104 protein-coding genes and 2 tRNA genes are annotated in these 115,343 nt (G+C 34.8%); 38 read left to right on the forward strand and 68 right to left on the reverse strand.

Annotation, left to right across the window (positions count from 1 at the left end; translation table 11 throughout):
* Nucleotides 1-4: 4 nt before the first annotated feature.
* Entirely contained in the window at nucleotides 5-772 is a 768-nt protein-coding gene (locus ACHZAX_RS19390; RefSeq protein ID WP_101311669.1) for an exodeoxyribonuclease III, read from the forward strand.
* Nucleotides 773-891: 119 nt separating this feature from the next.
* On the opposite strand, the gene pepE is transcribed toward ACHZAX_RS19390, so the two are convergent.
* The 5 genes from pepE to ACHZAX_RS19415 all read right to left on the reverse strand — a co-directional run bounded on the left by pepE (nucleotide 892) and on the right by ACHZAX_RS19415 (nucleotide 6,568).
* Nucleotides 892-1,602 carry a dipeptidase PepE gene (pepE, locus tag ACHZAX_RS19395; protein ID WP_101311684.1) on the reverse strand — a complete coding sequence of 237 codons (711 nt, stop codon included), beginning with the start codon at nucleotides 1,600-1,602 and terminating at the stop codon, nucleotides 892-894.
* A gap of 46 nt (nucleotides 1,603-1,648) precedes the next feature.
* Nucleotides 1,649-3,655, reverse strand: a complete 2,007-nt coding sequence (locus ACHZAX_RS19400) for a tetratricopeptide repeat-containing sensor histidine kinase (protein ID WP_320020239.1) — start codon at nucleotides 3,653-3,655, stop codon at nucleotides 1,649-1,651.
* A gap of 122 nt (nucleotides 3,656-3,777) precedes the next feature.
* Nucleotides 3,778-4,857 carry an outer membrane beta-barrel protein gene (locus ACHZAX_RS19405; protein ID WP_320020240.1) on the reverse strand — a complete coding sequence of 360 codons (1,080 nt, stop codon included), beginning with the start codon at nucleotides 4,855-4,857 and terminating at the stop codon, nucleotides 3,778-3,780.
* A gap of 156 nt (nucleotides 4,858-5,013) precedes the next feature.
* Complete coding sequence (locus ACHZAX_RS19410) at nucleotides 5,014-6,072, reverse strand: hypothetical protein (RefSeq protein WP_320020241.1); 1,059 nt, start codon at nucleotides 6,070-6,072, stop codon at nucleotides 5,014-5,016.
* Nucleotides 6,073-6,082: 10 nt separating this feature from the next.
* Nucleotides 6,083-6,568: an RNA polymerase sigma factor gene (locus ACHZAX_RS19415; protein WP_101311665.1), complete on the reverse strand. Its 486-nt coding sequence runs from the start codon at nucleotides 6,566-6,568 to the stop codon at nucleotides 6,083-6,085.
* A 174-nt stretch (nucleotides 6,569-6,742) separates the two neighbouring features.
* Between ACHZAX_RS19415 and ACHZAX_RS19420 the strand changes: the two genes are divergently transcribed.
* Nucleotides 6,743-7,555 (forward strand): 5'-nucleotidase, lipoprotein e(P4) family, encoded by an 813-nt coding sequence (locus tag ACHZAX_RS19420; RefSeq protein ID WP_320020242.1) that lies wholly within the window; start codon nucleotides 6,743-6,745, stop codon nucleotides 7,553-7,555.
* Nucleotides 7,556-7,645: 90 nt separating this feature from the next.
* Here ACHZAX_RS19420 and ACHZAX_RS19425 read toward each other — a convergent pair whose 3' ends face one another.
* Nucleotides 7,646-7,903 carry a hypothetical protein gene (locus ACHZAX_RS19425; RefSeq protein WP_320020243.1) on the reverse strand — a complete coding sequence of 86 codons (258 nt, stop codon included), beginning with the start codon at nucleotides 7,901-7,903 and terminating at the stop codon, nucleotides 7,646-7,648.
* A 55-nt stretch (nucleotides 7,904-7,958) separates the two neighbouring features.
* On the opposite strand from ACHZAX_RS19425, the gene ACHZAX_RS19430 reads away from it, so the two are divergent.
* The 5 genes from ACHZAX_RS19430 (at nucleotide 7,959) to ACHZAX_RS19450 (ending at nucleotide 12,051) form a co-directional block, all read left to right on the forward strand.
* Nucleotides 7,959-8,588, forward strand: a complete 630-nt coding sequence (locus ACHZAX_RS19430) for a DUF4271 domain-containing protein (RefSeq protein ID WP_394698308.1) — start codon at nucleotides 7,959-7,961, stop codon at nucleotides 8,586-8,588.
* Nucleotides 8,589-8,624: 36 nt separating this feature from the next.
* The gene (locus ACHZAX_RS19435) at nucleotides 8,625-9,377 is read left to right on the forward strand and encodes a uroporphyrinogen-III synthase (RefSeq protein WP_101311662.1); all 753 of its coding nucleotides are present in this window, start codon (nucleotides 8,625-8,627) and stop codon (nucleotides 9,375-9,377) included.
* Between the two features lie 83 nt (nucleotides 9,378-9,460).
* Nucleotides 9,461-9,898, forward strand: coding sequence for a ribonuclease P protein component (gene rnpA / locus ACHZAX_RS19440; protein WP_101311683.1), 438 nt, complete (start codon nucleotides 9,461-9,463; stop codon nucleotides 9,896-9,898).
* The gene (gene yidD / locus ACHZAX_RS19445) at nucleotides 9,882-10,079 is read left to right on the forward strand and encodes a membrane protein insertion efficiency factor YidD (protein WP_231610292.1); all 198 of its coding nucleotides are present in this window, start codon (nucleotides 9,882-9,884) and stop codon (nucleotides 10,077-10,079) included. The genes rnpA and yidD overlap by 17 nt, the downstream gene beginning before the upstream one ends.
* A gap of 286 nt (nucleotides 10,080-10,365) precedes the next feature.
* On the forward strand, nucleotides 10,366-12,051 hold the full coding sequence (locus tag ACHZAX_RS19450) for a S41 family peptidase (protein WP_320020244.1): 1,686 nt from the start codon (nucleotides 10,366-10,368) through the stop codon (nucleotides 12,049-12,051).
* A 96-nt stretch (nucleotides 12,052-12,147) separates the two neighbouring features.
* On the opposite strand, the gene ACHZAX_RS19455 is transcribed toward ACHZAX_RS19450, so the two are convergent.
* The 6 genes from ACHZAX_RS19455 to ACHZAX_RS19480 form a co-directional block, all read right to left on the reverse strand.
* Nucleotides 12,148-12,297: a DNA polymerase gene (locus tag ACHZAX_RS19455; protein WP_320020245.1), complete on the reverse strand. Its 150-nt coding sequence runs from the start codon at nucleotides 12,295-12,297 to the stop codon at nucleotides 12,148-12,150.
* Nucleotides 12,298-12,303: 6 nt separating this feature from the next.
* Nucleotides 12,304-12,603: a hypothetical protein gene (locus ACHZAX_RS19460; protein ID WP_320020246.1), complete on the reverse strand. Its 300-nt coding sequence runs from the start codon at nucleotides 12,601-12,603 to the stop codon at nucleotides 12,304-12,306.
* Nucleotides 12,604-12,646: 43 nt separating this feature from the next.
* The gene (locus ACHZAX_RS19465; RefSeq protein ID WP_320020247.1) at nucleotides 12,647-13,141 is read right to left on the reverse strand and encodes a BRO family protein; all 495 of its coding nucleotides are present in this window, start codon (nucleotides 13,139-13,141) and stop codon (nucleotides 12,647-12,649) included.
* Between the two features lie 115 nt (nucleotides 13,142-13,256).
* Complete coding sequence (gene polA, locus ACHZAX_RS19470) at nucleotides 13,257-16,031, reverse strand: DNA polymerase I (RefSeq protein WP_320020248.1); 2,775 nt, start codon at nucleotides 16,029-16,031, stop codon at nucleotides 13,257-13,259.
* Nucleotides 16,032-16,187: 156 nt separating this feature from the next.
* The gene (locus ACHZAX_RS19475) at nucleotides 16,188-16,634 is read right to left on the reverse strand and encodes a 6-pyruvoyl trahydropterin synthase family protein (RefSeq protein ID WP_320020249.1); all 447 of its coding nucleotides are present in this window, start codon (nucleotides 16,632-16,634) and stop codon (nucleotides 16,188-16,190) included.
* Between the two features lie 49 nt (nucleotides 16,635-16,683).
* On the reverse strand, nucleotides 16,684-16,983 hold the full coding sequence (locus ACHZAX_RS19480) for an ArsR/SmtB family transcription factor (protein ID WP_101311803.1): 300 nt from the start codon (nucleotides 16,981-16,983) through the stop codon (nucleotides 16,684-16,686).
* A 203-nt stretch (nucleotides 16,984-17,186) separates the two neighbouring features.
* Here ACHZAX_RS19480 and ACHZAX_RS19485 point away from each other — a divergent pair, with 203 nt between their 5' ends.
* Nucleotides 17,187-18,173, forward strand: a complete 987-nt coding sequence (locus ACHZAX_RS19485) for a polyprenyl synthetase family protein (protein WP_101311802.1) — start codon at nucleotides 17,187-17,189, stop codon at nucleotides 18,171-18,173.
* A gap of 5 nt (nucleotides 18,174-18,178) precedes the next feature.
* Here the strand turns inward: ACHZAX_RS19485 and ACHZAX_RS19490 are convergent, their stop codons facing one another.
* The 9 genes from ACHZAX_RS19490 to dtd all read right to left on the reverse strand — a co-directional run bounded on the left by ACHZAX_RS19490 (nucleotide 18,179) and on the right by dtd (nucleotide 33,884).
* Nucleotides 18,179-20,086, reverse strand: coding sequence for a PAS domain-containing protein (locus ACHZAX_RS19490; protein WP_320020250.1), 1,908 nt, complete (start codon nucleotides 20,084-20,086; stop codon nucleotides 18,179-18,181).
* Between the two features lie 99 nt (nucleotides 20,087-20,185).
* On the reverse strand, nucleotides 20,186-21,085 hold the full coding sequence (deoC, locus tag ACHZAX_RS19495) for a deoxyribose-phosphate aldolase (RefSeq protein WP_101311800.1): 900 nt from the start codon (nucleotides 21,083-21,085) through the stop codon (nucleotides 20,186-20,188).
* Between the two features lie 234 nt (nucleotides 21,086-21,319).
* Nucleotides 21,320-29,515: a cadherin domain-containing protein gene (locus ACHZAX_RS19500; RefSeq protein ID WP_320020251.1), complete on the reverse strand. Its 8,196-nt coding sequence runs from the start codon at nucleotides 29,513-29,515 to the stop codon at nucleotides 21,320-21,322.
* A 122-nt stretch (nucleotides 29,516-29,637) separates the two neighbouring features.
* Nucleotides 29,638-30,189, reverse strand: coding sequence for a phage tail protein (locus tag ACHZAX_RS19505; RefSeq protein WP_218973159.1), 552 nt, complete (start codon nucleotides 30,187-30,189; stop codon nucleotides 29,638-29,640).
* A 12-nt stretch (nucleotides 30,190-30,201) separates the two neighbouring features.
* Entirely contained in the window at nucleotides 30,202-30,750 is a 549-nt protein-coding gene (locus tag ACHZAX_RS19510) for a phage tail protein (protein ID WP_320020252.1), read from the reverse strand.
* Nucleotides 30,751-30,881: 131 nt separating this feature from the next.
* Nucleotides 30,882-31,442 carry a phage tail protein gene (locus tag ACHZAX_RS19515; protein WP_101311236.1) on the reverse strand — a complete coding sequence of 187 codons (561 nt, stop codon included), beginning with the start codon at nucleotides 31,440-31,442 and terminating at the stop codon, nucleotides 30,882-30,884.
* Between the two features lie 30 nt (nucleotides 31,443-31,472).
* Nucleotides 31,473-32,432 (reverse strand): methionyl-tRNA formyltransferase, encoded by a 960-nt coding sequence (locus ACHZAX_RS19520; protein WP_101311237.1) that lies wholly within the window; start codon nucleotides 32,430-32,432, stop codon nucleotides 31,473-31,475.
* 660 nt (nucleotides 32,433-33,092) lie between these two features.
* Nucleotides 33,093-33,431: a nucleotide pyrophosphohydrolase gene (locus tag ACHZAX_RS19525; RefSeq protein ID WP_245870421.1), complete on the reverse strand. Its 339-nt coding sequence runs from the start codon at nucleotides 33,429-33,431 to the stop codon at nucleotides 33,093-33,095.
* A complete protein-coding gene (gene dtd, locus ACHZAX_RS19530) occupies nucleotides 33,432-33,884 on the reverse strand; it encodes a D-aminoacyl-tRNA deacylase (RefSeq protein WP_101311238.1) in 453 nt (150 codons plus the stop codon).
* Nucleotides 33,885-34,067: 183 nt separating this feature from the next.
* Here dtd and ACHZAX_RS19535 point away from each other — a divergent pair, with 183 nt between their 5' ends.
* A complete protein-coding gene (locus tag ACHZAX_RS19535; RefSeq protein ID WP_320020253.1) occupies nucleotides 34,068-35,051 on the forward strand; it encodes a lipoate--protein ligase in 984 nt (327 codons plus the stop codon).
* A 68-nt stretch (nucleotides 35,052-35,119) separates the two neighbouring features.
* On the opposite strand, the gene uvrC is transcribed toward ACHZAX_RS19535, so the two are convergent.
* From uvrC to ACHZAX_RS19650, 23 genes are all read right to left on the reverse strand, one after another.
* Entirely contained in the window at nucleotides 35,120-36,922 is a 1,803-nt protein-coding gene (uvrC, locus tag ACHZAX_RS19540; RefSeq protein WP_320020254.1) for an excinuclease ABC subunit UvrC, read from the reverse strand.
* Nucleotides 36,923-36,948: 26 nt separating this feature from the next.
* Nucleotides 36,949-38,592 carry an adenine deaminase gene (gene ade / locus ACHZAX_RS19545; protein ID WP_101311240.1) on the reverse strand — a complete coding sequence of 548 codons (1,644 nt, stop codon included), beginning with the start codon at nucleotides 38,590-38,592 and terminating at the stop codon, nucleotides 36,949-36,951.
* Between the two features lie 169 nt (nucleotides 38,593-38,761).
* Nucleotides 38,762-40,639 (reverse strand): tRNA uridine-5-carboxymethylaminomethyl(34) synthesis enzyme MnmG, encoded by a 1,878-nt coding sequence (gene mnmG, locus ACHZAX_RS19550; RefSeq protein WP_320020255.1) that lies wholly within the window; start codon nucleotides 40,637-40,639, stop codon nucleotides 38,762-38,764.
* 146 nt (nucleotides 40,640-40,785) lie between these two features.
* Nucleotides 40,786-41,211, reverse strand: coding sequence for an rRNA maturation RNase YbeY (ybeY, locus tag ACHZAX_RS19555; protein ID WP_101311242.1), 426 nt, complete (start codon nucleotides 41,209-41,211; stop codon nucleotides 40,786-40,788).
* Nucleotides 41,212-41,214: 3 nt separating this feature from the next.
* Entirely contained in the window at nucleotides 41,215-41,622 is a 408-nt protein-coding gene (locus tag ACHZAX_RS19560) for an ATP-binding protein (protein WP_101311243.1), read from the reverse strand.
* Nucleotides 41,615-44,908, reverse strand: a complete 3,294-nt coding sequence (locus ACHZAX_RS19565; protein ID WP_320020256.1) for a DUF4175 family protein — start codon at nucleotides 44,906-44,908, stop codon at nucleotides 41,615-41,617. The genes ACHZAX_RS19560 and ACHZAX_RS19565 overlap by 8 nt, the downstream gene beginning before the upstream one ends.
* Before the next feature lie 21 nt (nucleotides 44,909-44,929).
* Complete coding sequence (locus ACHZAX_RS19570) at nucleotides 44,930-46,156, reverse strand: murein hydrolase activator EnvC family protein (RefSeq protein WP_101311245.1); 1,227 nt, start codon at nucleotides 46,154-46,156, stop codon at nucleotides 44,930-44,932.
* 7 nt (nucleotides 46,157-46,163) lie between these two features.
* Nucleotides 46,164-47,027, reverse strand: a complete 864-nt coding sequence (gene lolB1, locus ACHZAX_RS19575; protein ID WP_101311246.1) for a lipoprotein insertase outer membrane protein LolB1 — start codon at nucleotides 47,025-47,027, stop codon at nucleotides 46,164-46,166.
* Complete coding sequence (locus ACHZAX_RS19580) at nucleotides 47,017-48,789, reverse strand: tetratricopeptide repeat protein (protein WP_320020257.1); 1,773 nt, start codon at nucleotides 48,787-48,789, stop codon at nucleotides 47,017-47,019. Before ACHZAX_RS19580 ends, lolB1 begins: the two co-directional genes overlap by 11 nt.
* 6 nt (nucleotides 48,790-48,795) lie before the next feature.
* Entirely contained in the window at nucleotides 48,796-49,800 is a 1,005-nt protein-coding gene (locus tag ACHZAX_RS19585; protein WP_101311248.1) for a sugar phosphate nucleotidyltransferase, read from the reverse strand.
* A gap of 103 nt (nucleotides 49,801-49,903) precedes the next feature.
* Nucleotides 49,904-50,338 carry a dUTP diphosphatase gene (dut, locus tag ACHZAX_RS19590; RefSeq protein WP_101311249.1) on the reverse strand — a complete coding sequence of 145 codons (435 nt, stop codon included), beginning with the start codon at nucleotides 50,336-50,338 and terminating at the stop codon, nucleotides 49,904-49,906.
* 191 nt (nucleotides 50,339-50,529) lie between these two features.
* Nucleotides 50,530-52,023, reverse strand: coding sequence for a lipopolysaccharide biosynthesis protein (locus ACHZAX_RS19595; RefSeq protein WP_320020258.1), 1,494 nt, complete (start codon nucleotides 52,021-52,023; stop codon nucleotides 50,530-50,532).
* 371 nt (nucleotides 52,024-52,394) lie between these two features.
* The gene (locus ACHZAX_RS19600; RefSeq protein WP_101311251.1) at nucleotides 52,395-52,763 is read right to left on the reverse strand and encodes a YccF domain-containing protein; all 369 of its coding nucleotides are present in this window, start codon (nucleotides 52,761-52,763) and stop codon (nucleotides 52,395-52,397) included.
* Between the two features lie 20 nt (nucleotides 52,764-52,783).
* A complete protein-coding gene (locus ACHZAX_RS19605; protein WP_320020259.1) occupies nucleotides 52,784-53,773 on the reverse strand; it encodes a DUF3187 family protein in 990 nt (329 codons plus the stop codon).
* Between the two features lie 48 nt (nucleotides 53,774-53,821).
* Nucleotides 53,822-54,769, reverse strand: a complete 948-nt coding sequence (locus tag ACHZAX_RS19610) for an ROK family protein (RefSeq protein WP_320020260.1) — start codon at nucleotides 54,767-54,769, stop codon at nucleotides 53,822-53,824.
* A gap of 76 nt (nucleotides 54,770-54,845) precedes the next feature.
* On the reverse strand, nucleotides 54,846-56,144 hold the full coding sequence (locus tag ACHZAX_RS19615; protein WP_320020261.1) for an HlyD family secretion protein: 1,299 nt from the start codon (nucleotides 56,142-56,144) through the stop codon (nucleotides 54,846-54,848).
* Between the two features lie 33 nt (nucleotides 56,145-56,177).
* Nucleotides 56,178-56,561, reverse strand: a complete 384-nt coding sequence (locus tag ACHZAX_RS19620) for a GxxExxY protein (RefSeq protein ID WP_101311255.1) — start codon at nucleotides 56,559-56,561, stop codon at nucleotides 56,178-56,180.
* Between the two features lie 54 nt (nucleotides 56,562-56,615).
* The gene (locus ACHZAX_RS19625) at nucleotides 56,616-58,823 is read right to left on the reverse strand and encodes a peptidase domain-containing ABC transporter (RefSeq protein ID WP_320020262.1); all 2,208 of its coding nucleotides are present in this window, start codon (nucleotides 58,821-58,823) and stop codon (nucleotides 56,616-56,618) included.
* A gap of 106 nt (nucleotides 58,824-58,929) precedes the next feature.
* Complete coding sequence (gwsS, locus tag ACHZAX_RS19630; RefSeq protein WP_320020263.1) at nucleotides 58,930-60,036, reverse strand: grasp-with-spasm system SPASM domain peptide maturase; 1,107 nt, start codon at nucleotides 60,034-60,036, stop codon at nucleotides 58,930-58,932.
* Nucleotides 60,037-60,217: 181 nt separating this feature from the next.
* Entirely contained in the window at nucleotides 60,218-61,186 is a 969-nt protein-coding gene (gene gwsG / locus ACHZAX_RS19635; RefSeq protein ID WP_320020264.1) for a grasp-with-spasm system ATP-grasp peptide maturase, read from the reverse strand.
* Nucleotides 61,161-62,318, reverse strand: a complete 1,158-nt coding sequence (locus ACHZAX_RS19640) for a tetratricopeptide repeat protein (protein ID WP_320020265.1) — start codon at nucleotides 62,316-62,318, stop codon at nucleotides 61,161-61,163. Before ACHZAX_RS19640 ends, gwsG begins: the two co-directional genes overlap by 26 nt.
* Nucleotides 62,319-62,372: 54 nt before the next feature.
* Nucleotides 62,373-62,567 (reverse strand): hypothetical protein, encoded by a 195-nt coding sequence (locus ACHZAX_RS19645; protein ID WP_320020266.1) that lies wholly within the window; start codon nucleotides 62,565-62,567, stop codon nucleotides 62,373-62,375.
* A gap of 272 nt (nucleotides 62,568-62,839) precedes the next feature.
* Nucleotides 62,840-63,037 (reverse strand): HTH domain-containing protein, encoded by a 198-nt coding sequence (locus tag ACHZAX_RS19650; protein ID WP_101311259.1) that lies wholly within the window; start codon nucleotides 63,035-63,037, stop codon nucleotides 62,840-62,842.
* A 277-nt stretch (nucleotides 63,038-63,314) separates the two neighbouring features.
* Between ACHZAX_RS19650 and ACHZAX_RS19655 the strand changes: the two genes are divergently transcribed.
* On the forward strand, nucleotides 63,315-63,620 hold the full coding sequence (locus ACHZAX_RS19655; protein WP_320020267.1) for a hypothetical protein: 306 nt from the start codon (nucleotides 63,315-63,317) through the stop codon (nucleotides 63,618-63,620).
* 122 nt (nucleotides 63,621-63,742) lie between these two features.
* On the opposite strand, the gene ACHZAX_RS19660 is transcribed toward ACHZAX_RS19655, so the two are convergent.
* Nucleotides 63,743-64,447: a Crp/Fnr family transcriptional regulator gene (locus tag ACHZAX_RS19660; RefSeq protein WP_101311261.1), complete on the reverse strand. Its 705-nt coding sequence runs from the start codon at nucleotides 64,445-64,447 to the stop codon at nucleotides 63,743-63,745.
* Nucleotides 64,448-64,750: 303 nt separating this feature from the next.
* Between ACHZAX_RS19660 and ACHZAX_RS19665 the strand changes: the two genes are divergently transcribed.
* Complete coding sequence (locus ACHZAX_RS19665) at nucleotides 64,751-65,170, forward strand: OsmC family protein (RefSeq protein ID WP_320020268.1); 420 nt, start codon at nucleotides 64,751-64,753, stop codon at nucleotides 65,168-65,170.
* Between the two features lie 184 nt (nucleotides 65,171-65,354).
* Here the strand turns inward: ACHZAX_RS19665 and pheS are convergent, their stop codons facing one another.
* From pheS to ACHZAX_RS19685, 4 genes are all read right to left on the reverse strand, one after another.
* On the reverse strand, nucleotides 65,355-66,377 hold the full coding sequence (gene pheS / locus ACHZAX_RS19670; RefSeq protein ID WP_101311263.1) for a phenylalanine--tRNA ligase subunit alpha: 1,023 nt from the start codon (nucleotides 66,375-66,377) through the stop codon (nucleotides 65,355-65,357).
* Nucleotides 66,378-66,498: 121 nt separating this feature from the next.
* Nucleotides 66,499-67,323, reverse strand: coding sequence for a peptidylprolyl isomerase (locus ACHZAX_RS19675; RefSeq protein WP_320020269.1), 825 nt, complete (start codon nucleotides 67,321-67,323; stop codon nucleotides 66,499-66,501).
* 109 nt (nucleotides 67,324-67,432) lie between these two features.
* A complete protein-coding gene (locus ACHZAX_RS19680) occupies nucleotides 67,433-68,245 on the reverse strand; it encodes a peptidylprolyl isomerase (protein WP_320020270.1) in 813 nt (270 codons plus the stop codon).
* Between the two features lie 30 nt (nucleotides 68,246-68,275).
* Nucleotides 68,276-68,638 carry a hypothetical protein gene (locus ACHZAX_RS19685; protein WP_101311266.1) on the reverse strand — a complete coding sequence of 121 codons (363 nt, stop codon included), beginning with the start codon at nucleotides 68,636-68,638 and terminating at the stop codon, nucleotides 68,276-68,278.
* Nucleotides 68,639-68,779: 141 nt separating this feature from the next.
* Between ACHZAX_RS19685 and ACHZAX_RS19690 the strand changes: the two genes are divergently transcribed.
* From ACHZAX_RS19690 to ACHZAX_RS19705, 4 genes are all read left to right on the forward strand, one after another.
* Nucleotides 68,780-68,854, forward strand: a tRNA-Val gene (locus ACHZAX_RS19690).
* Nucleotides 68,855-68,883: 29 nt separating this feature from the next.
* A tRNA-Val gene (locus ACHZAX_RS19695) sits at nucleotides 68,884-68,958 on the forward strand.
* 326 nt (nucleotides 68,959-69,284) lie between these two features.
* Complete coding sequence (locus ACHZAX_RS19700; protein WP_156194767.1) at nucleotides 69,285-69,851, forward strand: RNA polymerase sigma factor; 567 nt, start codon at nucleotides 69,285-69,287, stop codon at nucleotides 69,849-69,851.
* Nucleotides 69,823-70,593 (forward strand): tetratricopeptide repeat protein, encoded by a 771-nt coding sequence (locus ACHZAX_RS19705; protein ID WP_101311268.1) that lies wholly within the window; start codon nucleotides 69,823-69,825, stop codon nucleotides 70,591-70,593. Before ACHZAX_RS19700 ends, ACHZAX_RS19705 begins: the two co-directional genes overlap by 29 nt.
* Nucleotides 70,594-71,020: 427 nt before the next feature.
* Here ACHZAX_RS19705 and ACHZAX_RS19710 read toward each other — a convergent pair whose 3' ends face one another.
* Nucleotides 71,021-73,864, reverse strand: a complete 2,844-nt coding sequence (locus tag ACHZAX_RS19710) for a CHAT domain-containing protein (RefSeq protein ID WP_320020271.1) — start codon at nucleotides 73,862-73,864, stop codon at nucleotides 71,021-71,023.
* A gap of 205 nt (nucleotides 73,865-74,069) precedes the next feature.
* Between ACHZAX_RS19710 and ACHZAX_RS19715 the strand changes: the two genes are divergently transcribed.
* The 7 genes from ACHZAX_RS19715 to ACHZAX_RS19745 all read left to right on the forward strand — a co-directional run bounded on the left by ACHZAX_RS19715 (nucleotide 74,070) and on the right by ACHZAX_RS19745 (nucleotide 76,180).
* Nucleotides 74,070-74,171, forward strand: coding sequence for a bacteriocin (locus tag ACHZAX_RS19715; RefSeq protein WP_394698296.1), 102 nt, complete (start codon nucleotides 74,070-74,072; stop codon nucleotides 74,169-74,171).
* A gap of 71 nt (nucleotides 74,172-74,242) precedes the next feature.
* Nucleotides 74,243-74,344 carry a bacteriocin gene (locus ACHZAX_RS19720; protein WP_394698296.1) on the forward strand — a complete coding sequence of 34 codons (102 nt, stop codon included), beginning with the start codon at nucleotides 74,243-74,245 and terminating at the stop codon, nucleotides 74,342-74,344.
* Between the two features lie 71 nt (nucleotides 74,345-74,415).
* A complete protein-coding gene (locus tag ACHZAX_RS19725; protein ID WP_394698296.1) occupies nucleotides 74,416-74,517 on the forward strand; it encodes a bacteriocin in 102 nt (33 codons plus the stop codon).
* Between the two features lie 72 nt (nucleotides 74,518-74,589).
* On the forward strand, nucleotides 74,590-74,691 hold the full coding sequence (locus ACHZAX_RS19730; RefSeq protein WP_394698296.1) for a bacteriocin: 102 nt from the start codon (nucleotides 74,590-74,592) through the stop codon (nucleotides 74,689-74,691).
* A gap of 71 nt (nucleotides 74,692-74,762) precedes the next feature.
* The gene (locus ACHZAX_RS19735) at nucleotides 74,763-74,864 is read left to right on the forward strand and encodes a bacteriocin (RefSeq protein WP_394698296.1); all 102 of its coding nucleotides are present in this window, start codon (nucleotides 74,763-74,765) and stop codon (nucleotides 74,862-74,864) included.
* A 71-nt stretch (nucleotides 74,865-74,935) separates the two neighbouring features.
* The gene (locus ACHZAX_RS19740; protein WP_394698296.1) at nucleotides 74,936-75,037 is read left to right on the forward strand and encodes a bacteriocin; all 102 of its coding nucleotides are present in this window, start codon (nucleotides 74,936-74,938) and stop codon (nucleotides 75,035-75,037) included.
* A 279-nt stretch (nucleotides 75,038-75,316) separates the two neighbouring features.
* Complete coding sequence (locus ACHZAX_RS19745) at nucleotides 75,317-76,180, forward strand: sensor histidine kinase (protein ID WP_320020272.1); 864 nt, start codon at nucleotides 75,317-75,319, stop codon at nucleotides 76,178-76,180.
* A gap of 51 nt (nucleotides 76,181-76,231) precedes the next feature.
* Here the strand turns inward: ACHZAX_RS19745 and ACHZAX_RS19750 are convergent, their stop codons facing one another.
* The 3 genes from ACHZAX_RS19750 to ACHZAX_RS19760 form a co-directional block, all read right to left on the reverse strand.
* A complete protein-coding gene (locus tag ACHZAX_RS19750; RefSeq protein WP_101311146.1) occupies nucleotides 76,232-76,561 on the reverse strand; it encodes a hypothetical protein in 330 nt (109 codons plus the stop codon).
* Nucleotides 76,562-76,573: 12 nt separating this feature from the next.
* Nucleotides 76,574-77,596, reverse strand: coding sequence for a Holliday junction branch migration DNA helicase RuvB (gene ruvB, locus ACHZAX_RS19755; RefSeq protein ID WP_320020273.1), 1,023 nt, complete (start codon nucleotides 77,594-77,596; stop codon nucleotides 76,574-76,576).
* 137 nt (nucleotides 77,597-77,733) lie between these two features.
* Nucleotides 77,734-78,114, reverse strand: coding sequence for a response regulator (locus ACHZAX_RS19760; protein WP_101311148.1), 381 nt, complete (start codon nucleotides 78,112-78,114; stop codon nucleotides 77,734-77,736).
* Between the two features lie 878 nt (nucleotides 78,115-78,992).
* On the opposite strand from ACHZAX_RS19760, the gene rpiB reads away from it, so the two are divergent.
* Entirely contained in the window at nucleotides 78,993-79,433 is a 441-nt protein-coding gene (gene rpiB, locus ACHZAX_RS19765) for a ribose 5-phosphate isomerase B (protein WP_101311149.1), read from the forward strand.
* Nucleotides 79,434-79,563: 130 nt separating this feature from the next.
* Nucleotides 79,564-80,007, forward strand: coding sequence for an RrF2 family transcriptional regulator (locus tag ACHZAX_RS19770; protein WP_101311150.1), 444 nt, complete (start codon nucleotides 79,564-79,566; stop codon nucleotides 80,005-80,007).
* On the opposite strand, the gene ACHZAX_RS19775 is transcribed toward ACHZAX_RS19770, so the two are convergent.
* Both ACHZAX_RS19775 and ACHZAX_RS19780 read right to left on the reverse strand, forming a co-directional pair.
* Entirely contained in the window at nucleotides 80,002-80,430 is a 429-nt protein-coding gene (locus tag ACHZAX_RS19775) for a VanZ family protein (RefSeq protein ID WP_101311151.1), read from the reverse strand. The genes ACHZAX_RS19770 and ACHZAX_RS19775 overlap by 6 nt on opposite strands.
* Nucleotides 80,431-80,685: 255 nt before the next feature.
* Entirely contained in the window at nucleotides 80,686-81,405 is a 720-nt protein-coding gene (locus ACHZAX_RS19780) for a head GIN domain-containing protein (RefSeq protein WP_101311152.1), read from the reverse strand.
* A 189-nt stretch (nucleotides 81,406-81,594) separates the two neighbouring features.
* Between ACHZAX_RS19780 and hemW the strand changes: the two genes are divergently transcribed.
* Complete coding sequence (gene hemW, locus ACHZAX_RS19785) at nucleotides 81,595-82,731, forward strand: radical SAM family heme chaperone HemW (RefSeq protein WP_320020275.1); 1,137 nt, start codon at nucleotides 81,595-81,597, stop codon at nucleotides 82,729-82,731.
* Between the two features lie 55 nt (nucleotides 82,732-82,786).
* Nucleotides 82,787-83,176, forward strand: coding sequence for a rhodanese-like domain-containing protein (locus tag ACHZAX_RS19790; protein WP_320020276.1), 390 nt, complete (start codon nucleotides 82,787-82,789; stop codon nucleotides 83,174-83,176).
* A 557-nt stretch (nucleotides 83,177-83,733) separates the two neighbouring features.
* Here ACHZAX_RS19790 and ACHZAX_RS19795 read toward each other — a convergent pair.
* Both ACHZAX_RS19795 and ACHZAX_RS19800 read right to left on the reverse strand, forming a co-directional pair.
* Nucleotides 83,734-85,893: a hypothetical protein gene (locus tag ACHZAX_RS19795; RefSeq protein ID WP_320020277.1), complete on the reverse strand. Its 2,160-nt coding sequence runs from the start codon at nucleotides 85,891-85,893 to the stop codon at nucleotides 83,734-83,736.
* 37 nt (nucleotides 85,894-85,930) lie between these two features.
* A complete protein-coding gene (locus ACHZAX_RS19800) occupies nucleotides 85,931-88,657 on the reverse strand; it encodes a TonB-dependent receptor (RefSeq protein WP_320020278.1) in 2,727 nt (908 codons plus the stop codon).
* Between the two features lie 710 nt (nucleotides 88,658-89,367).
* Here ACHZAX_RS19800 and ACHZAX_RS19805 point away from each other — a divergent pair.
* Together ACHZAX_RS19805 and ACHZAX_RS19810 are read left to right on the forward strand one after the other, a co-directional pair.
* A complete protein-coding gene (locus ACHZAX_RS19805; protein WP_320020279.1) occupies nucleotides 89,368-90,405 on the forward strand; it encodes a sensor histidine kinase in 1,038 nt (345 codons plus the stop codon).
* A 25-nt stretch (nucleotides 90,406-90,430) separates the two neighbouring features.
* Nucleotides 90,431-91,135, forward strand: a complete 705-nt coding sequence (locus ACHZAX_RS19810) for a response regulator transcription factor (RefSeq protein ID WP_101311158.1) — start codon at nucleotides 90,431-90,433, stop codon at nucleotides 91,133-91,135.
* On the opposite strand, the gene ACHZAX_RS19815 is transcribed toward ACHZAX_RS19810, so the two are convergent.
* Entirely contained in the window at nucleotides 91,132-91,836 is a 705-nt protein-coding gene (locus ACHZAX_RS19815) for a ComF family protein (RefSeq protein WP_320020280.1), read from the reverse strand. The genes ACHZAX_RS19810 and ACHZAX_RS19815 overlap by 4 nt on opposite strands.
* Before the next feature lie 217 nt (nucleotides 91,837-92,053).
* Between ACHZAX_RS19815 and ACHZAX_RS19820 the strand changes: the two genes are divergently transcribed.
* The 4 genes from ACHZAX_RS19820 (at nucleotide 92,054) to ACHZAX_RS19835 (ending at nucleotide 95,404) form a co-directional block, all read left to right on the forward strand.
* Nucleotides 92,054-92,425 carry a carboxypeptidase-like regulatory domain-containing protein gene (locus tag ACHZAX_RS19820; protein WP_180327377.1) on the forward strand — a complete coding sequence of 124 codons (372 nt, stop codon included), beginning with the start codon at nucleotides 92,054-92,056 and terminating at the stop codon, nucleotides 92,423-92,425.
* A 9-nt stretch (nucleotides 92,426-92,434) separates the two neighbouring features.
* The gene (locus ACHZAX_RS19825) at nucleotides 92,435-92,902 is read left to right on the forward strand and encodes a toxin-antitoxin system YwqK family antitoxin (RefSeq protein ID WP_101311161.1); all 468 of its coding nucleotides are present in this window, start codon (nucleotides 92,435-92,437) and stop codon (nucleotides 92,900-92,902) included.
* A 202-nt stretch (nucleotides 92,903-93,104) separates the two neighbouring features.
* A complete protein-coding gene (locus ACHZAX_RS19830) occupies nucleotides 93,105-93,887 on the forward strand; it encodes an energy transducer TonB family protein (RefSeq protein ID WP_320020281.1) in 783 nt (260 codons plus the stop codon).
* 104 nt (nucleotides 93,888-93,991) lie between these two features.
* A complete protein-coding gene (locus ACHZAX_RS19835; protein ID WP_320020282.1) occupies nucleotides 93,992-95,404 on the forward strand; it encodes a glycoside hydrolase family 16 protein in 1,413 nt (470 codons plus the stop codon).
* A 28-nt stretch (nucleotides 95,405-95,432) separates the two neighbouring features.
* On the opposite strand, the gene ACHZAX_RS19840 is transcribed toward ACHZAX_RS19835, so the two are convergent.
* From ACHZAX_RS19840 to ACHZAX_RS19860, 5 genes are all read right to left on the reverse strand, one after another.
* Complete coding sequence (locus ACHZAX_RS19840) at nucleotides 95,433-96,023, reverse strand: hypothetical protein (RefSeq protein WP_320020283.1); 591 nt, start codon at nucleotides 96,021-96,023, stop codon at nucleotides 95,433-95,435.
* 385 nt (nucleotides 96,024-96,408) lie between these two features.
* Complete coding sequence (locus ACHZAX_RS19845; protein ID WP_320020284.1) at nucleotides 96,409-99,846, reverse strand: efflux RND transporter permease subunit; 3,438 nt, start codon at nucleotides 99,844-99,846, stop codon at nucleotides 96,409-96,411.
* Between the two features lie 11 nt (nucleotides 99,847-99,857).
* Nucleotides 99,858-100,979, reverse strand: coding sequence for an efflux RND transporter periplasmic adaptor subunit (locus tag ACHZAX_RS19850; protein WP_320020285.1), 1,122 nt, complete (start codon nucleotides 100,977-100,979; stop codon nucleotides 99,858-99,860).
* A gap of 29 nt (nucleotides 100,980-101,008) precedes the next feature.
* Nucleotides 101,009-102,355, reverse strand: a complete 1,347-nt coding sequence (locus ACHZAX_RS19855) for a TolC family protein (protein ID WP_320020286.1) — start codon at nucleotides 102,353-102,355, stop codon at nucleotides 101,009-101,011.
* A gap of 4 nt (nucleotides 102,356-102,359) precedes the next feature.
* A complete protein-coding gene (locus ACHZAX_RS19860; protein ID WP_101311168.1) occupies nucleotides 102,360-102,968 on the reverse strand; it encodes a TetR/AcrR family transcriptional regulator in 609 nt (202 codons plus the stop codon).
* A 287-nt stretch (nucleotides 102,969-103,255) separates the two neighbouring features.
* Here ACHZAX_RS19860 and ACHZAX_RS19865 point away from each other — a divergent pair, with 287 nt between their 5' ends.
* A complete protein-coding gene (locus tag ACHZAX_RS19865) occupies nucleotides 103,256-104,110 on the forward strand; it encodes a hypothetical protein (protein WP_320020287.1) in 855 nt (284 codons plus the stop codon).
* A 151-nt stretch (nucleotides 104,111-104,261) separates the two neighbouring features.
* Here the strand turns inward: ACHZAX_RS19865 and ACHZAX_RS19870 are convergent, their stop codons facing one another.
* Nucleotides 104,262-105,920 carry an AMP-binding protein gene (locus tag ACHZAX_RS19870; RefSeq protein ID WP_101311170.1) on the reverse strand — a complete coding sequence of 553 codons (1,659 nt, stop codon included), beginning with the start codon at nucleotides 105,918-105,920 and terminating at the stop codon, nucleotides 104,262-104,264.
* A gap of 277 nt (nucleotides 105,921-106,197) precedes the next feature.
* Between ACHZAX_RS19870 and asnS the strand changes: the two genes are divergently transcribed.
* The 3 genes from asnS (at nucleotide 106,198) to ACHZAX_RS19885 (ending at nucleotide 110,147) form a co-directional block, all read left to right on the forward strand.
* On the forward strand, nucleotides 106,198-107,643 hold the full coding sequence (gene asnS, locus ACHZAX_RS19875) for an asparagine--tRNA ligase (RefSeq protein ID WP_101311171.1): 1,446 nt from the start codon (nucleotides 106,198-106,200) through the stop codon (nucleotides 107,641-107,643).
* A 319-nt stretch (nucleotides 107,644-107,962) separates the two neighbouring features.
* Entirely contained in the window at nucleotides 107,963-109,417 is a 1,455-nt protein-coding gene (rpoN, locus tag ACHZAX_RS19880) for an RNA polymerase factor sigma-54 (RefSeq protein ID WP_101311186.1), read from the forward strand.
* Nucleotides 109,418-109,544: 127 nt separating this feature from the next.
* On the forward strand, nucleotides 109,545-110,147 hold the full coding sequence (locus tag ACHZAX_RS19885; RefSeq protein WP_320020288.1) for a phosphatase PAP2 family protein: 603 nt from the start codon (nucleotides 109,545-109,547) through the stop codon (nucleotides 110,145-110,147).
* 11 nt (nucleotides 110,148-110,158) lie between these two features.
* Here the strand turns inward: ACHZAX_RS19885 and ACHZAX_RS19890 are convergent, their stop codons facing one another.
* A complete protein-coding gene (locus tag ACHZAX_RS19890) occupies nucleotides 110,159-110,578 on the reverse strand; it encodes an SPOR domain-containing protein (protein WP_320020289.1) in 420 nt (139 codons plus the stop codon).
* A gap of 19 nt (nucleotides 110,579-110,597) precedes the next feature.
* Nucleotides 110,598-111,029 (reverse strand): SPOR domain-containing protein, encoded by a 432-nt coding sequence (locus ACHZAX_RS19895; protein WP_320020290.1) that lies wholly within the window; start codon nucleotides 111,027-111,029, stop codon nucleotides 110,598-110,600.
* Nucleotides 111,030-111,280: 251 nt separating this feature from the next.
* On the opposite strand from ACHZAX_RS19895, the gene ACHZAX_RS19900 reads away from it, so the two are divergent.
* Together ACHZAX_RS19900 and ACHZAX_RS19905 are read left to right on the forward strand one after the other, a co-directional pair.
* On the forward strand, nucleotides 111,281-111,655 hold the full coding sequence (locus ACHZAX_RS19900) for a methylglyoxal synthase (RefSeq protein WP_101311175.1): 375 nt from the start codon (nucleotides 111,281-111,283) through the stop codon (nucleotides 111,653-111,655).
* A gap of 95 nt (nucleotides 111,656-111,750) precedes the next feature.
* A complete protein-coding gene (locus ACHZAX_RS19905; RefSeq protein ID WP_320020291.1) occupies nucleotides 111,751-114,039 on the forward strand; it encodes an inorganic phosphate transporter in 2,289 nt (762 codons plus the stop codon).
* A gap of 60 nt (nucleotides 114,040-114,099) precedes the next feature.
* Here the strand turns inward: ACHZAX_RS19905 and ACHZAX_RS19910 are convergent, their stop codons facing one another.
* Together ACHZAX_RS19910 and ACHZAX_RS19915 are read right to left on the reverse strand one after the other, a co-directional pair.
* Nucleotides 114,100-114,621 (reverse strand): hypothetical protein, encoded by a 522-nt coding sequence (locus ACHZAX_RS19910; protein WP_101311177.1) that lies wholly within the window; start codon nucleotides 114,619-114,621, stop codon nucleotides 114,100-114,102.
* A 13-nt stretch (nucleotides 114,622-114,634) separates the two neighbouring features.
* A complete protein-coding gene (locus tag ACHZAX_RS19915; protein ID WP_320020292.1) occupies nucleotides 114,635-115,315 on the reverse strand; it encodes an SIR2 family NAD-dependent protein deacylase in 681 nt (226 codons plus the stop codon).
* Nucleotides 115,316-115,343 lie beyond the last annotated feature (28 nt).

Below are 115,343 nucleotides of genomic sequence, written 5' to 3' on the forward strand. Positions count from 1 at the left end.
CGCTATGCGAAAAATAATAAGCTACAATGTAAACGGAATTAGGGCCGCCCTTGGAAAAGACTTTATTGGATGGCTTAAACAGGAAAGTCCGGACATCCTTTTAATTCAAGAAACTAAGGCTCAACCGGAGCAGATAGAAACTCACCTTTTTGAAGAGTTAGGATATCATTGTTACTGGTTTTCTGCTGAAAAAAAAGGATACAGTGGTGTTGGCATCCTGACTAAAGAAAAACCGGATAAAGTGATTATTGGTGTTGACAACCCAAAATATGATATTGAAGGAAGGGCAATTAGAGCTGATTTTGGAGACGTTTCTGTTTTTAGTACATATCATCCATCAGGAACAACCGGCGGGCCACGACAGGATTATAAAATGGAATGGCTGGCCTATTTTCAGGATTATATCAACGAACTTAAAAAAGAAAGACCAAATTTAATTATTGGAGGTGATTATAATATCTGTCACAAAGAAATAGATATTAGTAAACCCGAAAAGAAAAAAGGTGTTTCCGGATTCCTGCCTGAAGAAAGAGAATGGGTAAGCCAATTTATTGATAGTGGTTTTATAGACAGCTTCAGGGTATTTGATCAGTCGCCCGACAAATACAGTTGGTGGAGCTACAGAGCTGGTTCCAGAGGCAAGAATTTGGGTTGGAGAATTGATTACCACATGATAAGCGAAGCTCTTCGCGATCAATTAAAAGGAGCTTCAATTCTGGCTGATGTAATTCACTCAGACCATTGTCCGATAGTTGTTGAAGTGGATTTTTAATCAGATTTTAAAGCCAAACTTATTCAGGGCATAATAGTTTGCTGTTCGGGATTTTTATTTTAAAACTAAAGCAAGCGGTTGATACAGATTCAACCGCTTTAAAATATATCATCTAAAATTTATTTCAACAAAAAATTAAAATCATCCTTTGAACTCAATTCGTACGCTTGGACATCATTTCTAAAAATTCGGCAGTTGAGTTTACCAATCAAATTAATTTTTCCATTTTCGACCAAGAACATACTCCCCTCTCGTAAACCTGCAACATACATATCTGGATTTACAACCATAAATTCATTAATACGATCTTCACGTGTTTCTCCTCCATGACCATCAGGATTTTTATCCAAATAATGCGGGTTAATCTGAAATGGAATTAAATTAAGAGCATCAAATCCCAAAGGATCGATGATTGGCATATCATTCGTGGTTTTAATAGTAGGGCAAGCCAAATTGGAACCTGCACTCCAACCTATATATGGCGCATTTTCAGCAATAACTTTCCTGCGGATTGCCTCGGTCAAGTTGTTTTTATGCACCAAATGAAGCATATTCCAGGTACTTCCGCCACCAACCACAATTGCTTGAGCCTCTTCGACAGCCTTTACCGGATCTTCAAAGTGATGAATAGAAACAATATCATGACCAACTTCATTGAACTTAGCCTTTACTTTTGCTTCATACTCATCGAAAGAAACTGTTACGCCTGCGTAAGGAATAAATAAAGCTTTAACCGGCTTATCTCCTAAAAAGTCTTTGATGTTGTTTTTTGGATAGTCTAAATATTCCTCCCCGGCCATCGTGGAGTTACTTATTAACAATAATTTCATTTGTGTAGAATTTAATTTAAGTAGATGTGAATTATCTGACCTAAATTTAGACATTTACGAATGAAATCAGGGTCTCCTTTTTCACAAATTCGCTAAATTTTTCATCACTCATTGGCCTGCGGGGAATGATGAACGAAAATGTACTCCCCTTGTCTACTTCACTTTCAACCATCATTTCTCCATGATTTTTCACTAAGAAATCTCTGCACAAGGTGATGCCCAGACCAGTCCCTTTCTCATTAGCAGTACCATCAGTCGTTTTGCCTTCGTAAATATTCTCAATCTGATCCGGCATCATTCCAATTCCATTATCAATCACCGAAATTTTAACGAAATACTCTCCAATCTCCGATTTAACTTCAATAATCCCCCCTTTATTGGTGAATTTAATTGCATTCGAGATCAAATTTCGCAGAACTGTATTAATCATATTCCAATCGATATACACTTCTACTGAAGGATTGATACTTGCTATTAAACGAATGGATTTAATTTTTGCCAATTCTGCAGACAAATTTATATTTGAACTAATGATAGAACTAGCATCAACTATTTGTAGGTTAGCAGATATCGTAGATGTTTGATTTTTTGCCCAAAACAGCAGATTTTCAAGCAATTCGAATGAATTATCAGCAGAATGAAACAAAGACTGTAAAAATTCTGTTTTATCTTCTTCGGACAGATCCAATTCCTTATCGGTAAGCATCATTCGTAATCCATTACTAATGTTACCAATTGCTCCACGTAAATCATGGGCAATTAAGGAAAACATTTTATCCTTGGTTTCATTAGCTGTTCGAAGCTTATCTTCACTCTCTTTCAGTCTTTTCATTGCACCTATCAACTCCTCCTGATGCTGACTTACCAAACGGTTACGCAGGTATAAAAGCTCATTGTCCTTCAGATTATTTCGGTATCGGAAAGTGAGAAGAAATATAACAACAAGCAGAAGTAGCAAAATCAATAAACCAATTGTATATTGACGATTAATTTCTAATTGTTGAGTTTGATTTTCGGCTCTAAGAGCTTGATTTTCTTGACTCTTCATTTCTTCAATATGCCTTGAATCCAAATCATCAATTTTATTTGATAAATGTTCCGAAGAAATTGAATCCTGATAAGCTTGAAGATTTTGATAAGCAATTACAGAATTCTTATAATCACCAAGTTTTGTATAGTAAAGCGAAAGGTATTTGTAATAATCCCGAAGTAATCTTTTCGATTTTAATTGTTTGCCAACCAAATAACCTTTGTCAAGATGATGCTTTGCTTTGGTGAGATCATTGTGCTGAAGATATAAATCACACATATTCAACTCAAAAACTCCGGTTTTATTATTGGATCCATTTGACTTATAATAGTCAACCGCCTCGCGATATGTTCGAATAGCCTTAAGAGTATCTCCCATTTCGGTATACAAACTTCCAATGTCATTCAATAGTTCTCCAACTATAGGTCGGTGCGAAATTACTTTCCCAAGATTCAGCCCCTTTTGCAAATAATCAATAGCTTTATCATAATCTTGAATTGACTGATAATAAACACCAAATAAATTTAGACATCTTGCAATACCAATCTTATTTTCTGATTTTTCATAAATATCGTTGGCAATTTCAGTGTAATCAAATGTTTTACTTATTTTCCCTGATTGGAAGTAAACGGTAGCCAATTGCTGACTTATATCAGCAACTTCCTTCTGATAATTATGCCTTTCAGCGCCACGAAATGCCTGCAATAAATAATCCAAAGAGTTATCGTACTGATTATCCTTATAGTAAGCCGTTCCTAAATAAAACATGGCTTTCACTATTTCCTGATCATATCCAAGACTTTGCGCCGTTGCAAGAGCTCTGGTAGCTATTTCAATCCCTTTTCCGGGTTCGGTATCCCAATATGCCCGGCTCATCTCCAATAATGTCTCCAACTTTTCCTGACCAAACACTTTTGTATAGCGATTATTCAAGCTATCCAAATTTGTTTGAAAATCAGCAAATGCAGGCAGAGAAAGGAAGATAGAAAAAAAGCAAATTAAAAGCTGGAATTTTCTTTTCATGTCGCTAATATACTATTTTAAAGCACATAATTCAACACTCGTCAAAGCTCAAAATACAAATCAATAAAAATGCCGGATTCATCAAGGATCCGGCATAATAATATTTATCTATTAGTAGTATTCTAAAAACTCACCAAGGTAATTCCAACTGTAAAAGGCACTAATTCCGGACCTTTATTATATTCGAATAAATCGGTTAAACCATAGGTAGCAAAAAAGTTTAGTGAACGATAGCCAATGCGAGCATGAGCTGAACAACGCAGAGTGTTCAGGTTAAAATCGTCGTGATCTTTATCTTTATGCATATTCCCGTTCGATTTGTATTTCACTTTTGTATGAGAACCAATTCGTAGGCCACCCATTAATCCGGCCGACATATGAACTCTTCGGGATTTGTACTTAACAGGGATTTGAAACTCTAACAATAAAGGTACAGTTAGGTACAAACTGGTTAATTTGCTTTTTTTGATGTTCCAGTCAGGATCAAAAGCAATTGGTTCAATTTTTCCGGAACCATCATTGGCTAATGTTATATTTTGATCGAAACGGTAGTTGTTCCATTCCAATCCCATACCAGTCACCAAACCAATAGTGTTTCTTTCCTTTTGTAAACTAATATCATACTGAAGAAAGTTTAAGTTAACGGCAAGTGATTTGGCCATATCTAAATCCATAAAATCCTTCTGATCATCAAGATAATCACCATAATACTCGTCAGCAAAACCATTTATGCCCACTTCAAAACCTGCCCAATGTCCTCGAAAACCTTTCTCCTCTTCAAGAAAAAACTTATCCTGATTAGCATCCCAAGGATTTACCTTCTGAATTCGGATTCTGGTTCCGTGCCAGCCATCAATAATATTAATCTGCTTTCCGCCAAGTCGGATTTTTGTAGTGTCTCTGTCCTCTTCAAAACCTACTTTGCCAATTTTCCCAATTCTAGCTTTAATCCCTTTGTCATCCTCAACAACTTTTACTAAATCTTTTTCGAGAAATTTAACTTTTGTAGTGTCAGCGGTCGTTTTCCATGATTGAGCTTTAACAGTTTCTTTTTTCTCTGATTTCTTTTTTTGGTTCGACCACGAATCTTCAATTAAAATCTTCTTCTTGATTGTATCTGTTTTTAAGGTATCAGCAACTTCCTGGGCGTTGCTTCCAAATACAAGCACAAAGGCCATACATAGTAAAAATATTTTTTTCATCATTTTATAATTTTCTTGTTACTTTCAGATGGAATTTGCCAATTGTTAATCATCATTCGTATAGAGTTAATGATGATTTACTCTTAGGCGTTTCATAATGGTATATTTATCTTATATCTATTGGTAAGACGAAGTGGTGAATGAATAGTTACAGACTTATTTAATTGTTTTTGAAAAACCGATACCTGCAGTATTAAAATCTAATCGCGTTTTCTCTGTAGTAGAGTCATACTTCTTCTCCAACTGAACATTTTTCCCTGCAATTTCGCCCAATTTATCAACGCCATATTTCGCAATAGCATATAAAACTGAGTTTTGAGCTTTCTTTTTGGGCACACTTGATTTCCATGACATACCCAATTGTGCAAGTCCGTTATTTTGAGTGCTGATTTCAGTATTCTCTTCTTTGGGAATATCCAGTTCTATCGTTGGATCTGCAGAATTGGCTAATGCAATGAGCTCAGCATCAACCGAAAGCACAACAGGTTCAACTCGTTGAACCACCTTTTCTATATTTTCGACTTGTGTTTCGTCTTCCGGATTATCTGCTGTCTGCTCTTGTCTTTTTTCAACAGAATATTTCTTCTCTGGCTGCACAACCTCTTGTTTGGGAATTGCAATAGACTCAACATCAATTGCCTTTCTAATTTTATTTGTCTCCTTACTTTCCGTAATTGCTGTTTCTACCTTAGCCGTAATTTTCTCTTCATTTGATTGATTGCCTTCAAATTGATACAAAATACTCCAAAGTGAAAAAAGCAGAACAATTGAGGCCGCCACTCCAACTCTTGAAGAATACAGCCAGTAAACAACTTTACGGGAACTTCTTTTCAGCTTTTCCTTATCGACAAAAACAAGACTATTATCAGCATGCAAAATCGTTTTTTGATAAATCTGATTCTCTTTTTGAAAGGACTTGTTCTTTTCCAGAAAAGTATCGAATGCAATTTCATTTTCAACCGATAAGTCACCTTCCAACCGGGCAATACAAAACTCATCAAAGCTTTCGCGAAACGGAATTTCTTTTAATGATTTTAAATCAATTTTAACGCTGTCTTTATTAAAAACAGGACACTCCATCTCCTCCAATTCTAATTTTAGATCTGGATTTTTGGTTAAAAAATCTTCCAACGCGACCCTCTGAAGGGAACTTAACGTTCCTTCCAAATAATCAAGGAAGAATTCCTCGTAGTTGTATCGGGTTATTTCCCTCATCTCCTGTTTCTTATACGATTGATTCAATACTTCCAATGTAATTCTTCAAATGCATTCTTGCCCGGTAAATATAAACTTTCACCTGCGACTCAGTTAAATCAGTAATTTGTGCAATTTCGGTGTAAGAATATCCTTCGTAATCGCGCAATAAAATTACCGATCGCTGAACATCAGATAATCTTTTCAAGGCTTCATCAAGAATTTCACTTAAATCTGAATAATGCTCAGAATGCGAATAATCTCTAACATCCACATTTTCAAAATCTTCTTTTCTTTTCTCTCGACGAATCAAATCAATCATGGTATGATAAGCCGTTGTGTACAAATATGATTTAACTTTCAGATAATTCACATTCTCAACATTTCGCCATAATTTCTCGAAACTATCCTGCACAATATCCCTCGCTTTATCCTCATCTCTAATGCTTTTGAGGATAAAACGAAACATTCCATCAGCATGCTGATCTACGCTTATGTTGTATTCGTCCAGGTTCATATTTAGTGGCAATCAAATGTATGACGCATACACCTAAATTAAAGTTACAGCCATTTTTTTATTATCTTCGATTTCCGAAACCATTTTTAGTATCATCTGCAATTTGAAATTCATCTCCGAAGATTTTAAAAATTCAATTCCTAGTGAATTACTAAAATTAAAATATCAATTGATATGAGAAAATTATTTTTTGCTTTAGCTGCATTTTCCATCCTGATTTCGTCTTGTTCCAAACCTCAGGATTCAAAAAAACAGGAAAACAATCCAAATGAACATTTAGTAATGGCTACTCTTTGGTTTCAAAGAGCTTCGGAGTGCCGAGCATTGTATTATCAGGCATTTAACATGGCTAAACTTTCGTTGGATAATCAATTATTAACCAAGAGTGATAATAAGAAACCCAAAGCTGTTGTTGTTGATATTGATGAAACAGTTTTAGACAACAGTCCTTTCGAAACCAATTCGATTCGCAGCGGCAAAACATTTACAAGCGCAGCCTGGAAACAGTGGACGGATATGGCAAAAGCTTCAGCTACACCTGGCTCTTTGGAGTTTTTAAAATATGCAGAATCAAAAGGCGTTGAAACTTTTTATATATCCAATCGTGACACTTCGGCTTTGGCTAAAACCATCGAAAACCTTACTAAGTTAGGATTTCCCTTTGCGGATGAAAAGCATGTGTTACTAAAAACGAAAACAAGTATAAAAACCGAACGCAGAAACAGAGTACTGGAAACTCATGAAATTTTAATTCTTGCCGGTGATAATTTAGGCGATTTTGATGAGTTTTTGGAAGACAGATCGACTGACTTTGGCTTTTCGAAAGTAGATGAAAGGCAAGCTGAATTTGGACAACGATTTATAGTTATTCCCAACCCAATGTATGGCTCATGGGAGAAAGAGGTTCTGAAAAGTGAGAGAAAATTAGATGGATTTGAAAAAGAGAACCTGCGCAAAAAGCAATTAATCGGTTACGAAGAACTGTAAACAAAATTATAAGCCCGATAAAATTTCGGGCTTTCTTTTTGGCTGGAAATATATCTCCACGAAAAATAAAATTATCTTTGTAAAAATCAATCAAATAAGTTCCTGATATAGTATGTCGCAAAATAATTCACACCTTTTACTTGTGAACAAGATTCCTTTAAATGATTCATTGATCCAATCAGGCAATGAATTAAAGGATTCCATTATTTTTCTTCCCGCACAGCAAGTATCAGCAAAACAAACAGGAATAGCAGCAGATTCTGTTCCGTTCATTAATCCGGGAATCGGAATCCCAATTGATTCTTTACTGATTTCAGACAGCATCCCAATAACTGAAAAAGATTCCACGGTACAAGTAGTCCGTGAGAAAGGAGTTCTAATTGCTTCTCATAAAAGCGACTGGATGGTTGGAGTGCTTCTATTTACATTGATTTTAATGGCAATCGTAAGATTTTCATTTAGCAAATTCCTGCTCCGGGTATTCGATTCAACAATCAACTACCAAACTTCGTCCAACCTTTTGTTGGAAAAAAATATGAGAAACTTAAGAGGTTCAATTTTCTTAAACCTCCTTTTTTATGTGAATTTCACTCTGTTTATTGTACAGTATCTTGTTTACATCCTTTCACTTAACCATGAGCACAACAATATTGTTTTTTTCCTCTATTGTTTTGTTGGATTAGTGGGTTTATACAATACCAAATTCATCTTCATTAGATTTATTGGATATATTTTTAACGGGATTAAGGAAAGTAAAGAATATTTACACACAGTATCTATTTACAATAAAAATTTGGGGGTAATCCTCTTGCCCATCACTATTAGTGCGCCATTTATAGCACAACACTCTGTACCAATGCTATTAAATTCGGGTTTAATTTTAACTCTGATTTTTTATGTATTCCGACTATCAAGAGGTTTAAAAATATTATTTCGCCAACATGTGTCAATATTTTATATGATTTTGTACCTTTGTGCACTGGAAATTTTGCCCTTGCTAATGATTTACAAACTGTTGTATCTATTGGTATAGGTCGGTTAATAAATTGTCGAACTAAACTCTACTATTTTGAAAATCAAGACGATACTGGTTTCGCAACCAAAACCACAAACTGAAAAGTCCCCGTATTTTGATTTGGCCGAAAAATATAATTTAAAAATTGATTTTCGACCTTTTATTCAAGTTGAAGGAATTTCAGCCAAGGAGTTTAGACATGAAAGAATCAATGTATTGGATCACACAGCTGTAATATTTACTAGTCGTACAGCAATTGATCACTTCTTTAGAATTTGTCAGGAACTTAGAATTACTGTGCCCGATGAGATGAAATACTTCTGTATCTCAGAATCAACGGCTTTCTATCTTCAGAAATACATTGTTTACCGCAAAAGAAAAATCTTTTTTGGAGAAAAACGATTTGAGGATTTAATGGAAATTATTTTGAAGCACAAAGGAGAAACATTTTTAGTTCCTCTTTCGGACATTCATAAACAATCCATTCCTGAATTGCTTACTAAAAGCAAAATCAAATATTCCAAAGCTGTTCTATACCGAACTGTAAGCAGTGATTTGTCGGATTTGGCAAATGTGAATTATGATGTATTAGCCTTTTTCAGTCCTTCAGGAATTGCATCCTTGCTCCAAAATTTTCCTGATTTTAAACAAAACAATACACTTATAGCTGCATTTGGACCTTCTACATCTGATGCTGTTGCATCAAATAACCTAAGACTTGATATTCAGGCTCCGATGCCGCAGGCACCATCAATGACGATGGCGCTTGATCAGTTCATTAAGAAATTTAATAAGGAGAATAAATAGATATTCTCTCTAAAAATCCAATCAAACAAAAAAAGGGGAAATTATTCCCCTTTTTTTGTCGATTTTTGTAATATATGGTAGATATGAATCGCTTCACATTTAAAAAGGCGGAAAGACTGACTCATAAAATCCTTATTGGAAAGCTTTTTTCAGAGGGAAAAGGATTTATTTGTTACCCTTTTCGTGTTGTATGGAAAGAAGCGAAACTTAATTCGGAATTTCCGGCACAGGTAGCCATAACAGTATCTAAACGAAGTTTTAAAAAGGCAGTTACCCGAAACTTGTTGAAAAGAAGAATTCGTGAAATTTACCGCCTCAATAAGGGAGAACTCTATCGTGAACTCGAGTCGATCAATATAAACATTGCTTTTATGCTCGTTTATCTGCCTAAAACAATTCTTACAACTTCCGAAATGGAAGACAAGTTGATTAAAGCCCTTAAAAGATTACCAAAAGAATATGAAAAGCATTCTCAACTTTCTGAAAAAAGTGATTCTGTTCATCATGATACTTCCGATTAGGTTTTATCAATACGCAATTTCACCCCTTACCCCTTCTGCCTGCAGGTATCATCCTACCTGTTCAACCTATGCCATTCAGGCTCTTAAAAAACACGGCCCCTTTAAAGGTACTTACCTTGCTGTAAAAAGAATATTTTCATGCAATCCCTGGGGCGGACACGGCCACGATCCCGTACCTTAGACATTTTTTTTGCAAAAAATCAAATTCACACTCAATTATTTAGAACTATTCTTAATAAACTGGCGTATACAAATCTTAGTACATTTATTATTTCCCTTTTCTCACTGAATTCAAGTGCCGTAGGGTTAACAAATGTTAAAGTCAATTATTTTAATAAGGGAATAATTATATTTGTTTTAACCTACATATTATTTTATTTCTTCTAATTTGTAAATTCGTGCGTTAGGGATAGCAAAAGCTAGGCTGCGGGGAGAGTTATTTTAAGTATCAATTTAAACAAAAACATATGAAGCTTCGAAAAAAATCGGGAGCCATCTGGTTACTTGCTGTGTTACTATTTTGCAGTGCAGCTTTCTGGGGGTTTAACAGAGACGAGAGAAATTTTGAGATTAGCAAAAATTTAAACATTTACTATACTTTATTTAGAGAATTAAATCTGTTTTATGTAGATGAAATTGATCCGGGTGACTTGGTGAAAAAAAGTATGGACGCCATGTTAAGTACTCTTGATCCTTACACAACTTACATTTCTGAATCAGAAATTGAAGACTTTAAATTGATGACCACAGGCGAATATGCCGGTATTGGTTCATTAATCAGCAAACACAAGGATGAAGTAATTATTGCAGAACCTTACGAGGGATTTCCAGCTTTTAAGGCTGGTTTAAAAGCAGGTGATGTATTGCTTGAAATTAATGGTACACCGGTATCAAAAAAGAGTACTGACGATGTAAGCAGCCTGTTAAAAGGACAACCGAATGTTCCTCTTACCATTAAAATAATGCGGCCTGGTGTTGATAAAACAATGGAGAAGAAATTGGTGCGTGAAAACATTCAATTAAAATCAGTTCCCTACTACGGAATGGTTTCTGATTCAATTGGATACATTCTTTTAAATCAATTTACAGATAAAGCTTCAGGTGAAATTAAAGCTGCTTTAAAAGAGCTTAAAGAACAAAATGCAAAATCTATTGTTCTTGATTTGAGAGGTAACCCGGGAGGTTTATTGGATCAGGCAATTGAAATTGTGAACCTGTTTGCGGACAAAGGTGAAGATATTGTTAGTACCAAAGGAAAAGTGTCGCAATGGGATAAGTCTTACACTGCAACAAAAACACCTTTTGATGCCAAAATTCCAATTGCGGTGTTGGTGAACAGAGGATCGGCGTCGGCATCAGAAATTGTTTCAGGTGCCATTCAGGATCTCGACAGAGGCATTATAATCGGAGAAAGAACATTTGGTAAAGGATTGGTTCAGACGACAAGAAATTTGACCTACAACGCCAAATTAAAGGTGACTACAGCGAAGTATTACATTCCTAGTGGAAGATGCATTCAGGCACTCGATTACAGCCATAGAAACGAAGATGGAAGTGTTGGAAAAATTGCTGATTCTTTAATTACAGAATTTCACACTAAAAATGGGCGGTCTGTTTATGATGGCGGTGGTGTTCTTCCGGATTTGAAGATTGAATCGGAAAGATACAGCAGCTTAAGCATTAACCTGATTCGTCACTTCCTGGTTTTTGATTACGCAACTTTGTACGCAAACAGCCATGATAAAATAGCGGACGCGAAAGAATTTAAAATTTCGGATCAGGAATTTGAAAAATTCTCTCAATACATTAAAGAACAGAAGTTTGTTTACGAATCGGAAAGTACCGAAATTCTGGATGCTCTTAAAAAATCAGCTAAAGAAGAAAAGTACTTTGATATCTCAACCAATGAGTTTGATGCTCTTACGGCAAAGTTAACTCCTAACCTGGATCGCGATTTAACACGATTTAAAGATGAAATCAGCGACTTGCTGGCTCATGAAATTATTAAGAGATTTTACTACCAAAATGGTGGTATCGAATATAGTTTAAAAGAGGATAAAACTCTTTTAAAAGCCATTGAAGTGCTTCAAGATAAAAATGAATATCTGGGTATTTTAGATGGAAGTATCGGTTTGCATGCTTTAAATAAGTAAAAAGAATACATTAAAAATTACTTTTAAATTGATATCAAAAAAGAGGCTGTCCAAAAAGAAAAAAGGACAGCCTTTTTTTAGTTTCTGATATTTTTATTAATGCGCTTCCAACCAGTTCTCTCCTACTCCCATATCCACGGTAAGTGGAACGGAAAGCTGAATAGCATTTTCCATTTCTTCTTTTAAAATTGCCTTCATTTGATCCAATTCAGACAACAAACAATCGAAATTCAATTCATCGTGCAAAGAATACTATTTTAGTTTTTTAGGATTTTTCAAACTTTTTCTTTCATCACTCTTTAGTCTTCTATCAACTTTGTCAATATCCTCCTCAGGATTTAAATTCTCAGGTTGAATTCCACGCGAAATTAAAGTATTCCTAACTGTTTTATTATTGGTTATATGCTCTATAGATATTTGACTTTCATTACTCATTTCATTTTCCTTTGCATTATAAATCGTAATTTCTGTTGCAAAGTCTTTGGCTTTTAGCAAAATAGTTGGCATAAAATCAGCAAGAGGTTTATTTTTGATCTTCCACTTTTCTTTCATCTGTTGAGTGGTTCTACCAAATAATGCAGTATCGCCTTTACTTCTAGATTAATGCAAAATTTTGATTTCCTCCTGTTTGTTCAAATATTACCTGCGATAGTTCTTTTTCCGTTGATTTCAATTTTTCCCTAGCCTGAACTCTTTCATGCTCCAACATTTTCTGCTCTATAAGCTCAGCTTTTCTAGTTTGAACAGCAAAATAACGTTGTGCAAAAGCTATTTTTTCTTTTCTGGGATCACCATTTTGGGCAATTAAATAACAAGCATACCTAGTAAGCATAATATCATATATTTCCCTTTCAGCTCCCTTAGGCATCTGTATCGTTTTCCCGACGTCGGCAAAATGATCATTAATCTCTTGTTCTGATAGCTCACAAGCCGTTTTTGCTTTTGATATAACAGCCTGAAAATTATCCCATTTCGAATATCCTAAAAGATGCTGTAAATCTCTTGCCATCCAAAACTCAACACCTTCATAAGTTTTATCAGCATGCGATTCGAAATTACCTGTCAGCTCATGTATAATTGATGTTTTCATAACATAAATATACCAATTATTATATAATTAACTCGTTAAAAATTGATGAAAAATGCTGGAACAAAAGACTCAAACTTTCGATTCCAGAAATCCAATTATTTCTTAAAATTATTTATTAATGCGCTTCCAACCAGTTCTCTCCTACTCCCATATCCACGGTAAGTGGAACGGAAAGCTGAATGGCATTTTCCATTTCTTCTTTTAAAATTGCCTTCATTTGATCCAATTCAGACAACAAACAATCGAAATTCAATTCATCGTGCACCTGAATAATCATTTTGGATTGCATTCCTTCCCGTTTCATTCTTTTGGTGATGTTGATCATCGCAATTTTGATTACATCTGCCGCAGATCCCTGAATAGGTGCATTAACAGCATTTCGTTCTGCTACACCCCGGACTATTGCGTTGCTGGAATTAATATCTTTTAAATATCTTCGGCGGGACAGTAAGGTAACAACAAACTCATTTTCACGGGCTTTCTCCACACTTTCATCCATAAACAGCTTAACTCCCGGATAAGATTCAAAATAGCCTGTAATCAACTCCTTTCCTTCTGTTCGGCTAATATTCAACCGTTCTGCAAGTCCCCAGGCCGAAATCCCATAAATAATTCCAAAATTGGCAGTTTTTGCTCTGCTTCGCATGTCCTTGCTCACCTCCTCGATTGGAAGCTTGTAAATTTTTGCTGCTGTGGCTGTATGAAAATCTTCCGAATTATTAAAAGCATCAATCATGTTCTGATCCTGACTCATGTGAGCCATTAACCGCAATTCCACCTGCGAATAATCCGCAGAAAGGAAAGTGTGATTTTCGGATGAAGGAACAAATGCTTTTCGGATGTATCTGCCCTGCTCGGTACGAATTGGAATATTCTGCAGGTTAGGGTTGGTTGAACTTAATCTTCCTGTTGCAGCTTCGGCCTGATTAAAAGAGGTATGAATCTTCCCTGATTTTTCGTTAATGTAAGTCGGAAGTGCCTCAACATAAGTGGAAATCAATTTTTTCAGCGATCTAAAATCCAATATTTTTTGAATAATTTCATGCTTATCCTTCAGTTTGGAAAGAACATCTTCGGATGTTGAATATTGACCCGATTTGGTTCTTTTAGCTTTGCTGTCGAGCCCCATTTTATCAAATAAGACATCACCCAACTGCTTTGGTGAAGCTACATTAAAATCGACCTCGGCCATTTCTTTAATGTCTTTTTCAATTCCATCAACCTCTTCATTAAGCACAAGAGCATAGTCTTTTAGAGTCTGAACATCTATACTAACTCCTGTGAACTCCATATCGGCTAAAATACTTACCAAAGGCATTTCAATATTGCAGAACAAATCAAGCAGGTCGTTTTCTTTCATACGACGCTCCAACTCTTCTTTCAATCCAAGATTCAGAACCGTTTCCTCACAATAAGATTCATGTTCAATCACCTCAGGCTCCAACATCAAGCTTAGTTGAGCTTTTTTTCCTTTTGATTTATCCTCTTTGTCAATTACCTGATAATTTAAAATAGAGTGAGCGACAAATCCAAAATCGTGTTTTAATTCGGGTTGAATTAAGTAGTGAGAAATCATGGTGTCGAAAATTGGCCCTTTCACATCAACTCCATGCCAACGCAAAATTAAAATATCACGTTTGATATCGTGACCAATTTTTAAAATGTTTTCATCTTCGAAAATAAATTTAAACTCTTGAGCTACTTTTTTTGCCTCTTCGAAATTTTGAGGAAAAGGAACAAAAAATGCTTTGTCTTTTCGATACGAAAAGGTCAATCCAAGAAGATTTGATGTATTTGGGTCGGAACCGGATAAAATTGTTCTAAAAGAGTACTCTTTCTGAACACACAATTCAGCTTTTAAATCGGCTCTTACAGCCTGATTATCAAGCACAAAAAAACCGCAACCCAATCCACTTATATCTCTTAGAATCACATCCTTAACTTCTACTGTATCCTTGTCCGCAAATTTTTGACTCTCATTGGCAAAAAGATTCCCCTGATTTTTAAAAACCCGTTCTGCCAAGGTGAAAAACTCCAACTCCTTAAAGACGGCTCTCAACGCCTCTTCATTATAATCTATCAATTTGAAATTATCTTCATCAAAATCTATTGGAGCATCGAGTGCAATTTTTGCCAGCACTTTTGAAAACCGAACTTGTTCTTCCGATTCAATAATTCTTTCTTTTTGTTTTCCTTTTAGCTTATCGGTATTCCGATACAAACCATCGATGTCTTTATAAAGCTCAATTAGTTTTTGAGCCGTTTTCGGACCAATTCCCGGACAACCCGGAATATTATCCGCTGCATCTCCCATCAAACCTAAATAATCAACAATTTGATCGGGATGCTCTACGCCAAACTTTTCTTTAATTTCAGGAACACCCCAAACCTCAACCTCTTTCCCATTGCTTTTCGGCTTAAACATGAAAATATTCTCACTCACCAATTGCGCATAATCCTTATCCGGAGTCATCATATAAACCGTATAGCCTTGTTTTTCAGCCTTTTTAGCCAAGGTTCCAATTACATCATCTGCCTCGTATCCTTCTACGTCAAATTCCGGAATATTAAAACCCTGAATAATTGACTTGATATAAGGAATCGATTTTCTTAAGTCTTCGGGCATTGGAGGACGCTGTGCCTTGTACTCCTTAAACATATCATGACGAAAAGTTGGTCCTACCGGATCAAAAACCACTGCAATGTGCGACGGCTTCTCTTTTTCAAGAACCTCCAATAATGTATTGGTAAATCCAAGCATGGCCGAAGAATTAATTCCGGTTGAAGTAAATCTTGGATTTTTAATAAATGCGTAATATGATCGGTATATCAAGGCAAAAGCATCTAATAAAAATAGTTTTTTGCCCAAGTTGGTACTTGCTGAGTTCATAAGATTTTAAATATAATTTGTATTGGAACAAAAGTACAAGATAATCGCTTTGTAACAATTTTCAAGGCTATTATTCTCAGTTCTCTTCTTGTTTTATAAACACAAAAAAAGCCTGGCGTTTGTTCCAGGCTTATCAATTATAATTTTTATTTCAACTTAATTGTCTTCTGCATACCACTCAGCAAACGATGTGGCTGTTTCGTGCAATTTTAGTGAGTGCAGTTTCACATCCCAAGGCAAACGCATTTTTATTTTTTCAGCAAAATCAACAATCATGTTTTCACAAGTTGGCTGATAATCTGTAATAAAAAAACGCTCAAACATTTGTTCAATATCCAATTGCTCCAGATTTGGAGTTGCCTTACTCAAAACAACGGAATGATCCAACTGGTCAACAATTTCTTCATTAACAATCTTTTTTAAATCTCCGAAATCCATTACCATTCCCAATTTCGAACTATTTACATCGGTTATTGGTTCGCCAATTACTGTAACAAATAAAATATAGGAATGACCATGAATATTTTTACAAAGTCCATCGTAGTTCCATAAGGCATGAGCCATTTCGAAATGAAACTCTTTGGTTAATCTTACTTTTGCCATTTACTTACATTGTATAAAAAAACCAGCACTAAACTGGTTATTGAATTTCTTATCCATGAGTACAATTGCTGATACAATCAACAATGTTACTAAGACTGCAGTGTTTTAAATAATAATATGTATTCTTTCCTTCTCTTTTCGAAGAAAGAACGCCTTTATCTTTTAAAATTCCCAAATGATGAGAAGTTGTTGATTGCTCAATTTTTAATAATTCATGAATTTCAGTCACTGTAAGCTTCTTTCCATCCTCCAGATATCCTAAAATTGCAATTCTCATTGGATGAGCAATTGCTTTAAGCATGTTAGCCGCTTGCTCTAGCTTTGCAGGTTCTAATTCTTTAATTTTCATACACAACTATTATTCACGTAAAGTATCAAATGCAAATATATGAATATATTCTTAAATAGGCTATATTATACATATTGAAATAGTTAAATTTCTCGTTTTGTATATAATTTAATTAAAGTCTTAATAAATACTAGAGTTTTAAATCCGATTATTTGAAATAGGAACGGTTTTATGAGAAAGATAAATTATTAACTTTGGTTGCTATGAATTTGAAAAAAACCAGTATCAACGATATAAAAGCTCCGATAAAACAAGAAATGGAGAAATTTGAGTCCTTTTTTAAGGATTCAATGAAGACAAAGATCCGTTTACTGGACATCATTAACCGCTACATTATCAAACGTAAAGGGAAAGAAATAAGACCTATTCTTGTTTTTTTAAGTGCTAAAATTACCGGTAAAATTAGCAATTCTACCTACATTGCTGCTGCACTTACTCAATTACTGCACACTGCCACATTAATACACGATGATGTTGTTGATGAAGCTTACGAAAGAAGAGGCTTTTTCTCAATTAATGCTTTGTGGAAAACCAAAGCTGCTGTATTGGTTGGAGATTTTCTTCTATCGAAAGGCCTTTTGATTGCTCTTGACAACAATGAATTTGAACAGCTAAAGGTTCTTTCGGAAGCCGTGAGAGAAATGAGCGAGGGGGAATTACTTCAATTGGAAAAATCAAGAAAATTAAACATTACAGAAGAGATTTATTTTGATATAATCTATAAAAAAACAGCCAGTTTAATGGCAACCTGTACTCTGCTTGGAGCTATTTCTGCTAAAGCAAATGATGCTGATCAGCAAAAACTTAAAAAATTCGGTGAGTACCTCGGAATTGCTTTTCAGATGAAAGATGATTTGTTTGATTACGAGAAACAAGGAAGTATTGGAAAACCGACTGGCAATGATATCAAAGAAAAAAAGTTAACACTTCCCTTGATTTATGTTTTAAGAGGGGTTTCTGAAAAAGAACGTCGCTGGGCTCTGAAGATAATTCGCAAACACAATAAAAACTCTGAAAAAGTGAACGAACTAATCTCTTTCGTAAAAGAAAAGGGAGGCCTTGATTATACCCGGGATAAAATGATTGAATTCAAACAAAAATCATTGGATATTTTAAATGAATTTCCTTCATCGGAAGCGAGAGAGGCATTACTCAACTTGGTGGATTACACGATTAACAGAAATGTTTAGATCTTTTAGTTTATTGGTAGCTGAACGGTAAAAACACTCCCCTTTTCTGGTACACTTTCAAGCGATATTGAACCATTATTCAGAGCAACAAACTCTTGACAAAGTATTAATCCTAAACCCGTTCCGGATTCTTCACAGGTTCCTACTCTTGTATAATTTGTATCAATCCGAAACAATCTTTTCTGATTCTCTTCACTAATTCCTAATCCATCATCTTCAATAGAAATAATTGATTTAGAATCGCTTTGTGCAATTCGAACTTGAATATTGCCGCCGGGCCTGGTAAATTTTATGGCATTCGAGTATAAATTTCGAATAACTGTATCAAGCATGTATTCATCGGCGAAAGCCATAGTATTTGCTCCTTTAATTACCCTTACAAATATATTTTTCCTATCGGTTTTGGTTTGATGAAGTTGAATATTTGACTCCATCAATTTTGATAAATCAATTTGCTTGGGGTTATGTTTTATTTTTCCCATTTGAGATCTGGCCCACTCCAGGAGGTTATTCAATAAATTATACTCCAAATTAGCTGCTGAATGAATAATTGAAGAAGCTTCAAATATCTGATCCTTTGACATTTTCCTGCAATTTTGATGCAGATTTTTAGCTATTGGCAGTAAGGCATTAAATGGATTTTTTAAATCATGTGCAATAATTGAGAAAAATTTATCTTTTGTTTTAACAGCCTCACTTAAAGCCTCTTCGCTTCGTTTTCTTGCCGTTATATCACGAGCTATGGCAATTAATGTTTCACACTCTCCTGCCCTATTAAATTCAGGAATTAACTGCCATTCAAAATGAAGAACTTTGCCTTCAACAACGATGCTAAAATCAACACAATGCTGCTTCTTTGTTTTAAAAGCGATATCTATTCCCTGTTCCCAAAACTCACATTTATCTTTTGGAAATCCCATTTCCTGATGAGTTTTTCCAATAAATTCCTCTGGTTTAATTTTTAATATTTGTAAAGAAGCCGAATTCACAAATATATGTTTGTGATTTATATCAAACCGCATAATTAAGTCTGTGGCATTCTCCACTAAAGTCCGGAACCGCTCCTCACTCTCCTGCAACTTATTTTCTGCAATTTTTCTTTTTTCAATATTTCTGATGGCTACAAAATAGATCTTTGTATTCGAAAAACGAATGAGATTTGCACTTACTTCAACTGAAATTCTTTTGCCAGATTTACTAATTAAACAAGTCTCAAAAAGTGCAAAACCAGTGAGATCCATCTCTTTTACTCGAAGGTGCAAATCCATAGAGCAACTGGCGTCATCAATATTATTGATATTTAATTGACTCAGTTCCTCATCTGAATACTCTAATAAATCACTTAAACGCGAGCTAAATTCAATTAAATTCCCTTTTTCATCATGAACAAGAAAAGCATCTCCTGCAGATTCAAAGATATTTTTGTAGAATTCTTCTCTTTGCCCAATTCGATCTACCAAATGATAATAACTTGAAATGTCTTTACTTTGAATAATAATTCTTTCAACAAATCCTTTCTTATTTAAAATAGGTGAAAGATATTTTTCTTCGAACCTGATCTTATTATTCTCCAGGTTTGATTTTAGAAAACTATTTGGCTCCCGACTTTCCAGAATCTGCGGAACAACACATTCTTCACAAGGTTTATCTAACCCATAAAAAATATTATAGCATTTCGTACCAATTAATTCAGATCGTTTTAAATCTGCTCCTTTTAAGAGTTTTTCATTCACCTCAATTAAAGTGAAATTTGTATCAATTACCGAAACTGAATCTTTACCATTAATTAAAGATTTAGATTGATTGTGTTCCTCTGTACTGTATTCCTGAGGAATTAGCTCACGCAATCGTTCAATTTCATTTTCCAGCTCTTGAATTCTAATTTTCAAAGGATCATGGGATTCATTGTACATGTACAAATAAACATTTAAATGGTGATGTTAAATAAATTTATTGCAAGTAAATAAAAAAAGTCGGAAATAATCCGACTTATAAGTTAATAAATAAGCATTTTAAAAATACTTTATTTCTTTTGGATCACCGGTTTCCAGTTTATGAATCTCTGTTAATAATGCATTTGCCAAACTGGATGCTCCTATTCTTGACCATTTGTTATTTAACCATTCCTCTCCTAAATTATTTTTTGAAACTGCATAAAATTCAATGGCATCCTTAGCTGTAGATATTCCTCCAGCAGGTTTAAAACCAATCATCTTTCCTGTCCTGTTAAAATACTCTTTAATTGCCTGAGTCATGACATAAGCAGCTTCTAAAGTTGCATTCACAGCCACCTTACCGGTGGAAGTTTTAATGAAATCAGCACCAGCTTCCATTGCAATAATAGATGCAGTACGAATATTTTCTGCCGTTTTAAGTTCTCCTGTTTCCAGTATAACTTTTAAATGTGCCTTACCACAAGCTTCTTTTTGAATTGCAATTTCATCAAACACCGTTTGATAATGCCCTTCTAAAAAGGCTCCTATCGATATCACTATATCAATATCGTCAGCTCCTTTTTCAACAGCCATTTTACATTCCAATGCTTTAACTTCTATAAATGATTGAGAAGATGGGAAAACACCTGCTACAGAAGCAATTCTAACGCCCTCAGCTTTTAAGTTTTCATTCAATGTTGACACCTGATACGGATACACGCAGATAGCTGCCACATTTGGCATGTCAAAATCATTCTGGAAGTTATTTACATTGTCAGCAAAACTTTTAGCCTTTGCGTGCGTGTCTGTAGAGTTCAGTGTCGTTAAATCTATAAAAGAAAAATTCTTCTTCAGATTCTCAATTGTGTACAAAGTTTCATAGTCTCTGTCCAAAATTGATTTGACATTTGCTTTTACTTCTGCATCGCTAATCTTAAGATCGTATGATTTTAAGATTTCTAAAATGTCTTTCTCCATAATGTATGTAAATAATTAGTAACCAGTTGCGAATCTTTATTCGCTGATTTTTCCATCAATAATCTAAACTTCTATTAGTCAGAATATTGTCTTTAAGGTTACGAAATTAAGATATTTTTCCCTCATCCCCTATTTCTACTATGTTAATTTATTAGAACTTAGCCAGCCTAAAATCAGAAAGCCAAAATCATCGCAATGATGACTTTGGCTAACTACTATTAAAATTGTACTTCTTTATTGCTTAACAATCTTGTAGCTTTTTCGGTATCCTTCCGATTCAATAACCAAAAAATAAGCGCCACTTCGTAATTGCTGAACCGATTTAATAATTCTTACTTCTCCACCAATATTTTTATGCTCTTCCTTAAATATCAAGCTTCCTGTCATGCTGAACAATGAAATTGTAGTCTCATCATTTCTAAAATCAGATAGATCGATATGCAATTCATGAATAACAGGATTTGGATAGACACGAACGCTTAGTTTTCCTGAAACATCATCAATTCCTGTAACTGTTTCAACTGTAATTTCAAATTCTTGTTTTACCGAAAATTCATCATCTGAAGCTTCTAGTATTACATTAAAATTACCTATTTCAGTCGGTATTCCGCTTAATGTACAAGATCCATTTCCATGATCCTCCACACTTAACCAATTTGGTTTTTCAATAACTGATATAATACATCCATCCTCATCAACATCCTCATACTTCATATTATAAACATACATATCACCCACAGTTGCTTGAACAACTGGTTCTGATAAAAATTCCGGAGTTTCATTTTGATTCTCAATATGAATCGTAAACCTGTCGTTATAACTTAATCCGCCTTGATCAGTAACTGTTACTTTTAATGAATAGCTAATATAATCTTCATAATTAAATATCTCTTTCGAAACAATCCTGTCTCCATCCAATTCGAAATACCCGTTCTCTGCCAGATTAAATGTGAATGTCTCATTAACATCAGCGTCGCTGGCTGTTAATATTCCCACTTCTGTTCCAATGGCAGAATTCTCGGCAATTGTGGTATTTGACAATTGAATAGCTGTTGGGGCATTTTCGTTACTATCATTGATATTAATTATTACTATTTCGGCAGAACTAGTATTTGTTCCATCGCTTACAGTAACTGCTAACGAGTAACTTGTTGTTGTCTCGTAATCCAAATTTGTATTATCTGTCACCGTGATCTCTCCGGTGGTCGAATTAACAGCAAATATGCCGTCAGTATTGCCTGCTGTAATTGTCCAGCTGCTAAATGTAGTTGCTGTTGCATCTCCATCGGTGACCAAAACGGTTCCTACTGATGTTGTATTTGAAGCATCTTCATCAATAGTAAATGTTTGTGAAGCTGTCACTATCGGGACTACATCATTGACATCTGTGATATTGATTGTTATCGTCTCTGCGGCTGAAGTGTTGGTTCCGTCGGAAACTGTTACGGTGTATGTGTATGAGGTTGTTGTTTCATAATCTATACCTGAGTTATCGGTTACGGTGATTGCTCCGCTGGAGGCATTGATCTCAAAAATGGATGCGCCGGTTCCTCCGGTTTCTGTCCAGGATGAGAAAGATGTTCCTGCATCGCTGTCTGTTGCAAGTACTGTTCCTACGGCTCCTGAGTTTGCAATATTTTCTGCAATGCTAAAACTCTGGGAGGCTGTTACAACTGGAGTGACATCATTTATATCTGTGATATTGATTGTTATCGTCTCTGCTGTTGAAGTGTTGGTTCCGTCGGAAACTGATACGGTGTATGTGTATGAGGTTGTTGTTTCATAATCTATACCTGAGTTATCGGTTACGGTGATTGCGCCGCTTGATGCGTTGATCTCAAAGATGGAGGCGCCGGTTCCTCCTGTTTCTGTCCAGGATGAGAAAGATGTTCCTGCATCGCCGTCTGTTGCAAGTACTGTTCCTACAGCTCCTGAGTTTGCAATATTTTCTGCAATGCTAAAACTCTGTGAGGCTGTTACAACTGGAGTGACATCATTTATATCTGTGATATTGATTGTTATCGTTTCTGCGGCTGAAGTGTTAACTCCATCTGAAACTGTGATGCTCAAGCTGTAACTTGTGATTGATTCGTAATCCAGTTCATTCGCATCATTAACTGTAATTTCACCTGTTGATGAGTTGATGGCAAATACACTGTTTGTATTGCCTGCTGTAATTGTCCAGCTGCTAAAAACCGTGGCTGTTGCATCTCCGTCGGTGGCCAAAACGGTTCCTACTGATGTTGTATTTGAAGCATCTTCATCAATAGTAAATGTTTGTGAAGCTGTCACTATCGGAGCTACATCATTGACATCTGTGATATTGATTGTAATTGTCTCGGATGCTGAAGTGTTTATGCCGTCGGAAACTGTTACGGTGTATGTGTATGAGGTTGTTGCTTCATAATCTATACCTGAGTTATCGGTTACGGTGATTGCGCCGCTGGAGGCATTGATCTCAAAAATGGATGCGCCGGTTCCTCCGGTTTCTGTCCAGGATGAGAAAGATGTTCCTGCATCGCCGTCTGTTGCAAGTACTGTTCCTACGGCTCCTGAGTTTGCAATATTTTCTGCAATATCAAAACTCTGAGAGGCTGTTACAACTGGAGTGACATCATTTATATCTGTGATATTGATTGTTATCGTTTCTGCGGCTGAAGTGTTGGTTCCGTCGGAAACTGTTACGGTGTATGTGTATGAGGTTGTTGTTTCATAATCTATACCTGAGTTATCGGTTACGGTGATTGCGCCGCTGGAGGCATTGATCTCAAAAATGGATGCGCCGGTTCCTCCTGTTTCTGTCCAGGATGAGAAAGATGTTCCTGCATCGCCGTCTGTTGCAAGTACTGTTCCTACGGCTCCTGAGTTTGCGATATTTTCTGCAATACTAAAACTCTGGGAGGCTGTAATAACAGGAGCAATATCATTGACATCGGTAATTGTAACTGTAATTGTTTGATCATCTGTTGCTCCACCATCTCCGGTAGCTCTAGCAATAACTTCATATGAATTGTTGCCACCTGCATCTTGTGCAGATTCGTAATCCGGTGCAGACAATAAAGTTAAAACTCCTGAAGTTGGGTGAATATTAAATTTGGCTTGATCAGCTCCTCCAACTATTGAGTACGAAGGAATTTCAACGCCCTCATTTATTGATGTTACCGTAGCTATTGAAGTGCTGTTTTCTGGAATTGAAATGCCGGCTGTTGCACCTCCACCATTTGAAGTAATAGTTATCCCTGTTACGTTATCAACCGAAACAGTGATCGTCTGAGTACTGGAATTTAATCCATCTGAAACAGATACCTGAACTATATAATCATTATCAGCATTTATATCTAATGGGGTTTCATAATCTGGAGCAGAAGTGAAAGCTACCGCTCCTGTTGATGAATTAATAGTAAATAAAGCCTGATCATCTCCTCCAATTTTATTAAATGTAAAAGTTGTTCCTACATCACCATCTGTTGCAGTTAAAGTAATGACATTTGTAGTATTCTCATCAATATTTATTGCCGATGCAGATGTAAATACTGGAATCTCATCATTAATATCGTTCACATCAACTGTTACAGTTTCTGCTGCTGAAGTGTTAACTCCATCTGAAACTGTGATGCTCAAGCTGTAACTTGTGATTGATTCATAATCCAGTTCATTCGCATCATTAACTGTAATTTCACCTGTTGATGAGTTCATGGCAAATACACTGTTTGTATTGCCTGCTGTAATTGTCCAGCTGCTAAATGTAGTTGCTGTTGCATCTCCGTCGGTGGCCAAAACGGTTCCTACTGATGTTGTATTTGAAGCATCTTCATCAATAGTAAATGTTTGTGAAGCTGTCACTATCGGAGCTACATCATTGACATCTGTGATATTGATTGTAATTGTCTCGGATGCTGAAGTGTTTATGCCGTCGGAAACTGTTACGGTGTATGTGTATGAGGTTGTTGTTTCATAATCTATACCTGAGTTATCGGTTACGGTGATTGCGCCGCTGGAGGCATTGATCTCAAAGATGGATGCGCCGGTTCCTCCGGTTTCTGTCCAGGATGAGAAAGATGTTCCTGCATCGCCGTCTGTTGCAAGTACTGTTCCTACGGCTCCTGAGTTTGCAATATTTTCTGCAATGCTAAAACTCTGTGAGGCTGTTACAACTGGAGTGACATCATTTATATCTGTGATATTGATTGTTATCGTCTCGGATGCTGATGTGTTGGTTCCGTCGGAAACTGTTACGGTGTATGTGTATGAGGTTGTTGTTTCATAATCTATTCCTGAGTTATCGGTTACGGTGATTGCGCCGCTTGATGCGTTGATCTCAAAGATGGAGGCGCCGGTTCCTCCTGTTTCTGTCCAGGATGAGAAAGATGTTCCTGCATCGCCGTCTGTTGCAAGTACTGTTCCTACGGCTCCTGAGTTTGCAATATTTTCTGCAATGCTAAAACTCTGAGAGGCTGTTACAACTGGAGTGTTGTCGTTTATTGCGTTCACATCAACTGTTACTGTTTCTCCTGCTGAAGTGTTAACTCCATCTGAAACTGTGATGCTCAAGCTGTAACTTGTGATTGATTCGTAATCCAGTTCATTCGCATCATTAACTGTAATTTCACCTGTTGATGAGTTGATGGCAAATACACTGTTTGTATTGCCTGCTGTAATTGTCCAGCTGCTAAAAACCGTGGCTGCTGCATCTCCGTCGGTGGCCAAAACGGTTCCTACTGATGTTGTATTTGAAGCATCTTCATCAATAGTAAATGTTTGTGAAGCTGTCACTATCGGAGCTACATCATTGACATCTGTGATATTGATTGTAATTGTCTCGGATGCTGAAGTGTTTATGCCGTCGGAAACTGTTACGGTGTATGTGTATGAGGTTGTTGTTTCATAATCTATACCTGAGTTATCGGTTACGGTGATTGCTCCGCTGGAGGCATTGATCTCAAAGATGGATGCGCCGGTTCCTCCGGTTTCTGTCCAGGATGAGAAAGATGTTCCTGCATCGCCGTCTGTTGCAAGTACTGTTCCTACGGCTCCTGAGTTTGCAATATTTTCTGCAATGCTAAAACTCTGTGAGGCTGTTACAACTGGAGTGACATCATTTATATCTGTGATATTGATTGTTATCGTCTCGGATGCTGATGTGTTGGTTCCGTCGGAAACTGTTACGGTGTATGTGTATGAGGTTGTTGTTTCATAATCTATTCCTGAGTTATCGGTTACGGTGATTGCGCCGCTTGATGCGTTGATCTCAAAGATGGAGGCGCCGGTTCCTCCTGTTTCTGTCCAGGATGAGAAAGATGTTCCTGCATCGCCGTCTGTTGCAAGTACTGTTCCTACGGCTCCTGAGTTTGCAATATTTTCTGCAATGCTAAAACTCTGAGAGGCTGTTACAACTGGAGTGTTGTCGTTTATTGCGTTCACATCAACTGTTACTGTTTCTCCTGCTGAAGTGTTAACTCCATCTGAAACTGTGATGCTCAAGCTGTAACTTGTGATTGATTCGTAATCCAGTTCATTCGCATCATTAACTGTAATTTCACCTGTTGATGAGTTGATGGCAAATACACTGTTTGTATTGCCTGCTGTAATTGTCCAGCTGCTAAAAACCGTGGCTGCTGCATCTCCGTCGGTGGCCAAAACGGTTCCTACTGATGTTGTATTTGAAGCATCTTCATCAATAGTAAATGTTTGTGAAGCTGTCACTATCGGAGCTACATCATTGACATCTGTGATATTGATTGTAATTGTCTCGGATGCTGAAGTGTTTATGCCGTCGGAAACTGTTACGGTGTATGTGTATGAGGTTGTTGCTTCATAATCTATACCTGAGTTATCGGTTACGGTGATTGCGCCGCTGGAGGCATTGATCTCAAAAATGGATGCGCCGGTTCCTCCGGTTTCTGTCCAGGATGAGAAAGATGTTCCTGCATCGCCGTCTGTTGCAAGTACTGTTCCTACGGCTCCTGAGTTTGCAATATTTTCTGCAATATCAAAACTCTGAGAGGCTGTTACAACTGGAGTGACATCATTTATATCTGTGATATTGATTGTTATCGTTTCTGCGGCTGAAGTGTTGGTTCCGTCGGAAACTGTTACGGTGTATGTGTATGAGGTTGTTGTTTCATAATCTATACCTGAGTTATCGGTTACGGTGATTGCGCCGCTTGATGCGTTGATCTCAAAGATGGAGGCACCGGTTCCTCCGGTTTCTGTCCAGGATGAGAAAGATGTTCCTGCATCGCCGTCTGTCGCTAGTACTGTTCCTACGGCTCCTGAGTTTGCAATATTTTCCGCAATGCTAAAACTCTGGGAGGCTGTTACAACTGGAGTGACATCATTTATATCTGTGATATTGATTGTTATCGTTTCTGCGGCTGAAGTGTTGGTTCCGTCGGAAACTGTTACGGTGTATGTGTATGAGGTTGTTGTTTCATAATCTATTCCTGAGTTATCGGTTACGGTGATTGCTCCGCTGGAGGCATTGATCTCAAAAATGGAGGCGCCGGTTCCTCCTGTTTCTGTCCAGGATGAGAACGATGTTCCTGCATCGCCGTCTGTTGCAACTACTGTTCCTACGGCTCCTGAGTTTGCGATATTTTCTGCAATGCTAAAACTCTGAGAGGCTGTTACAACTGGAGTATTATCATCATCTATTAAAGTACAGGTAACCTGTTGTGTACCCGGTTCAGTACCATTTGTCACAGAAGAAATATCGATAATTACAGTTTCATTATTTTCATCCAAATCATCATTCACTCCGGTTATTGTAGCAGTACCTGTAGTATTTCCGGTAGTTATAGATATGGTTGTAGAAGACAAGGAATAATCCGTCCCTGATGTAGTCCCAGATTTTAATAAATTTACACTTACAGTCTTATTAAATGTATTTGAAAGGGTAGCTTTAACAGAAGTACTTCCTCCGTTCTCTGAAATAGAAGAAGAAGGATCCAAACTTAAGATAACTATTGGCTCTGGAGTAACCGTTAATGTTGCTGTATATGTCGAAGCGCTATAGTCTGTTCCATCGTTTACATCAAATGTAAAACTCGATGATGTTCCGTTTGTATTCAAATATTTTAATTTTCCTGAATCTAAATCAGCTTTTGAAACTGTTACGTTGTTGCTTAAAGCCGATTCACCTCCATTCACAGTTCCACTTCCATCACTATCAATCCATAAAGTTCCATTACTTGGAACTGCTGTAATCCTAACATGATCAAGAGGATCACCATCACCATCAGAATAACTAAAATCTGAAGTTGAAAAAGCATAAGCTGTATTTTCATAAATTGGCGAAGCTGTGAAAGAAGAAGCTGTAGGTTTTGTATTTAAGCTGGCTGTATTTGATATATCAGCAAGGGTAATACTTCTAAATTCAAAGTTTGAACTTGAACTATTAAGATCATATGTAATACTTATTTCTGCTACATTAGCATAACCTGCCGCTGGCCAGGCTGATGAAAAACCAAAATCACTTATTTTATAATCGGTTCCTGTACCAATAGACTCACTTCCTGACAAAGAGTGAGTCGCAATCACACTTCCCGAATAGTCTTTAAGAGTTATATCAAATTGTGATACGGTCCATGTAAGCCCTGCTGAGCCAACTGTTAAATCTTTAACTGTCGCGGTCTTCATTGTTGTGCCTCCCTCCGCTTTGATCACAACCGTTGCAGTTTTAGTATCTTCCAAATAGATAACTGTACTCCAAGACTCAAAAGCATTACTAACCTTAAATTTATCTCCCTGTGTTTTAAAACCTGAACCACCCGAGTCAGCAACTCCTAAAGTACCAAAATCATAAGTTCCATCTGCTGTACCAGTTGTAGTTAATACCCAGTTATATGTTTTTTGAACTTCATCTAATAAATATTTATTATTGTTCAATGGTCCTGTTTGTACCTCCAGATCCCAATTTCCTCCCAAATTTACATTCCCTGTTAAATCATTTGAAGCGGCAATATCTGCTTTTGTCAATTCACTTAAATGCTGTATAAATTTATTTCCAAAGCTTCCGCCAGCAACATTACATCCATAAATTAAAATATCACCGGTTTCAGAAAGAGTATTCCCTATAGTTAACAGTTGATCAGAATAATTATCAATATTATTGTTATTTAAGGAAACTGCTCCCAAATTAACTACCCCTTTATTTCCGTGAGAAATAATATGAATTGCATTCACACCACTCTTTCCTTTCAGAAATTCGGCCATTTGATCCAAACCATTCAAATTTGAATCAATTAGCAGTACCTCCGCCTGATTACTTATTCCCTCAACTAAGGTTTGGTAATCAACTACTGAGGTAAAGACAAAGACGACCTCTGATTTGTTTTTTTGCTCAGTAGAAGCATAAATATATTGGCCATACTCCAGAAAAGAAGTCAAAATGGCAAAAAAAACAATAAATCTTTTGTATAAATTTTTCATAACCCCTGGATTTTAATCTTTAATACTCATTTCAACAGAGCAGGTCTTAAAGCTAAACAGCCTTAAGACCTTACTTCATAAGTTCTTTACTATATGTGAATTACATCATAAAATAATAACTATTAATTTCTTGATGGAAATAAACCATTAACACATATAATATAATTACATGCCAAATATGGTTGCATGTTATTATGAGGTATACTTTGACCTGCCTCTCCAATAGCTGCGCCATTCATTTGAGTATTAGGCGTTTGATTTGAATACGCTGCATTTTGATAAGTATAACTATCTCTACCTGCTGTAATCACACCGTTTGAAGCTGCCGGATAAGCCCCTGAAGGAGAATTAAGATCTCCATTTCCCTGAGCTGCTTTCATTGTATGTGAATGTTGAGGCATTTGCTGCTCTGATAGAGTCAACTGAGAAGCACCACCTCTTTGAGACAGTTGATAATAACTTAGTCCAGGCCCTCTTCCTGTACCTATTGCAACTTTTTGCCTAAGATCCGGCAAAGCAAAATTTGTTCTTGCATCTCCTCCATAGTAGGAACTAATGATGGCAAATAAAGGTGTATACTCTTGTATGGTTAACATTTCTCCATCGCAAAACATCCATCCTCTTGGAGCAAAATTGCCTGCAAAAAACCTAATTTCTCCTATATATCCTTCCATAATTTTATTTTTTTAATTTCTTGATGGAAATAAACCTTTAACACATATTATATAGTTCATTCCTATATAAGGCTGCATATTATTATGTGGTTTCCCCCCACCTTCAGAGGAAATAGTTCCTTGGTTCATATCTATAGTAGTTTGCATATTTTCGGAATATGAAACTGAATTAACTGGATAAGTATCTCTTCCTACAGTTACACTTCCAATTGGTTGTGCAATCACCATATCTTGTGGAACAATTTCATTACCTTCCTGATTATAAACATAAAGATCGTGAGTATGCTCCGGAATATTTTCTGTAGCAAGAATTACGGCTTCCTGTCCTCCCATGTCTCCCACATCCAGTCCTACTCTACTGTCAGGACTTATGCCTGTTCTTCCCCTAAAGTCTGGCAATGCAAAATTAGCTCTGCCATCACCTCCATAATAAGTACCTAAAAGAGAATAAAGTGCCTGATTTTGTGCTATAGGCAGTAGCTGTCCCGTGCAATACTCCCAATTACGAGGTGCAAAACTTCCTGCAAAAAATCTGATTTCACCTAAATATCCATCATCCATATTGTTTCTTTTTAATTAATTTCTTGTTGGTATTATTGATCTAAACAAATAATATAATTAATACTGAAATAAGAGTGCATATTGCTATGTCCCAATCATTTCCTGAATCTGCTAAGGACTTAGGATTTATATCAAGTATTTCTTGAGGGGTAAAGTCCCTGTAAACAAATAACATAATTTATCCCCAAAAAAGGCTGTACATTATAATGTTGTGTACTACCACCTGCATTCCCTACAGATTTTGGGTTCATTGGTTCTAAATTAGTTGTGCTTTTTGTGAAATTTGTATTTTGTCCGGTATAAGTACTACCTTCTTGCTGGAACTGTCCATAAGACAATGCAAATACGGCATCTTCAGGTTGTTGTTCATTTCCTTCTGTTCCAACAGCTTTTAATGAATGGGTATGACTGGGCAAGCTATCAACTGTTAAGGTTGATATTTCCATACCTGATATTTGTCCAAGCCAACGTTCTGTAAGGCCTGGCCCAGTTCCTACTCCTACAGGAATACGCCCACGAAAATCAGGCAAACCAAAAGTTGATCTCCCATCTCCTCCGTAAACTGTTCCCAAAAGTGAGAAAAGAGCATCATTGTCAGCTATTGGTAACAAAGAACCATCGCAATAATGCCATCCACGAGGTGCAAAGTTCCCCGCAAATAGTCTGATTTCTCCTAAATATCCGTCATCCATAATTTAAGTTTTAAGATTAATATTCCATTCCTATATTAAATCAATTGTTTCTAAACGATCAACTGGTCTTCCGAAAGCATTTCCCGTTCTTATTCCCATATTGAATAGTTTTACTCCAGACAAAAAGCCCTCTCTTGTATGAGTAACTGTGATCCTAATGCATCTGTCATCAGAACAATAAACAATCAGTCCATAAATTGCATCCGCATGTATAATTTGTCCGGGATTTGCTATAATCTTTTGTTCCATATCAACAGGGGCAACCTCTAAAATGAACAGTTCAAGACCATTAATTGTAGTCTTTGCACCTCCATATTTAGGATTTGAAGCATTTACCAAATACTCGATATCATCTGATGTTTGATTTTCCCAGTCAATTATTAAATCCTTCTCATCTGGTTTTTTTGAGTAAACAATGCCATCAAACTCTAATACTAGTGAAGAAAACTCTTCTGCTACTTGCTTCCTTATTACCTTATTTATTAAAGTTGTATTGTGTAAACCAAGACGCTGACTGTGCAAGCCGTAAGTCTCTCCAGGTATAATTGGAATTTTCTCCTGCAATATCACTGGACCTTCATCTATATCCTCATTTATGTAGTGAATGGTTACCCCCCCATTAACTTCCTTATTTTTAAATTGCCAGAAAATAGGATCATTCCCCTTATATTGAGGTAAAAGCCCAAAATGAAAATTAACAAATCCATAATCTAATAATTCCAATACACTCTTAGGAAAAAACCAAGGAAAAGTTAAAACCCAAACACTATCAACCTGATTGTTCTTAAGAAAATTTTCAATAGTATTTACCCAACTATTTCGTGATAAACAGATTAATTCTACATTTAAATCCATCATCTCTAATGGAGGCAATAAAAAACGCTTGCTCTTTTCAGGAATACAAACGCCAACTAATACTCCCATCTTTTTAAGTTGTAGAATAGTAGGAAAAGCTAATAAATCCGAATTACAACAAACTAATATTTTCATTATCACAAATGAGTTAAAAGAGAAGAATTAAAATAGTTAAAACACCGTTAAATAATATCTATGATAAGTATAATCTTCTTAAAGCTTAATTCGAAAACAATTCCTTATCCAATAATTCCATGCTCTCTCTCCTAAAAAATAAATTTATCCTTTGCGATTGTCCGTGTATCATAACGCAATATTATCATTTGATTGGTCAATTTAATTAATTCCATTAACATTTGCAAAAATATCATAAAACCATCTTTACGTGCCATTAATATAAAAAAAACAAAAAAAACATGAATAAACTTAATAAAAACAAAGACTTCAGAACTATTTATCCTAATAAACTATTTTTATATTCAGAAATACTAAATATAGAATCAAACATCTCTAAATACAGGCGTTTGCAGGAAAATGCATATTCCTATAAAAAAATATGATAGTAACTTGGAAACACAAAATCTTATAGAATCAAGATTTTTGTAAAAAAAGATTTTGAATGGAGGGGGTATAAGAATTAATCAAACCAAAAATGAATTGGCTTTTTAAAATTAGCTGAGCTGTTTAAAACAAAAGATTGTATGGCGTTTTGGGGAGCGATACTGAGACACAACAAATTATCAGAAAAAAGACTGTAAGTCACATGCGAAAATAATCCACTAGCAGGTAATAATCCTATTTTAGCTTATCATTTGCCAGATGCCTGTTCATATCCCTGTGAGTTTTCTTTTCCAGATTCTTCTGAAATGCTTCGTTTAAATCGACTCCTGTCTGATTTGCCAGGCACATTAAAACCCACAGAACATCAGCCATTTCATCAGCCAAATCAACTTTCTTGTCGCTTTCTTTGAAAGATTGTTCACCATATTTTCTGGAGATAATTCGAGCCACCTCTCCTACCTCTTCGGTCAAAATAGCCATGTTGGTCAATTCATTAAAATAACGAACTCCATATTTTTTGATCCATTGATCAACTTTCTCCTGAGCTTCCTTAATTCCTATCTGATTCATCATCTATTCCTTGTTTTTAGTATCCATTACAATGGTAACCGGACCATCGTTAACCAATGAGACCTGCATTTCGGCACCAAATTTTCCCGTTTCCACCTTCTTTCCTGATTCTTTCTGCAAACGAGCAACAAAATCCTCGTACAGAGGAATTGAAATATCAGGTTTTGCGGCTGTAATATAAGATGGTCTGTTCCCTTTTCTGGTTTTAGCATGCAAAGTAAACTGACTGATTACCAAAATATTTCCATCCACTTCAAGTAAAGATTTATTCATTACTCCTTCCTCATCGTCAAAAATTCGAAGATGACAGATTTTTTTACTCAACCATTCTGAATCCTCTTCCGTATCAGCTTTCTCTATTCCCACCAACACCAGCAATCCTTTCGATATCTGACCGATTATTTCAGAATCTACACGCACAGAAGCTTGAGTAACCCGCTGAACCACAACTCGCATATCAATATATTTATTAAATGTTAAAATTAATTGTTCCTCTCAAATATAACACATCATATTCATGTAAAAAAGATATTGCTAAAGCCGTTTTTTCAGACCTCTACACTATTAAAATTGATTCTAAATTAAGATATTTCCCAATTAATAATGATATTTGTAATTCGTTACAAAAAAAAGTAAAGCATGTTGTATTTCATCAGTTCATCTACCAATCCCGTTTTTAACATTGCCTGCGAAGAGTATTTGCTAAAAAACCATGAAGATGATTTTTTCTTCCTGTATACCAATACTCCTGCATTAATTGTAGGAAAACATCAAAATACTCTGGCTGAAATCAATCTCGACAAAGCTGAACAGGAAAATATACCTGTTGTTAGGCGAATGTCAGGTGGAGGAACCGTTTTTCACGATGAAGGAAATCTAAATTACTGCTTTATCAAGAGTGGAGAAAAAAGCAAATTGGTTGATTTTCAAAAATACAGTCAGCCGATTATCGATACTCTTCAAAAGCTGCACGTAAACGCTAAATTTGAAGGAAAAAGCGATTTAACGATCGATGGAAAGAAATTTTCAGGGAATGCTTCACACATTTTTAAGAACAAGCTTATGCAGCATGGCACAATGCTATTCTCAAGCGATTTAAAGCGCCTAAACCAGTTGTTAAAAGTAAACCCTCTCAAGTTTAAAGATCGGGGCATAAGATCCATTAGAAGTAAGGTAACAAACATCTCTGAATATCTTTCCCATTCCTTGAGTATCGACAACTTTGCTCAATTAATTTTAACAGATTTGACAACGAAATTTCCAGATGCCAAGGAATTTGAACTATCGGCAATTGATATTGAAAAGATAGAAGCTTTAATGGCAGAGAAATACAACAACTGGGAATGGAATTATGGCTACTCTCCCAACTACGTCTTTGAAAAACTCAGTAATTTTTCGGGGGGAATTATATTAGAGGTTAGCATGACAGTAGAGAAAGGAATAATTAAAAACCTTAATTTATTAGGTAATTGCCTGGTAGAAAACCACATTTTGGACTTTAAAAGCTTAATGATCGGTCAATATCACGACAAAGACATTGTATATAAACACCTTAACAATCTAAATACAAACCTATACTTTAAACATATCACACAAAAAGAGATATTGTCGGCATTTTTTTAACGGTTTGAATTATTATAGAATTAAAACTACGCTGAATAAATATTCAAGTAACTTCTCAAATAAAATCTCTAATTGAAATATTTCCAGACTATTAAAGCTTTTGAATTTCCTAATTCAGATTCCAAATCAGCAAGTGCGGCATTTTTCACATTCTCTACCGACTTAAATTTTTTAATTAAATTTTCAACTGATTTTTTTCCAATGCCTTCAATTTTATCCAATTCAGAGACAATAAATGCTTTTGATCGCTTCTGCCTATGAAAGGTTATTGCAAAGCGATGCGATTCATTTCGCAAGTGCTGAATAGTTTTAAGCGTTTCTGAATTCTTATCCAAATACAATGGGTAAGGATCACCGGGAAAATAGATTTCTTCCAGTTTTTTGGCGATTCCTATTACAGAAATCTTTCCTCGCAATTCTAATTTATCCAAACTATTTAAAGCTGCACCCAATTGTCCTTTTCCCCCATCAATTAAAATCAATTGTGGTAAACTCTTTCCCTCATCCAGCAATCTTTTATAACGCCGGTAAATTATTTCTTCCATAGAAGCAAAATCATTTGCTCCAACTACTGTCTTTATATTAAAATGCCGATAATCTTTTTTATAAGGTCTTGCATTTCTAAATACAACACAAGAAGCAACAGGATTCGTTCCTTGTATGTTCGAATTGTCAAAACATTCAATATGAACCGGTGCATCTTTTAATCTTAAATCGGTGCGCATAGTTTCTACAATACGTTCGGAATGCGATTGTTTTAGAGACTTATCCCCTTTCTTTAACTTTTCGAGACGGTAATATTTAACGTTGCGTTCAGATAAATCCAGTAATTTCTTTTTGTCGCCACGTTGAGGGACAACAAACCGAACATTTTGAATGGATAATTCAAGCTCAAAAGGAATCAAAATTTCTTTTGCCGTACTAAAAATCTTCTGACGGATCTCTGTAATAGCAAGCAAAAGTAAATCCTCTTTACTTTCGTAAATTTTCTTTTTCATTTCAATGGTGTGTGCCTGAATAATGGCTCCATTTACCACTTTTAGAAAATTCACATAAGCTGAATCTTCATCATCAACAATAGAATAAACATCAATGTTATTGATGGAAGGATTTACGATTGTTGACTTACTTTGATACTTTGCCAGTAAATCTAATTTCTCTTTAATAAGGTGTGCTTCTTCGAATTTAAAATCATTGGCCAGTTCCTGAATTTTTTCTTTCAAATGAGAAGTTACCGAACCAATATTTCCTTTCAATATATTCCGAATATCCTGTATTGTTTGTTCATACTCCTCTTTACTCTCCTTCCCAACACAAGGTGCTTTGCAATTCCCAATATGATACTCCAAACAAACTTTGAATTTCTGATCTCTAATCCCCTCTTTCGATAAACTTAAATTACATGTTCGCAGTTGATACAAAGACCGAATCATATCCATTAAAATCCGAACCATTTTTACACTCGTATAGGGTCCAAAATATTCCGAACCATCTTTAATTAAATGACGGGTGACTTGCACTCTGGAAAAGTTTTCGCTTTTAATGCAAATCCAGGGAAAAGATTTATCGTCTTTCAAAAGAACATTGTACCGAGGCTGATGTTTTTTTATTAAGTTATTTTCCAATAACAGGGCATCCTCTTCCGATTCAACAACAATGTGCCGAATATCCACAATTTTGCGAACCATTATATTGGTTTTTGCAGAATCGTGAACTTTGTTAAAATAGGAAGCAACCCTTCTTTTGAGTCGTTTTGCTTTTCCTACATATATAATTGTATCGTTCTCATCAAAGAACTGATAAACTCCTGGCTCTTCCGGCAAGGCGGAAACCAAAAATTTTAAATGATCTATGTTTTTATTTTTTATCACTTATTATAATTTTCCACTAATATAGCTTACTCTTCTTTAAAAAGGTCTATTACTCTAAATTCTTTAACATCAAAAAGACCTTTATCTGATAATTTTAGTTTTGGAATTACCAGTAAAGACATAAATGCAAGAGTCATAAAAGGAGACTGAAAATTTGACCCCAAATCGGAAGCAAAATCACTCAATTTTGCATATTCCCTTACCAAATCCTCTCCAGTCTTGTTCGACATTAATCCCGCAACTTCCAATTCAACCGACTCACTTTCTCCGTTGTTAACGGCAACAATACCACCTTTCATTTCAATTAGAGTATTAATTGCATGAAGCAAATCTTCATCACTTGTTCCTACTGCAATAATATTGTGGCTATCGTGAGCGATACTTTCGGCAATAGCTCCCTTTTTAAAACCGAATCCTTTGGCAAATCCCATTACAGGTTTTCCATTGTCGTATCGACTCATCACAACCATTTTCAATAAATCATTATCAACGTCAGATACAACATTTGAATCAATTAGCTTTGGTGTACACAAAATCGAATCAGTTATCAGATCACCATCCTTAACAACCATTGCCCGCAATGAACCATTTTGAGGCTTAACAGCCAAATCTGCCAATTGAATTGGTTTTCGACTAAAATTATTCAATATGATTTCATTACTTACATTAAACAAAACCTCCTTATTTTTATAAATACAAATACCTTTTCGAAATGCCTGCTCTACAACAAATGATTCCGGATGATCAATTACAATAAAATCTGCAGAATCGCCAACCTGCAACAATCCCAAGTTTAATCCATAATGATGAATTGGATTGTAACTGGCAGCACGAAGCAATGAAAATAAATTAAGTCCCTTTTTCAATCCACGTTTAATCAGAAAATTTATATGCCCATTTTCAATTAAATCATCGGGATGCAAATCATCTGTACACAACATGATTCTATCCGGGTGTGTTTCCAATAAAGAATACAGCGCCTCAAAATCTTTAGCAGCACTACCCTCCCGTATTTGAATCATCATCCCTAAAGAAATCTTTTCAAGAGCTTCCTCCAAAGTTGAACATTCATGGTCCGCAGAAATTCCAGATGCCACATATTTTTTCAAATCCCTCCCTTTTAAACCTGGAGCATGACCGTCAATTTTTTTTCCAAGATTCTTACACGCTACTATTTTTTTGAGTACCTCAAGATCGTCTTCAATCACACCAACAAAATCCATTACTTCGGCAAGACAAACAACTTCTTCTCTTTTCAGTAAGCTTTCCACAATATTACTATCCAAAACAAAACCTGAAGTTTCGTGTTTGGTTGCCGGCACACATGAAGGAACACCAAAGCGAATTTCCAAAGGAACTTTACCGGCATCATTAATCATGAAATCGACACCAATCTCACCCAACACATTTGCTATTTCGTGCGGGTCTGTAACCAAACCTAATGTACCAAACTGTACAACTAAACTTGCAAATCGACTTGGTATTAATAAGGTACTTTCAATGTGCATGTGTGCATCAACAAGTCCCGGCAAGATATATTGATCAGGAACAGAATCTCTTTTAGTAATGGAAGTGATTCTTCCCTCTTCAACATACACCTCTGCATTGATTATTTCACGTGAAACAACATCCACGACTTTACCTGATATCGAAAATCTATTACTTGTCATATCTAATCTATTATCATTTGATAATGGTAATCTCTAAATTTAATTCCTAAAATAGCTCAATATTGCCTTCAAAAACGCCCGAAATTAACTTTTCGACATGCAAAAAGGCAATTCCGGGCGTTTTAAGGAGTAAACTATTTTAAAATACTCCTTAGTTCCACGTGGAACGTTATCGTCCCATGAGTACCAAAAGAACGTTAATATCGCTAGGAGAAACACCCGATATCCGCGATGCCTGACCAATAGTTTGAGGCTGAATTTTATCCAATTTTTGTCTTGCCTCAGTCGAAATAGATTGCAAACTTGTATACTCAAATCTGCCTTTTATATTAATATTCTCCAGGCGGGTTAATTTTTCTGCGATCAATTTTTCCCTATTTATATAGCCCGAATATTTTATTAAAACCTCAGCTGCTTCAATAATTTCTTCCCTTCTGTTTGGTATTGAATCCACCACTTCTTTTAATGGGATAATATCTTCCAGCAAATCATTAATCTGAACCTGCGGACGAAGAATAATATCATACAATTTAACGCCCTGTTTTAATGGAGCCGTTCCTAATTTTTCCAGAACCGGATTTAAGAATTTTGGTTTGCAGCTAAACTCTTTACAAAAGGTAACCAATTTATCTCTAAACTCAATTTTCTCTTCCAGTAAGTCAATTCGCTTTTGTCCCACTAATCCTAATTTAAAAGCCTTAGGACTTAAGCGTAAATCTGCATCATCCTGTCTTAATAAAATTCGGTATTCGGCTCTTGATGTAAACATTCGGTAAGGTTCATCAACACCTTTTGTTACCAAATCGTCAATTAAAACACCAATATAAGCTTCGTCTCTATTCAGTGTGAAAGCCTCTTTTCCTTGCACCAATAAACTCGCATTTATTCCTGCCATCATTCCCTGAGCTCCAGCTTCTTCATATCCGGTTGTGCCATTAATCTGTCCGGCAAAAAATAAGTTCGAAACCAATTTTGTTTCCAAAGTATGACGAAGTTGAGTAGGATCAAAATAGTCATATTCAATTGCATATCCCGGACGGTACATTTTCACATTTTCCAATCCCGGAACTTTTTGAAGTGCTTTTAACTGAACATCCCAAGGAAGACTCGATGAAAATCCGTTGATATAATATTCGTGAGTGTGCTCTCCTTCAGGTTCTAAAAAAAGCAAATGCTCCTGCTTCTCAGCAAAAGTTGACAGCTTAGATTCTATACTCGGACAATATCTTGGACCTGTACTCTGAATTGTTCCATTATACATTGGAGATTCTTCAAATCCTTCTCTAAGACTATCGTGAACATCCAGATTTGTATACGTTATATAACATGGTCTCTGAGTAAGAATACGATCTACATGATCTGTCAGATAAGAAAATTGATAAAATCCTTCTTCCCCATCCTGTCTTTTCATTACTGAAAAATCAATACTTCTGCCATCTAAACGTGCAGGAGTTCCGGTTTTCATTCTCCCAACTTCAAAGCCAATATTTTTTAATTGTTCACTAATTCCTACAGATGCAGGTTCTGCTGTTCTCCCCCCTTTTTCCTGCTTACGTCCAATGTGCATTAATCCGTTAAGGAAAGTTCCATTGGTTAATATTACCGATTTCGCAGTAATGTTGATTCCCAATTTAGTAGTCACACCAACTGCTTTGCCATCTTCTATAATTACTTGAACAACGGCATCCTGCCACATGTCCAAATTATCTGTATTCTCAACAATTTTTCTCCATTCCGAAGAGAAAATCATTCTATCGCATTGTGATCTTGGACTCCACATTGCAGGTCCTTTAGAGCGATTAAGCATACGGAATTGAATGGATGACCGGTCGGTAACTATTCCTGTAAAACCGCCCAAGGCATCTAATTCACGAACAATTTGCCCTTTTGCAATTCCACCAATAGCTGGATTACATGACATTTGAGCAATTTTATTCATATCCATGGTAACCAAAAGAACCGAAGATCCAAGGTTTGCCGCAGCTGTTGCCGCCTCACATCCGGCATGACCGGCACCTACTACTATAACATCATACTTTGGCAACATATAATAAAAGATATTTATATTCGTTATTCTTATTCTTGCAAAGATAATTATTTTATCTAAAAAACTGAAAACCAATCAACTGCAATGGACACACCCTTGCTAATTATCTAGAATTCAGATCAATAAATTAAAAAAATTTTACAAATTTAATCAATATCGGAAAGTAATGCTAATGATTCGTCCTCCTTTTGGGTCATTATTTCCTGATCTTCATCAGTTTTATCATCAATTCCCATTAAATGAAGGACTCCATGAATCATTACACGATGCAATTCCTGAAGATACTCGCATCCGTATTCTTTTGCATTATCAAGAACAGTATCAACACTTATAAATAAATCTCCTGATACAATATCAGCAACAGTATAATCAAAAGTAATTATATCCGTAAAGTAATCGTGATTTAAGTGTTCACGATTCATTTCAAGCAGGTAATTATCAGAGCAGAAATAGTAATTTATCTCTCCAATTTCGAAACTATTATTAACAACAACGCGATTGATCCATTCGCTTAAGCGCTTCTGATCAATCGCGGGAATACTAGCTTCACACGTATCGTAAGTAATCAACATTTTTTATCCAAAAATAAATTTCATTTCTACTATAGCACCATTCTCTCCAAATTCAATATCATCAGCCAGGTGATTCATTAGAAAAACTCCCCGTCCATGTGTCTTCTCCAAATTTTCAGGAAGCGTTGGGTCAGGAATATTCGAAAAATCGAATCCTTTACCTTCATCCCACACAATGAAACTAATAGATTCGTCATCAATATTGTATTTAACTTTCACCTTTTTAGTTACGTCTAGCTGGTTGCCATGCAAAATCGCATTATTGACAGCTTCAATAAGGGCAACTGAAATTTTTCCGTAAATTTCAGAACTAAGGTTATGAGATGAAGAAATCTCATCTATGAGTCTTTCAACTCTGCTTATATTCTCTAATTCGGATGGAAAGATTAGCAATTTTTCTGATTTAGTCATTATTTATTTTGATCATGTAATCCAAATACAATTTATTATAGTAGTCGATCATTTTTACATAAAAGTCATCGAAAACACCTTCAAAATCTGTTCGTATTCTTTTATACTCAAATATTTCTGTAGGGTTACTCAATTTAATAATATTTCCAGAATTACTTTCTCTTTTTTTATCAAAATCTTTCTCTCTCTGAGCGTTTTCAGCTTCCAACAAACGAGAAATTATTCTATTTTGCCTATTAATTGTATTCGAATTTATGGAAAAATTAGATATGTCTGATTGCGTTTGGTCAATCATTTTCATTATTTCACGTAATATATTCTCTGTCTCACCTCCAACGCCACCCTTCTGAAGAATTTCACTCAAATTTTGTTGAAACATTTCCTGCCTTTGTAAAAACTTTCCCAATTTTTCTTTCGAATTATTTTTACCATTTCCTGATTTCATTTCCTGAATCATCTCCTCCAACATCTTTTTTAAGGATTGCTGCTCCGATTGCATACCTGCAAATGATGGTTTTCCTCCTTTTTGATCACCAATTTGATCGCCAGGCATAGCATTCGCCATTTGTTCCATGAGTTGTTTTAATGCCTCGGAAAGAAATAGTGATAATTCATTAACTTCAGTTAAGACTTTTTGTTGTGTGACATTGGCTTGAATTTTTCTTCTGCTGTTAGCTTCTTCGAGAACCTGATCGAGATAGTTACCTATATCAAAAATTCTATTTCCAATTAAAGCTGCAACCTGAGGTGAGTGAGATGAAAGAGAAAGCAATGAATCCTGAATTAATAAATACTCCTCTTTTAATCCCCCCTGCTCTTCTATCATTTTTACAAATAAAGGATTTCGATAATCCACAGTTTTGTAATCGGTCAATACGGCCTCCTGCTGAAATGAAAATTCCATCAGGTTATTCATCAGGCGAATTAAATTATCAATATCAACGGTAAGCTGAGCACTTACACTTTTTGAAAGATTACTATTCAACTTCTGAGCAAGTGATTTTTGTTTTTTAGAAGTTGCTTTCATATTTTTTGAAGCCTTAGAGTTTTTACCTTCTTCTAAAAAGTTTTTTGATTCTTTCATCATATCAGAAATAGACTCAAGATCTTCGGAAGGATTTTGAAATTGATACGGGTCACTAATGCCGGAATTTTTTTCGAGAAGATTTTGCAGATCTTTTTTCAAATCATCCCATTTTTGACTTTCCTCAACCTGCTGAGAATTCATTTTTTCCTCCTGCTTGTGCCCCAGGTCACTAATTTCCTCCTGACTATCTGCAATTTTATCAATTCTATCGATAATTTGATTCATACGAGCCTCAATATCATATCGTTCCAACAAACTCAGGTTGCGATCCATTTGTTTCTGAAAATCATCAAACGACATGTTTATTTGGTTCCCTAGCTTATTTAAATCTTCCGATTTAAAATCTTCAGCCAATTTGTTAAATTCTTCAAACAATTTTTGCAACTCATCATCCATTACATTTTCAAGAAGCTTTTCAATTTGTTTTTGCTTTTCGATTAGTAAAGAATCTTTTTGTCCCAAAGAATTTGACAACTGATTTTTTTTTGCATTCTCTTGCTTGATATTATTTAGCAACTCATCCAATTGTTTCTTTTTAGAATCGATTTGCTGAAACATTTGCTGTTGCTGCCATTTGTCTCCGGTGCCATCCAACATATTTTTCTGCAGACGCTTTATATCTTCCTGTATGGATTGACTCAGATCTATTCCTTTTTCGATTCGATTCGAAATACTATCCTGAATACTTGTATTTAAATCGTACAACTGTTTCGAATCCGGAACTAATAAAGAAAATTGCCGGGAACGAGACATTTTCGGTTTATTTATTCCATCATTATCGAAAACTTCAAAATAATATTGTACATGACTTCCTTCGCTTACATCAACATTTGCAAAATCGAAGGCATAATAAAACTCCTGAGAACTAAGATTTCGATTCAAGCTTAGAGGAATGTAAACAGGTAACTGATCATTGATAAAATAACAAAACCGTAATTTCGAAAATCCATAATCATCCTTCAATATACCTTTAAAATAGTAGGCCGTAGGCAATAAAGTATCTTGTACAACTGACACTTGAATTTGCGGATAAAGATCAGGTATTATATCAATGGTATAATTGGCAAAAAGCTGTTTTTCAAATTGCTCATTACTAACATAAATTTGGTAGTTATTTTTCTGAAAGATGTTTTTTGAAAATAAGAAGGTATTGTCTTTATCTTGTGAATCGGCTCGGTTTAGAGAATCATTGAAAACAACTTGAACAGAATTGGTGTCTTCCCCCTCAATCGTCCATTCCAATAAAGATCCTTCGGGTACACTAATATCTCCCAAATTTTGCTCTTTTCTTTCTGGTAATTTTGTGTAAGATGGTGACTTTACCGTAAGTTCAAAAGATTTAATTCCCGGTTTTAATAAAATCTCCAGCTGATAGGTTAATGATGTTATTTTACCGGCCTTTAAAAAGAAGTTTACTTCTCTATTTACATTCCTGAAAAGATAACTGAAACGATTACTTCCTTTCTTTTTTAACAGGAACTGATTCCCTTCAGAAACCAGATAGACATCAGCCGGCACATATTTACCTTCTGTTTGCACTTCCAGATAGAAATCCGAGCCTCGAACTGCTTTCATGGCATCTTGATTTACTACAAATTTAAAATCGGCTGGGGCGATGTATTCCTTCCTAAAATGGACTAAACGATTCGCACTACTGGAGTACATATCCGGCAAAGCAATGTAGGTTCCAATAATTGCAATAAATACGATAATAAGGTATTTTAAATAGCTAAGATTCGATTTGAATGATATCGCTTTTCTAAAAGGAATCAATTGAATGGATTCCATTCTTTGATTGATGCTGGCCATTAAAAGAGAGTCGCCGGATGAATTACTTTTAGCTGACAGCTCGGTTAATTCCAATGTATTAATCAACCGGTCCTGCAAATCCGGAAAATATTGTGTAATAATACTAATTGCTTGCCTGTAGCTTATTCTTTTTCCAATCTGCAACAAACCAATTATGGGTAAAATAATTAGTTTCACGATCATTAACGAAAAAAACAGTACAGAAAAAATAGCGAGAAATGTTCGAACCGAAACAGAAAAATACAGCAAGTATTCTGTATACGAGACAATCAAGAAATAAGACAAAATCAGAACAATACTCAAAAGCAAACCTCTTAGAAGCTGATTTTGGTAGTATTTTCGAATAAACCGATCTAATTTTTCGATAAAAATTTCCTGCTTAGAACCCATATCAACTACTACGTAAAAGAGTTAATTCCGATACAACCACAAAGAAGGATCCAATTTCGTACTCCCTTTCCATAATTGGAATTTAAGAACAGTTTGGCTTTGTGCCTGATCGGTATACACCACACCAATTTTCTCTTTTGAAGTAACTGTGTCACCTTTTTTCACTGTAACTGAAGAAAGGTTTGAATAAACTGAGAAAAACTCACCATGACGAATAATGATTACATTATTAAGACCAGGCATTGAAAGAATGTGTGTGACTTCCCCTTTAAAAATTGAGCGACATTCGGCATTGCTGTCAGTCGTTATATTTACACCATCGTTTCGAACATTAACATGCTTAAGTACTGCATGTTTGTGCTCTCCGAATTTTTCAGATATAAAACCAGTTTGTGTTGGCCAGGGAAGCTTTCCCTTATTTTGATCAAATGATTCTGAAAGAACTTTTTCCTCTGGAGTTAAACCATATTTGCCTCCTCCGCTGTTTTTCCTGGCGGCCAGTTTAGCCTGATTTTCGATGATTTTCTGAATTTCTTTTTCCAGCTTTTTAGTATACTGCTGTTGTTTCCTTAAATCATCCCTAAGTTGTTTCTCACGCTTTTTCAATTTTGAAATAATCTCAGATTGTTGAGATTTCTCTTGAGCTAAACTTTGACTTTCCTTTGTTTTATCGGATAGCAAAACAACTTTTTCACTCTTTGCCGTTTTTAAACGAAGCATGTTTGCATTCAGAGAATCTTTCCTGGAGCCAATCTGCTTGCCCTGTTCTTTGCTGTATTCCGAAAATTGCTGAAGATACTTATATCGTTTATAAGCTTGGTTAAAATCTTTCGATGACAATAAAAACATCAGTTTTTCGTGTGAATTTCTTTGCTTGTATGCGTATTGAATCACCTTTGCGTACTGTTGCTTCAGCTTATTCAATTCATCTTCCAAATCCTTAACATCAGCATTAATTTTACTTATCTGAGAATTGATGTAAGAAATTTCATTTTCAATGGACTGAATCAAAGCTTGTCTGGACTTTATTCTTTGGTTTAGAAGGTTTAATTGCCCCAACGTTACATTCTTATTCTTCAAAGTGTTGGAAAGAAGACTATTGGTATACGCTATATCTTTAGAATTCTGCTCTTTTCGTTTTTTAAGAGTAGAAATATCATGCTGAGAAAAAGCATCTACTGATGATAAAAACAGAAGAGCAATTACTAAATAAAATATTTTATTACACGTTAATTTGTTAATTCCCATAGTGGTTTTATGGATAAATTTGATCGTATTTGTCCGGTATTGTAAACGAAAAGCGCAAATCTTCACTAAATGTCACCTTATTAAATTTAATGTTACAAGATAATAAATGTTTTGGATCCTTTACTTCAAAAGCCAATCGTTGAGGAAACTTCCTGTTTTCAAAAACAGTGAAATCCCGATACTTAATCGTAATATCCCTTGCAGCATCAAATTCTTTTACCAATATATCTGTAATTCTCATTAAAGAAGGATCGATATCTACTCTTTGATAATTAAACCTATTTAATTTTTCCAGCTTATCCTTTTTTAATTTTCGATCAATCTTTCTCGCTTTATCAGATATAAAAACATACTTGTTGTCAATTATTTTTCCATCAAAGGATCGAATAAAAGCTTTTTCCTTCTCTTCATTGTCGACTCTAAAAATTGAATTGGTAAGTATACTTTGGAAAGAATAAAAATCCAAATCCATATTTAGTTTGTCCGAAAAGAACCCAAAGTCATCAATGAAATAGGTTTTCTTAAGTCTATCGATCATCTTTACAGAATCAGGTGTAATGAGTAGTCGCGCTACCGGTATCCCAACCGAAGCAGTAATATCGATCCAAATAATACTATCCTTTTCTATTTTAATAGAACCTTTAAAACTTTTGCTTATGCCATCAACTGAAAAGCTTGCCGAAAAACGTTTTACATATATACTTTTATAATTTAAACTACTATCTATTAGTCCATTATACAGCCTATTGTCGGAGATTGGTTTTGCCTTCTCAACACCTAACTCATAAAATGATTTACAGGAAAACTGAAAAAGGGCAATGATAACGATCAGAGCCCTTACAACAGTTTTTGAATATTTTCTATTGCTCATTTTGTTCCTTCTCTTCAGGAATACTACCTGTCTTTATTTTTTCGGCCAGATACACTGAACCTTCACCAATTTCAATTGCTTTTTTCCACTCTTCAAGAGCCTTTTCATTCTCTCCCAGGCGAAAAAGAATATCACCATAATGCTCAACAATTACAGCAGATTCTCCCCCTCCGAATTTCAAAGCTTTTTCCAAAACACTTTTAGCATCCTTAAATTCTCCCATTCGATATAAAACCCATCCATGAGTATCCAGATAAGTAGAGTTTTCTGCCTCAATTTTGATGCAAAGAGAACTCATTTTTTTAGCTTTTTCAAGTTCCTGCCCTTTAACTGATAAATAATAGCTGTAATTATTTAACACGATTACATTTTGCGGCTCAAACAACAATACCTCATCATACGCTTTAAATGCTTTTTGCGCATCGCCCATTTGATAGTATGCATCGCCTAAATAAGTCTTAAACTGAACCCGTAACTTTACATTTTCTCCAATATAAGAAAACCCCTCCTCCAATGTTTCAACAGCTGTTTTGTACTCTTGTTTTTGAGCTGCTGCAACACCTTTAAAGATGTATAAAAGAGGTTGGGTCGGAAAATATTTTAATGCCTCAGAGCTTTCATTAAACATACTTTCAAAATCCAACATTTCATTATCTATTAAAAGCAATTCTTCCCAAACTACATAATTTGTTTTTTCCTCTTCAAGCACTTTCCTTAGGTGATATCGTGCGCCTTCATTATCCTTTCTTTTTCTAAGAAAATCAGCATAAAGTGCATGTACTCTTACTTGTCCCGGATGAACTTCAACCAATATGTCCAATAATTCTTTCAAATACTCATCAGACATGCCTTCTTTATTTCCATTCATCAGAATGGAAATTAAAAATTGAATTTTCTGATCCGCTTCAATTTCTGGATTTCTGAAAGCCTTTGTAAGCGAAGCGTTACTTTTTTCAATTTCGCCTTTTCTTCGATAAAAATCCGCTAAATAAAAATGAACCAAACCATTTTCCGGATCAATTTTCAATATCTTTTCGTACTGTTCAAAAGCTTTATCTTCTTCTTTGTCCTCTGTATACAGATCGGCTAACATTCCATAGAAATCAGCCCGGTAAGGATTCTTTTTTATCAGCTTCTGAATTTCGGAATAGGCCATTTTTCTGTTGCCTGCAGCAAGATACAAGCGCTCTTTTTCCAACGAGATCCCTTCCTGGATTCCCTCCTTTTTCTCTAAACGATTATAGACTTCTATGGCTTCATCAAATTTTTCTACTGAAGCAAATATCGCGGCTTGTAGATAATAAAAGTCGTTTCGTTCCGGATGTAATTTTACCAAGTCATCATACACAGCACAAGCTTGATCCATCATCCCCTTTTTTTGGTAAATATTTGCAAGCTGAATTTGATACCAAATATTTAATGGCTGCAATGAAACAGCTGCTCTGGAAAGCTCTAGTGCACTACCCAAATCTTCCTGACTCATATAAATATTCGCCAATTCGTAACGAACAACAGCACTCGACGGGTCAATTTTAAGGCAAGTTGCATACAAAGAAAGCCCTTTATCCAACTCCTGCAGCAAAACAGCCTTCATTGCCTCCGCAAAAGCAAAATCGAACTCTAATTTTTGCGCCTCTGTTAACTTTACTTCTTTCTGTACTATCTCTTTTTTAGGCATTGGCACAATTTCCCCTGCAAAAGCAGAGCCTGACACCAAACAACCGATAAGAACTGCCATCCAAAATTTACATCCCACCTTCATCTATCTTTATTTTGAGAAGGTCGCAAAATCTCCAACATTCCATTCCGAAACCTCACCCTGAACATCAACATAATTACCTATCATGGAATTTTCAAGGTTTAAGTTTTCAAGATTTGAGTTGCGCTGAATGATTGAGTTGCGAACCAAAGTATTACTTACTGTTGTATTTGCACCCACCGAAACATGAGGTCCAATTACCGAATTCTTAATTTTTACATTTTCTCCAATGTAACATGGAGGAATAATAATGGAATTTTCAGCTGAAGACGAAGGACAAACCAAATCATCATTCTTGTGGTATTCCAGTATTCTTTGATTTGTATGAACGGTTGCATCTTTATTTCCACAATCCATCCATTCTATAACTTGCCCTGGTTTAAAAGAAAGTCCTTTGTTCTTCATGTTTTCCAAGGCATCTGTAAGCTGATATTCCCCATTTACCAGCACCTTATTTTTCAGCAGGTATTCCAATTCATCCCGCAGATTATCACCATCTTTAAAATAGTAAATCCCAATGATTGCTAAATCAGATACGAAATTTTTTGGCTTCTCTATAAAATCCGTAATGTTGTTCTCATCATCAATTTTAACAACCCCAAAAGCAGATGGATCCTCAACTTTTTGTACCCATATCACACTGTCTGCCTCAGCATCCAAAACAAAATCTGCTTTAAACAAAGTATCTGCGAAAGCAACTACAACCTTGTCGGATAAAGAAGGTGCTGCGCAATAAATGGCATGAGCAGTACCCAATGCTTCTTCCTGATAGTAAATGCTGGCTTTAGCACCAATATTTTTAGCAATGCCACATAATCTTTCTTCAACTTCCTTGCCAAAATCGCCAATGATGAATGCTATTTCATCAATTGCTTCGTCAGAAACTTTTGCAATTTCCTCGACAAGACGCTGAACAATAGGCTTGCCTGCAATTGGAATTAAAGGTTTTGGAACCGTTAAAGTATGAGGACGCATGCGTTTCCCCATTCCTGCCATTGGAACAATTATTTTCATCTGTTAAAATATCTAGTAGTAGTGAATTGTAAAATAACTAAAAAACGGATCAAATGTACCCTTTTACAATTTGTTTTGATCCAAATTAATAATTTTTAACGCATTAGGATTTTCCTGTATGTCCGAATCCTCCGGCACCTCTTTCTGATGTTTCTAAATCCTCAACCGGTTCCCACCTTACTGTTTCATGAGCCGCAACAACCATCTGACAAATTCTATCTCCATCTTTAATCTCCACCACACGATTCGAAAGATTTGCAAGAATTACTCCTATTTCACCACGGTAATCAGCATCAATAGTTCCTGGTGTATTTAACACAGTAATCCCTTCTTTTAGAGCCATACCTGAACGAGGCCGAATTTGAGCTTCGTATCCGGCAGGTAATTCAATAAACAATCCTGTTTTTATTAATTTACGTTCCAGTGATTCTAATAATACCGGTTCGTCCAGATTCGCTCTAAGATCCATACCTGCAGATAATTCTGTACTGTATTTAGGTAAGTCGTGCTTCGATTTGTTAACTATTTTTACTTTCATCTGTTTATATTTTTTATTTTATAGTCAGATGGAACTTACCATGCTGGAATAATCATCCTCCTGTGTCTCAAAATTCCTTGTCATGGGCGTTCCATATAAATGACAATTGCTTGAAGAATATTTCATTTTTTTTTCGAGTGGCTAAGATACATTTTTCAAAACTCTTATGAAAGGTTGATAATAGATCTTGATTACTTCCTTTTCCTGTTTATACCAACTATCTTCCCCAAAGAACTCCACAATCGCTCTTTTTGAATAAATACAATCATAAAAAGCAATAACAATGGAGTTTTTTCAGCCATTTTCAGCCATTGGTTTTCTGGGTTAAAATAAGTGCTGATTGCAAAAATAGTTGTTGCAAGCAACAGATAAAAAAGTATTCCCTTTAAATCGTATGGCACAGGATAGTATTTCTGACCTGCGATATAGGATATTACAGTTATTACTAAAAAGCAGGCAAGAACTGAATATGCCGCCCCCATATACCCGAATATTGGAACAAGCAGAATATTCAAAACTATAGTAATTATAACGCCTATAATAGCTATGTAGGCACCAAACCGAGTGTTGTCGGTTAGCTTGTACCACAAAGATAAAGAGAAAAATATTCCAAAAAATAAATTTGCCAGAAGTACGTACGGTACAATTCCCAGTCCTTCATGATAACGGGAATCAATTAAGATCTTAACAATATCAAGATAGAACATCACTCCAAGAAAAATGATAAGACCAAGTATTACGAAGTATTTTAACACATCGGCATACACCTGCTTTGAGTTCTGCTCTTTTGCCTGAGAAAAGAAAAATGGCTCGAAAGAATATCGAAAGGCCTGTATAAATAGAGTCATGATAACTGCCAGCTTGTAATTTGCTCCGTAAATTCCTGTTTGATACAAAGGATTTTGTGATTCCGGAATCAACTCCGGCATTATCATTTTATCTAAATTAATATTGAGTGTTCCACATATGCTTACCACTAAGATAGGTGAAGAATAGATTAGAATTTTAATGAGTAATTTTCGATCTAACTTTAATCGAACCTTTAATATGTCTGGAAGCAGTAACAGCAAATTTATGAAGCTGGAAACAAATATGGCCAGAAAAATATAACCTATTCCAAATTCAGGATTCCATACTATAGTGATTGGAATTTGAGGATAGTTATTATAAATCCATGGACACAAGAGTAAAAAGAAGAGGTTTATTCCCAAATTAACTCCAATATTGATCAGCTTTAGTCCCGCATAACGAACCGCTCGGTTCTCCTTGCGTAATTTTGCAAATGGCAAAGCTGTTGTAGCATCAAACCCCAATGTAAGTGCAAGTAGTATAATAAAGCTCTTGTTTGCAGGAATTTCGAAAAAAACAGCGAGCGGATTTAAAAAACATGCAATAATAATCAAGAACAAAATACTTGTTGCAATTAAAGAAATAAAACCCGTTGAAAAGGTACTATCGCCCTCCTTCTCTTGACTTGCGAACCGAAAGTACCCTGTTTCCATGCCATAGGTTAAAACAACCAGTAATATTGCAACATACGACATAAGATTCGTAACAATCCCATAGTCTTCGGGAATAAATAAACTGGTATACAGCGGCACAAGCAACCAATTAAGCAATCGGCCCAAGATGGAACTTACTCCATAAATGACTGTTTCTCCGGCAAGCTTTTTAAGAGGATTCAAATCAAGTAAATTAGTGTATTAGAATTGGCAAATATATGATAATTTTATTTTTCATTTTCCTAAAGTATCTGAAAATGAATTCATAGATGTTCCACGTGGAGCAATTTGTTTTTTTGGGGAGAAAAAGATCGTTCGGTATTTATATCAAAAATAAATAAGGGGCACACAAACGATTTCGATGGAAATATTTGATAATTTGAGTCTTATAAGCTTACCAAATACTTTTTTATCCCGATTATTTTTTCCACTTTTGTTGACATACGCGTTAAGGAACGTTTATGTTAGTGTTTGTTGTTTAAGTATTTTGTGAAAATCCTGACCTCTCGGTCAGGATTCTTCTTTTTTATAGGCGTTTGTATTTTTAGCAGACACTAACGAATACTTTTCCCAAATGGAGTTAATGCAAAACCTGCTAACTTAACATGCTGAACTGCAAATGGAATCCCAATTATTGTGATGGCAAATAACAGCGCAAATAACAAATGAGTTACAGCAATCCACAATCCCCCAATAAAAATCCATATTACATTTAAAAGAATACTTAAGCATCCCCCGGCATGCTCGTTGTACACCACCTTTTGTCCGAATGGAGCCAATCCCAATACAGATAACTGTATGATTTTCAAGCCAAATGGTATTCCAACAATCGTTAAGCACATTAGTAAACCACTGATAATATATTCCAGGAATATGAAAATTCCTCCGAAAATTATCCAAATAATATTGCCAATTAAACTCATAAATATTTGCTTTATAAATATTAAAACTGATATGATACTCCCACCTGAAGAACAAAATCAGGTGCTGTATTAACAATGATATCCTCAACAAAGCCAAGCGAAACAGCTACATCTTTTGCAACAAAATAATCCAGTCCGAGAACTAATTGTGCAGATGCTTTCCCTAATTGTTTAGTATATGATTTTTCATACAAACTTGTGTGAAAATCGAGTTGAGACTTGAAATACCAATTATCATTCGCATTAAAAGCCAGACCAAAACTTCCAAAACCAACATTGCGGGTTACTTTGTTTTCCAGTAATGCACCTTTGCCAATTCTTAAATAACCTCCTGAATAGTAAAAGGAAAACTCTTTCCTTTTAGGAGTTGAATTAAGCATTCCTGTTATTTGGAATCCAAAATCACTGGTTCCACTACCTACTAAATTTGTTTTATTTCCGGTTGGTAACTTCACGAAAGTGCGAAAAGAGAGATCGTGATTTGGACTTTGTATAATGGGTGTTCCTAAAGAAAAACTAATATCTCCAAAACTAAGTTTACTTTCATTCATTTCGAAAACGATCTCCTCTTCTTCCATGAAAAAGTAATTTAAATTGTATGCTGGCATAACTTCCCTTGATTTCCCTGGTAAGTTAAACGCATCGTGCCAATTACTAATAAAAGAATCCATAACTCCACTCGAATGTTTAACTACTGGAATAACGATACCAACTTCCAGTTTAGAAAGCAGACCGTAACTTAGAAATAGTTCATTTCTATACATCTCTCCATCCAGATAAATGGCTTCTTCATTGATTTTACCACTTGTAGCATTATTAGCAATACTAAAATAGTTACCGAACCAAAAAGAATTTTTCTCTGGAATTGAGCCTCCTGGGTTGGTCGGAATCCCGAAAAAATGAACCAAAGGGCTTTGGTTATGAGTTTGAAAAGGTTTCACCAATTTCTGACCAAGAGCGCAATTAGTAAGTAAAACAATTTCAAAAAAAATTACTGCTAAGCTTCTCATGAATATTCCCGGCCTGATTAATTTGATCAACTGGATCAAATCTACAAATTATTCAACAACTTTCCATACGAGTGCTGCTGAACCCAATACACCTGAATTTCCTTCAACAGAGGACAGCTTTAACTGCGTTTTTTCTTGAAAAACAGATAATAAATTCTGTTCCATATGGTATTGTGTTGGCTTTAAAATTAAATTGCCGGCTTTAGATAATCCTCCAGACAAAAATATGGCTTCCGGATTGTTCAAAGCAATTACATTCGCCAAAGCAATTCCAAGAATTTTACCCGTAAATTCAAAGGCTTCAATTGCAATTTGATCCCCAGAATAAGCTTCCGAAGCTAATCTTCTGGCACTCATTCTATTGAAGGGAATATTTCTCAATTCACTTGAATAAGAAAATTTTGCGAATAATTTACTCACAGTTCTCTTAATTCCTGTTGCAGAAACATAAGTCTCCAGACAACCCAATCTTCCGCAACCGCAATGCCGACCTTCAGGACGTACAATCATATGTCCCATTTCTCCGGCTAAACCAGAATGGCCATGCACCAACTCCCCGTTAACAACGATGCCCGATCCTAATCCTGTTCCTAATGTTAAAACCATAAAGTTTTTCATACCAACAGCACCTCCAAACAACATCTCAGCCATGGCAGATGCATTGGCATCATTTGTAACAAAAACAGGAACTCTAATTTTTTGACTCAAAAGTTTACCGAGTTCAAACTTCCCTTTCCATGGCAGGTTCGATGCATTCTGAATGCACTGATCCAAATAATTCGCATTTGGAGCACCTACTCCTATTCCTACCAACTCACAATTCAATTTCTCAGCAAGAGACTGAATTCTATCACATAATTCATCTATAAATGCTTGAAATATTAAATATTCCTTTGTGAAAATGAAATCTTCAGCAAGAATATTTCCTTTTTTATCGACCAAACCAAAAACCGTATTTGTTCCGCCAATATCTATACCAACAGCCAGCTTTTGCATATCAATTGTTTTTGTATCAAAATGTATTGCATGGGAAAGAAACCAATCCGTACCGGATCAATTTTCTATAATGAAGTTACAAACGGTCTTTAATTAATGATCGAATCGGATTAAAAATACGTTGCAACAGGCGAAGATCTTCTGTAATTATTTCAGCCTGACCTTCAATCTGCTGTGCAAAATCCAACTCAATTCCATAATTGGTAACCAAGCCTTTGGGAAAATCAACATCCAAACTGTATTTCTGATCCTCCGGCACTTTTGATATGGATCGAATGGTACCTTCCAACATCCCGTATTCAAGATAAGGATAATTATCAAGTTTTATATTCACCCGCTGTCCTATTTTAACCTTGCCCGCTCCCTGCACTCCTAATTCAACTCTGGCAATAATTTTAGTGGAATCTGAAGGCAAAACAGTGAAAACCCTTTCTCCAGTCTTAACATTTTGATTGGAGCTGTAAAATCGGTTGAAACTAACCTTTCCATCAATAGGCGTAATTAATACATACTTTTGTTCCCAAATGTTGATTTGAGCCTTTAGGTTATCGAATGATTGAATAAGCAGATTCTGTAAGTCCTTTCGTTCATTCTCCTTTTTTAATTCCAAATCTATAATTTGCTGATTTACTTCTGAGATACTAATTTGTGTAGACGCAAGTGAAGAACGGGTACCATGAAAAGCATAGCTCTGTTCCAGAAATTTTTTACGTGCATTTTGGAAATCGGACTGCGAAATTACACCCCGGATAAATAAAGATGAATCGCGAAGAAATTGCTTTTTTGATATCGCTAATTCACTTTCAGAAATTACTTTTTGCTGGTACTGCCGGTCATAATACAAATTGTATTTACTGATTTTATCCTTGTAAGATTCTATTTTTCGATCGTAATAATCCAAATCGAAAAAACGCTGATAATCAGCATATGATTTTAAAAACCCATTGTAGTACGATTGAATTTCTCCCAAACGAAAATTACCTTCCAACAAATTTGATTTAATGCCATCCACACCTGTAAGATGTTCATGAAACTCGTTCATTTTTGTTTTTAAAACGAACACATCATCATTAACTGCAGGATTTTCGATAATGGCCAAAAGCTCTCCCTTTTTCACTTCCTGATTATCTGAAACATACAGATTTTGAATTTGTCCCGATGATCGAGCAACCAATTCGGCAGGCGGATTTAAGGTAGTAAGAACCAATTTGGAATGAATAATATCCGGATAACGAAAGAACCAACTGCCAATCAGCAGAGCAAAAATAACGACAAAGAAAAGCGTTGTTCCGCTTCGAATGATCCAATTGGGCATTCGCTGCAAAATCTCCTTTACTTCATCTGACCGTAATTCTATGTTTGTATCCTTATCCATAAGACTAGACGCTGATTGCGCTGAAAAATATGATTAAATATGATAATTTTTTGTGAACACTTTTCTTTTATATTGTGGTTTTGCACCAAAATTAAGAAGTAAGCCCACCTCAATATTAGTCGCTTTTAAGTAATTTACTAGCTGAACCTCATGCTCTGGGGCAATTCTCTCCACTGCTTTTAGCTCAATAATTACTTGGTCATTAATAATCAAATCAGCAAAATAATCACCTACCTTTTCATCTTTATAAAAAACTGTAATTCTCTTTTGCTCTTCCACTTCCAAGTCTAGGTGTTCTAGTTCTAGTACCATTGCCCGCTCATAAACTTTTTCTAAAAAACCATAACCCAACTCATTGTAAACATTAAAAAATGCCTTTAAGATAAGTCCCGTTATTTCCGAATGTATATAATTCATTTCTTTTTAATGAAAATCAGTGCAAATCATAAATATCATATTTATCTGCGTCCATTAATTGCCGAGTTCCAGCTGATTTTTCACCAACTGATAATAAGCTCCCTTCAATTTTGTTAAATCAGCATGAGTTCCTTCCTCAACAATCTTTCCTTTATCCAGAACAATAATTTTGTCGGCACTTCGAACTGTACTCAATCGGTGGGCAACAACTACTACAGTTCTTCCCTTATTGAATTCCTCTAAATTGTTCATGATTGCCTTTTCGTTGTTGGCATCCAAGGCATTGGTTGCCTCATCAAAGAACAAAAATTCAGGGTTTTTATAAACTGCCCGTGCAATTAAAACACGTTGCTTTTGTCCTTGACTTAAACCGTGACCATTGGCGCCAATCCGCGTGTTGTAGCGCAATGGCAAACTTTCTATAAACATATCGATGCAGGCAACCTGAACCGCATACAACAATCTCTTTTTATCGATGAACTCATCACCAACGGCAATATTTCTGGCGATGGTATCCGAAAAAATAAACCCATCCTGCATCACCACCCCGCAATTTTGCCGCCACATCGATGAACTGTAATTTTCGAGAGAAACTCCACCCAAGGAAATCCGTCCTTTTGTAGTGGGATAAAATCCCAGCATCAGCTTAATTAAAGTCGTTTTTCCACTACCTGATGCACCTACTATTGCTGTTGTTTTTCCATCCTCTATCTTCAAATTAACATCATCCAAAACCATTTCGGAATGTGGCCCTTCGTACTGAAAGAATACCTTTTCAATATCAATCGCCTTTTCTTCAGGAATTTCTGTTAAACGATCCTCATTTGGCATTTCTTCCTCCTTCATCTCGTGAATTTCACCCAATCGCTCGAGAGAAATTTTAGCATCCTGCCACGAATGAATGAACTGAACCAGATTGTCGAGCGGGGAATTCAATTGACCAATAATGTAAGACACGGCCAACATCATACCCAAGGTCATGCCTCCATCCAATACCGATTTGGCCGCCAAAAAAGTGATGATAATGTTCTTTGTTTCGTTGAAGAAAATGGAACCTGATACCTGATACTGATTCAAAGCCAGACCTTTGGTTCTCACCTTAAACAATTCAGCCTGTATTTGCTCCCACTCCCAACGCTTTTGTTTCTCGCAGTTGTTCAGCTTAATTTCCTGCATTCCGGTAATTAACTGAACCAATGAATTTTGATTGTTCGATAACTGAGCGAATCGTTTTCCATCCAATTCTCTTCGTTTTCTCAGGAAAAGATTCACCCATATTAGATACAAAACCGATCCCACTGCAAAAACAAAAAAGATTTGTATGTCATAAATCGCCAAAATAATTCCAAAAATCACCAGATTGACCATCGAAAACAGGATGCTTAAGGTTGATGATGTCAGGAAACTTTCGATTCGGGTATGATCCTGTATCCGCTGCAATAAATCACCGATCATTTTAATATCGAAAAAGCCAATGGGCAACTTCATTAACTTGATTAAAAAGTCGGATATTAGTGAAATGTTTATTCGTGTTGAGATGTGTAAAAGTATCCAGCTTCGGATGAATTCCACCGACATTCGGGATATGAACAGTACCAATTGGGCAATTAAAACCAAATAGATAAAACTCAGATTTTGCGTATTGATACCTACATCGACAATGGATTGAGTAAGGAATGGAAAAATTAATTGCAGCATACTGCCAAACAACATTCCCAATGCCAACTGCACCAAAAATTTCTTGTAAGGTCTCAAATATTGAAGCAAAAAAGTAAAACTCTTTTTATGGGAAAGATCCTCGTCGCCCTGAGCGTAAAAATCGGGTGTGGTTTCCACCAACAAACACAATCCTTTTAGCTCTCCCTGACTTTGTGTACTTGCCCACGACTTTATAAATTCCTCTTTGGTAAATTTTAGCAAACCGGATGCCGGATCGGCAACATGAACCGTAGTTGTATTCTTTTTCACCTCGATTTTGTGCACTACCACAAAATGATTTTGTCCCCAATGGCAAATAGCCGGAAGCGTAGCATCATCCTGTAACTGCTCGTAGCTAATGCGAACGCCCATGGTTCGCAAACCAATACTTTCCGCCGCATCGGCAATGCCCAGCATCGAAACTCCCTCACGGGTAATGTGCGATTTGTCGCGTAAGGACTGTAGACTAAAGTTTTTACCAAAATGTGAGGCTATCATGCGCAGGCAAGTCGGGCCACAATCCATGGCATCCAATTGGCGGAAATGGGGGAATTTTTTCTTCAAGGCAGAATGGTAGTTAGTCAATTTATAATCGTCAAGCTAAAAATAGGGAAAATTGTTGGAATCATAAGATTTCAGATAATTTGAGTGGGTTTGTTACACTGAGTACTTATTCTCCCCACAATGCCATATTCAATTTATTGACCTTGTTTTTATCCAAAATAAATTTTCCCGCTTCATTATATATACCACATTCTTCCACAGATACATAACCTTCATCTGTCTTCCATTTTGCAATATAAGGATTGTAGTTACATTTTTTAGGCTGCGAATAAATATTATCAGGTTGCTTAAGGTATGCACGGCAATCAGTGCACATATGTCGAAATTCACAATCTTTGCAAACCTCTATTTGATCTTTTGATATACTCCAATATTTCTTAAAATTCGGATGATTTAAAGCTTCTTTTATCGTCGTGGTTCGAATATTACCAAAACTCTCACTCATCGAGGGACAATTCTTAATATTCCCATCAACATCAATAGATACTTTACAATTCAAACATGAATTAAATTGCGAGGATTCACAAAATGTCCTCATTTCACAAACAAATTGCTCTTCCTGTATAATTCCACAATGATCGTGAGAATCTACAATTTGTTGGGTTTGAAAAACAGTTGCCTGCTCCACAACTCTTCTCTCTCTGTTCGTTGAGTATGTTAAAACGAACAAACTAATTTTTGGCATACGCTTTACCAAAGAATCAATATATTCGTAAGAGAATGTATTAGGAAGAATTAAATCAATAAATTTAATCTTAGATTTCGAAAATTGAAGCAATACCTTTTCCAATTCTTCCTCTACGATTTCATTATAAAACCTTAATTGAATATTAGGGATAGCAAATTGATTGATCTGCTCTACAATTCTGCAGAATTCACCCAACAATTCAGATCCAAAATCGACAATACAAGTTTCGAACTCAAAAGGGATGTGCCACTGCTTATTTAAATCTGGAAATAGTTCCAAATCTTCCCGATCACAGGGAAAACAAATTTCATTTTCAAATAAATATTCGAAATATCCTTTCACATCAATATCCTTATACTTTTTTACCAAATTACTAATGCACTCATCTTTTTCTTCCATTAAAATAGTACACAAATCATTTGGGATAAACCAATAATCCTTTCTTTGCAAATCGTAAACAGCCGAACGCACATAACCTCGAACAGGAACACAGCAGACAAAAAGTTTATAATAATCTTGATTCATAAACTTATAATTTTGGAAATTGGCTTTGGATAGGTTCTAAATCGGTGTTTTGAAGTTTGCAGGTGCGGCATATTTATAAAAAACATTTTTCTATACGAATCTATTTTTTTTACTATTGGTGCCTGTTGAATGCATATTGGCATTTCTGGCTGTCTGCAGATCTCCTTTAAGCTCTTTTTCTTCATAATGGTATTCTCTCTAATATTTGTTCTGCAATTCTTTTTTCAAGGTAATAGTTACAAGGTTCACTCACCATTTCAATATTACCGGCAGGATTAATTTCCAAGAAAATATACTCTTTTTCCGGAGTCAGAATAAAATCAATAGAACCAGTATCCAAACCTGAAATATTCATAAATTGCAATACCCTTTCCTCAATATCTTTGGGCAAATGGAACGGAACAAATCTATTCGGATTTTCTCTATCATAATTTCGATAATCAATATCCGTTTTTGAATTCCCTTGTGAAAAAATTGCCATTGCATAAATCTCATCATACGAAACAAATACCCTAAGTTCAATCCATTTGTCTATTCTTTCTTGCAAAAGAGATGGATAAAAAATTTCCATTGTAATCTTATTGACTACAGAGGTGCTTAAATCAATAAAAGAATTACTTTGAGAAATAGACATTGCTTCTCCTATAGCCTTTGTAATTATACTTCTCTTTCGAATAAAACTAGATGAAATTTTAGATGATTCCGAAACAATTGTTTCTGGTATTTTAAAACCACATTCATGAGCATATTCTAAATTTTGTAATTTATTCACAGTAGATTTAAAGTAATTACCTAAAGAACTTTTATTTTTCATAACTGACATAATGTAATTTCTACAAATCACCCATTCCCAGTTTAAAAACTCCCATAATTCCTTTTTTGTTTTTAAATCTTGTATTGGAACATCAATATTTCTATTTAAATTCCCCCTCCTATACCAAAAAAATAAAACTCCCTTCAAATCAATACTGGTTGCCAAAGTATGATGGGAAATTTTAATACTTTTTAACCTTGGTTTAATCTCATCTATAACTATAAGGTCATTTTCATTAATTCGAATGATTTTGTGTTTTTGATCAAATTGCAACCACTCAATTACTTTATCTGTGGTCAAATCAGTTTGTTCACTTACTATTAGAATTGTTTGCATTCCGCATATAAGGTTTAATACCAACTAGGTAAGAATGGTTAACATTACTATAATCAACTAGAATAAATCCAAACTTATCGTATTCTTTATTGTATTGCTCACTAAACTGTGATGCAATCCGAGACTCCAATAGAATATAATCGAGCTTTGACTTGCATGATTCACAATTCATCATAGCGCTTTTAATTTCCCTAAATGGATATTTAGAATACCAAGTATTATTTAATAAATAAGAAGTGCTGTTATCAAAAGGAAATAAACCAACAGATACACGTAATTGATTAATATCATTAAGTCTTTCTTCATTAATCCAAGGCATAAATTCAACTTTTTCCTTATCAAAATCAATTCTAAGAACAAGTTTGCCAAATCTATTCTCAGAATCAAAATATGAAATATTGTCAGCATATGTAGTTGGTAATATTTTGCCTTGTATTAAAGCATCATAAAACAGCTGGTTTAAACAAATAGAAGACAAATTCATATTTTCATATATTCTACCTTCATACTGTCCATGATTGTCATTTAACCTATTAACCAAACCAAAATAATGTCTTAATGGGGCAAGTATATTTAATAGCATAGTATCCTTATATATATTACAGTTCGGGAACCCCTCCGACACATAGATTTTATTTAATAATAATGCATTTCCATAAAATACACTATCCTGAAATTCAATATTGCCTGATGATGCGGCAATTTGATCCTTTTCAAATATATCATGTAATTTTTGGTTCATATTTTGATCAACAGTTGATAGATAATATGAACGCAATTTATCATACCTTTGAACAAATCTATTCCACTTCAGTGTGCTTTTTAATTTGCTAAACCCAGTAGCATTAAAATCAATTAACAAATAACCCTGAATAACAAGTTTTTCGCAATATTTTATTGCAAGATCATAATTACCATCCTTTATTGCACATAAACTCGCATTGTGTAAATCCTTATAAAAAGCTATCTCAAAATCATTAAAAACCGCTTGGTACGAAGCTAAAGCCTCTCGATAATTACCCTTTCTAATCAATAACTCGGCTATCTGTATTTTTTTATGATATATAATATAATTTTTACTACTAGTAAATGCGCTTGAAGTTAGAAATAGAAATATGATATAATATCTCATATTATTATGAATTTTATATAGAGGGAGAAATCTCCCTCTATATTTAGATAAATATTAATCACATGGTACAGATTTAATCTCAAACGAACCGTCATCATAAACAACGCAATATTCTTGACAACAACCGTGAGGACCTTCCCCCGAACCACTGTAGCAACCATCGACTTCCTTTTTACCTCCTAAAGTTGAATTTAGGAACTCTCTTCCGATTTTATTTTTCTCAAACAATTTTGAATTTAAAGTTTTCATTTTAATAAAATTAAAATTGGCATCACTCCATTCCCTACACAATAGCCAATTGCACAGGTCATCTCGTTTAGGTAGTTTTGCTCTTGCAAAATGTAGCCTAGCTACCAGAGTCGTTCCGGGTGAGAACGGATATTTGTTTACTTATTCCGGAGCGACTTAATTAATAATGCGCATTATTAATTTAAACAGCACTAAATTAAATAAGCTCCCTGCCAAAAATGGCAGGGAGTTCTTAATATTTACACTTTTTTGAAAATACTGTTAATTTGGAATCATTCTAAGATATAGCTTTGAAGCGTTCTAGAATACGAAATAGCAATACCCAAGTCCTTTATACTATCTAAAATCCGATACAAATTTCGCTCCGAAACACCCAGTTTATCAGATAGTTCATTTGGAGTACCTGTTGATTTATTCTTTGCGAGCAGCATCACTCTTTCCATTAATTCCTTATTTTGGGTAATATTCATTTCGGCTGTGATTCGGTTAATTACTTCACTACTTAATTCCGCAAAAAAAGAAAAGGTAACCCTTTAAATTGTTAAAATATGTGAAACAGTTCACAACTACTTAAACTACAATGTAAAATGCCTATCTATTATAAATATTTCATCACGTACATACATTGATTCTGCCGGCATTGTGTACTGACGTTGCATGCAACGTCTCTACGGCATTCGATATTTCGATAATGCCGTGCACATGATTGGGCATAACCACAAATGCGTGCCATTTTACAAATGGGAAATGATTGGAAATCCCGAACCAAAATTGATAAGCCAGCTTGCCAATTTCAGACAATTCCATTTTCTGATCAGTAATAGAACCAAAAAACCACTACCTGTTATGGCTGCAAATGGTCACAAAATAGCTGCTTTCGTTGGAATAATTCCACCACAAAGCGCGGGCCGAGGGGATGCAGTATTTGTTTTGGAATTTTTTCATTTTACTAAATTTAATAGTAGAAAGCCCTATGAAAGTAAACATCCTATCGAAATAACCCAAATTAAAAAAAGAAAACTAATGTTAATTGAACAGCCCGTTATAGTTTAACAGTGACAGAAAAATCAGTATTAATCATATTTCCAGATACCAATTACTTCCCTAAAAAAATAATGTTAAAAAACCCCATCCGGACGAACCAGATGGGGTTGAAATATTATTGCAAACAGGGATTACAAAATTCCGCCGACTTTTTTAAGTGCTTTGGTATTTAGTATTTTAATTTTTCGTCCGTTTAATTCTATTAACTGATCGGATTTAAATTCGGACAACAAACGGATCACCGATTCGGTTGCTGTTCCCACCATATTGGCAAGTTCTTCGCGCGTAAGAGCAATTTTAAGCGTACCATCCTCGGTCAATCCAAAAGCTGTTTCCAATTGAATTAAAATCTCTGCTAAGCGTTCACGTACCGTTTTTTGAGCAATATCAGTAATGTAATCATTTGCTTCATCCAATTCTTTGCACGTAAGTTGAATTAATTCCATTGCAAAATTAGAGTTTTCCTGAATTAGTTTGGTTAAAACATTACCTGGGATAAAACATACAATGGCATCTTCGATCACTTTAGCAGAAGTGCATGCCCGCTCCTGACTCAACACAGAACGAAAACCGATTAAGTCACCAGGCTTCGCAAAACGAATGATTTGCTCTTTCCCTTCCATACCTGTTTTAAATACTTTTAAAACACCCGAAAAAAGAAAGTAGCATCCTTTCGCGGAATCGCCCTCAGAATAAATAATACTGCCTCTTTTATAGAAATGAACATCTTCACCCCAAAATAAAAGATTCATATCTTCTACCTTCAAATTTTGAAATTTTTCACCGAATTTCTCGGCTAATTGATTGCAATTTGGAAGAATTGGATTCTGCTTCATTAAAAAATCATATTAAACTGAAATCAATACTACTAATTCAATAATAATTCCTTGTGGCAGGACTTCAACACCTGACAAACTCATTAAAAAAATTATTTGTTTCGAAGGGTTTTTCCTACTTTTATTACAAATCACTTTCAATTTGTAATCAGGTCAAATATACAAATTTAAGTTTTACTTATCCAAAAGGTAAAAAGACTAAATACACAGCAATTATGAAACGTCCATGTACAAAATTTTTCATACACAGGGAGATGATTATATGGTAAGTTACATATGGCAAAAACTTAAAATTATAAACATATGAAACACAAAGTTGAACTATCGTGGCTGGGAAACCTCGCCTACGAAACCAATATGGATGGTCATAAAATGATTACCGACGCCGGTACCGAAGTGGGCGGTGAAGACAAAGGATTCCGTCCAAAGAAGCTAATGCTGACCGCTTTGGCGGGATGTACGGGCATTGATACGGCGTTAATTGTGAAAAAAATGAGGCTTGACATCCGGGATATTAAAGTATCAGTAGAAGGAGAGCTAACCGAAACTCAACCCACCTACTATAAAAACATGCACATTACTTACGAATTCTTTGGTAAGGATCTTCCCCATAAAAAATTGGAGCGGGCGGTTAAAATATCCGAAGAATCGCAATGTGGAGTAAGTGCTTTGTACAAACAGGTGATTCCTGTTACATCAGAGATTATCTATCATGAAGAGTAAAAAGTCTGGAAAGGTCTAGAAAAGTCTGGAATAGTCGAAAAGTCAAACGGTCAAAGAGTCGAAGAGTAAAAAGTCTGGAAAGTCCACAAAATAAAAAAAGTGCCTCCCGCAAGGAAAGGCACTTTTTTGTTTTTATCGTGTTAGACGATCTCAAGTTTCACATCTAAAATCTTATATCTATTTTCTAGAATCCTGCAGCTGAAAACTGCTCAAGGAAGCGAATGTCGTTCTCAAAGAACAAACGAAGGTCTTTAATGCCGTATTTCAGCATGGTGATTCTTTCAATTCCCATTCCCAATGCAAAGCCTGTGTATTTTTTATTGTCGATTCCGTTTAATTCCAAAACATTCGGATCAACCATACCGCAACCCAAAATCTCTAACCAACCAGTTCCTTTGCACACATTACAGCCCTTTCCGCCACAAAGTGAACAAGTAACATCAACCTCAGCCGATGGCTCGGTAAACGGGAAATAGGATGGTCTTAATCTGATTTCAGTTTTCTCTCCAAAAAATTCCTTTGCGAAATAAGTCAGTGTTTGTTTTAAATCGGCAAATGAAACGTTCTCATCGATGTACAAACACTCAATTTGATGGAAAATACAATGAGCACGCGCCGAAATAGCTTCGTTACGGAAAACCCGGCCTGGCGTTAAACAACGAATCGGCAATTCCATTTCAGACATATCGTGCGCCTGAACCGAAGAGGTATGAGTACGCAAAATTACATCCGGGTTTTTCTCGATAAAGAAAGTATCCTGCATATCACGGGCAGGATGTTCTTCCGGGAAATTTAAAGCTGAAAAGTTATGCCAGTCATCTTCAATCTCCGGACCTTCAGAAATAGTAAATCCCAAACGGGAGAAGATCTCTGTGATTTCATTTTTCACCAAAGAAAGCGGATGGCGCGAACCCAACTTAACCGGATCACCTGATAAAGTCAAATCCAAACCTGATTTTCCAAAATCAAGATTGGTGAAACTATCTTTCAAAGAATTTACTTTATCCAAAGCAGTTGTCTTCAGTTCATTAAGAGCTTGTCCTACAGCTTTTTTCTGATCGTTTGGAACATCTTTAAAATCTGCAAACAAAACTGCAATACTCCCTTTTTTACTAAGGTGTTTGATTCTAAATTGTTCAACTTCCTCTATTGTAGTTGCTGAAAATGAATTCAGCTCCTCCAGTAAATTCTTTATTTTGTCTAACATATTTTTAATCTTTTGAAATCCGATAGTCGGCAAAGTTACAAAAAGTTTTTTCTCCTTGTTACTGAGGATTCTATTTTAGCCTTCAAGATTCCTTAATAATTTAAATCGATCCTGAAATTATTTAGTATTCTAAGATTTTCACCTTCATTTCTACATCCTGAAAAGGCCTGTCATTTGCATCTGTTTCCAAATCTACAATCTTATCCAAAACATCGAATCCTTCTATCACTTCCCCAAAAACAGTGTAATTACCATCAAGATGCGGAACTCCACCGACCGTTGTGTAGGCTTTACGACGAGCCTCAGAGAATTCCAGTCGTTCTTTGGAACTATTGTATTCGAATTCTATCGACTCCTTAATTGTTTTCGCAATAGCTCTAAACTCATCTACCTTACCGGCTTTTTTTAAGGAATCCAAAACAGCTCTTTTACTTGAAGTTAAAAACCTTTTTACGATTCGCTTTCGCAAAGGAACATTCACTTCTTTTTCCATCAGAGTCAATTCCACATCCGTAAACACCCTTCCATGAGCAATATAGAACTGAGAAATATCCGATTCCTTAAAAATATTTACCTTATCCGGCTTTCTTGGTGCAGCAATTGCACCCTTTTTATGAAAGTATTTAGGGTTAAATTCAGATTCGATGGTTCTGTTCGAACTGCCGTACCCAATCATTTTTCCTGCCGGTGCATTTCTGGAATCCTGCGATCCGCCCTGAGCCACAAAACCTTTAATCACCCGATAAAACAGCGTGCCATCGAAATGACCGTTTTCTATCAGTTGCAGAAAGTTTTGCCGGTGTTTTGGGGTTTCCTTATACAACATCAATTTAATATTGCCCATATTGGTCTCTATTAAAATAATTGAGTTGGTGGTTTGTCCAAATGACAGGTTCGTAATTAGCAGAATTGTAATTCCAAATAGGACTTTCTTACCAAATTTCATTCAACGATATCTTTTTAAATTTGGACTAAGATAAATAGCCAGAGTTTGAAAGCCAAAAAAAAGCTTCGCAATATATTACGAAGCTTCCATTTACAACATGAAATGTTGTCTATTTTAAGATTTTTATTTTCATTGATATGTCTTTTAGAGGACGATCAAAATTGTCTTTTTCAACACCGGCAATCGAATCGATTAAATTCATTCCCTCGATAACTTCACCAAAAACTGTATAATTTCCATCCAAATGAGGAATTCCACCAACAGTAGTATACGCTTCAATTTGTTCTTTACTTAATACAATCTTCTCACTATTAAATATTGAGTCTACTTCCAATTTAATGTGATCAATTTCCTCCGTCAACTTATCTAATTCACCTTCCATTTGATATTTGGAAAGAAGTTCAGCCTTTTGTTCTTGAATCTTTTTGAAGATAGAACTCTTCAATTTTCCATTCATTTTCATTTGTAAAGTATCCAATTCTCCTGAAGTATATATCTTTCCTTGAGCAATATAAAACTGAGAACCAGCAGATTTCTTCTCAGGATTCACATCATCTCCTTCTCTTGCGGCAGCAATAACTCCACGCTTGTGAAATAATCCTTCTTTAATTTCTGCAGGAATTTCATATCCAGGTCCTCCTTCGCCCAATCGCTGCCCCAACTTTGCACCTTTCGAATCCGGATCACCACCTTGAATCATGAATCCATCTATCACACGATGAAATAAAGTGCCATCAAAATATTTTTCGTGTGCCAATTTCACGAAATTATCCCGGTGAGCCGCTGTTTCATCATACAAACGGATTTTTAATTTTCCATACTCGGTTTCAATCTGAACAATTCTATCTTTTTTTCCCAACTCCAATTTTTGCTGGCAGGATATAAATAGAAAAACGATGGCAATACAAATCAAATTTTTCATAGGTGCATATTGAATTTTAAAATCTCGAATTTAGCTTTTGTTCTCAATTTCTAAATAGTCATTGTCTTTAAAGTATTCCACTATCGAAGATTTAAGCAATAATTCTTCTTTTTCCTTAGAAAAAGGAGGAACCATTTTATTTTTCTTGAAAACCGGCCAATCATTTTCATCATAACCATCAATTTGATAGTAATTCCATTTCATCAACAGCGTACATGTTGCCAAATTGATGTGATCCATTTTTTCATCTTTTTCATACTTCTCCTGAAATCCTTTTCCGCGCTCCTGTATCCCAATTAGCAGTAATGTGCCGTTTAAATCGGCATCCACATTAAAATCTTCAGAAATTTTATATAAAAGTTTGTTCCAGTCTCTTTCCAAATTATTATCCATTGTATCAATTTTTTATGAATGTTAAAAGTAAAGATTTCCACTTACTTTAGAACCTCTTGAAAAATATATTTTCACTTTTTTAATTATTCCTCTTGCAGATACAATATTTCCATCCTATATTTGCATCGCTTTTAAGGGCAAGGGCGATTAGCTCAGTTGGTTCAGAGCACTTGGTTTACACCCAAGGGGTCATAGGTTCGAATCCTATATCGCCCACTATAAAAAGCATATATTCCCAATAATTCGGGCGATTAGCTCAGTTGGTTCAGAGCACTTGGTTTACACCCAAGGGGTCATAGGTTCGAATCCTATATCGCCCACAGAAAGATCAGATTTTCACAAGAAAGTCTGATCTTTTTTTTTGCAATAAATTATGCATTCATAAATCTTTTTATGACATCTACCGTATATTCATTTAATATGGTCAAAAAAAATAACTTTCAGTAACCTCCAAATTTAAGAGAATATTGTATATTGGATCGGTTTATGTTAATAGATCATTTTTTTATTAAAAAAACATCAATTTAATTTAAATTTTATTAGCCACTAAATCAGCTACTTAGATAGTAAAGTGCATTTTTTTTTACTTTTTTTTACTATTTGTGGGTTACCTTTTGGCCATTAGAGGAATAAAGGGATAGGAAATATGGATTACACTACGGAAGCGATACTTGAGGGGATCAGTATGAGCAACAATGATGTATTAAATTACATCTACAAAAAGTTCTTCCCAAGTATTCGGAATTTTATAGAGAACAATAATGGTAACGAAGAAGATGCAAGAGATCTTTTTCAAGAAGCGATTATTGTGATCTACCGTAAAATGAAAAAAGAGCCTCTGGTTCTGAATTGTAATTTTAAAACCTATGTCTATTCAGTTTGTAGGCTTTTATGGTTAAAACAACTTGAGAAAAGAAAAAACAGCAATGAAATTAGTTCAGAAGCTATTTTGGACAATAGATTGGATGAAGCAACACAGACCTATTATCAAACCGAAAGGTACAGGCTGTATCAAAAACACTTCAAACTTCTAGGCTCAGATTGTAAGAAAGTACTTCAGTTAACTCTTGATAAAGTTTCCTTAAAGGAAATATCCGAAATTATGGGATACAAGGGTGAGAAGTATGCAAAAAAGAAAAAGTATCAGTGCAAGCAAGCATTGATGGATAGTATTAAAAATGATAATGAATTTAAAGATGTATATGATGAATGAAATGAATTTTGACCGTATCGAGGATTTTCTTGACGGTGATCTAACAGAAAGCCAATTGAAGCAGTTCGAGAAGGAATTACTCGAAGATTCTGATCTTCAAATGGAACTTGACCTTCATATGGAGGTTAATGAGGCCATAATGGAACAAGACGTTATGGATCTTAGAAACAAATTAGAAGCTATTGAAATACCTTCTAATCCTACTCAGAGGCGAAAGTTGAAATTTTTGACTAAGTGGAATATTGCAGCGGCATCCCTTGCTTTTATAATTGGTTTAGGGAGTTTAATGTACATCGTGAACAATCGGTCTTCTTACTCAAATGATAAAATTTTTAGCAACTACTATAAACCATACAACGTTGTAATCAATACTCGTTCGTCGGATATCATGATTGATAATTTATTGGTAACCGCACTAAAAAGCTATGAAACTAAAGATTATCGAACTGCTTTAACTTTATTCAAAAAAATATTGGATAAAGACAGCACGAACATCACAGGTAATTTTTATTCGGGTATTTCAAATATCGAAATAAATGAGTACGCAAAAGCGAATAAAAACTTTAGCAGAGTACTAAAGCATAAGAATAACCTTTTTATAGAGCAATCTGAATGGTATCTGGGTTTTTGTTACCTCATGACCAACGAGAAAGAAAAAGCTCTTAAGCAATTCCATGTAATTGCCCAGGGAAACAGTTTCTATAAGACAAAAGCTTTAGAAATCATTAACAGGCTGGAATAGATCACTTCATCATTCATCAAAATAAAGTAAGCCATCCAATAAAATTGGGTGGCTTTTCTTATACCAAATTAACATCAAAATTGATCTTATAAAATATTTCTTTTCAGCTACATCTTTGTTAAAAAAAATGCAAGGTAATCAGGCTATCCTTTACTCTTTTGCCTTAGATACAGCAGAAAAATATTCCATTTTATTTAAAGATCCTTTTGAAATTAAATTGGTATTATGCTTTTAACTTTTTAGCAAACACTTAACAAGAACTAATAGAATACCAGTTGGGAACGATGATAGTTCTAATAGAAATAATTGCTGTTTTCTCTGACTTTAAAATTGCACAGAAGAATTAAAATTTATAGAACCAAAATTCATATCTCAACAGAACAAACAGATATCACCATACAATGAAGATAACTAAAACAACTTGCTCCTAGGCTACTGCTTTACCTTTGAATTTTTTACGGAAAAATAAGAATAAGATTATTCCAACAGAACCAAAAGCAAAGTACATCAGCTTATGAATCAGACCATCATCATACAAAGGATCAACGTCTCCTAAAGTAACATATCCAGACCAAAAATAAGGATGAGATTTTAATGCATCAGCTGTTTTTAAATATTCCAATTTAGCCTGACGAAGAGCATCATCCTTTTTCAATCCATGAGATAAAAAGGTATAGAAATTACTCATTAAATTTGATCCGGTTTTGTCTTCGACTGTCCATAAAGTCATAATTACACTAGGACAACCTGCATAGAAGAAACCACGTGCTAAACTCATTACTCCCTCTCCCTTAAATAACTTACCATCACCAGTGTTACAAGCACTTAAAACAACCATTCTTGCATTAAAATTCATGTTGTAAATTTCATGCGTATTTAGAAGGCCATCTTGTAAAGAATCGGAATTTTGCGTAAAAACGAGTTTTGAATACATCGGATTTTCATCATCAATGATAGTGTGCATTGCCAAATGAAGTACATCGTATTCACCCGAATTCGCCTTGAAATTAGCTTCCGTCGCCATATCATCAATAAACAAATCGCCATGAATCACTTTTGATATATTAATAACTTCCTCCTTTACTCCAGGCAAAGGATATAATTTATCCCGGTAAGCTCTTTCAGTATATAATATCGAATCATTAACATCGTTATAGGATGGTGCAAAAGCTAAAATCGATTTGTTTGAAGAAAATCCATAGCTGCTCGAATGATTTTTGAAACCAAGAGTCGCTGAATTGTGGTAAGTAATTGAATTATATTTTATTAAATATTCAAGATTTCTATAATTCATCGTTGTAGTATCCGCTTCCTTTTTCAAAAGCACACCAAATGGAATGTAGGCCATTTTATCATCTGGAACAATGAGAAGACTTTTACCGGTCAACAAGCTGTCTTTACCATTCAACAAATGTTGATACAGTAAGTAAGCTGATTTTGTATATTTTTGATAATAAGCAACACTATTATTCGCAAAATCATTCGTTTTCAAACAATTACGAACCTCCTCCAAATGATAATCAAAACTATCTTTCACAATCTTCTCCCGCTCAACTTCAAAACTTGATTTTGTAATTACAAAAGAAAAAAGTGCTGAATCAGAAATTGAGTATTCAATCAGTAAATCATTATCGCTTAACCTGCTCTGTAATTCTTCAATATCGATGGTTTTGGTATCGTATTTCAGTGCGTAATACTCCGGATAATCCTCCTCAAAACGAAGAACCATTTGATTATATTCCTCATTCAAATTAAAAAGTACATTTTGCCATCCGCTAATTGAATCCCGGTCTGGTGTTTGTTTTTTTCTTTCGTCATGAACCAACTCACGATACTTAGCAATATTCAACTTCAAATTTGTTTCCTTCTCCTGCAATTCTGTTGAAATACCCCCGAAATTTTTTGCATTCACATCGTTTAGTGAAGACTGTAAACTAGCTGATTTTGAACGCTCAGAATATATAAAAGCTTTCTCTTTGTATTTTACATCTTTTGTAAGTTGATACAATTTTACAGCTATCTCAATTGCTTGATTATACGTTTCTTTTTCATTTTTTGAAAGAGCAAATTTACTTTCTTCATCCTGATAGGCAATTCTAATTTTATCAATAATATCCAAACAAAGATCATAGGTTTGTAAACTGAAATCCAAATCTGAAATACTATTCGTCTTACTGTATAATTCATGTAAAGTATTTGCTTTTGGTTTTAGTATTTCCAAAATAGAAAGCTGGGGATCCAACTCATTCATTGTCGGATTGATGTAAACAGTGCTGTTGTTAAAATTATCCACTTCAGCAATTAACGCCTTCTGATAATATTGTAAAGCATTTAAATGATCATTTCTTTTGGAATAATAATCCCCAAAATTCTTTAAGCAATGCGCAGTATCTGGATGTTTGTTTCCAAAATTTTTAAGATATATATCAAAGGCAAGATTTAAATAGGGAAGAACATTATCGTAATTTTTAATTTCGTTCTGAAAAACAGCATAATTTAAATAGTAGTCACCTAATAAATAATAATCAGTACCATTTGTTTTGATTATTTCCTCAATACTCATTTTATAATATAAATCTGCTTCATCATACCTCTTTAACTTTTTATAACAATTAGCAATGTTATTGAAAGTAGATGAAAAGTTTTGTGAGTTACTTTCCTTTTTCAGATTTAACGTTCTTAAATAATATTTTAATGACTCAGAATAATTAGCTTTTTTATACAAAATCACACCTAAATTATTATATGTTTGAGATAACCATTTTGGGTTACCTTCTACTTCCAGTAACGATAGTGCTTTTTCGTAATAATTTTGTGCCTTAACTAAATCTCCATAATTATTAAAAATAGTTCCTTTATTCCCATAAATAGGAATCAATTTATTTGAATCATCCCCAAACTCAGTGATGGTAAAACTCTCGGCAATATCATAAAAATTTAAAGATTTTTTCCAATCTCCCACTCTGTTTAATAAGACACCAAAATTCACATAGGTTCGATAAACAAGGTTTTTATCTACTAATCCTCCTTGATTAATAGTCAAAATTGCATTTTCGAAAGACTGAATTGAATAATCAAATTCACCTTTTCGTAAGAAATCAACTGCCCGATCAAATTGCTTCTGTAGTAAAGAATCGGGGCTGACTATTTCAGAAGTTTCACGCTTTTCTAATTCCAAATTTGACTCAGAAATCATGCTCCCACTAAAAAGAAAGAGAAGAAAAGGAGGGAAAAGAAGAAAAGTAAAAATCTTTTTTAGAAAATTTTTCACGCTCAGGTTTGGTTTTGTAATATTCTCAATAACAATCTGTTAGGTCAATCATAAAGGCTAATAAACACCTAAATATAGGGCATTTTTTTTATTTTTTTAAAAAATAATTGTGTTTCCAGGGTTACCTTTTTCAAAAAAGGGGAATAAAGGGGTGTAATCCATAAAAACTAAAACAATTTGAACTCTAACTAAAAACCAAATAAAAATGAAAAATTTTGAAATAGTATCTCAGGAAGAATTACAAAATATTAAAGGTGGTTATAATGAAATGACCGATAAATCAATATGTGACGATTACATCGTGTAAGTAACCAAATAGACCATATTCCATTTTCCTAATAAAATAAACCTAGTAGTAACCAATAAAACCAAACAGCAATGAAAAATTTTGAAATAGTATCCCAGGAAGAATTACAAAATATTAAAGGTGGTTATAATGAAATGACCGATAAATCAATATGTGACGATTACATCGTGTAAGTAACCAAATAGACCATATTCCATTTTCCTAATAAAATAAACCTAGTAGTAACCAATAAAACCAAACAGCAATGAAAAATTTTGAAATAGTATCCCAGGAAGAATTACAAAATATTAAAGGTGGTTATAATGAAATGACCGATAAATCAATATGTGACGATTACATCGTGTAAGTAACCAAATAGACCATATTCCATTTTCCTAATAAAATAAACCTAGTAGTAACCAATAAAAACCAAACAGCAATGAAAAATTTTGAAATAGTATCTCAGGAAGAATTACAGAACATCAAAGGTGGTTATAATGAAATGACCGATAAATCAATATGTGACGATTACATCGTGTAAGTAACCAAATAGACCATATTCCATTTTCCTAATAAAATAAACCTAGTAATAACCAGTCAAACCAAACAGCAATGAAAAATTTTGAAATAGTATCCCAGGAAGAATTACAAAATATTAAAGGTGGTTATAATGAAATGACCGATAAATCAATATGTGACGATTACATCGTGTAAGTAACCAAATAGACCATATTCCATTTTCCTAATAAAATAAACCTAGTAGTAACCAGTCAAACCAAACAGCAATGAAAAATTTTGAAATAGTATCCCAGGAAGAATTACAAAATATTAAAGGTGGTTATAATGAAATGACCGATAAATCAATATGTGACGATTACATCGTGTAAGTGATATATCTTCAAAAAGATTGACAAAACAATTATAATAATTTATATTTACTGAGCCCATGAAAAATTTTGAAGAAATATCTACACTAGAGTTGCACCTTACCAAAGGCGGTGTCAACGAAATGACAGATAAATCAATATGTGACGATTACATTGTTTAAATAATCCAAATATATATTTCCTATAAAAATTTTATCAATAAAATTAGTGTACTTGTTTTTAAGTAGTGTAAAAAACAAATGACTAATTGACTCTATTATTGAGACCAAATTCATTTGCATGGAGAGACGTCCTACATATAAAGAACTGGAGCAATTGCTAAAAGAAGAAAAAGCTAAAACTGCCAAGGCAGAAGTGCTTAAAAACTCTTTTCTGGCAAATATGTCACATGAAATTAGAACACCAATGAATGCTATTATTGGTGCTTCAGAATTATTACGTGACGATTCTCTTTCAAAAATAGAGCGAAATGAATTTACTAACATTCTTAATACCAGCAGTAAAGAATTGTTGGATTTATTTAATAGAATACTTGAACTTTCCCAATTAGAAAGTGGTTCTATGAATTTCCAGGAATCGGAAATATCTGTTCACGCTTTATTTATCCAATTGTATTCTATATTCGAACAAAATATTACTGATTCTCAGAAAAATTTAATTCTAAATTTTACTGAAGATCTTCAAGAAATTAAAATATTCACGGATCTTGACAAATTAAAGAAGGTTCTATCCTATCTTCTAGAAAACGCAGTTAAATTTACTGAGAAAGGAGATATTGATTTTGGTTGTGCAATTCAGGATAGAAATAATATTCTTTTCTATGTAAAAGATACTGGTCCCGGAATTAACGAAACTGAACAAGAACAAATATTTAAAAAATTCACGCAAGTGGATAATTCGTACACAAGAATTTATTCAGGTGCCGGATTGGGTTTGAGTTTATGCAAAGAGATTGTAAACTTTTTGGGTGGTAAATTATTTATCGATTCACACCTGGGACAAGGTTCCATTTTTTATTTTACAATTCCCCTAAAATATTCAGAATCAAACATCATTTTAAAAGAAAAAATAGAAGCTATTTTAAAGCTTAATATTAACGATATATATTCTTTTTCCACTATTAAAAAGAATATTGCTATTTAGGAAAATTACTAGGTAATAGAAAGGAGCTTGCTGGTCACAAGCTCCTTTTTTTTATTTCGATTTAAAGGATATTTCTTTTAAATTCAGTAGGAGGTCAAATACAATTGTTAGTATCAAAAAGTTGAACTTTTGATCCCAATCGTAGAAAAATCCTGCACAAGCCACAATCATAAATAGAATATTTGCCAAACGCAAAACATCCAAAATTTTAAATGATTTAACGCTTTCATAATTTAGTGTACTAAATCTGTAAAATACATTAAGAACCAGTCCAAGACTTAAAACAGCCAATCCGTATTTCTCAGCCTGTAAAATAAATAAGGCACCAATAATAATTAGTATTGTTGCAATGGTATAAACAATTGGTAATATTTTATTCATCAATTCTTGCTATTAAAAAAGTAATTCAGGATCAGTAAATTTGTTTTTACCCAAATGTGCATACGCCAGAGGAGTTACTTCTCTTCCTCGGGGCGTTCTTTTAATAAATCCTTCTTTGATTAAAAACGGCTCGTAAACTTCCTCGATTGTACCACTATCTTCACCAACAGCAGTTGCAATTGTAGAAATACCAACCGGCCCTCCATTAAATTTATCAATCACAGTATTTAGAATTCTATTGTCCATTTCATCCAAACCGTGTTTATCAATATTTAATGCTTCCAAAGAGAATTTAGTAATACTCAAATCTATATTTCCATTTCCCTTTACCTGAGCAAAATCGCGAACCCTTCTTAAAAGTGCATTTACAATTCGTGGTGTTCCTCTGCTTCGTGAAGCAATTTCACCTGCAGCTTCATGAGAAATCTCTACGTTTAAAATTTTAGCAGATCTTTCCACAATTCTAGTTAAAATAGGAAGGTCGTAATACTCTAAGTGACAATTTATTCCAAAACGTGCACGCAAAGGTGAAGTTAGTAAACCCGAACGAGTTGTTGCACCAATTAATGTAAAAGGATTTAATTCAAGTTGGATGGAACGTGCAGCGGGTCCCTTATCAATCATTATATCGATCTTGAAGTCTTCCATAGCAGAATACAAATACTCCTCTACAATCGGACTTAAACGATGAATTTCGTCAATAAACAACACATCGTTAGGTTCAAGATTAGTTAAAAGTCCGGCAAGGTCTCCTGGTTTATCCATTACCGGCCCCGAAGTAATCTTTAATCCAACACCCAATTCGTTGGCTAAAATATTTGAAAGTGTTGTTTTACCCAATCCAGGAGGTCCGTGAAGCAGCACATGATCCAAAGCCTCTTCCCGCATTTTTGCAGCTTTAACAAATATGCTCAGGTTTTCAACTGTCTTTTTTTGACCTCGAAAATCACTAAATTCAAGGGGTCGTAATTTCTTTTCATACTCTTTTTCGTTGTCCGAAAAATTATTATCTCTGATATCCAGGTGATCCTCCATTAGAAGCAAGATTTGACTACATTCATTTGTAAACAATGAAGTGATTTATACAAAAAAAGGTTACGGAAATTTATTGATAGCTCATCCAGAATAAGATTAAATCCTTTTCATGGATAAAGCTGAAGCTGCAAATTTATTTAAAGATCTAAACTTTTTAGCACTTTAAACAAATTATCAATTTCAAAAGGTTTCGCGATATGACCATTCATACCATTTCTCAGACATTTTTCTTCGTTGGCAATCATGATATCTGCAGTTAAAGCTATAATTGGAATTTTCCGACCATTTTCCAGATTTCGAATTGCTCTCGTTGCATCTAATCCATCCATTTCAGGCATCATGATATCCATTAAAATAAAATCGTAATCGCCTTGTTTAAACATCTCAATTGCCTCTATTCCGTTATTGGCAACATCAATTAAATAACCATATCGTCTTAAAGTAAATTTAACAACGGTTTGATTTAACTTATTATCCTCAACTAATAAAATGGAATAGTTTTTTGTTTCCCAGCTCATATTGTATTTCGTGGATTTTTCAATGCAATGCAAGATAATAAAATCATTACAAAAATTAGATATTTGATCGAACTAATGATTTGAATATATTTCAAGCCTTCAGAACCAAATTAACCCTTATCAACAAGTCTAATATTATTATTTGTTTTTTAAAATTTCTTAAAAGAATATAATGATTAATATATCCTGTTAATACTGTTGGTAAGAGTTTCCGTATTTTGTTGATTTTTGATTAAAATTAAACCTAGTAACAGGAAATGAACAGGTATTGTTAATTTTATTGCATTTGATTTTCAGTGAAATATCAACGTTACTAACAAGCTGTTAATAACATTAAATATTAATAAAATTTTAACTTGTTGATATTAACAGCCTGTTGAAAACCTGTTGAGAGATGTAAATCTTCAAATGAAAAATAAACTTGTAATGGAATAATATTTTTTCTATACAATCAGGAAATTGTATGATCCAAAGAAAAGATTGTAAAATTTAGTAAGGAAAAATCAACAGTATGTTAACTGAATGTGAACAAAAATGTTGATAGCTGTAAAATTCTAATGTAAGTGTCAGATTTACAGTCTTATCATTCATTGTTTTTATTCAGTTGTATGTAGATATTTTAAAATCTCTTTTTTTCAAGCAAATGAGTAATTTTAATTAGTTTTGTAGCCTTAAACAATGAAATATTTTTGTGAATTTTAAAGAATAGATTAAAAATTAAACATTTTTTAATCTGCTTTATTTTGAAAAATTACAAATATGAAACGTTTATGCCAAATCGATTTTGACACACAGGGAGATAATTATTTCAGCATGAAAAGTTCTCCCGAAACAAGTTCGGGACAGGCTATATGGCAAAAGTTTAAAATTATAATCATATGAAAACACTAAAAATAGCTATTGCATCAGATCATGCAGGTTATCAATTCAAGAATAGGCTTGGAGAATTTTTAAAGAAAAACGGTTATTTGGTGACTGATTTTGGTACCGATTCGGAAGCTAGTATGGATTATCCGGATACAGCTCATCCATTAGCAGAAGCTGTCGCGTCAGAGAAATTTGATTTTGGATTTACTCTTTGTGGTAGTGGAAATGGAATTACCATGACTGCAAATAAGCATCAAAAAATTCGTGCGGCATTGTGTTGGAATTCTGAAATTGCTGAATTAGCAAGGTTGCATAATAATGCAAATGTGTGTGGAATTCCCGCTCGATTTATTTCTTACGAAGAAGTAGAAAAAATTGCAAAAATATTTTTATCAACTGATTTTGAGGGTGGTAGACACCAAACTCGAATCGATAAAATTCCTTTAAAATAGTGTGCTATTTTTTTTGATAAACAGAATCTAAATAAGGAATTAAAGAATTAAAGATGCTTTATTAGTAGTAAATATTGTTATATTTGTGCTGATTGTTAGATGAATATGAGAGTAATACTAAATAGAAAGAATGTTATCGAATACCTGTAAATATGCAATTCGTTCAGTAATTTATTTATCGCTGAATGGCACAGAAGGAAAGAAAATTGGAATCAAAAAGATTTCGGAAGATTTAGAAATTCCAACTCCATTTTTGGGCAAAATATTGCAAAGTTTAGCCAGACAAAAATTGCTTACTTCAACAAAAGGTCCTCATGGTGGATTTGGTATGGGCAAAAAGCCATCTGAAATAACTTTAATGAATATTGTTGAAATAGTTGATGGATTGGATATGTTCGAGAATTGTTTGATTGGTATGAGACCCTGTAAAACACACACAAATAAACAATCACCTTGTCCGGTTCATAACCAATTTGGAAGCATCCGACAAACCATTTATGATTTATTTAATGGCAAAACAATTGGTGAATTAATAGATGAAATGGGAACAGCTGAAGAATTTATTAGTTTATAGTATTTTCTTTAAAAAAGATATTTTATTGAAGGGCTTGCAGTTTAACAGCAAGTCCTTTTGTTTTTTTAACCAAGGATACATTATTATAGCAAAAATACCTCCTAAAATATCAGCGAATAAATCCCAATAATCGCCGCTTCTATGTACAAAATAGTTTTGCTGAAGGTACTCTATTAAGCCTCCGTAAAAGGCAATTAATGCTAGTATAATTACGGCACTATAAATACGTTTTAATTTCGTTTGAATACTTAGTTCTGCAAATAAGAAAATTCCCATTATAAAGAACATTCCGAAATGAACAAGTTTGTCGAAGTGTGGTATTGATATTAGTGGAGTGTTGGGAAGGTCATCTCCAGGAATTGAGCATAGAATGAAAATGACAACTGCCCAAAGAATGTTTCTCCAAAATAATTTAGTATTCATAAAGTTTTGCTGAATTTTATTCAAAGGTAATACGCATTTTTAAGATTTTTATTTTTTCAGGAGAATACTTTCTTTTCTATCAGCGTAGAATTTTCACCGGAAGTGATTGTAAAGAGGAAACAATTGATCCGGCACTTGTAAAATATTGTATATATATGATATATGATATTGAGTGTTTATAGTTTTAAACGGTACTTATTGGATACAAAAAAAGGAATCAATTTGATCCCTTTTTAAGTTAGCATGCTGTTTTAATCAGTACTTTTTTAAGCTGCCCAGAAAAGAAATATCACTTGTAATTTTAGGTTCGCCCTTGTATTTAACCGAACCAATTCCTGAGATACTTACCCGAAGATCTTCTTCTACACAAACTTTACCACTTCCAACTCCACTAATATCAATACTTCCTCTTTTTGCAATCAGATCGTAGGCACTTACACTTCCTGCTCCGGAAATATTAATTGATACTTCGTCGCATTTACCAGCTAATTTAATAGTTGAAGCACCACTATTATCAATTGTTAATCGATTGGCTGAAAGTTCTAAATCAGCAGAAGATGCACCGTTTATTTCAATATCCAACTCATCAAAACGAAGCATTTGATCGCTTTTTAAAGAAATTGCACCATTGGCTTTTAATCCGCTAAGATGTTTAAAACCGATGTATAATTTTAATTCTTTTGATTTGTAAATACTCTTTTCGGTTGATATATAAAGTACGTCGCCTTTTACCTGGGTTTTAATAATATCCATAAGATTTTCATCGGCAACTACTTTTAGGCTGTAATCATCATCCTGAGAAAGAATAATAGTAAAGGCTCCGTTAACTTTAATGGTTTCGAAGGTGCTTACTTCTCTTTCCTCTGTTTGTACATTTCCATTGCCTTTTACTCCATCTGCCTGAGCAGGAAATATACATATAAGGCTGATAAGCAGAATCGATACTAAGGAAAATATTTTTCTAATTGGATTCATAACTACTATTTTTAGGTAAAAGTTCACTTTAGCTTTGTTGATATAAAGACGTTTCGGGAATATAAGTGTTGCATTTTTTCGAAACTGATTGTTTTAATAGCTAACAAAAGTTAACAAGATTTTTAATTATTCGCTTGTTGAAGAGGAAAATTTGTCAAATGAATTTACCTTGCAGAAAAATAGATTGATATGTCGGGAGTATATTTTCACATTCCATTTTGCAAACAACTTTGCCACTATTGTGCTTTTCACAAAAGTATTTCATTGCAGGCAAAAGATGATATGTTGGAATGCTTAAAGCTTGAATTAAAACTTAGAAAAGGATATTTAGGTGATACAAGTTTAAATACCATATATTTTGGAGGAGGAACACCATCAGTGTATCAACCAAAAGAAATTGAATCGTTGATTGATGAAGTGGCCAAGTATTTTACCATTGATGTAAATGCGGAAATTACATTGGAAGCCAATCCTGATGATCTTACTGAAAAATACCTGCAGGAGCTAAGTAAAACCAGGGTAAACAGACTCAGTGTGGGAATTCAGTCGTTTCATGATGAAGATTTGATTCTTATGAACAGAAGACATACCGGTAAAGAGGCTTTTTATGCTGTTCGCAGAGCTCAGAGTTTTGGTTTTGACAATATATCGGTAGATCAGATTTATGGCGTTCCAGGTCTGAGTATGGAAAAGTGGAAGGAGAATTTAGATCTGGTTTTTGACTTGAATGTTCAGCACATTTCATCTTACCATTTAATGTTTGATCCGAACACGATTTTTACAAAAAAGCTGGAAAAAGGACAGTTGGTTGAGATGGATGAAGAAGAGAGTTTTGAGCAGTTTAATTATTTGATTAATGAAGCCAGAAAACATGGTTTTATTCATTATGAAATTTCTAATTTTTCGAAAGAGGGATATATTTCAAAACACAATTCAAGTTACTGGAAACAGAAAAAATATCTTGGAATTGGACCATCGGCTCATTCCTACAATTTGGAGCAAAGAGAGTGGAATATTGCCCATAATTACAAATATATAAAAGCAATTAGGGAAGGATTGAGTTTCTCTGAAAAGGAAGAATTGAGTGAATTCGATCGTTTTAATGATTTTGTTTTGACTTCGCTTCGAACTTATTGGGGAATGGATTTGGAAATGGTGCGTAAGGATTTTGGCGAAGATCTTTATCAGCATTGTATCACAAAATCTAAAAAGTATCTTTTATCTGATCATGTAAGACAAGAAAATAATTGCATCATTTTAAATGATAAAGGTGTGTTTGTATCCAATGATATTATGTCCGATTATTTTTGGATTGAGGATGAATAATAGAATGTAAATACAAACGTTGATAAAGAATATATAAATTACAATTCTATTTTGGATGAAAGCAATTACTTCTTTTTTACTTGTGTTTATTGTATTAGGCATTTCAAATGTTTATTCGCAAAACGATTCAATTCAAGTCTTGAGCCCAAACCATTTTAACAGGGTTTTACAGTTAAATCCAGACGTTGTACTAATAGATGTAAGACCAAAGAAGGAATTCAAAAAAGCTCATATTAAAGGTGCTCATTTAGCTCAAAATTCTGAAGAATTATTTCACTTGATTGATTCTTTGGGAACATCGAAAGTATACTTGCTTTATTGCAAGTATGGAGAGCAAAGTGTTGATGCCGGGAAGATGATTTACGAAAAGTATAAAATATCTGTTTGTTCCCTGGAAGGAGGACTGGATGCCTGGCTTCAGGAGGGAAAAGAAATTGAGAATTGATATTATTTCTGCAGCAATTCTTCCAAACAAATTTGGTTTGAATAAACAGGACTGTGTTGGATCTGCCAATTTAAACTGTTTTGGTACCATTTCTCAAACAATTGTTCAATTCGAATTTTAAATTGTAAGAATTTTTGCAGCAATTGATTCAAACAGATTTGGTTTGAGTGTTAGGACAGAGTCAGGTCTGTGATTCTAAAACTGTTTGATACCATTTCTTAAGCAATTATCCAATTCTAAATTTAGCTTGTAAGAATTTCTGCAGCAATTGATTCAAACAGATTTGGTTTGAGTGTTAGGACAGAGTCAGGTCTGTAATTTTGAAATTGTTTGGGTACCATTTCTCAAACAATTGTTCAATTCGAATTTTAAATTGTAAGAATTTTTGCAGCAATTGATTCAAACAGATTTGGTTTGAAGGATTGGACTGAGATAGATCTGGCAATTAGAGATGTTTTTCAAAAAACTGGAACATTATAAACAGAGAAATAGAAACAAAACAAAAGGCAGACCCTTGAAGATCTGCCTTTTCTAATTAAATTCTTAATAATTCGGGATTAGAAAGTGAATCCAGTCCATCCCAGTACTGAAGTATCAGCACCTGTATTTCCTGCTTCGATTACCACATTTGTGTAAGTATCGTTTGCTTTGATATCGTTGCCTGATTTAGTTACATTAGTAACAGTCAGGCTGATAGATGAAGAAGTATTGCCATCACCTTTGCCATCTGTCAGGTCAATGATATCAGCGGTAGTTCCACCAATCATCAATGCATTGGTAATTGTTGCAGTGGCACCACGACGGACTTTAATACCATCTGTCATTTCGAAACCTGAAGCATTTTTAATGGTAATGTTTTTCATGGTAAAGTCAGATTGTCCTGCATCGCCTGGGTAGTTACCATCGAAGTTACCATCGGCTTCAATACCGCGTGGATCGGCTTCAGTACTGGTATAATCACTTTCCCAGATACCATAAGCATTGTCCAAAGTACCGTTCCAGCCTTGAGTTACGTCGAAACAATCATCATCGCAGCTTACAGCCAACAGGTTTTGTACATTTACCGAACCACCAAAGAATTCGATTGCATCGTCAGCACTTTTGTAAACATAAATGTTATTGATAGTTGTTCCGCTGCCTACAGCATCAAGGGTCAAACCATTGTGCTCAACAGTTTCAGAGTTTTGGGCTCCGGTGTATAACAATTCTACAAATTCCAAAACACCAGAGTTGTCATCGCTTACATCGCCTCCGTAAACAACTGAGGCATCCATTTCGCAAGTTGCAGTGCCTCCACCGGAGATAGGTGCCTTACCGTTCAGGATCAAACCACCCCAGTCTCCTGCTTTTGGGCTTGCTTCTTCAGATGTGAAAATGATTGGCTCGGAGGCAGTACCTTTAGCCATGATTTTACCACCTTGCTCAACAATAACATAAGAGGCAAAACCTTTTTTCGCTTTGATAACTGTTCCGGCAGGGATATTTAATACACCACCGTCTTTTACACTTAAAGTTCCGGTCAGGTTGTAAGTAAAAAGTGCATTTAAGGTCATTTCGTTTACTATGCTACCATTTAATTCAACAGTTGATTCTGATGGGAAGTTATAACCTGTCCATGCAAAAGCAGTCGTAGAAGCACCTGTATTTCCGCTTTCAATTGCAACATTTGGATAAGCACCGTTTGTATGAATTTCATGAGAAGCATAAACAGCTTTATCAACAGTTAAACTGATTGAAGATGTAGTTGTTCCATCGCCTTTAGAGTCTGTCATATCGATAAGATCGCTGGCAGTTCCACCAATGAGCAATGCATTACTGATTGTTGCAGTTGCGCCGCGACGGATTTTAATTCCATCTGTCATTACGAAGCTGGAAGCATTTTTAATGGTAATGTTTTTCATGGTAAAGTTCGATTGACCTGCATTGTCAGGGTAGTTACCATCGAAATTACCATCGGCTTCAATACCGCGTGGATCGGCTTCAGTACTGGTATAATCACTTTCCCAGATACCATAAGCATTGTCCAAAGTACCGTTCCAGCCTTGAGTTACGTCGAAACAATCATCATCGCAGCTTACAGCCAACAGGTTTTGTACATTTACCGAACCACCAAAGAATTCGATTGCATCGTCAGCACTTTTTAAAACATAAATGTTGTTGATAGTTGTTCCGCTGCCTACAGCATCAAGGGTCAAACCATTGTGCTCAACAGTTTCGGAGTTTTGAGCTCCGGTGTATAACAATTCTACAAATTCTAAAACACCAGAGTTGTCATCGCTTAAATCACCTCCGTAAACAACTGAGGCATCCATTTCGCAAGTTGCAGTGCCTCCACCGGAGATAGGTGCCTTACCGTTCAGGATCAAACCACCCCAGTCGCCTGCTTTTGGGTTTGATTCAGCAGATGTGAAGATGATTGGCTTGGCAGCAGTACCTTTAGCCATAATTTTACCACCTTGTTCAACAATAACATAAGAGGCAAAACCTTTTTTAGCTTTGATCGTTGTCCCGGCAGGGATTGTCAGGGTTGCGCCATCTTTAACGCTTAATGTTCCAATCAGCGAATAAGTAACAGAAGCATCCAATGTTACATTGCCTGCAACAGGTCCACTTAGCTCTTTGTCTAGAACTGGTACCGGATCATTGTTGTCATCATCGTCACTACATCCTGTAAAAAGGAGCGCAACAATAGAAATTGCGAATAAAATCTTTTTCATTTTTTTCATTTTAAAGTTATTTTAATATTCATTGAGTTTAAAAATGATAGGAAATCCCAAAACTGAAGTCAATGCCTTTTTTATAATTTCTAAGTACGATTTTTTTGGCTCCCTCAACACTTGGATCACGAGATAGCTTGTGTTCGGGATCCAATAGGTTTTTGGCTTTTAGCTTGATTCCCCAATGTTTGTTCATTTTAATTGAAGAAATAAAATCTAAAGTAGTTAGGCTCTCTTCATTGATATCCTTATATCCGTTTACCCCGACGGAATAAATGTGTTCACTAACGTAATTAGCTACAATCGATGCAGTGAACTCAAAATCATCTTTGAGGTAATTATAGGACAAATCTCCGTTTGCAATTTCAGGTGAAGCACCTTCAAGCTCGGTATTTTGTTCTGTAAAATTAAGCGGGATCGCACCCGCAGATTGGCTTTTGGTTTTAACGTCGGTATTCAAATACGAGAAGTTAAGCCCTGCACTTAATTTGTTTGTAATGTTGCCAGACTGGTTAGTTGCTGAAAATAAATTTTTCCTCATTTCTATTTCAATACCTGCAAGCTTTGCGTTGTCTGCAATATTGGCATATGATAAGAATCCGCCGGCGCTGTTAACTTGAACCTTTGAAATAGGATCCTTGATGAATTTTCCGAAAGCAGTCACCGAAATCAGTTCCCCGCTGGAAGGATAGAAATCCCACTTTAAATCTAAGTTGTAATTTACAGACGGATTCAGGTCGGTATTACCCTGAGAACTCCATTGCGGTCCTTCGTATAACATTGGTGATATTTCTTTCGATTGTGGCAAGGTATAAGTCCGGCTGGCTCCCAGGCGTAATGTATTCTGCTCATTTAAATTGTATTTTAAATTCAGGTTTGGTAAAAGATAGAATTCATCCAGTGAATGAGAATCCTTCTTTGAGCCATCATTGACATCATAGTCCACAGTCAGATTAATGATGTCTGTCTTTAGGCCAACATTCAAAATGAAGTCCATTGTCAATTGATAGTTCAATTCAGAAAAGATGGAATGGATTGTTTTGTCGACGCTGTAAGTTGAAATATTATATTCCTCATTTTGGAAATGACCCGCAGCAAACTCTTCATGATTAAAAATTGAGTTCAGTGAAAAATCGTCAAGGTTTAATTTTGGCAATGTTGATTGAGTCCGTGAGTTGTCCCAACTGTTTGCTTTGAAATCATCATTTAAAAAACGTCCCTTGTAACCTATTTCCAGCGATGTAATATCATCAGCATCCTTTGAAAATTTGTATTTTACTTTGGCAATCACATTCAGGTCGTCTTCTTTCAGTTCGTTGAAGTAACGGTGCTGGCGTCCTGAACCACGTAAAGGAGAAATGATATTGTCGCCTTCATAGGACAGATAGTTTACCCTGCGGTCCGGTTCTTTGCCATTCGTGTGATTATATGCCAATCCAATATTTGTTGATAAATGTTTATTAATTTCCTTTTCGAAATCAAGTTGGTTGACTAACAGGAAGTTGATGTTGTTTTGCTGACGTCTGACTAAACCCATGTTTTCCACAGCTTCCTGGAATACTTCAGAATTTTTGCCGTAATCATCTCTTAAGCCTTCCTTGGCAGTATGAATAGCGACTAAATTGTAAGACAGTGAATTTTTGCCGAATTGGTAGTTGACATTGGCCATTCCTAAATGGGACGATTTCCGAACGTATTCTTCTGTTTTCTGATCACGGAAAATGTTTCCGCTAGTTGTTGTTTCACGGGTATTACCATCGTGATAAGTATAGTCGTTTGAATAAGTACCTATTACATAAAAACTCAATGGGTTATTATTGATTTCGTAATGTTTTCCACCTGAAAATCCAAAACTTTTCCCTAATTGAAAATTCTGGGTCGAGGGATCCAATGAATTTTTAAAGGCGTAACTGTCATGATCGGTTGGGCTACTTGTGTTTTCTCCAAAACCCAGTTCACTTACCCCTTCAGAAATAAAAAAATCTTCCGTTAAAGTCCGGCTGTTTGCTTTTGCTGAAACATCAAGGTTGAACTCACTGGCACCAACTAATTCTTTTGATGAAATATCAATGATTGCCCCGGTGGCATCACCTTGACTTTCTGAATTAAAAACCTTTTTTACACCAACCGCTTTAATAATATCAGAAGAAAAGAAATCGAGTGAAATATTTTTATATTCAGGATCTTCTGAGGTAATGGGGAACCCATTTAAAGTCGTAAAGTTGAAACGGTCGCCTAAGCCACGCACGAAAACATTTTTAGCGCCTTCCTGTTTAGCAATTCCCGAAACTTTGGTCACTGCTGCTTCTGCATCGCCGGCACCTTTACGCGAAATTTCCTGCGCACCGATGGCTTGGTTTGCTAAAACTGCGTTTTTTTGTTCCACCAGCAACATAATTTCCGATTCGCGGTTGGCTTTAGCAATCACGACCACATCATTCAGTTCGACTGAAGAAGCACCCATCGCAAAATTAACCACAACCGAATTTCCCACTTTCACAGTGATGTTTTCTTTCGATAAGCTTTCGTAGGATATAAAAGAACACTTAAGGGTTACTACACCTGCAGGAATATTTGGCAGTGTATAATTTCCATCAAAATCGGTTACAGTTCCAATGGTGGTGCCCTCTATATATACGGACGCACCAGTAAGTGCTTCTCCGGTTTTTCCATCCTTCACATTTCCTTTTGCGCTTCCCTTTTGCGCATATACACTAATTGATGAAATGCTTAGTAATAAAACTAAGATTACTTGTTTAATCATTTTTTAAAAAATAAGTCAATACATTTTTACTTTCTAATCACATTGCGATGTTAGGGAAGAACTGTGATTAGAATGATAAGTACGTTTTAAGTAAAAATTATCAAATTAAACTACTGGTGTTAATTTTAAGTTAGGGATTGATTCGTTTGTAAAACAAATGTGAAGTGAATGTAAAGATGATATTTACATTGATAATTGAGCCGGTAGGTAAGTCAGATGTAATTAGTGTGTTATTTATATTTGTTGTGTTATTATTACAATGAAATTGCGAAATTATTACAGTATTTTTTTAAGACAGTTTTTTTGATTTATTTATTTTTTCGTGTAAAAATGATCGAAAATTTATCACGAAATATTTTTCATTTTTTTATGACTAAATTATGGGGCTAATTATTTTTATGTCTTAATTATTAAGATTTTATTAATATTTAAACGATTGAACTACAATAAGATTAATGAAAACTTAACATAGATTTCAACTATTATCTTACTTTTATTTAAATATTTGCTGATCGAAAAAGAAGTGATTCAGTAATCCTTATTTTACGTCGTTAGTGTTGGTTTACTTACTTGAAACAGCGTTTTAAAATATATATGAAACGTCCGTAACAAGGATATTTTAACACTGGTGATAATTATTGGTTCATGGCAAGTTCTCCCGATAAATTCGGGACAGGCTATATTGCAATTAAAAAACATATTATAATCATATGAAATTGATTTCATCAAAAAAGGTTACAGTCTATCTAAGTTTATTTACTGCATTGCTAAGCATATTACTATACGGGCTCACCTATTTTTTACCCTTTAATTTGTTGTATCTGATTATATTTACAATTATAACAGGTTTGCTGGTTTATTTCATGGCAAAGTATCTTGTTGATCGATTTTTATATTCTAAAATCAGAATACTTTATAAAACAATTCATGATACTCAGTTAATTGATAAGGATTTAGCTGAAAAAGTTCAAAATACTGATGCTTTGCATGCCGTGGAAATGGAAGTGATGGAATGGAGCGAAAACAGGGGATCGCTGGTTTCACAATTAAAAAAACAAGAGAAATACCGAAAAGAATTTATTGGTAACGTCTCTCATGAGCTTAAGACACCTATCTTTAATATTCAAGGTTATGTTCTTACCTTGTTGGATGGAGGTCTGGAAGATCAATCCATAAACAGAATGTATTTGGAGCGAACCGAGAAAAGTATCAATCGTATGATTACAATTGTTAAGGATCTGGAAGTTATTTCAAAACTGGAATCAGGAGAATTAAAATTGTGTTTTGAGCGGTTTAATATTATCGATTTAATAAATGAGGTGCTGGAGATGCAGGAAATTAGAGCTAAAAAGAATAATATAAAGCTCGTTTTTGCACAAGAGAATGATAGTTCTAAATTTGTGTATGCAGATAAAAAGGAAATTTTCCAGGTTGTAAATAATCTGCTTGTTAATTCTATTAAATATGGAAAAAACAAAGGAACTACTCATATTGAAGTAATGAGTATGGATAAAACGTTTCTGATTGAAATTCGGGATAATGGTATCGGAATTGAGCCCGATAATCTTCCCCGGATTTTTGAACGTTTTTTTAGAGTAGATAAAAGCCGGTCCCGAAATATGGGTGGTTCTGGATTAGGACTTGCGATTGTCAAACACATTATTGATGCTCATAAGCAAACAATAAATGTTAGCAGCACGTACGGTGAAGGTGCAAGTTTTACGTTTACACTGGATAAAGCAAAATAAATAAAACTAAATAACCAAAAGTATAATGGAAAGCAGTAATTACAAGATTTTATTGGTTGACGATGAATCTGATATTCTTGAGTTTTTGAGTTATAATCTGAAAAAAGAAGGTTTTCAGGTTGCTACAGCTGGAAATGGCGTTGAAGCCATTGACAAAGCTAAAAAATTTCATCCCCATTTAATTATTTTAGATGTGATGATGCCGGAAATGGACGGAATCGAAACATGCGAAAAAATCCGTTCGATACCCGATTTTCAAGATGTGTTGATTTCTTTCTTAACTGCACGTGGAGAAGATTATTCTCAAATTGCAGGTTTTGAAGCAGGAGCTGATGACTATATCAATAAACCAATTAAACCAAAGGTATTTATAAGCCGGGTAAATGCTCTTCTAAAAAGATCAGGACGAATTTCTGATGATACTTCGAATCCATCAACGCGATTAATTACGATTGGGAATTTATCGATTGACAGGGAGCGTTATCTAATTATTCAAAATGGAAATGAGTTCTCATTGCCAAGAAAAGAATTTGAGTTGTTATTATTGTTGGTATCGCGTCCGGAAAAAGTATTTACCCGCGATGATATTTATGCGGCCATTTGGGGCGAAAAAATTATTGTAGGAGATCGTACAATAGATGTACATATTCGAAAACTGCGTGAAAAAATTGGCGATCGTTTTATTCAAACAATTAAAGGAGTAGGATATAAATTTGTTGATGTAGATTAGGCATATGCCAGGGTGGCGATACTAACTTTTGCACCCTCGGCTTTTAATAGGGCATGAGCGCACGCCTCAAGGGTTGATCCTGTGGTTACTACATCATCAACCAATAAAATGTGCTTGTTAATTAGATTCGATGGCTCTATCAACTCAAAGATGTTATCCACATTTTGCCATCGTTCTAATTTGTTCTTTTTAGTTTGTGATTCGGTATGAATCTTTCGGATTAAATTTTTTGAATCAATAGGTTTCAACATAGATTTTCCAAGACCAAGAGCTACCAATTCTGCTTGATTGTATCCTCTTATTTTTTCTTTTTTTGGATGCAGTGGAACAGGAATAATAACATCAATATCTTTAAAAAATTCAGAATTTTTTAGGCTTTCACCAAAGTGTTTTCCCAATGCTATTCCAATTTCTTGTTTATTGTGATATTTCAATTTGTGAATTAACTTCTGAAACTGACTCCCTTTGCTAAATGTATAATACGAAGCGGCATAATTAATATTTACTCTACCCCAAAACAATATCGAGACAGGATTGTTTTTATTCAGATGAAAATCAGTCTTGGGTAAATGAAATAAACACCTGGTACATATTGTTGTTTCATTTTTAAAAAGATAACTACCGCAGGCCTCGCACAGTCTGGGGTAAAACAAATTGAGGAAATCATTAAACCATGTTGATATAGAAAGTTTTAATGTCATGTTGCTTGGGTTGTAATAATTTCTCAATAAAAATTTAACTCTTACTTAATGGTTTGATAAGTTTATTCTAATCTCTTTCAGATTATACTGAGCTATATTTGTTGTGAAAAGAATGGTAAATAAAATAGTTAGTAATTACCTTCTAAAATAAGAAAATTAAGTTAATTAAAAAAATATTTGAGGATTGAATGTTCTTCTTAAACTGAAATCAAAAAAAATGAAAAAATTAGTATTCCTTTTTGTTGCACTACTTGTTTTAGGTCTTGAAAGTCAAGCTGTAAATGTAGTTACGCCTGTGGGCGATAAAGAAATGGAAGTTGCCGAAATGGCAACAATGACAACAACAAGTTTAACTGGTGTTGTTTTGGATAATGAAACTGGTGAAGCATTAACAGGAGTTGCTATCCGTTTCGAAGGATCAAATGAAACAGTTTACACAGATTTTGACGGGAATTTTAAAATTGCCAATATAGTTCCGGGAAATTACAACATTTTATCAAGTTACATTTCGTATAGTGATAATAAATTAAAGGATGTAAATGTGAATGGTGTAAATAATGTTATTCGCCTGGTTCTTAAAAAGGATTAATTTTTATAGATGAGTAGAAAATTACCAATTGTTTTAGGCATTCTATTTTGTCTGATTACAAATCACTCCATTTCCCAGGTGATTAAGGAAGTTGAAGGATTGTATTACAATACCACCGGAGATCTGTATACGGGAACATATACCGAATTTTACGAAAGCGGTAACAAACGAATAGAAATGAATTTAGTGGAGGGAAAGCGAAATGGAAAAATTACGCTTTACTTCGAAAATGAAAAAATTCAGGAGGTTCGTTCTTATTCGGACGGACTAATGGATGGTACCTGGATTACCTGGAACGATAATTCTGTAAAAATTGCGGAAGCAACTTATAAACGGAATAAAAAACACGGGAAATGGTATATCTGGGATGATAATGGTGTTAAAAGATACGAGATGGAATATAGTGAGGGTGAGAAAGTTGGAACCTGGTATATTTGGGATGAAAATGGAAATCTTCTAAAAGAACGCAAGTTTTAGTAAATTCAACAATAATAGTTCTCTGGAGTCGCTTAATGAAAATTAAGCGGCTTTTTTCGTTTATTCTAATTGTTTGTAATGAATACATGAAAATTGTTAATAATTTTGCAATAGAAGCGTTAAACTATAACAATGGTAATCTGAAATAGAATAAAATTTAATGAATTCCTTTTTCCAAATAGTAATAAATGTTAAAAACCAGATGGTTCAATTTTTCAGTTTTCTTTATTCTGAATTTGTTGGTTTTTTGAGAAGGAATAAATATGGTGTAATGGGCACACTCGCTTTTCATATGCTTTTGATTATACTGCTTCTGGCTTTTAAACTGAATACGAAGAGAGAATTTTTAGAATCGGAAATTTTAATTGATATTCCTCCCGAAGTGGCCGAACAGTTCCTTAAAGAAGAGAAGGAAAAAATTGAAGAAGCCCTCGAAGAAAAAAAATCTGAAATCTCTAAAAGCGTAGACGAACTTCTTCGGTCAATCGCCGTAAACCAAAACGTTGCAAAATCGAAAACGGATCCGAAACGAAACGTCGATAAAATGATTGAAGAGATTCGAAAGGACTTGGATGATTATGGTTCTGACGATGCTGCAGGTAGTTCAGGGGACTTAAAAGAGTTTAAAAAGGATAGTTTGACCGATGCCGAGGCAAAAGAAAAACAGAAGCTTTTAGATTCTTTGGAAAGTATTGAGTACAGTGGTCCAAGCAGCGTTTATTACAGTTTGGAGGGCCGACATAAAATCTATTTGCCTATTCCGGTATTTAAATGCGAAGGCGAAGGCTTGGTTGTTGTTCAGATTGCTGTTAATCAGGCAGGAAGAGTGATACAATCCAAAATTTTGGAACAGGAATCAGGAGTGCAGGATGATTGTTTATTTGACGCAGCATTACAAGCTTCCCGAAAAACCAGATTTAACATCAGTACTAGTAGTCCTCAGCAACAAATTGGTACAATTACCTACCAATTTGTAAAGCAATAAAACTGTTGTATTGGTTTGCTGATACAGCATGAAAATATATTCTTGATTATTAAGCAATAATATATAAATTGGAAACTCATTTTATTAAAAAAAATAATTTCGCTATGAGCTTTTTTTTAGCATACAAACTTCGCAAAGCTTCTGATACTCTTGATATTGAAAATAATAGAGATACTCTTAGAAAAGACTTTGAAGACTTTAAATCTTTTTCTGTTTCGGAAGAATTGAAAGATTATTATGATTTGGAAGCCTATATTCAGTCTGAGAAATTCAAATCAAACAGAAAAACAATTGAAAGTAAGTGCTATAAAAAGAGTGATCTTTTTAAGGATGAAAAGGATTTTAAACGTTTTCAGCGATCTAAAAAATTCAAGACTTATTTTCGATTAAAAGGTTCTAATGAATTATCTACTTTTGAACTAACCAAAGTATCAGATGAAATTTCGCGATTCAAGGAATTGGATTCTATTGTTCACTCTGCAAATTTTAATAAGAAAGAACAATTAGAAGAATTGAAGGAGTTTAAGCTGATGAAAAGTTCTCAGCATATTAAAGAGTTTTTTAAGTTTGAAAAATCGAAATCCTATAAAATTTATAAAGAGCTTGAGGATTCGAAAGAACTGGCAGAGTATTTGAAATTAGAGGAAAAGATTAGTTCTGAGGAATTCCGGGAAGAAAAAGCTGATTTGCTGGATAAAAAGAGATTCGAAAAGACCGATGATTATAAGAAGTTTCAGGAATATCTGGCTCTGAAAGAATCCGACAGATATAAAAAGTACTTTGAGCTTAAAAATAAAAATCCTTTTGGAGAATTAAACAAATGGGAACTTAGCTTTTCTGAAGAATTTGATTCCAAACAATTGGATGAAGAGAAATGGATCAATAAATATTTTTGGGGTGAGGAACTGCTGAATAAGGGATATAGTTTAAATTCAGATTTACACACTTTCACCGAAGGTAAAAATATAGATCACTCGGCTTCTTCAATTCTGCTGCAGGCGCGAAAAGAAAAACATGAAGGTTTGTTGTGGAAGCCAACAATGGGTTTTGTGCCTACAGAATTTGATTACACATCTGCAATTATCAATACCGGAAAATCATTTCGCCAAAAATACGGTCGTTTCGAAGCCAAAATAAAGCTTACAAACCCAAATCAGGTTATGCATTCATTCTGGATGGTTGCTGATAAAAATTCTCCCCATATAGATGTTTTAAAGACTTCCGGTGATGGAAAATTGTTGATAGGAAACTATTGGGGGAGTGAAAATCAAATTCATTCAAAACATTTTAAAATAAAGGGAATTGACCTTTCAAAAGGTTATTTTATTTACACCTTGGATTGGAATAAAAATGAATTGGTTTGGAAAATAAACGATGTAGTGGTAAAAACTCAGACCGAAGGTGTTCCGCAAGACCCAATGTATTTAAATTTTAGTATGGGTATTACAAAAGAACAGGCAAACGTAAATGCTTCCCTCGAAATAGATTGGGTACGATGCTACAAAATAAAGGAATAAAAAAAGTGCCCCGGTTGCGGGCACTTTTTTAATTTAATGATGTTCCGACATTAAATACACTAAAGTAGTTATCTATTGAATCGGCAAGTTGAGATTTCAGATCATCCAATTCTTCTTTTTCCATTTCTTCTTCATCCCAATAGGTAAGGACGATATTAAGGTAGTCTTTAATTAGTTCAGGAGATGTTTCAAGACCCAGATCACTTCTTAGCAACAAATTAAACTCGGCAAACCATAATAAGGCTATTTTGTGTTCGTGAACAGTCCCTTCAACAAATGAACTTAAAGATTTAAATTCCAAAAATTTCTTGATGGTTCGTTCTGAAGCTAAATAATACAATTTAGTTCCTAATTCTAAAAATTCTTTCTGTAGTTTTTTAAAATTACTTTTACTTTTCTTTTCGCACAATATCTTCATGAAAAATGCATTAATCCTTAGAAATTCCTCGCGTTTTTCGTTAGAATTATTTGCTGAAGTAAGAGATTCGCTCAATTCATTTTTTATTTCAATCTCACCAGAATCCCTTGTGGTATTTCTCCTTTCCTGGATTAAAAAGGAAATTAAGAAAGCGAGTGCCGCCAAGCTTAAAATCTGTAATATCATTGAAGTGATTTCCATGAGTAGTATTATTATAAAGATGGTTACTATAGTCGAATGTCTGTAACAAGTTTGTAATGAAAAATTTACGAATTATTATGTTCTTACACAAAACAAGAATGTCCGTTTTTATTTATCCATGTTTTTGTTGGACAAACAGACTGTTTTCCGAGACTAAAAAATGATTTTAAGTTTTTATAAATTTCTCAGTAAAATCAATAGAATCAGACCTTTTCAGATTATGTTTACAGGTCGTAATTTGTATCATTTTCTTTTGGTTATTCAATCTTGATTTTGATGCATAAATGAAATATTAGTTATCTTCAATTAAACAGTACGAGCATATGATATTTTATAAAAAAAAAGCTGACCCTTTGGCCAGCTTTAATTGGATGAATAAAATAAACTATTTTTTAGAAAACATATCGTATAAACGATGTTCAATTTGAGTTGAAAGGCGGAACATGACCGGCGCAATAATTAGTGTTAAAAAAGTTGCAAAACTAAGTCCGAAAATAACAGTCCACGACATAGGTCCCCAAAATGCAGTACTATCGCTGCCGAATGATAATTGCGGATCGAATTCACTAAACAAAGTAAAGAAATCGAAATTCATACCTACGGCAAGAGGGAACAGACCAAGAACCGTTGTGATTGCTGTTAGCATGACCGGACGTAATCTGGTTTTACCTGCTTTTGCGATACAATCAACTTCTTCGGCAGAAGTCAAATATTTGCGTTGGCTTTTGTCAATGGTCTCTATTTTGCGTTTTCGCAGCAAGTCAATGTAATCAACAAGCACAATTCCGTTGTTTACAACAATTCCGGCCAATGAAATAATACCGATTCCCGTCATTAAAATAACGAATGGCATGTTAAAAATACCTAAACCAAGAAATACACCGATAGTACTAAATAGTACGGTAATCATTATAATTAACGGTTTTACTGCTGAATTAAATTGCGTAACCAGTATCAGGGTAATTAAAGCAAGGGCAATTAATAAAGCCTGAGTTAAAAATGCTGATGTTTCATCCTGTTCTTCTTGTTCTCCGGTTAACTTGTGAGTGTATCCTTTTGGCATTTCGGAATCGGCTAAAACTTCCCTTATTTTAGCATTTATTTCATTGGCATTAAACCCTTCTTCTACGTTCGAGTAAATTGTAACAACACGTGTGTTATCAATTCGATTAATTCTTTCATAAGTTGAACCATAGTTGTAGCTTGTAACAGCCGATATTGGAATCTGAACCATTTGGTTACTTACCGGACTCATTACATTAATTTTCTGGTTCATAAGAGAGGGAACGTCATATCGGTATTTATCTGCCAGACGGAGCATAATGTCATATTCATCTTCGCCATCTTTAAATTTGGATACTTCCAGACCATATAAGGAATTACGGAGTGCACGTGCTACCTGATTAGTTGATAAACCAAAGCGTCTCACCTTGTCCCGATCGATATTAATCAGCATTTCTGGTTTTCCCTGATCCAGATCGAGTTTCAATTCTTCAATACCGGCAATTCTTTCGTCATCCAGTTTCTGTTTGATACGATTTGCCTGAATTAGTAATTGTTCAAAATCATCACCTGAAACCTCAATATTGATTGGATGTCCAACAGGGGGACCTTCAGAATTTTTTTCTACAAATATTTTAGCACCGACAAAACCTTTAAAATTTGCAGTTAGTTTCTTCATTAATTCGGAAGTACTAACTCCACCTCTTTGTTTGTATTCAACAAACGAAATACTTGTTAATGATTTATTTGCTGAACGGGAACCTTCAAACATGCCGCCTTTACCTGAACCTACATTGGTTGAAATGGAACGAATGATATCTTTATAGGGTTCCATTGTTTTCTTTACAATTTTCTCAACCTCAACTGAAATTTCGTTCGATTTGTGAATATCAGTTCCCAATGGAAGTTCCATGGTAACGTAAACAGACTTGGGATCGTTATCCGGAAAGAAAACGACTAAAGGCTTGGTTCCAAAATAAAACATGATGGATACAATCATTAAAACAAAAGTTCCAAGAAAGAAAAGTAAGGGACGAATACCTTTAAGTGCATACCTCAGGGTTCTTTCATACGAGTTTTCGAGTACAACAAGAAATTTTAACTGAAACCAACGTGCAAAAGGTTTTAGCACCACTAGATTTGTTACGATTAGTAAGCCCATGCATGCCAAAAGATTCGCCATGATATAAGTATCGAGCATTCCAAATGCTTTGGATACGTAGAATGGAAGTGAGGCAATTAGGAAAGATCCTGAAATAATAAGGTACTTTTTTGCGTCAATCTTTTTCGAAATATTATCGATTTTTACAAAACTAGCCGTAAATACAGGATTTAGAATTAATGCTACAAACAGCGATGAAGATAGTACGATGATTAAGGTAATAGGCAGGTATTTCATAAACTCACCCATGATTCCCCCCCAAAGCAATAATGGGAAAAAGGCGGCAAGGGTTGTTGCTGTTGATGAAATAATCGGTCCTGCAATTTCACTCACTCCTTGTTTGGTTGCTTCTAGTTTCGAAAGGCCTTCTTCATGCAGACGATATACGTTTTCGACCACAACAATTGCATTATCAACAAGCATTCCCAATGCCAAAATCAATGAAAACAGAATCATCTGATTTACCGTGTATCCCATTTGATTGAGAATAATAAACGAGATAAACATCGACATAGGAATTGCTAAACCTGAGAAGAGTGCGTTGCGCAATCCCATAAATAAATAAAGAATCAGGATAACCAATAACATTCCCATAATAATGGAATTTTCAAGGTCGCTTACCTGACCACGAACATCTTCAGATGTATCATCGGTAACCGTTACCAGCAATCCTCGTGGCAAATTCCCCAACTCTTTCTCTTTCGAGATAATTTTATAGATTTCATCGGTTGCAGCCAAAAGGTTTTCACCGGATTTTTTAGAAATTGAGAGGGAAACTACGGGATTGTTATTTAATCTTGAAATGGAAGAAAGTTCTTCATATCCATCTTCAATTTCGGCAACATCCTTAAGATAAACCACTTTACCATTGGTAACTTTTACAATGGTATTTTCGATTTGCTGCATGTTGGTGTAATCAGCACTGGTTCGAATGCTTCGCCGGGTATTATCAGTGATTAATGTACCTGCACTCACTGTAACATTTTCATCGCCAATGGCAGTCTCAATATCTTGAAAGGAAACACCGTTTGCTTCCATTTTGTGCAAATCGGCATTGATCTTAATCTCTCTTTCATCAACCCCTTTAATATCAGCCTCAGAGACTTCAGGTAAGGCTTCAAACTTATCTTGAAGATCTTCTGCAAATTGTTTTAATTCGTTCAATCCAAAATCGCCCGAAAGGTTAATGTTTAGGATTGGAAAATCAGCAAAATCTATGTCTTCAACAATTGGATCCGTATCCAAATCATCAGGCAATTCACTTAAAGATTTGTCTACTTTGTCTTTTGTATCCTGAAGAGCTTGTTTTACATCTACATCAGTGTTAAACTCAACAACAATCAAACTCATATCCTGATAGGAGGCTGAAGACATTTTCTTAACTCCTTTTAAGGATTTTAACTCCTTTTCGATGGGTCTGGTTATCAGATTCTCGATATCAACCGGAGAGTTTCCCGGATAAGGAGTTGAAATTAAAATGTTCGGAATCACTACTTCAGGAAAATATTCCCGAGGCATACTTTGGTACGAAAACCAACCAAACATGCAGAGAATTGCAGTTAGAATAAAAATGGAATTCTTATTCTTTAATGCTCCGAATGTTGGTTTAAACTGCCTTTGATTTTCTTCGGCAGAGCTTGTATCTTTGATTTTATCCATTTTATTTGAAATTATTTGGTGCTAATCAGCGATCCGTTCACAACTTGAGAAAACCCATCTGTTATAATTTGGTCACCTAGCGAAAGACCAGAATCAATCATCGAAACATTGTTGTAGGTTTTGGAAACAGTTACATATGTTTTTCTGGCCACAAGGTTTTTCCCCTCTTTTTTAGCTATGTAAAGGTAGTTTCCTTCAAAATCTTTTTTAATAATGATTGAAGGAACAACCATGGCATCCTGAACTTCATAATCTTTGATTTTCATTACCGAAATCAAATTTGGCTTGATCATGTGTTTTGGATTGTTAAGGTTAATTCGAATTTTAAAACTTCTGTTTGCAGGATCAATTACATTTGATGTGCGGTAGATATTTGCATTGGTCTGGTAATTAATAGCCGGAAAATCCAGTTCTACAGCTTCTCCTGCTTTAATAAAATTTAAGAATGATTCAGACACATCACCTTCAACATAGACTTTATCAATATTAACCAATTGAGCAAATGGAATAGAAGGTCCTGCCAATTCGCCTTTTTTCTGATGTATTTCATCAACAATACCACTAAAGGGAGCCATAATAATTGCCATATCTTTTTGAGCTTCCAAACCTTCCAGTTTGCGTTCGAATCCTTCTTTATCCGCTTTGGCCTGCAAGTATTCTATTTCAGAACCAATCTTTTGGTTCCATAAACGCTCCTGTCTTTCAAAGATTGTTGTGTTTAGTGCAAGATTGGTTTTTACTTCGTCAATTTGTTGCTGAATTTGAGATGTATTCAATTTTCCTAAAATATCACCTTTGTTCACATGCTGCCCTTCACTTACATCAACAGAAATAATATTCCCGGCAGTTTCCGGAGTTATCGTTATGTTTTTATCGGCTTCCACATTACCGGTTACTTGTATATAATGTTCAAATTTTGATGTCGCTAATTTTTCAACAATCACATTTATCGTTTCTTCTTCGTTATTTGTACTTCGAATTTCATTTTCTAAATCTGCTATTTTGGTTTTCAAAATAGAAAGTTCTGATTTATACTGTTTTAATTGTTCAGATTTGTTCTCATTTTTTTCCGAGTTCTTTGCAGAACAGGCAAAAAGTAATGGAATAATACAGGCTATAAGTAAGTTCTTCATTTTATAATGTTTTTTGTAGGATGTTAGTATTACAATTTACCCAAGGCTTTTTCAAAGGCAATTTTCGAATTTAAAAGCGAGAGTGTTGAATTAATATATGCGGAATGCGAATCCAGGTACTGTTTTTCATTTTCAGATAATTCTGTACTTGTAGATATTCCTTCCTTAAACTTGATTTGGGTTCTATCGAAAATTCGTTTGGCGATTTTTAAGCCTTCGATATCATTTTCGTATTTTTCCTGAGCATTCAACAAGTTGGTAAAGGATAGATTTACATCCATTTTAAGATTTTGTTGAGTCATTTCCTGTTGATTTTCCAGCTTCATAAAATTGATTTTCTCTTGCTTAATTTTTGAACGCTTTTGGCCTGCCGAAAAAATCGGCATTTTTAATTGAAATCCAAGAACTGATGATTTAAACCAGGGAACATCAGTTCTGAATACATTGGTATAATCTGAACTGGTGTTTTTACCATAGTTGTAAAAGGCCGAAATAGTTGGTAAATAAGCCGCTTTTTCATTTTTTATAATCAATTCCTGCGCTTTTAATTGGGTTTCAATAATTCTGAAATCAATATGATCAGACATATTAAAATTCGAAATTACAGGCGATTCTGTTCTAATAGGATCAACCAGTTCTTCCAGGCTATTGGTCAACTCAATTTTTTCATCAATTTCGATCCCTAAGCCAAATTTTAATATAATTAGGGAGGTTTGAATAGCTCTTTTGGCATCTGCTAATTGATTTTTATTTGTATTGAGCATCAGGCGAATTTGATCTACATCCAATTCTTCTCTAAAACCATTTTGGTGATACGCATCAGTTTCGGTTAGGAGTTTCTGATTAATTTCGAGATTTTCCTGAACGGTTTTGTAATTTTCTTCGGCAACCAAAACGGTAAAGTAGGCTTGAGACACAGTATTTTTAATCTCAATTTCTGATTTCTCTTTTTGATTCTGAGAAAGTTGTACAAAAACTTTGGCAGCCATGGTTCCAACAATGTAAGATCCGTCGAAAATTTTCTGACTAACACTAACTGAAGCAGAGCTGGTATATCGCTGACCAAATTTAATTGGAGTATAAGTTCCTGGTGTGCCTCCAAAAAATTCAGAAGGAAGTAAGGAAACTGATAAATTTAGATTATTGTTGTAATCAAGTGCTGCGTCAATTTGAGGCAAACCATCTGCAATTGTTTCCCAAACCTTTTTTCTGGCCACTTGTAAATCATATTCGGTTGCTTTTACCGAGTACGAATTCTCCAAAGCATACTGTTGTGCTTCGGCTAAGGTAAGTTTTAAGTTGGATTCAGTTTGTGCTTTTGCGGGAGTACCGAGTCCAATAAAAATCACCATTAATGCTGGTAGGATGTTTTTCATTGTATTATTTAAATTTATTTTTAAAATATTCAATTCCTTTATTTGTACAAATACCATAAAGATGATAGAGTGTCAATTCTCGGTGGATATCAATATTAAATACTTCTTCCATTGAAAAAACCTGATATTCGGTTGTACCAAGATTCAAGTAGAACCCAACCAAATTCTTACTAATGAAATCAATATTTAATTCCGGTCGGTATAAGCCTTCGTCAATTCCCTTTTGCAGATTATAAAGTAATTCTCGTTGAAATAGTTTAATCTTTTCATCTTTAAAATTATTCCAAATCTCCGGGTAGTATTTTTTTAGATCATAGTCCAGAGAATCACATTTTTTAAGAATTTTTTCGTTAATAAAACTAAAAAACTCAAAATACTGGTCGAGTGCGTTTAAATTGATTATTTGATCAGATTTAAAGGAAAACTGAGGATTCTTAATATCCCATTCGCAGGCTTCATTTATTAATTCATTTTTGTTGGTGAAATAATTGTACAATGTTTTTTTAGACATGCCCATTTTTGAAGCAATGTCATCCATACTTATGCTTTTTATACCATATTGGAAAAATAATGTCCAGCTGGCAGTAATGATATTTATTTTTTGCTCATTCATGCAGCAAATATAAATCAATAAAGAACTCTGGAAACTATCTTTGTATTAAAAGTTTCCTTTTGATGATTAAATCTTGTTAACACTAAAGTCATTTTAATTCTATAGGTTTAATATTGCAACAATAAAAATATAGATCTTGTTTTATTTCAGATCAACTTATTAGGTAACTCTTCATATTTTATCGGTAAAAGGATTGAGACAAGCTATTTTACAGGAAGGACTCTTTGTATTTGTGAACTAAATACTAAAACGTGAATTTTGTGGTTATTAAAGGAAAGATGGTTTGTATGAAAAATTTAATAGGATTTTTTTTGTTGTTTATTGCCGGTAATAGTATCGCACAAGTTTCCTTGGTTGGAGGAGAACGTATTGATTATTTCAGCAGTTGGACTGAACGGGGAGCTAAAGTGGTTCCCTCGGGGGAAATACATCTAAGTGCATTGGCTGTAAGCAGATATGGGAATTATCCCAAAACGGAAATTAATTCTCAGTTATTACTATTTCCATTTGCTCCTAATATTGGAGTAAAACATGAATGGTTCGGACAAAACACAATTGTTTCGACCCAACACAGCTTGTATTATCCAACGCTTGGTCTTAAATGGGCACGAAGTAGTGGATTTCAAGATCAAATCCCTAAGTCGGCAGTAGTTCCGCATATTTTTACCTTTAGAAATGAATTGATTGTTAGTCATATAATTAATCCCCAGCCTAAAGATTGTTTTATTAAACTTCCCGATTTAGTACTTACAGGAAGGCTTGGTTTTGATTTTTCGTTAACATCAGGAGACTCTGAGTTGCCATTGCTCGATTATCATTTTTTATATCACAGAACAGCATCCTATTACAACAGCCAAAAGCTTTATTTTGCAGGAGTAGAATTGGATGGGAATGTTTACCGGAATTTTAACTTTTCGATCAATGCAGATTATTATTCTATCGATTTTAATGGCGAATGGGCTGCTGAGAGTCAGGGGAAAATTCATTGGCACCGCGATAGTAAATTTTCTGTTTCGGGAGGGTATAAATTATACTACCTGAACACCAATTACGGGTCTCAGTTTTTAGCGATGCCGGTTATCGATTTTGTCTTTAAATTGAATCATACAACCCGTCTTCAGAATGGTTTATTTAAAAAATAGAAGAGGGTGTCCAAAAAGTTCAATCTTATTGTCATTCTGATCCCGATGAATCGGGACGAAGAATCTTTATCTTTGAAAAACAGATGTTTCGACTTCGCTCAACATGACGTTTTCAAGTGAAACTTTACTTTTTGGACACCCTCTTCTATTTTTATTCGTGATACAAACTAGTGTACAAATATCTTTTTATATTTCTTTTGGGAGTTTTTTTAAATTCCTCGGGAAATACAATAACCCGTGATATTTTCATATAGGCAGGAAAGCTTTTGTTTAAAATTTGCTTGTCCTTATTAAGTGCCTCTTCAATTTCGTCTTTGTTTAATCCTTCCGCATCACAAGCTTCGTAATCCGGATAGATCAGTGCAATTAGCTTGTGATCTTTATCATCAGTAACAATTGATTCCTGAATAAACGGCATATTATTTAAGCATGCTTCAATTTCTTCCGGATAGATATTCTGTCCGGATGGACCAAGCAGCATATTCTTACATCTGCCTTTGATGTATATGTTATCGTCTTTATCAATGATTCCAAGATCACCTGTTCCCAACCAACCGTCCTTATCAAGAGCTTCTTTTGTCGCTTCAGAATTTTTGTAGTAGCCTTTCATTACGTTGGAGCCCTTCACCTGAATTTCACCAACAATATTAAACGGATCGTCAGATTTGATTCTAACCTGCATGCGATCAACTACTTTCCCACAGGAATGTGCACGAAATTTACTGTTTGGACTATAACTAATTAATGGACCACACTCTGTCATTCCGTAACCAACAGAAAATGGAAATTCTATTTTTAGAAGAAAATCTTCCACTTCTTTGCTTAAGGCTGCGCCTCCAATAATCACTTCGATAAATTTCCCGCCAAAGGTTTCTGTGAGTGAATTTCGAATCTTTTTGTAAATTTTCTTTTCCAGTAATGGAATCTTAAGCATCAGTTTCACTCTTCTGCTTTCCAATACAGGCAATATTCTTTTTTTATAGATTTTCTCCATTATAAGAGGAACCAAACAGATTAACCGAGGTTGTACTTCCTGAAAGGCTTTGGTTATTATTTGAGGAGTTGGCACTCTTGAGAGAAATATAACATGACAACCACAACAGAATTCGGTGAGGAATTCGAACATACAGCCGAATACATGTGCCAATGGCAAAAATGAAACGATCTTGTCCTGAGGACGGAAATCCATATAATCGAAGCCGATTTGTATATTCGAATACAGAGACTCATAGGCCAGCATTACTCCTTTCGAAAATCCGGATGTTCCTGATGTATACGATAAAACTGCAATATCTTCATCTTTAGGATTGGCGTAATCCAGTTTGTTTTTATCAACCCTATTTTTTAGTGATTCTGCATTGGCTTTTTCAACTGATTTTTTCAATTTGTCGCACGATGAACAAAAAACGTTATAATCCTCCAATGAAATAATACCTTTCAGTTTTTCAATTTTTGAATCATCAATTTTATTGAAAATATTTTCGGTCGTAAAAAGTAATGTAGATTCGGAATGGTTAACAATGTGATGAATATCGCTGGAATTAAAATCGGGGAGAATGGGTACAATTACAGCTCCATAAGTTATGGTTCCCAAATAAGTAACGGCCCAATTGTTTAAATTACGACCAATAACTGCAATTTTGTCTCCTTTTTTTATTCCTAACTCTTTAAAAAGAAGATGCATCCAATGTATTCTTTGAGCAACTTCCTGATAAGTTAAGGTGTCTTTTTGGTAATTGGTAAATGCTGGTTGCTCCCAGTTTTTATGTATGGTTTTTCGAATCTTTTCGATTAACTTATTCTCAATCATATACTTACTGATTATTTGAAGGCCTTAAAGATACTAATCTTGACAAAAAATCATAATCATACTTGTATTAAATTCCTTTGTGATATAAATAAGTGTCATTAAGTCAATCGTTTGCACAACTGCCTTATTGTTGAAAAAAAAAGGTATTTCAGTTTATTAAGAGAATAAATATCCAGTTTGTCTTACGATTTTGACTGATTATTTACTTAATAAGACCATAATTGAATCCAATTTTATATTTTTGTGAACTTATTATCTCATTAACCAGTAATATAAAATGGAACAGAAAAGAATTAAGATCAAAAAGCTGTTGATTTCAAATGAAGTTGGCAGTGAAGTAAATGTGAAAGGTTGGGTTAGAACCAAGCGTGGAAATAAGCAAATTAATTTTATCGCTTTAAATGATGGTTCTACTATTAATAATCTTCAGATCGTTGTTGATGTTCCAAATTTTAATGAGGATTTATTAAAGAAAATTTCTACCGGGGCAGCAATTTCTGTTGTTGGAGAGGTTATCGCATCGCAGGGAAGCGGACAAAGTGTTGAGATTTCTGCTACAAAAATTGAGGTTTTAGGTGTTGCCGATCCCGAAAAATACCCACTTCAACCAAAGAAACATTCTTTGGAGTTTTTGAGAGAAAAAGCGCATTTACGTTTTCGTACCAGTACATTTAGTGCGGTTTTCCGTATTCGCCATGCAATGGCTTTTGCGGTGCACGAATTCTTTAATAAAAAAGGCTTTTTCTATATGCATACGCCGCTTATTACAGGTTCGGATGCTGAAGGTGCCGGTGAAATGTTTAGAGTAAGTACTTTGGATGCTAAAAATCCACCTTTAAACGAGGATGGAAGCATTAATTATAAGGAAGATTTCTTCGGGAAGGAAACGAATCTTACAGTTTCCGGTCAGTTGGAAGGTGAATTGGGAGCAATGGCTTTGGGAGAAATTTATACTTTTGGTCCTACATTCCGGGCTGAAAATTCAAATACAACCCGTCATCTGGCAGAGTTCTGGATGATAGAACCTGAAATGGCTTTCTATGATATCACCGATAACATGGATTTGGCCGAAGAGTTTTTAAAGTATATGATTAAATATGCTTTGGATAACTGTATGGAAGATCTTGAATTTTTGAGTAAGAGATTAAAAGAAGAGGAAAAAGGGAAAAAAGCAGATGAACAATCAATGGAATTGATTGAGAAATTGAAATTTGTTTTGGAGAACGACTTTGTTCGTTTAACTTATACTGAGGCAATTGATATTCTTCGTAACTCTCAGCCCAATAAAAAGAAGAAATTCCAATATTTGATTGATGGTTGGGGAGCTGATCTGCAGTCGGAGCATGAGAGATATCTGGTAGAGAAGAAATTCATGAAACCGGTTATCTTGATTGATTATCCAAAGGAGATTAAATCTTTCTATATGAAACAAAATGAGGATGGAAAAACTGTAGCTGCTATGGATATTCTATTCCCGGGAATTGGTGAGATTATTGGAGGATCGCAGCGTGAGGAAGATTTGGATAAATTGGTGACCCGTATGAAAGAAATGGGTATACCTGCTGAAGATATGGATTGGTATTTAGATACCAGAAGATTCGGAACAGCTACTCATAGTGGTTTTGGATTAGGATTTGAAAGAATGATGTTGTTTGTTACCGGAATGGGTAATATCCGCGACGTAATTCCTTTCCCAAGAACTCCAAAAAATGCTGAGTTTTAAGAGGGTAAAAATCAAATGATATTGAAAACCGTATTGCATATGTAGTACGGTTTTTTTGTACTCTAAATTATGAATGTTGAAATTGAAATTTGGGGTTTTATTGGATGTTTTATCCTGATAAGGCAAAGTCTGACAGAATTATTTATAAAAAAACGATGAACTAAGCTACTTATTTTGAGCTTTTTGAGTACACCTGTTATGCTTAAGATTTTGATACTTACCACTTATGGCTTGAAAATTGTACTTGAGTGATGATCTTCTTGTAAGTTCACAAGAGAATATGTACCTTGCTTCATTCAAAAAAAAGAACGGAATCAGTATGCTAAAGCAAAGTTTACAGCAAAAGTTATTACAGAAATTATCGCCTCAGCAAATTCAGGTGATAAAATTGTTGGAGCTTCCAACTTTGCAGCTTGAAGAGCGAATTAAAAAGGAGTTGGAAGAGAATCCTGTTCTGGAAGAAGGAAATAATGAAGAGGATTATCAGGATGATAATCAATCTGATGAAGCTCCGGAGAAAGACAAGGATCAGGAAGAATTTTCTTTGGAAGATTATATGAATGATGAAGATACTCCATCTTATAAACTTTCTGCACAAAATTATTCGCAGGATGACAAGCACGAAGAAATCCCTTTTTCGGGAGGAACAACTTTTCATGAATTGCTGATATCACAATTGGGATTGCGCATTCTTACTCCAGAAAAATATGCTTTAACGGAATATCTGATTGGAAATATTGATGAAGACGGATACCTGCGAAGAGAGATTGAAAGTATTGTGGATGACTTGGCTTTTTCGATGGGAGTTGAAACTTCTTATGAAGAATTAGTGGAATTGTTACGGGTAATCCAGGATTTTGATCCGGCAGGAGTTGGTGCACGCGACTTGCAGGAGTGCTTGCTTCTTCAGATTGAACGCAAAGGGAAATTTAATCCAGATGTAAAATTAGCTAAGCTGATTCTGAAAAAGAATTTTGAAGAGTTTACCAAAAAGCACTACGATAAAATTCAGAAGAGAGTTGGCGCAAGTGATGAAGATTTTAAATGTGCTGTTGACGAAATTTTAAAGTTAAATCCAAAACCGGGAAGCACATTCAATAACCCATTAGATAAAGCATCGCCTACTATTATTCCCGATTTTATATTGGAAGAAGAAGATGGTGATTTGTTGCTTAGTTTGAATTCACGAAATGTTCCCGAACTGCATATTAGCAGAGCTTATTCCGAGATGCTCGAGGATTATTCCGGCAATAAGAAAAATCAGTCACGAGAGAATAAAGACGCTGTTATGTTTGTGAAGCAAAAGCTTGATTCTGCAAAATGGTTTATTGATGCAATTAAACAAAGACAAAATACATTGTTGATAAGTATGAACGCGATTATTGATTTTCAGCGGGAATATTTTCTGGAAGGTGATGAACGTAAACTCAGACCAATGATTTTGAAAGATATTGCTGAAATAACAGGGCTGGATATTTCAACTATATCACGGGTATCAAATTCGAAATACATACAAACTCATTTTGGTATTTTTTCCTTAAAATATTTCTTCTCAGAAGGTTTGCAAACCGATTCGGGAGAAGAGGTTTCGACTCGTGAAATAAAGAAGATATTACAGGAGTGTATTGATAATGAGGACAAGAAGAAGCCATTAACTGATGATAAGTTAGCCGTTATTTTAAAGGAAAAATCGTATCTGATAGCCAGGCGTACTGTAGCTAAATACAGGGAACAATTAAATATTCCTGTGGCCAGATTAAGAAAAGAATTATAAATTTTGTTAAAGAATAAACGAGTTGGTGCAAAGACAATTATCTTTGCACCTTTGTTTTGTTAAAGGGCTTGGATAAATGGTGTAATCTTTTTCCACATTTTCTATTCTGCATTTTAAATCTACTATTATGAATTTCGCTCGAATAATATCAGGAGTGGCACACCCAATGTTAATGCCATTAATTTCTGTTTTTGTAATATTTCATTCAGGAACCTATCTTGACTTTGCACCCCATCAATTGGTACGTGTAATTTATATGATTGTAGTAATTTCAACAGTATTACTTCCCTTAAGTATTTTGCCTTTACTGAAGAATCAGAATATCATTTCAGATATTGGTTTGGAAAAACGTCAGGAAAGGCTCATTCCATTAGTATTAACACTACTATTTTACTTTTTAGGTTATTACATGTTGCTTAAATTTCCAATCACAAGGATCGTTGCTAATTTACAACTGGCTGCTATTATTTCTATCTTTATAGTTACTCTTATCTCACTAAAGTGGAAAATTAGTTTGCATATGGCAGGTATTGGGGGCTTTTTAGGAATGGTAATTGCGTTTACCATACTTTATTCCAGTTCTCTAAAACTTGTATTTATGGTGGGGATTATTTTTGCCGGATTAATAGCATATTCCCGGTTAAAATTAAACCTGCATACTCCATCTCAGGTTTACGCAGGTTTTATAGTTGGTTTAGTAACAATCTGTTCTTGTATGCTGCTAATATAAAATTCTATTATTTATTGGTGCAACAACCACAAATCCGGTGTTTTATTCAATTTCCGTAAGCGAATCAGTTCTTTTACTGCAGTTTCTTTTTTATTAAATGATTGCATTATAACGCGGAACTTGCCGTTTTGTTCCATTACAATACTTGGATATCCTTTTTGGTACAATTTATCTTTAAAATTTTCAGCCTGACTTAAATTATTGTAGCTGGCGGCTACAATGTGATAATCAAAAGAATTCCTGTTTTCAGCAATTTGCTCACTTGTAAATTTTGGATCTGGTTTGTTTGGTTCAGGTGTTAATTCAGGAATCAATCGTTTTGCTGTCTGTTCTACAACCTTACCTTTTTCAATCGGAGTTATTGTTTTTTTATCTTTACATCCGGAAAAAAGAAGAAATACAAGAATTAAAAAGAAGTTAAATTTTACCATTTCGATTTCAAGTTTCAAATCATCGTTTAATATAAAGCCAGTTTTCTTTATGCTCCTCAGATGCTCTAGCCGATTTTAGTTCCTGAAAAGCAAGAGTTCGATCAGAAAAAGCTTTATAAGAAACCCTGTGAAAACCATTTGCAGCTTCAATAATTTCAGAATTATAACCATCCTTGGTTAATTTTTGCTGCAAACGTTCCGCATTTTTCATATTTTGAAAACTAGCTAAAATTAAAAAATATTTGTTCGGAACCTGTTCAACTACAGGTTTAAGTTTCTTTTTAGCTACTACGGGTTCTGCCTTGGTTTCAGTTTTTGATGATTCTTTTTTTGCCTTCACCTTTTCAGCAACTTCTTTTTTTACGGGAGTCTTTTTTTCATCCTTGCAGGCCGAGACACCAACTGAAAGAATAAGTGAAGCAATAAATACGGTTTTAATATATCTTCTCATAAGGGTAGGATTAATATTATAGTAACAAATTTACAATTTTATTAATGATTTCAATAATACTTCGTTTATTTGTTATTTCATTAGTGTCAGATCAACCTTATTCAAATCGGGCTTTGATTCCTGTCATTTCATGAAAACACGAATATTTTGCCAAAACACTAATATAAGTATGAATTTTTGATTTAAAAAAGGATTCTTAAGTCATGCTTCGTGAAATATATTAAATTACAAAACAATTAAAAAATAAATGTATGAAGACAATCGCGTTGGTTGCTCACAATGAAAAGAAGAGTGTGATGCTTGCCTGGGTAAAAAGGCATAAGGATGAGCTTAAAAAGCATAAATTAATAGGGACTACAAATACATCAGAATTATTGAATTCTGTTTTGGATCTTGAGGTTAAAGGTTTTGGTCATGGTCCTAATGGTGGAGATATTCTTTTAGCTGCTCAGATATTGGAAGGCAAGGTAGATGAAGTAATTTTCTTGATTGATGCTGAAACACCGCACGGACATGAGCATGATATTCAAACTTTAATAAGAACATGCGTAATAAATAATGTGCCAATGGCCTTAAATGTGGCTACTGCAGATTATTTGGTAAAACTTAATCAATCAGAGGCATAAAAGTGTTAACGTTAAATTAACACAAAGATAATGTTTGTGAAATATTAGCGTCTCCATGTGTTTGTATGTTTGCGGGGAATTTACGAACTTATAACATGGAGAACTTTTACTTAATTATTGTAGTAGTGCTTTTTGCACTGGCTATTTCTGACCTTATTGTTGGGGTTAGTAATGATGCCGTTAATTTCTTAAACTCTGCATTTGGCTCCAAGGCAGCCCCGCGTTGGGCGATTTTAGCGATTGCCAGTCTTGGAGTTTTGGTTGGAGCTACTTTTTCCAGTGGAATGATGGAAGTTGCCCGTAAAGGGATATTTCATCCCGACCAATTCTATTTTGCAGAAATCATGATCATTTTTATTGCGGTAATGCTAACGGATATCATTCTGTTGGATTTTTACAATACCGTAGGTTTGCCAACCTCAACAACCGTATCGATTGTATTCGAATTACTGGGTGCTGCCGTGGCTGTGGCCGTTGTAAAGATCATGAACTCTTCTGATCAAACAATGCTTGACTTAGGAAGTTATATTAATTCGGCAAAAGCATTGGCGATTATTACAGGTATCCTGTTGAGTGTGGTAATAGCTTTTTTCTCAGGTGCTCTTGTGCAGTACGTTAGCCGTTTGATTTTTACTTATAAATTTGAAAAAACATTTAAGTATTTCGGAGCACTTTTTGGTGGGTTTGCAATTACTGCAATTACCTATTTCATTTTAATAAAAGGAGCCAAGGGGTCTTCTTTTATCACTAAAGAAACTCTTAGCTGGATAAAAGAAAACACACTAACAATTATTTTGGTTTGTTTTGTAGGTTGGACAGTAGTTCTGCAGGCTTTGGTGTGGTTTGTCCGTTTAAACATCCTAAAAGTAATTGTTTTGGTCGGAACCTTTGCTTTGGCAATGGCTTTTGCGGGTAACGATTTGGTAAACTTTATTGGTGTTCCGTTGGCGGGTTTCAAATCGTTTCAGGCATTTATCGCCAATCCAGGTACAGATGCTTACGGAATGACAATGGAAATTTTAAACGACAAGGTGAAAACAGAGACTTATCTGTTGATTATTGCCGGTTTAATAATGACAATTACTCTTTGGTTTTCTAAAAAAGCCAGAACAGTTACCGAAACTGAAATAGGATTGAGTAATCAGAATGAAGGCGATGAAAAATTTGGATCATCCTTTTTTGCCCGTCTTTTGGTTAGACGTTCTTTGTCTGCAAATAGTAGCTTAAAAAGTATATTACCTGTTAAGTTTCAGGAGGGGATTCAAAAACGATTTGCCAAGCCTTCAGCTCCGGCAGGTATCGATAAAAAGGATGTACCTGCTTTTGATATGATTCGTGCTTCGGTAAACCTTACTGTTGCAAGTATCTTAATTTCTATAGGTACATCTCTAAAATTACCTTTGTCTACAACCTATGTTACATTTATGGTTGCAATGGGTTCTTCACTTTCCGATAGAGCATGGGACAGAGATTCTGCAGTTTACCGAATTACAGGAGTACTTACCGTAATAGGTGGTTGGTTTTTCACAGCATTTTTTGCTTTTACCGCAGCTTTTATTTTCGCAAGTTTAATTAATTGGCTTGGTGGATACGCGATCATTGGTTTATTAGTTGTAGCTGTTGCATTTGTTGTGCGGTCACATGTATTCCATAAACGCAAATCGAAGGGGCAAGACTCAGCCGAAGAAATTGACGAAGAAGATGCTTCTATTATTAGTAAAGGAGAGATTCTTGAACAGCTTACTCATGCAGTGTCGGTTGTAACTACTAAGATTCCTAAGGTTTATGCTAAAATTGTTAACGGTTTGGCTTTTGAAGAACGTGGTACTCTTAAAGAATCTCTAAAAAAAGTAAGGAAGCTCGACAAGGAAGCTAAATCACTGAAAGATCAGGTTCCTTTTGTTGTTCAGAAACTTTCTGAGGACAGTATAACAACAGGACCATTTTACGTTCAATTGCTTGATTACTTAAGAGAAATTGCTCACTCGATTAATTTTATTGCTGAGCCTGCTTTCGATTATGTGGATAACAATCATAAATCATTGGTTCCTGAACAAATCAATGAGCTAAATATAATTCAAACAAAGCTTGAGGATTTCTTCAAAACCATAAACCGTTTGTTAAATGACAATAATTATGATTTAAATCAAATCGAAAAAGCTTTTGGAAAGCAAAAAGATTTACTGTCATCTTTAAGTAAGTTTAGAAAAGAGCAAATTAAAAGAATTAAGGCTGAGAAGGTTGGAACCAGAAATTCGGTTCTTTATTTGGGAATTATTAATGAAACCAAAAACCTTGTGCTTTATTCCGGAAATCTTTTGAAAGCATCCCGCGATTTTACAACGACAAATGGCGTGATCGATCTAACAAATGACGATTTGTAATTAGACTATTATTCAAATTAATATAGAAAGGGTATCCGATTTTTTTGGATACCCTTTTGTTTATTTAATTTTTCGCTCGAGAATGCCTTCCACATCAAAATATTTTTCAAATTCTTTTGTATGTGTTTCAATATACTCTTTAAAGCTTTTCGAGTTGGGAAATACCTTGTTAAACTGATCTTTTGATAAAAAGAAGACTTTGTAGCGATTTCCGGCAATTGGCTTGTAACGATAAATCATAAAACCCTTATCGCTGTCTGCACCAATAAATTGCATATTAAAATAAACATTTTCGTTTACTTCCGACGAAAACATTCTAATGTTGATAATCGATTCAATATTCTTCGTTGAGTCTGCAATTTCTTTTAATTGAACAAGGTACTCTGTATCATTAAAAGGAATCACTTCGATATAACCCGATGCTTCTTCTTTTTTATTCTCGGAACTAAGAATCCATTCTCCCAATAAACTTTTTTCGATTACAGAATTCCCCGAAGGCGATATTGGTACTTTCGATTCATAATGATTACAAGAAGTCAAAACTAAAATTCCCAATAGTAGTAACAGCACTTGTTTTTTCATAACTCAATGGTATTTAATGAAGAAGTTCGAACAGTTTTTCCATTCCAACGCTCGCCTTTTCTCTAATATAAGTAATATTTCTGTTTGATCGCATTAATGGCTGATTTGGATCGATGACATAAACAGCTGTTTTATTTGGAATATAGTCGATTAAACCTGCTGCCGGATACACATTTAATGACGTTCCAACAATCACAAAAACATCCGCTTTACTAACAATAGCCACCGCTTCGCCAATTGCCGGAACACTTTCGCCAAACCATACAACATGAGGCCTCAGTGGCGAGCCTTTTTCACAAGTGTCGTTTAAAGTTAGTTCCCAATGATCCAGATCATAAATTAATTCAGGATCAACTGTACTTCTTGCCTTTTTTAACTCACCGTGAAGATGCAATACATTTGAACTTCCGGCTCGTTCATGCAAATCATCAACATTCTGAGTAACAATTTCAACCTCATAATGTTTTTCAAGTTCCGCAATAAGCAAATGTCCCTTATTGGGAAAACAATTAAATAACTGTTTACGGCGCTCGTTGTAAAATTGATGCACTAAATGCGGATTTTTTTTCCAGGCATGCGGACTGGCAACTTCCATTACATCGTATTGGTCCCAAACACCACTCATGTCTCGAAATGTTCGGATACCACTTTCAGCGCTCATGCCGGCACCACTTAACACAACCAATTTTTTCATACAATAAATAGATCTTTTCGACTCAATT

The organism is Labilibaculum manganireducens (genome assembly GCF_963665805.2).
GTDB lineage: Bacteria > Bacteroidota > Bacteroidia > Bacteroidales > Marinifilaceae > Labilibaculum > Labilibaculum manganireducens.

Bases quoted from the DNA above. Each gene is read 5' to 3' on its own strand.
- ACHZAX_RS19665 (WP_320020268.1), top strand. From the start codon at position 64,751: ATGAAACACAAAGTTGAACTATCGTGGCTGGGAAACCTCGCCTACGAA.
- ACHZAX_RS19905 (WP_320020291.1), top strand. From the start codon at position 111,751: ATGGAGAACTTTTACTTAATTATTGTAGTAGTGCTTTTTGCACTGGCT.
- ACHZAX_RS19605 (WP_320020259.1), bottom strand. From the start codon at position 53,773: ATGAGAAGCTTAGCAGTAATTTTTTTTGAAATTGTTTTACTTACTAAT.
- rpoN (WP_101311186.1), top strand. From the start codon at position 107,963: ATGCTAAAGCAAAGTTTACAGCAAAAGTTATTACAGAAATTATCGCCT.
- ACHZAX_RS19850 (WP_320020285.1), bottom strand. From the start codon at position 100,979: ATGAAGAACTTACTTATAGCCTGTATTATTCCATTACTTTTTGCCTGT.
- dtd (WP_101311238.1), bottom strand. From the start codon at position 33,884: ATGCGAGTTGTGGTTCAGCGGGTTACTCAAGCTTCTGTGCGTGTAGAT.
- ACHZAX_RS19655 (WP_320020267.1), top strand. From the start codon at position 63,315: ATGATTGGAAATCCCGAACCAAAATTGATAAGCCAGCTTGCCAATTTC.
- ACHZAX_RS19835 (WP_320020282.1), top strand. From the start codon at position 93,992: ATGAGCTTTTTTTTAGCATACAAACTTCGCAAAGCTTCTGATACTCTT.
- ACHZAX_RS19720 (WP_394698296.1), top strand. From the start codon at position 74,243: ATGAAAAATTTTGAAATAGTATCCCAGGAAGAATTACAAAATATTAAA.
- ACHZAX_RS19855 (WP_320020286.1), bottom strand. From the start codon at position 102,355: ATGAAAAACATCCTACCAGCATTAATGGTGATTTTTATTGGACTCGGT.
- ACHZAX_RS19645 (WP_320020266.1), bottom strand. From the start codon at position 62,567: ATGAAAACTTTAAATTCAAAATTGTTTGAGAAAAATAAAATCGGAAGA.
- ACHZAX_RS19760 (WP_101311148.1), bottom strand. From the start codon at position 78,114: ATGAGCTGGGAAACAAAAAACTATTCCATTTTATTAGTTGAGGATAAT.
- ACHZAX_RS19895 (WP_320020290.1), bottom strand. From the start codon at position 111,029: ATGAGAAGATATATTAAAACCGTATTTATTGCTTCACTTATTCTTTCA.
- ACHZAX_RS19505 (WP_218973159.1), bottom strand. From the start codon at position 30,189: ATGGAAGGATATATAGGAGAAATTAGGTTTTTTGCAGGCAATTTTGCT.
- ACHZAX_RS19915 (WP_320020292.1), bottom strand. From the start codon at position 115,315: ATGAAAAAATTGGTTGTGTTAAGTGGTGCCGGCATGAGCGCTGAAAGT.
- polA (WP_320020248.1), bottom strand. From the start codon at position 16,031: ATGAACTCAGCAAGTACCAACTTGGGCAAAAAACTATTTTTATTAGAT.
- ACHZAX_RS19415 (WP_101311665.1), bottom strand. From the start codon at position 6,568: ATGAACCTGGACGAATACAACATAAGCGTAGATCAGCATGCTGATGGA.
- ACHZAX_RS19700 (WP_156194767.1), top strand. From the start codon at position 69,285: ATGGATTACACTACGGAAGCGATACTTGAGGGGATCAGTATGAGCAAC.
- ACHZAX_RS19535 (WP_320020253.1), top strand. From the start codon at position 34,068: ATGTTGTATTTCATCAGTTCATCTACCAATCCCGTTTTTAACATTGCC.
- ACHZAX_RS19910 (WP_101311177.1), bottom strand. From the start codon at position 114,621: ATGAAAAAACAAGTGCTGTTACTACTATTGGGAATTTTAGTTTTGACT.
- ACHZAX_RS19585 (WP_101311248.1), bottom strand. From the start codon at position 49,800: ATGAAAATAATTGTTCCAATGGCAGGAATGGGGAAACGCATGCGTCCT.
- ACHZAX_RS19750 (WP_101311146.1), bottom strand. From the start codon at position 76,561: ATGAATAAAATATTACCAATTGTTTATACCATTGCAACAATACTAATT.
- hemW (WP_320020275.1), top strand. From the start codon at position 81,595: ATGTCGGGAGTATATTTTCACATTCCATTTTGCAAACAACTTTGCCAC.
- ACHZAX_RS19600 (WP_101311251.1), bottom strand. From the start codon at position 52,763: ATGAGTTTAATTGGCAATATTATTTGGATAATTTTCGGAGGAATTTTC.
- ACHZAX_RS19475 (WP_320020249.1), bottom strand. From the start codon at position 16,634: ATGGCAAAAGTAAGATTAACCAAAGAGTTTCATTTCGAAATGGCTCAT.
- dut (WP_101311249.1), bottom strand. From the start codon at position 50,338: ATGAAAGTAAAAATAGTTAACAAATCGAAGCACGACTTACCTAAATAC.
- ACHZAX_RS19730 (WP_394698296.1), top strand. From the start codon at position 74,590: ATGAAAAATTTTGAAATAGTATCTCAGGAAGAATTACAGAACATCAAA.
- ACHZAX_RS19740 (WP_394698296.1), top strand. From the start codon at position 74,936: ATGAAAAATTTTGAAATAGTATCCCAGGAAGAATTACAAAATATTAAA.
- ACHZAX_RS19660 (WP_101311261.1), bottom strand. From the start codon at position 64,447: ATGAAGCAGAATCCAATTCTTCCAAATTGCAATCAATTAGCCGAGAAA.
- ACHZAX_RS19860 (WP_101311168.1), bottom strand. From the start codon at position 102,968: ATGAATGAGCAAAAAATAAATATCATTACTGCCAGCTGGACATTATTT.
- ACHZAX_RS19830 (WP_320020281.1), top strand. From the start codon at position 93,105: ATGGTTCAATTTTTCAGTTTTCTTTATTCTGAATTTGTTGGTTTTTTG.
- ACHZAX_RS19465 (WP_320020247.1), bottom strand. From the start codon at position 13,141: ATGAAAACATCAATTATACATGAGCTGACAGGTAATTTCGAATCGCAT.
- ybeY (WP_101311242.1), bottom strand. From the start codon at position 41,211: ATGTTGATTACTTACGATACGTGTGAAGCTAGTATTCCCGCGATTGAT.
- ACHZAX_RS19430 (WP_394698308.1), top strand. From the start codon at position 7,959: ATGGTTGGAGTGCTTCTATTTACATTGATTTTAATGGCAATCGTAAGA.
- rnpA (WP_101311683.1), top strand. From the start codon at position 9,461: ATGAATCGCTTCACATTTAAAAAGGCGGAAAGACTGACTCATAAAATC.
- gwsG (WP_320020264.1), bottom strand. From the start codon at position 61,186: ATGCAAACAATTCTAATAGTAAGTGAACAAACTGATTTGACCACAGAT.
- ACHZAX_RS19810 (WP_101311158.1), top strand. From the start codon at position 90,431: ATGGAAAGCAGTAATTACAAGATTTTATTGGTTGACGATGAATCTGAT.
- ACHZAX_RS19745 (WP_320020272.1), top strand. From the start codon at position 75,317: ATGGAGAGACGTCCTACATATAAAGAACTGGAGCAATTGCTAAAAGAA.
- ACHZAX_RS19870 (WP_101311170.1), bottom strand. From the start codon at position 105,920: ATGATTGAGAATAAGTTAATCGAAAAGATTCGAAAAACCATACATAAA.
- ACHZAX_RS19680 (WP_320020270.1), bottom strand. From the start codon at position 68,245: ATGAAAAATTTGATTTGTATTGCCATCGTTTTTCTATTTATATCCTGC.
- ACHZAX_RS19405 (WP_320020240.1), bottom strand. From the start codon at position 4,857: ATGAAAAAAATATTTTTACTATGTATGGCCTTTGTGCTTGTATTTGGA.
- ACHZAX_RS19825 (WP_101311161.1), top strand. From the start codon at position 92,435: ATGAGTAGAAAATTACCAATTGTTTTAGGCATTCTATTTTGTCTGATT.
- ACHZAX_RS19845 (WP_320020284.1), bottom strand. From the start codon at position 99,846: ATGGATAAAATCAAAGATACAAGCTCTGCCGAAGAAAATCAAAGGCAG.
- ACHZAX_RS19520 (WP_101311237.1), bottom strand. From the start codon at position 32,432: ATGAAAATATTAGTTTGTTGTAATTCGGATTTATTAGCTTTTCCTACT.
- ACHZAX_RS19735 (WP_394698296.1), top strand. From the start codon at position 74,763: ATGAAAAATTTTGAAATAGTATCCCAGGAAGAATTACAAAATATTAAA.
- ACHZAX_RS19650 (WP_101311259.1), bottom strand. From the start codon at position 63,037: ATGAATATTACCCAAAATAAGGAATTAATGGAAAGAGTGATGCTGCTC.
- ACHZAX_RS19510 (WP_320020252.1), bottom strand. From the start codon at position 30,750: ATGGATGATGGATATTTAGGTGAAATCAGATTTTTTGCAGGAAGTTTT.
- ACHZAX_RS19450 (WP_320020244.1), top strand. From the start codon at position 10,366: ATGAAGCTTCGAAAAAAATCGGGAGCCATCTGGTTACTTGCTGTGTTA.
- ACHZAX_RS19805 (WP_320020279.1), top strand. From the start codon at position 89,368: ATGAAATTGATTTCATCAAAAAAGGTTACAGTCTATCTAAGTTTATTT.
- ACHZAX_RS19400 (WP_320020239.1), bottom strand. From the start codon at position 3,655: ATGAAAAGAAAATTCCAGCTTTTAATTTGCTTTTTTTCTATCTTCCTT.
- ACHZAX_RS19640 (WP_320020265.1), bottom strand. From the start codon at position 62,318: ATGAGATATTATATCATATTTCTATTTCTAACTTCAAGCGCATTTACT.
- ACHZAX_RS19565 (WP_320020256.1), bottom strand. From the start codon at position 44,908: ATGGGTTCTAAGCAGGAAATTTTTATCGAAAAATTAGATCGGTTTATT.
- ACHZAX_RS19500 (WP_320020251.1), bottom strand. From the start codon at position 29,515: ATGAAAAATTTATACAAAAGATTTATTGTTTTTTTTGCCATTTTGACT.
- ACHZAX_RS19865 (WP_320020287.1), top strand. From the start codon at position 103,256: ATGAAAAATTTAATAGGATTTTTTTTGTTGTTTATTGCCGGTAATAGT.
- ACHZAX_RS19615 (WP_320020261.1), bottom strand. From the start codon at position 56,144: ATGGATAAGGATACAAACATAGAATTACGGTCAGATGAAGTAAAGGAG.
- ACHZAX_RS19480 (WP_101311803.1), bottom strand. From the start codon at position 16,983: ATGAAAATTAAAGAATTAGAACCTGCAAAGCTAGAGCAAGCGGCTAAC.
- ACHZAX_RS19525 (WP_245870421.1), bottom strand. From the start codon at position 33,431: ATGATGAATCAGATAGGAATTAAGGAAGCTCAGGAGAAAGTTGATCAA.
- ACHZAX_RS19420 (WP_320020242.1), top strand. From the start codon at position 6,743: ATGAGAAAATTATTTTTTGCTTTAGCTGCATTTTCCATCCTGATTTCG.
- mnmG (WP_320020255.1), bottom strand. From the start codon at position 40,639: ATGTTGCCAAAGTATGATGTTATAGTAGTAGGTGCCGGTCATGCCGGA.
- ACHZAX_RS19780 (WP_101311152.1), bottom strand. From the start codon at position 81,405: ATGAATCCAATTAGAAAAATATTTTCCTTAGTATCGATTCTGCTTATC.
- deoC (WP_101311800.1), bottom strand. From the start codon at position 21,085: ATGGAGAAAGACATTTTAGAAATCTTAAAATCATACGATCTTAAGATT.
- ACHZAX_RS19815 (WP_320020280.1), bottom strand. From the start codon at position 91,836: ATGACATTAAAACTTTCTATATCAACATGGTTTAATGATTTCCTCAAT.
- yidD (WP_231610292.1), top strand. From the start codon at position 9,882: ATGATACTTCCGATTAGGTTTTATCAATACGCAATTTCACCCCTTACC.
- pepE (WP_101311684.1), bottom strand. From the start codon at position 1,602: ATGAAATTATTGTTAATAAGTAACTCCACGATGGCCGGGGAGGAATAT.
- ACHZAX_RS19410 (WP_320020241.1), bottom strand. From the start codon at position 6,072: ATGAGGGAAATAACCCGATACAACTACGAGGAATTCTTCCTTGATTAT.
- ACHZAX_RS19705 (WP_101311268.1), top strand. From the start codon at position 69,823: ATGAATTTAAAGATGTATATGATGAATGAAATGAATTTTGACCGTATC.
- ACHZAX_RS19840 (WP_320020283.1), bottom strand. From the start codon at position 96,023: ATGGAAATCACTTCAATGATATTACAGATTTTAAGCTTGGCGGCACTC.
- asnS (WP_101311171.1), top strand. From the start codon at position 106,198: ATGGAACAGAAAAGAATTAAGATCAAAAAGCTGTTGATTTCAAATGAA.
- ACHZAX_RS19675 (WP_320020269.1), bottom strand. From the start codon at position 67,323: ATGAAATTTGGTAAGAAAGTCCTATTTGGAATTACAATTCTGCTAATT.
- ACHZAX_RS19560 (WP_101311243.1), bottom strand. From the start codon at position 41,622: ATGACTAAATCAGAAAAATTGCTAATCTTTCCATCCGAATTAGAGAAT.
- ACHZAX_RS19515 (WP_101311236.1), bottom strand. From the start codon at position 31,442: ATGGATGACGGATATTTAGGAGAAATCAGACTATTTGCGGGGAACTTT.
- ade (WP_101311240.1), bottom strand. From the start codon at position 38,592: ATGACAAGTAATAGATTTTCGATATCAGGTAAAGTCGTGGATGTTGTT.
- ACHZAX_RS19725 (WP_394698296.1), top strand. From the start codon at position 74,416: ATGAAAAATTTTGAAATAGTATCCCAGGAAGAATTACAAAATATTAAA.
- ACHZAX_RS19685 (WP_101311266.1), bottom strand. From the start codon at position 68,638: ATGGATAATAATTTGGAAAGAGACTGGAACAAACTTTTATATAAAATT.
- ACHZAX_RS19715 (WP_394698296.1), top strand. From the start codon at position 74,070: ATGAAAAATTTTGAAATAGTATCTCAGGAAGAATTACAAAATATTAAA.
- ACHZAX_RS19570 (WP_101311245.1), bottom strand. From the start codon at position 46,156: ATGGGAATTAACAAATTAACGTGTAATAAAATATTTTATTTAGTAATT.
- ACHZAX_RS19795 (WP_320020277.1), bottom strand. From the start codon at position 85,893: ATGAAAAAGATTTTATTCGCAATTTCTATTGTTGCGCTCCTTTTTACA.
- ACHZAX_RS19890 (WP_320020289.1), bottom strand. From the start codon at position 110,578: ATGGTAAAATTTAACTTCTTTTTAATTCTTGTATTTCTTCTTTTTTCC.
- ACHZAX_RS19610 (WP_320020260.1), bottom strand. From the start codon at position 54,769: ATGCAAAAGCTGGCTGTTGGTATAGATATTGGCGGAACAAATACGGTT.
- ACHZAX_RS19775 (WP_101311151.1), bottom strand. From the start codon at position 80,430: ATGAATACTAAATTATTTTGGAGAAACATTCTTTGGGCAGTTGTCATT.
- ACHZAX_RS19460 (WP_320020246.1), bottom strand. From the start codon at position 12,603: ATGAAAGAAAAGTGGAAGATCAAAAATAAACCTCTTGCTGATTTTATG.
- ACHZAX_RS19485 (WP_101311802.1), top strand. From the start codon at position 17,187: ATGAATTTGAAAAAAACCAGTATCAACGATATAAAAGCTCCGATAAAA.
- rpiB (WP_101311149.1), top strand. From the start codon at position 78,993: ATGAAAACACTAAAAATAGCTATTGCATCAGATCATGCAGGTTATCAA.
- ACHZAX_RS19790 (WP_320020276.1), top strand. From the start codon at position 82,787: ATGAAAGCAATTACTTCTTTTTTACTTGTGTTTATTGTATTAGGCATT.
- gwsS (WP_320020263.1), bottom strand. From the start codon at position 60,036: ATGAATCAAGATTATTATAAACTTTTTGTCTGCTGTGTTCCTGTTCGA.
- ruvB (WP_320020273.1), bottom strand. From the start codon at position 77,596: ATGGAGGATCACCTGGATATCAGAGATAATAATTTTTCGGACAACGAA.
- ACHZAX_RS19490 (WP_320020250.1), bottom strand. From the start codon at position 20,086: ATGTACAATGAATCCCATGATCCTTTGAAAATTAGAATTCAAGAGCTG.
- pheS (WP_101311263.1), bottom strand. From the start codon at position 66,377: ATGTTAGACAAAATAAAGAATTTACTGGAGGAGCTGAATTCATTTTCA.
- ACHZAX_RS19885 (WP_320020288.1), top strand. From the start codon at position 109,545: ATGAATTTCGCTCGAATAATATCAGGAGTGGCACACCCAATGTTAATG.
- ACHZAX_RS19620 (WP_101311255.1), bottom strand. From the start codon at position 56,561: ATGAATTATATACATTCGGAAATAACGGGACTTATCTTAAAGGCATTT.
- ACHZAX_RS19900 (WP_101311175.1), top strand. From the start codon at position 111,281: ATGAAGACAATCGCGTTGGTTGCTCACAATGAAAAGAAGAGTGTGATG.
- ACHZAX_RS19580 (WP_320020257.1), bottom strand. From the start codon at position 48,789: ATGAAGGTGGGATGTAAATTTTGGATGGCAGTTCTTATCGGTTGTTTG.
- ACHZAX_RS19770 (WP_101311150.1), top strand. From the start codon at position 79,564: ATGTTATCGAATACCTGTAAATATGCAATTCGTTCAGTAATTTATTTA.
- lolB1 (WP_101311246.1), bottom strand. From the start codon at position 47,027: ATGAGCAATAGAAAATATTCAAAAACTGTTGTAAGGGCTCTGATCGTT.
- ACHZAX_RS19800 (WP_320020278.1), bottom strand. From the start codon at position 88,657: ATGATTAAACAAGTAATCTTAGTTTTATTACTAAGCATTTCATCAATT.
- ACHZAX_RS19820 (WP_180327377.1), top strand. From the start codon at position 92,054: ATGAAAAAATTAGTATTCCTTTTTGTTGCACTACTTGTTTTAGGTCTT.
- ACHZAX_RS19390 (WP_101311669.1), top strand. From the start codon at position 5: ATGCGAAAAATAATAAGCTACAATGTAAACGGAATTAGGGCCGCCCTT.